The organism is Collinsella aerofaciens (assembly GCF_040915545.1).
GTDB classification, from domain to species: Bacteria; Actinomycetota; Coriobacteriia; order Coriobacteriales; family Coriobacteriaceae; genus Collinsella; species Collinsella aerofaciens_BE.
Genome location: NZ_JBCPDH010000004.1, coordinates 1 through 115,343, shown reverse-complemented (window position 1 = coordinate 115,343; position 115,343 = coordinate 1). Strand labels below are relative to the sequence as shown.

Sequence of the window (115,343 nt, the reverse complement as noted above, 5' to 3'; positions counted from 1 at the left end):
ATGGTTGCGGCGCTGCTGCTCAATATGGGAACGGCATTGCTGCGCGCCGTGGGCGACACGCGCGGGCCTGCTGTGATCATCGCTTCCGGCTGCCTTGTTAATGCGGTGCTGGATGTCATCTTCGTTGCCGTGCTTCACATGGAAGCGCTGGGCTGTGGCATCGCGGTGGCGCTGACCATTTGCTCCAACGCCACGATGATCGTGATTCGTATGATGCACGCACCGGGTGCGTGGCGGCTTTCACTGTCCAAACTCGGCATTGATTCTGGTATTTGTAAGAGCATGATCTCGTGTGGTCTGCCGCTTGGCTTTCAGTCTGCTGCGTATTCGATTTCCAACGTTTTGATTCAGGTGTCGGTGAACTCGTTTGGTGCCGATGTCACCACGGCTTGGGGTCTTTCGGGCCGCCTGGATGGTATTGTCTGGATGGTTACCGAGGCGCTTGGCGTGTCGATCACCACGTTCTCGGCACAGAACTTTGGCGCGCGCAACTACGAGCGCATGCGCAAGGGCTACCATACGTCGCTCGTGCTGTCGTTTATGCTCATTGGTGGCCTGTCTGCCGTGCTGCTGGTATTCTCGGGTCCGCTGTCTCGTCTGTTTGTCGACGATGCTTCGATTTCGGCGTACACCACGACCATCCTCCACTTCATTGCGCCGTTCTATGCGATTTTCTCGATTATCGAGAACGCGTCGGGATCCATTCGCGGCGCCGGCGTGAGCTTGCAGCCCATGCTGCTCACGATTTTTGGCACCGTCGTGCTCAGGGTGATCTGGGTATTTGCGATTATGCCGTTCGATCCGTCGCTTGAGCACCTGCTGCTGGTCTACCCCGTAACCTGGCTCATCACCGCCATAATGTTCACCATCTACCACCACAGCGGCAACTGGCTAGGTCGCGCCACTGCCTAGCCATTGGGGACGTCCGCAATGGCTAGTATTCGATGCCTTGGCGGGCTAGGAGGCCTTCGTCGAAGTAGTGTTTGACGGGGCGCATTTCGGTTACTAGGTCTGCAAGGTCGGCGAGGGGCAGCAAGCCACGGCCGGTGAACACGAGCTCCGTGGTGGTTGGTTTCATCGCGATCAACGCTTCGACATCTTCGCGCGTCACAAAGCCCCGTCGCATGGCTTCTCCCAGCTCATCCAAGATCAGCACGTCGACCTGGCTAATCTGCTCGCGCGCCAGCTCCATGATCTGTGCGGCACAGGCTTCGGGCGTGTCGCGGTCGGCTTGTACGATGCGTAGCCCCAATCGAGGTGCTGCGTCATGTTCGGCACAGTGCAGCTTCTTGGCAAACTGAAGCATGAGCACGTTAAGTCCATAGCCCGTCGCGCGCAGCGCGAGCCCCAGCGCAGCCGTCGTCTTGCCCTTGCCGTCGCCTGTATAGATTTGAACCTTGCCGACTTACAGTGATGCCATCTCTGTCCTTTCGTGCCCGGCGTCGGTTTATCGCCGTCCGGGTTGGGTATTCTAGAAAGCATTATCAACCCCAGTAGATGGAGTTCAAGCAGATGGAGATGGATGACAACAAACGTAGACGGAATATGATTCTCTACGTGCTCATCGCCTTCGTCGTCTACCTCGTGCTCTCGACCGTTCTGTTCCCCAACATCGGTCACACGCAGCAGATTACGAAGACCGATTACTCGACGTTTGTCAAAGCGCTCGATAAGAAGAGCGTCGACAAGGTCGAGTACAACACGGACGATTACTCGATTTATTACACCAAGAAGGGCGAGGACGAGAACATCGCCTACAAGACGACCGGTGTGCCGAATGACGCGGGCTTTACCGATCGCGTGCTTGAGTCTGGCGCTTCGCTGGAGTCGGTCGTTCCCGATAAAAACTCGGGTTTGATGACCTACTACCTGCTCACACTCATTCTTCCCATGGCGATTTTCTTCCTCATCGGTTGGTGGCTCAACCGCCGCATGAAGAAGGCTATGGGCGATGACGGCCCGTCGATGAACTTTGGCGGCGGCGGTTTTGGCGGCGGACTGGGTAAGTCCGGCGCGCGCGTGATCGCCTCCAAGGACGTGGGCGTGACCTTTAAGGACGTCGCCGGTCAGGAAGAGGCCAAGGAGTCTCTCAAGGAGGTCGTCGACTTTCTGGAGAAGCCGCAGCGCTACGAGGAGATCGGCGCCAAGCTGCCGCGTGGTGCTCTCCTTGTTGGCCCTCCGGGTACCGGTAAGACCCTGCTTGCCAAGGCTGTTGCCGGCGAGGCCGGTGTTCCGTTCTTTAGCATTTCGGGCTCTGAGTTCGTTGAGATGTTTGTCGGTCGCGGCGCTGCTAAGGTTCGTGACCTGTTTAAGCAGGCCAAGGAAAAGGCACCGTGTATCGTCTTTATCGATGAGATCGATACCATCGGTAAGAAGCGCGATGGCGGCGGCTTTAGCGGCAACGACGAGCGCGAGCAGACGCTCAATCAGTTGCTGACCGAGATGGATGGCTTCGATAACCATAAGGGTATCGTTGTCCTTGCCGCAACCAACCGCCCCGACAGTCTCGATCCCGCTCTACTGCGCCCCGGTCGTTTTGACCGCCGCATCCCCGTCGAGCTGCCCGACCTGACCGGCCGCAAGAACATCCTCGAGCTGCATGCCAAGAGCGTGAAGACCGAGCCGCCGATCGACCTGACCGCGATTGCCCGCGCCACGCCCGGTGCCTCGGGCGCCGACCTGGCCAATATCATCAACGAGGGCGCCCTGCGCGCCGTTCGCGAGGGTCGCAAGCGTGCAACCCAGGACGACTTCGAGGAGTCGGTGGAGGTCGTCATTGCCGGCCAACAGCGTAAGTCCACGGTGCTGTCCGACCACGAGAAGCAGGTCGTTTCTTATCACGAGATCGGCCATGCCATCGTTGCCGCTCGCCAGAAGGGCTCTGCGCCGGTCACGAAGATCACCATCGTGCCGCGCACGAGCGGTGCTCTTGGTTATACCATGCAGGTCGAGGAGGACGAGCGCTTCCTGACGACGCGCCAAGAGGTCTTGGACAAGCTCGCTGTCTATTGCGGTGGCCGCGCAGCCGAGGAGCTCATCTTTGGAGAGATGACGACCGGCGCCGCCAACGACATCGAGCAGGCCACCAAGCTCGCCCGTAATATGGTGACGCGCTTTGGTATGTCCGACGAGTTTGGCATGATGGCGCTCGGTACCGTGCAGAACGCGTATCTCAATCAGGACACGTCGCTCACCTGCGCCCCCGGTACGGCCGAGCGCGTGGACGCGATTGTCGCCAAGCTGATCGAGGATGCGCACGACCGCGCTTTGCAGATTCTGAAGGAGAACAAGTTTAAGCTCCACGAGCTGGCTCGTTATCTGTATAAGAAGGAGACCATCACGGGCGAGGAGTTCATGAACCTCCTCACGCGCGAGAATCCGCTGATGCCCAAGCAGCAGTAAAGCCGCGGCCGAGCCAGTAAACGCCGACGCCCCATTTGAGCAGCTTTCTCAAATGGGGCGTTTTGCTTGAGAGGGATGGAAATGAAGATCGTGGTGAGCGCCTGCTTGATGGGCGAGAGCTGCAAGTATAACGGGCTCGACAACTATCATCGCGAGTTGGTCGAGGCCTGCGAGCATACGGGGACCGAGGTCCTCTTGGTGTGCCCTGAGGTCTTTGGCGGCCTGCCCACGCCGCGCAGGCCGTCCGAGATTGTGAACGGCGAGGTCCGTACCTGCGAGGGTGCCTCGGTCGATCGCGAGTTTCGCCTGGGCGCTCAACGTGCGCTCGATATGTGCGAGCAGGCGGGCGGCCCGTCCGAGATTGCTGCGTGCGTCTTGCAGGACCGCAGTCCCTCGTGCGGCGCGGGTCGCATCTACGACGGTACCTTTAGCGGTACGCTCACCGCGGGCAACGGCGTCTTCGTTGATCTGTTGCTGCGTCACGGCTATCGCGTTATACCAGCTAGCGAGTTCGACCCCAGCATGCTGGAGCAATAAAAAACCACCACAAGGGCACTGCTCCCTTGTGGTGGTTTTGGGCTAGGCCTAGAGCGTGTGGCCGTAGGCGTTGGCGGCCTTGATGGCGGCGGCGAACTTTTCGTCGGTGAAGGGCTCCGGGTTGCCTTGCTTCCACTCGTTGGTGGCGTGTGCGTATTCGCACAGGGCAGGGATGTCGGCCTCGGAAAGTCCGACCTGCTCAAGCGTTACGGGCAGGCCCATCTGCTTGTTAAAGGCGGCGTAGCGTTCAAGGCTCTCGGTATCGCCCGTATAGGCAAACAGCACGAGCACGCCCAGGCTCACGACCTCACCGTGCAGATAGGTTCCCTCGCGCGGAATGCTGCACGTCGCATTGTAGAACGCGTGCGCCACGCTCGAGTTGTAGTAGTAATCGTTTTGGTTGGTCAGGTTCGAGACATAGCCCGTGTTGACCACGATGTCGAGCGCGATCTGCTTGACGGCCTCGCTCGACAGATTCCGGCGCACGTCCTCAAGACCCTGGACGCCATAAGTAAACAGCGGCTCGGAGCAGGTGTGGGCGAGTGCCAGGCCAAGACCGGCGGTATGCTCCAAATTACCGGCGCTCGTGGCGTATTCGACCTCGGGCTGCTTGGACAGGGCATCGCCCACGCCGGCCCAGAAGTACTCCGCCGGAGCTTCGGCGATAATCTTGGGGTTGATGAAGATATGCGCAGGTCGGTTGGGGTACGAATATCCCTCGAGCGAGCCGTCGTCGTTGTACACGACGGCAATGGCGGTCGCGGCCGAGCAGTTGGAACAGATCGTCGGGACGGTGAAGACGATCTTCTTGAGCTCGATGGCTGCCGTCTTGACGGTGTCGAGTGCCTTGCCGCCGCCACAGGCGATGAGAACGTCAGCTTCCTGGCAGGCAGGGGAGTTTATGACCTTGGCGATATTGGCGCGCGTGCTGTTGGTGCCGTAGACGCGCGTCTCCAGAATCTCGACGTCGGTGCCTGCCAGCGCAGCCTCGATGCCCGGCAGCGCCGCAGCCAGGGCTCGCTTGCCGCCGATGATGGCGACCTTGGTCGCTCCGTACTCTGCCAGCGCGGCGGGCAACTCGGTAAAACAATCCTCGCCAACGGTGTAGTCGCTCATTCCAATCGTGCGCATAGCAACCTTCTTTCGTTCGATAAAGTGCTTTCAGGTATTTTGCTCCAAGAGAAGGTCCACAGCCGCGAGAAATTTCGAACGTATAAAACCAGTGTTGAGGGTTTTTCGCCGGCGCTGAACGTGCTAGCATACTCCGCATAAGCGTTGATGGGGACGAGTAGTCGGCCGTCCGCATGCTACAGAGAGCGGGGAGCGCTGAGAACCCGTGCATGCGACCGATGAAAATCACCCCGGAGCTGCGGTCCCAACGGACGTGCCGCGCAGGTTCGTCTTAGTAGACGTCGCCGAGATGGTCGTCGATACAGACCAGCCGAGTAACGGATGCGAGCGCGCGGCGACGCGAGCGAGGGCATCTAAGCTGGGTGGTTAAGCGAAGAGCTTTTACGGACAGACTGTCCGTTTTGTGGCGCTTCGTCCCAGCTTGTAGGGACGGGCGCTTTTTTGGTGCCCAGAGGGCGTGCGCGCCCATGACAAGAAAGGGGTACCGTGGCAAACGAGTACAAGCAGACGATGAATCTGCCCAAAACCGGATTTCCCATGCGTGCCGGTCTTTCCAAGTCCGAGCCAAAGCGACTTAAGGACTGGCAGGACAACAAGGTCTACGAGCAAGTTCTAAAGAAGAACGAGGGTCACAAGAAGTTCGTGCTGCACGACGGCCCTCCGTACGCCAACGGCCCTATCCACATCGGCCACGCCATGAACAAGATCTCCAAGGACATGATCAACCGTTACTGGATGATGCAGGGCTATGAGGTTCCCTATGTTCCCGGTTGGGACTGCCACGGTCAGCCGATCGAACATAAGGTCGAGGAGAAGCTCGGCACCGAGAAGTTCAACCAGACCTCCACGGCTAAGATCCGCGAGCTTTGCAACAAGTTCGCTGTCGAGAACATCGAGCTCCAGAAGGCTGGCTTCCGTCGCCTTGGCGTGCTTGGCGACTGGGACAACCCGTATCTGACGCTCTATCACCAGCATGACGCCGCCGACATTGAAGTCTTCAAGGCCATGTTCGACAAGGGCATGATCTATCGCGGTCATAAGCCCGTCCACTGGTGCAAGCACTGCCACACCGCACTCGCCGAGGCCGAGATTGAGTACTCCGACGAGACGAGCCCGTCCATTTTCGTGCGCTTCGAGATGACCTCCAAGCCCGCCGGCCTCGAGAACTTCGACGGCCCGGTTGACTTCATCATCTGGACGACCACGCCGTGGACCATCCCCTCCGACCAGGCAGTTTCCCTCAAGCCCGGCGCCGCCTACGTCGCCGTTGAGCACGACGGCCGCGCCGAGGTCATGCTCGAGGACCTGGCTCCCAAGTGCTGCGAGGAGTTTGGCTGGGAGTACACCCCGGTCATGGTCGACGGTAAGCCCTACGTGGTTCCCGCCGAGACCTTCCATCATATCCACTACAAGCAGCCGATCTTTGACGGTGTCGAGGGCGTGGCGCTGCTGGCCGATTACGTCGGTGTCGATGACGGTACCGGTATCGTCCACAACTCGCCCGGCCACGGCGTCGACGACTACTTTGCCTGCCTCAAGGAGGGCATCACCGACATCTGCATGCCGGTCGATGACGACGGCAAGTTCTACACCGGCGAGGAGTTTGGTACCGGTGGCCCCTTCAGCGGAATGGATACCGACGAGGCCAACCCGCACATCATCGAGTTCCTGCGCGAGCGCGGTACCCTGGTCCTCGAGAAAAAGATCACGCACAGCTATCCGCACTGCTGGCGCTGCAAGCACCCGGTGCTCTTCCGTGCTACCGACCAGTGGTTTGTCTCGATGGACAAGACCGGCTTGCGCGAGCAGGCTGGCAAGGAGGTCCGCGAGAACGTCAAGTGGTATCCGGCCCACGCGGCCAACCGCATCGGCGCCATGGTCGAGCAGCGTCCCGACTGGTGCATCAGCCGTCAGCGCAACTGGGGCGTGCCTATCCCGAGCTACACCTGCGCCGACTGCGGCGAGAAGGTCATGAACGACGCCACGCTCGACGCTGTCATCAAGCTCTTCCACGAGAAGGGCTCCGACGCCTGGTTCACCGATGCTCCCGAGAGCTACCTGGGCGAGGCCTGCGTCTGCCCCAAGTGCGGCGGCCATCACCTCAAGGCTGATAAGGACATTCTCGACGTGTGGTGGGACTCCGGTGTGTCTTGGAAGGCCGTCTGCGAGTACCGCCCCGAGCTTGAGTACCCGGCGGATGTGTACCTCGAGGGCTCCGACCAGCATCGCGGTTGGTTCCAGAGCTCGCTGCTCACCTCGGTGGGTGCCAACGGCCATGCTCCGTACAAGGCGGTCGTCTCGCAGGGCTTCACGCTCGATGGCCAGGGCCGCAAGATGTCCAAGTCGCTCGGCAACGTCATCGACCCCAACAAGGTCTGCGACGAGATGGGCGCTGACATCATCCGTCTCTGGGTTGCCTCCGTCGACACCAGCTCCGACGTCTCCATCGACCATGAGATTCTCGCTCGTACGTCCGATGCCTACCGTCGTTTCCGCAACACGCTGCGCTTCCTGCTCTCCGAGCTCGAGGGTCAGTTTGAGCCCGAGACCGACGGCGTCGCCTTTGCCGACCTGCTGCCGCTCGACAAGCTCATGGTTGCCCGCCTGACTCAGGTCCAGGCCGAGGTCGACGACGCCTACGCCAGCTACGAGTTCCCGCGCGCCTACCGTGCGCTCTACGACTTCGTGGTTACCGAGCTCTCCAACGTGTACCTCGACGCCCTGAAGGACCGTCTGTACTGCGACAAGCCCGGCTCGCTCGAGCGCCGCAGCGCCCAGACCGTGCTGGCCGAGCTCTTCTCGATGCTCATGCGCGACCTGCAGCCGATCCTGTCCTACACGGTTGACGAGGCCATGGCATATGCGCCCGCTGGCTGCGTCGATCACCAGAAGTACGCCGCGCTGCTCGATTGGTACAAGTCGCCCATCACGGTCGACGAGGCCAATGAGTTCGAGGGCGTGCTCGAGGCTTCTCTTGAGCTCCGTAGCGCCGTGACCAAGGCCCTTGAGGATGCCCGTTCTGCCGGCACCTTCACCAAGAGCCAGCAGGTTCGCGTCAAGGCGGTCGTTCCCGCCGAGATGTACGCGCTGCTGACTGGTGACAAAGCGGTCGACCTGGCCGAGTTCTACATCGTCTCCGATGTTGAGCTGACCCAGGGCGAAGAGCTTTCCGTCTGCATTGATGCTGCCGAGGGCGAGTGCTGCGACCGTTGCTGGAACTACCGCACCACCGTTGGCGAGTACAACGGCCACGCTCATATCTGTAAGCGCTGCGCTGATGCGCTGTAGGTTACGGCGTTCGTAGAACGCCGTAACCTACCGACGCTGCAAACGCCCCTAAGCGGCAATCTGACGTTCAATCGTCGGTCGCGTACCAAAGTACGCTTCCCTCCTCTTTCACGTCACCTTGCTCGCTTAGGGATGTTTTCGCTGTTGGCGACGGTAATGCGGCGTTTCTATGGACCTAGTCGTTGGGGACGTTCTTAAACGACTAGTCAAACAAGAACGTCCCCAACGACTACCTGTGTCATATTCAAGCGGCATTCTGTTTTTCGGAATGTCGCTTTCGTTTTATGCTGATTATTTCGCTAGCGTTGGTGGATATGTCGTGCGCCCTGCGTGTGACAATATAAGATGGTTAATTGCGTTAAACGGAATTCGATTGTTCTGAGGGTAGGGGATTTCTTTGGGTCGTGCTGGGGATATGACGCCGCCTTTGCGTTGGCGGTTGGGTGTTGCTGGTGGGGTGGCGCTGGTTGTGCTGCTTGTTGACCAGTTGACCAAGCTTGCGGTTCGTTCCGTGGGCGATGCACTGCATGTGACCGTCATCCCCGGCGTGATCGACTTCCTGTTTGTCCGCAATATCGGCGCTGCCTTTAGCATGGGCGAGGGGCATGGCATCGCGTTTGCCGTGCTGGCGCTGGCGGTCATTGTCGCTATTGCCGTGTACCTCGTTCGTGCACCCCAGCTCGCCCATCTTGAGGTTGTGGGCATGGCGATGGTTGCGGGCGGTGCTATCGGCAACGCTATCGATCGTTTGGCCTTTGGCTTCGTGACCGATTTTATTGCCACCACCTTCATCGACTTTCCCGTCTTCAATGTGGCCGATATCGGCATTACGGTCGGTGTTGTGCTGGCGCTTATCGGTTACATGTTCTTGAGTCCCGCCGCTCGCGAGGTCGATGCGACTGCTGAGCTCAATGCCCGTGATGAGGCCCGCGCTAAGCGCAAAGCCAAGCAGCGTGGGGAGCGTGCCCGCAAGATTCGCGAAAGGAATGAGCGTTAATGGCCGACATCCATATTCTTGTTGCCGACGATTGCTCTGGCCAGCGTCTCGACGCCTTTCTGGGTGCCAACGACGGCTGCCCCACGCGCTCTGTCTGCGCGCATCTGATCGAGGGCGGCGCCGTAATCGTGAACGGCGAGACCTGTCTGTCAAAAAAGTATGCCGTACGCGCCGGTGACCGCATCTCGGTCGACCTGCCCGAGCCGCACGATCCCACCGATGTGATTCCCGAGGCCATCCCGCTCGACATTCGCTATGAGGACGACTATCTCATTGTGCTCTCCAAGCAGCGCGGGCTGGTGTGCCATCCCGCCCACGGCCACGAGAGCGGCACGCTTGCGAACGCCTTGGTCTACCACTGCGGTATCGATCATCTTGGTACCGTGCAGGGTGAGGACCGCCCCGGCATCGTGCATCGACTGGATCGCGATACCTCGGGCCTTATGCTCGCGGCAAAAGACGACGACACCCAGCGCGCGCTTCAAAATCTCATTCGCACGCGTACGCTCGACCGCCGCTATATCACGCTTGTCCACGGGCACATCGCCATGGACGAGGGCACCATCAATACCGGTATCGCCCGTTCTACGCGCGACCGCGTCAAGATGGCGGTTTCGGACGACCCCTTTGCCCGTCAGGCCATTACGACTTTTAAAGTCCTCGAGCGCTTTGATTCCACGCGCTTTGACGATGGTTATACGCTCGTTGAGTGCCATCTGTTTACCGGTCGCACGCACCAGATTCGCGTGCATATGCGTCATATCAACCACGCCTGCGTGGGCGATCCACTCTACGGCAAGTGCGATGCGCGCGCCGACCAGGGCCTGACCAGGCAGTTCCTTCATTCCTGGCGCGTGGCGTTCGACCATCCCGTGACGGGGGAGCGCATTGAGTGCCGCGACGAGTTGCCGTGGGATCTCGCTGCGGTTCTCGACGATCTGGCTCCGCGCTCGCTCGGTCGCACGGCCGTTGGAGATGAAATCGTTCCGCAGCTCGGTCTTCTCGAAGCCTAGCCAGTATTAGGTGGTTTCTTGAACTCGGTAAGCCTGCGGTAAGATATACGATTGTTTACGTTACGCGTTGCTGGGAGCCTGCATGCTCGCCTTTTTACAAACCAACACACCCATCGTGATCTTCAACCAGATTGTCGTCACGCTGCTCACGGTCTGCTTTCTGTACCAGGTGGTCTTCTTTGTCATTGGCGCTCTTCGTGGCGAGGTTGCGCCTCCCAGGGCCAAAAATCTCCATCGCTATGCCTTTTTTATCGCGGCGCATAATGAGGAGGCCGTGATCGCCAACCTCGTTCGCTCCATCAAGGACCAGGATTATCCGTCCGAGCTCATCGAGGTTTTCGTGGTCGCCGATGCCTGCACCGACAACACGGCGCAGCTCGCGCGCGAGGCCGGTGCCATTGTTTACGAGCGCAATGACCTGGCCCGCAAGGGCAAGAGCTGGGTCATGGACTTTGGCTTCGACCGCATTCTCAACGAGTATCCTGACACGTTTGAGGGCTACTTTATCTTCGATGCCGATAACGTTATCTCCCGCGATTACGTTTCCAAGATGAATGATGCCTTTGACCAGGGCTTCCATGTGGTCACGAGCTATCGCAATTCCAAGAACTTCGGCAGCTCGTGGATCTCGGCTGCTAATGCCACGTGGTATCTACGCGAGGCGCGCTTCCTCAACAACGCGCGTAATATCTGCAAGACTTCTTGCGCTGTTTCGGGTTCGGGTTACCTTATCTCCGCCAGCGTTATCGAGGGCATGCACGGTTGGCAGTTCCACACGCTGACCGAGGACATTCAGTTCACTACGTTCTGCGCTATTCACGGTATTCGCATTGGCTATGCGCCGGCGGAGTTCTTTGACGAGCAACCCGTGACGTTCAAGGCATCCTGGAAGCAGCGTATGCGCTGGACCAAGGGCTTTTACCAGGTGTTCTTTACCTACGGTAAGCATCTGGTCAAGTCGACGTTCCGCTATCATCGCTTTGCCGCCTACGACATGTTCATGACGATCGCCCCGGGTATGCTGCTATCGCTGATCTCGATGCTCGCCAATGCGACGTTCCTGATCGTGGGTGGCCTTTCGCATGGTTTCTTGGCTACCGAAGTCGAGATGCAGGCGTGCGCCGCTTCGCTCATTATGACCTTCGCCATGATGTATCAGACCTTCTTTATCCTAGCGCTGCTCACGACTATCTTTGAGTACAAGCACATTCACTGCGCGCAAAAGTGGCGTCTGGTGACTAACCTGTTTACCTTCCCGATCTTTATGTTCAGCTATATCCCCATCACGGTGGCCGCGCTGTTCCTGAAGGTCGACTGGGTGCCGACGCAGCACGCCGTCAACGTTACCCTTGACGAGGTCATGCAAGGCGCCAAATAACCACCACCAAAACCACCGCAAAGGGGACAGGCACCTTTGTGGTGGTTTTTGCTTTTGCGATGCAGCTCGAGGAGGAGTCCGATGGTCTATATCCCGTTTTGGATTTGCATCTTTGCCGGCGTGGCTATTGATGCCCGAGAGCGACGGTTTCCCAATGGGCTTGCCGGCGCATGTGCCGTGACGGCGTTGGCGGGCGTTTGGCTCGACCTCGGTTTGAACACAGCGCTTGACCACGCCGGTCTTGCGGTCATCGTCTACCTTGCCCTTGTGCTCACTGAGTCGCTCTGGCGACGCCTTCGCCACGCCCCGGGCATCGGCATGGGGGATGCCAAGGCGCTCTTCGCGCTTTGCACGCTCGACCCTATGGGTGGCATCGTGGCATTTGCCGTCGCACTCCTGGCCCTGGCCCTCTCCTGTCTCTTCACAAAATCGCGCTCCCTGCCATTGCTCCCTTTTTTAGTGCCGATTTTTGCCATAATCGAGGTCGTGGGTTGCACATTTTAACCGATTGCGCATCCTTCTTAAGGAGCATGCCATGGCATCTAATCAAGAAACGGCCGTCATTAAGGCGCGCATGGACCGTATTCCCTCGGCGTTGTCGCCCGAACTTGTCGAGCGTATTGCCGCCGATCGTGCTTCGGGCTATGTCAACCCGTATCGTTGCAACGACGATCAGGTCATTCGTCGTATTGATCGCGCCGCCGACAAAGGCACGCTTATGCGTCCGGCGTTTATGCGCGATACCGAAAAGATACTTCATCTTCCGGCGTACACCCGTTATGCAGGCAAAACGCAGGTCTTTAGCTTCCGTAGCAATGACGATCTGTCACGCCGCGGTTTGCACGTGCAGCTCGTCTCCCGCATTGCGCGCGATATCGGTCGCGCCCTGGGGCTCAATTGCGATCTGATCGAGGCGATTGGCCTGGGTCACGACTTGGGACACACGCCTTTCGGCCATGCCGGCGAGCGCTTCCTCAACGATATCTATCATGAGCGTACGGGGCGTTATTTTTTCCATAACGTGCAGTCGGTCCGCGTGCTCGACGCGTTGTATGGCCGCAACGTGTCGCTCCAGACGCTCGACGGCGTGCTATGCCATAACGGCGAGTACGAGCAGCGTGTGTTTGAGCTCTCGGACATGGGCTCTTTTGACCAGTTTGACCAGACGGTTGAGGATTGCATTGCCACGGGCTATAGCGCAATTGAGCATCTGCGTCCCATGACGCTCGAGGGCTGCGTCGTTCGCATCTCGGATATTCTTGCCTACGTTGGTCGTGACCGTCAGGATGCGATCGCGGCGGGCCTGCTTTCGCCCGACGTTTTTGATGATGGCCGGGGCGGTGCCTACAACAGTTGGATCCTCACGCATGCCTCCATCGATATCGTTGAGCACAGCTATGGTAAGCCGCGCATCGAGATGAGCGAGGACCTGTTTGAGGAAATTCGCCGAGCCAAGCGCGAGAACTACGAGAAGATCTATAGCAAGGGCGGTATCGAAGGCGATTCCGAGGCGGAGCTGCGCGAGGCGTTCGTAAAGCTCTACGACCGTTGCCTGCGGGATCTAAACAGTGGCGACGAGTCCTCTTACATCTTTAAGCACCATATTTCGCGCATTGAGCAGCAGCTTTCCTACTACGATCGCACCTATGCCTGGCAGGACGACAAGGATCAAGCCGTGGTGGATTATATCGCGAGCATGACGGACGGCTATTTCTGCGAGCTGACGAGCAAGTTATTCCCTGGCCTGGAGTTTCCGCACCGTACCTATATTAACGAACGGTAGTTCGTATTAATTCGGTATACTGTTAGTGGAAAACGTTTTTGATTGATGCACGGGATGGCTATGGACGACCTTTTTTCTGCCTCGACGCGCGAGCGTTCCTTTAAAAATGCGCCGCTCGCGGTGCGCATGCGACCCAATTCGCTCGACGAGTACGTGGGCCAGCAAAAGGCCGTCGGTAAGGGTTCATGGCTGCGTGCCGCAATCGAGCACGACGTGCTTTCGAGCGTGATTCTGTACGGGCCTGCCGGTACGGGCAAGACGACGCTGGCCCACATTATCGCCAACCATACCAAGAGCGAGTTTGTCGAGGTCAGCGCCGTCACGGGTAACGTGAAGGACCTGCGTCGCGTGATTGATGAGGCCAAGACGCGCCTGAATACGTACGATCGCCGCACCATTCTATTCATCGATGAGATTCACCGCTTCTCTAAGTCGCAGCAGGATGCCCTGCTGAATGCAGTTGAGAACCGTACCGTCATTATGATTGGCGCTACGACAGAGAACCCGTACTTTGAGGTCAACTCGGCACTGTTGTCGCGCGGGCGCGTGGTGGAGCTTGAACATCTGAAGGATGAGGATATCGCCACGCTTATTGAGCGTGCGCTCGAGGCACCACAGGGCTTGAACGGAAAGTTCTCGGCCGATGAGGATACGGTCAAGACCATTTGCACGCTGGCAGCGGGTGACGCTCGCTCGGCGCTCACGACGCTCGAGCTTGCGAGCGAGATTGCCGTCACGCGTCCCGATACCGAGGGAACGCCAGCGCCTGCGGCTGGGGAGCGCCATCCCATCACCGTGGATGACGTGAAGATTGCCAACCCGCGTCGCGGCTTTACGTATGACAAAAACGGCGACATGCACTACGACATCATCAGTGCGTTCATCAAGTCCATGCGCGGTAGTGACCCCGATGCCACGATCTATTGGCTCGCGCGCATGATCGATGCTGGGGAGGATCCTAAGTTTATCGCTCGCCGCATTATGATTCACGCTTCTGAGGATGTTGGCAACGCCGACCCGCAGGCGCTTTTGGTGGCGCATGCCGCGTTTAAGTCTGCCGAGGTCATTGGCTATCCCGAGTGCCGCATTAACCTGGCTCAGGCTGCACTCTATGTGTGCTTGGCGCCAAAATCCAACGCGTGTGAGGCTTCGATCGATGCGGCACTGGCCGATATCCATTCTAGTGGGCTTCGCGAGGTGCCGAGTTATCTGCGCGATCGCCATCGCCCGGGCAGCGATGAATACGGTGTGTATAAGTATCCACATGATTATCCCGAAGGCTGGGTCGATCAGCGCTATTTGCCCGAAGGCTTGGAACGCGGTGCATTTTGGCAGCCTGCCGGGCGCGGCTGGGAAGAGTGGCGCGTAGAGCAAAGCGAACGCGACCGCAGCGGGAATGCACCGAGGTAGCTGCTGATAATTTTGTCCCACGTTGCTGCTCTTGGCATGTTCGGTCCCCTTTGGGGTACCATGAAAAGCGTCTGTATTTCGATTCTTCCGGGAGGCTTGTATGAGTCCCATTCAAATCGCCCTGCTGCTGCTCGCCGTTGCCGGCGTGTGGGCCATCGCTGAGCTCGCGCTTACCCTGCGCAAGACCCGCAATGTTGTCGACTCGCTCGATAAGACCGTGAACGACCTCAACAACACCATCGCCGAGGCTCAGCCTGTGGTGGCAAAGCTCGATGGCGCTGTCGATGAGCTTACGCCGGCGCTTGCCCAGATGGAGCCGCTGCTTAAGTCGAGCAAGACGGCAGTTGATGCCCTTACCTCCAATCTCGTAGAGGTCGAAGCCGTGGTTCGCGACATTTCCGAGGTTACGGGCAGCATGGCCGAGGCCAGCAATGCTGTGTCGAGCGTGACCGACTCTGCCGCCGGTGCTGTGCAGAAGCTCTTCAATAAGGTGAAGGCTCCTGCAGCCGACGCCGATCGCAAGCTCGCCGCTGCCGCTGCGGAGGCCGAGCAGCCTACCGAGCGCGTCCTAATTGGCGAGGACGAGGCCGCCGCGGGCGACGATGATTGTCAGAAGTCTGTATCCAAGCCGGCTCAGTATTACACCTATACGCCCGCCGAGACCTCTGAGGAGTCCTGCGATGAGTAGCGAAGCAACCTGCCCCATCACGCTGACCGTTGCCGGCGACCCGCGTCTCGCTCGCCTTGTGCGCATGACGGCAGCCAACGTTGGCGCCCTGTGTTCCATGTCTGTCGATCGCATCGAGGACATCCGCATGGCTGCCGAGGAAGCCTTTATCTTTGGCTGCACGGCTGTTGATTCCGACGACATCTCAATCAAATTCGATGTCGATGAATCTCACGTTGGCATGACCTTTACCTTTGGCGATCAGGCCACCGTCGACGAGGATGACCAGGCTGCTGTTTATGCCGAGCTTATTTTGGCGAGCGTGTGCGACTCCTACGAAAAGACTGCGGCGCCCCTGACGCTTTCCCTCGACCTCAAGGCGGATATTTAATATGACCGAACGTTCCCGGAGCGGCAAGACCGCTTGGGACAAGGAGAAAACCCGCGAGCTGTTTCGTCGCTACAAGGAGACCGGTGATCCGGACGCCCGCGAACAGCTCGTCATGTCCCATATGAACCTGGTAAGGTTTCTTGCCAACAAATTTAAGAATCGCGGCGAGCCGCTCGACGACCTCATGCAGGTCGGCTATCTGGGTTTGCTCAAGGCTATCGACCGCTTTGACCCCGAGCGCGGACTCGAGTTCACGACGTTTGCGACACCCACTATCCTGGGCGAGATCAAACGCCATTTCCGCGACAAGGGCTGGAGCGTGCGCGTACCGCGTCGTCTGCAGGAGCTCTCGGCCAAGGTCAACCAGGCTACTGACAAACTTACCAACGAGCTGCAGCGTTCGCCCAAGGTTGAGGAGATCGCTGAGTATCTAGATGTGACTGTCGATGAGGTCCTCGAGGCTATGGAATCGTCTTCGGCCTATACCTCGGTGCCCATCGAGGCTCCTGGTGCGTCCGATTCCGACGATGCGCCCTCGATTCTCGACCGTTACGCCGACGATGACAACGAGCTCGACTTTACCGATGACCGCCTGGTGATCGAGGAAGCCATCCGCGATTTCTCGCCGCGCGAGCGCGAGGTGATCGAGCTGCGCTTTGTAAAGGGCATGACCCAGATCGAGATCGCCAAGAAGCTGGGTATTTCTCAGGTGCAGGTTTCGCGCCTGCTGCGCCGCACGCTTAAGAAGATTCAGGACAAGATCGACCCCGACGGAGTGATGATTCGTTCATGAGTGAGCGCCCCCAACAAACCGATCGCGTGCTGCGCGACACCCGCATTCTGACGCTTCGCATTTGGGCTGTTGTCGGCTGCATTGTCATCGCCGCTGTCATCTTTAACCTTATGGGCATCCTGGCGCCGGTTATCGAGTTTCTCGCTGTTGGTTCCATCATTGCCTTTGTGATGTCCCCGATCACCAACTGGCTCGAGCACCATGGCGTGAATCGCGGCATCGGTTCGCTTATCGCGCTTATTGTTGTTGTTGCCGTGCTCGTCGGTGTCGTTTGCATCTTGTCGCCGATTCTCTTTGGTCAGATCATGGAAGTCCTGAGCCGCCTGCCCGAGCAGCTTCGTGTTGCGGGTGGCGACCTCAACGAGATGATCTCGAATGCCAAGACGCTTAACAACACGCCGCTCAAGGAGTATTTGGACGATAATCTTTCGTCGCTGGTCACCGTGGCATCGAAGTATGTGTCTCAGATCGCTGCCGAGCTTGGCCGCGGTGTGTTCCCGCTCATCACCAATACGGCCTCGCAGTTGTTCGTGATCTTCCTTGGTCTGGTGCTTGCGTACTGGATGGCCTGCGACTACCCTCGCATGCACCACGAGATTTGCACCATCATCGGTCAGGAGAAGGAGACCTCGTACCGCTTTATGGTCGCCATCCTTTCTCGCTCTGTCGGCGGCTACATGCGCGGTATGGTCGTGACGTCTATCTGCGGTGGTTTCCTCGCCTTTATCGGTTTTATGATCATCGGGCATCCGTATGCGGCGCTCATGGCTATCTTTACCGGCATCATGCATTTGGTTCCGGTCGTCGGTCCCTGGGTGAGCGCAGCAATCGCCACAGTGCTCGGTTTCATGTTCAGCCCTATGTTGGCGTTATGGACGCTCATCGTGACGATGGTCGCGCAAAACGTCACCGATAATGTGATTTCGCCTAAGGTCATGCAGAGCTCGGTGCAGGTGCATCCCATCATGAGCCTCACGGCGCTCGTTATTGGCTCAGCACTCATGGGCCCCATCGGCATGATTATTGCCATCCCGCTTTGTGCGGCCCTCAAGGGTATCTTCGTGTACTACTTCGAGAATGAGACCGGCCGACAGCTTGTGGCCTATGACGGCGCCGTGTTTAAGGGCACGCCGTACCGCGATGCCGATGGCAACCCGGTCGCCGCCTACGACGCGCTCGGCGACGACACCTTCATCTACGAGTCCGAGCTCATCGGCAACGAGACTGCGCCCGAGGCCAAGGCCATGCCCAAGCCCGAGCTCGATAATCCCTGGATTAAGCTCTCTGGTCTGCAGCCCGATGCCACGGGCTTCTTCAAGAACCCCTTTGCCAAGGACGATGACTCCAACTCGGACGACGATACCAAAACCGGCATCGACGGCTCCATGGACGATGATGACAACTAGCGGGGTAATTCGGATTAATATTCATACGCGCTAACATGCAATTTCGCTGAAGGGCCGGCATTGTGCCGGCCCTCTTTTTTGCATGGGCGCGGCGGGATGGTAATATCGTTACGTTTGAACTGTTTCGATGTGAAACCGAGGAGATTCCCTCTATGAGTGCTGACTACCCGTCAATGACTACGGCCGAGATCCGCTCCAAGTTCCTCAACTTCTTTGAGGAGCGCGGTCTTAAGCTCTATCCTTCTTCGTCTCTTGTTCCTGACGATCCTTCGCTGCTGCTTGCCAACGCTGGCATGAACCAGTTTAAGGAGTACTACCAGGGCAAGAAGACCATGAAGGAGATCGGCGCGATTTCCTGCCAGAAGTGCGTCCGCACCAACGACATCGATTGCATCGGCGAGGACGGCCGTCACCTGTCGTTCTTCGAGATGCTCGGCGACTTCTCTTTTGGCGGCGTCTCCAAGGAGCAGGCTTGCGCTTGGGCCTTTGAGCTCATCACCAAGGAGTTCAAGCTGCCGCTCGACCGCCTGTACTTCACCGTCTTTACCGAGGACGACGAGACCCACGATGTGTGGCGCTCCCTGGGCGTTGCCGAGGATCACATTTCTCGCCTGGGCGAGGACGACAACTTCTGGGCCGCTGGCCCCACCGGGCCCTGCGGTCCGTGCTCCGAGATTTACTTTGATATGGGCGAGGAGGTCGGCTGCGGCGGCCCCGACTGCAAGCCTGGCTGCGACTGCGACCGCTTCCTGGAGTTCTGGAACCTCGTCTTTACCCAGTACGACCGCCAGGAGGACGGCTCCATGCCGGAGCTGCCGCACCGCAACCTCGATACGGGTATGGGCCTGGAGCGCATGGCCGCCATTATGCAGCACAAGACCGCCAATTACGACGGCGATCTGATGCAGCATCTCATCAAGCTGGGTGAGGAGGTCAGCGGCAAGACCTATGACGCCGACGATTACTCCGGCGCCAGCCGCTCCCTGCGTATCATCGCCGACCACTCCCGTGCCGTCGACTTTATGATCTCGGACGGCATCCTTCCCGGTAACGAGGGTCGCGAGTACGTCCTTCGCCGCCTGCTCCGTCGTGCCGTGTTCCACGGTCGCCTGCTGGGCATCGAGGGCGCCTTCCTGACCAAGTTCATTGACGAGGTTAACGCTCAGATGGGCGAGGCCTATCCCGAGCTGCTCAAGAATGTTGCGCTCGTCAAGGGTATCGTCGCCTCCGAGGAGGAGCGCTTCTCCACGACGCTCGACAACGGCCGTGTTTACCTGGACGAGGCCCTGGCAGCGCTTGTCGAGGGCACCGTGCTTCCGGGTGACGTTGCCTTTAAGCTGCACGACACCTTTGGTTTCCCCATTGACCTGACTGTCGAGATCGCCGGCGCTGCTGGCCACGACGTCGACATGGACGGCTTCACCGCCTGCATGGAGGACCAGAAGGCCCGCGCTCGTGCCAACGCCAAGGGCGATGCCTGGGGCAGCTTTAACGACGTGTGGGTCGAGCTTTCCGACAAGGTCGCCGCGACTGAGTTCGACGGTTATGACAACGATGTGATCGAGGGCGCCAAGGTTGTCGCCATCGTGCGCAACGGTGAGTCCGTCGAGTCCGCCGCCGCGGGCGAGGACGTCGAGGTCGTGCTCGACCGCACCCCGTTCTATGCCGAGATGGGTGGCCAGCAGGGCGATGCCGGCGAGCTTTCCGCCGAGGGCGTTTCGCTGACCGTTTCCGATACCAAGAACCACAACGGCCTGTATGCTCACGTCGCCCACGTTGCCGAGGGCACGCTGGTCGTCGGTGCTACCGTGACCGCCGCGCTCGACGCCGAGCGCCGTGGCTTCCTGCGCCGCAACCACACCGCCACGCACCTGCTCGATGCCGCCCTTAAGCAGGTCCTGGGCGAGCACGTCTCCCAGGCCGGCTCGCTGGTGACGCCCGAGCACCTGCGCTTTGACTTTACGCACTTCGAGGCCCTGTCCTCCGAGCAGCTCAAGGCTGTCGAGGACCTGGTCAACCAGCAGATCTTCGCTTTCAAGCCGGTCGTGACCCGTGTCATGGACATCGACGAGGCTAAGGCTGCCGGCGCTGTCGCTCTGTTTGGAGAGAAGTACGGCGATGTTGTCCGCGTCGTCTCCGTGGGCGCCGAGGACCAGCCGTTCTCCCGCGAGCTCTGTGGTGGCACTCATGCCGCCAATACCGCCGAGATTGGCCTGTTCAAGATCATTTCCGAGTCCTCCACGGGCTCCAATGTCCGCCGTATCGAGGCCGTGACCTCTAAGGGTGCCCTCGACTACATGGCCGACCGCCTGGCGCTCGTTGACGCCGCCGCCGCTGCGCTCAAGTGCCGCGTCGACGAGGTTCCCGCCCGCGTGGAGAACCTGCAGGCCGAGCTGCGTGAGACGTCCAACAAGCTCAAGAAGGCGCTCACTGGTGGCTCCTCCGATGCGATCTCCAGCGCCATCGAGGGTGCTGTCGAGCTGAATGGCTACAAGCTTGTTGTTGCTGAGCTTCAGGGTCTCGAGGCCGCTGACCTGCGCAACGTTTGGGATACCGTGCACCAGAAGGTCGCCGGCCCTGTCGCTTGTGTCGTCGCCAGCGTGACTGAGAAGGGCACTCCGGCCCTGCTCGCTGCCGGCTCCGATGACGCCGTCAAGGCCGGTTTCCACGCCGGTAACGTGATCAAGCAGATCGCGGGTCTGGTCGACGGTCGCGGTGGCGGTCGTCCCAACATGGCCCAGGCCGGTGGCAAGAATGCTGCCGGCATCGCCGATGCCCTCGCGGCCGCTAAGACCGCGCTCGGCGCCTAAGAATCTAAGAAGTCGCTGTGGTTGCGCTCGCGCTGGACATAGGGGAGACCAGGATTGGCATCGCCGTCTCGAGCCGTGATGGCAAGATGGCGATGCCTGTCAAGGTGCTTCCGGCTGCCGAGGTCACCGGTATGGCCAAGACGTTCCGCTACCTGGTTGAGGACTATGAGCCCGACATCCTGGTAAGCGGACGTCCCCTGACCATGGCCGGTGAGCCCGGCCCTCAGGCCGTGCGCGTTGCCGCTGTGGCGCAAAAGATTGCCGACGAGCTCGATCTTCCGTTGGAGTTTGAGGACGAGCGTCTGTCCTCGCAAGAGGCCAAGCGTATCCTGCGCGAGCAGGGTCTCAACGAAAAGCAGATGAGGGGCAAGATCGACATGATTGCCGCCAGCCTGTTTTTGCAGACGTGGCTCGATCGTAAAAACGAGGAGGTTTCGCATGCCTAGTGCTTCCGATCCGCGCCAGCCGAATCGTACACAGCAGCCGGCGTCGCGCCCTGCCCAGCCTGGCCAGCGTCCGGCACAGCCGACGCAGCGCGCAGCTCAGCCTGCCGCGCGCCCGGCGCAGTCCTTCTCTCGTTCGGCCCAACCTGTTCAACGGACGGGTCAGCAGCCTTCTGCTCGTTCGGTTCAGCATTCGGCTTCTCACGCGGTTCAGCAGCCCACTGCTCGTACGGCCCAGCCTGCAGGCGGCACCCGCTTTAAGCAGCAGGCACCTACCCAGCGAACGCAGGCCCCCCAATCGCATTCGCATCACGCTCGTGGTTCGCATGGTGTTGCTCCGGCGACCCGCTCGAGCTACAACACGCATGCTCGTCGCGGTGCTCAAAAGAAAAGCTCCCCGGTGCCTATGATTATCGGTGGCGTTGTTGCCGTGCTTGCGCTTGTCGCGATCGTTTTCTTTGTCGTGCCAGCCGTCAAGGGCTTCTTTGGCGGTGAGGGTGCGAAAGTCGTTGCAGGCCAGCAGGTTACTATCACGATTCCCGATGGTGCCTCGGGTGACAGCATCGCTTCGATTCTCTCCGAGAACCATATCGTAGAAAATCCCAAGGATTACTATGCGGCGGTGAAAAAGCTCAACGCCGATATGTCGCTCAAGCCTGGTGATTATTCGTTCACCACACTCATGGATGCGACCAAGGTTGTTCAGCAGCTCATGGAAGGCCCCAACGCGGGCTCCAATACGCTGACTATCCCTGAGGGCCTGACGGTCGATCAAGTCGCCGACCGTGTGGCCCAGGCCTACGACAGCATCTCTAAGGAAGACTTCCTCAACCAGGCCAAGGCCTCCAACTACGTGGACGACTATAGCTTCCTTAAGGGCGCCGCCAACGATTCGCTCGAGGGTTTCTTGTTCCCCAAGACCTATTCGCTGGGCGATTCGCCGACGGCCGATGACGTGATTCGCGCTATGCTCGATCAGTTTAAGACCGAGTACAAGTCGCTTGACTTTGCGAGCTGCGAAGCCAAGATCAAGGAACGCTACGGTGTGGAGATGTCCGACTACGACATCGTCAACTTGGCCTCTATCGTTGAGCGCGAGGGCCTCAACGCCGATCAACGTGCGCATGTGGCCTCGGTTTTCTACAACCGCCTTGCCGGCAAGCTCGACGGTCTGCGCTATCTCAATAGCGATGCGACTATGATGTATGTCACCGGTGGCGAGGTTACCGCCGACGACCTGCAGAGCGATAGTCCGTATAACACCTATAAGCATGAGGGTCTGCCACCCACGCCCATCTGCTCTCCGTCGCTCGAGGCACTCAAGGCCACGCTTGAGCCGACCGACTCCGATGACCTGTATTTCTACATTACGCAGGACGAGGAGTACTTCTCGCAAACCTACGAAGAGCATCAACAGTCTTGGAATTAGCATGAGGATTTTTAGCCCCAAACGTTACGTTGCCTCGGTCGATCGCATCGACCTTGATACCCTGTGGGCCGACGGCAAACGCGCCATTCTGCTCGATCGCGATAACACCCTGGTGCCGCGCGACACCGAGCAGGTTCCCGCCGCGGTTTCCGCTTGGCTCGATACCGCCCGCGCCAAAGGCTTTAAGCTGTGCATGGTGTCCAACAACTGGCATCGCGACCAGGTCATGGCATCAGCACGCGAGCTGGGACTCGAGGCCATCAGCCACGCCATGAAGCCGGCACCGTTTGCCCTCAAGGCGGGTCTTAAGCGCCTCGGCGCCACGGCCGACGAGGCGGTGCTGATCGGTGATCAGCTCTACACGGACGTGTGGAGCGGCAACTTCGCCGGCGTCGATACCATCCTGGTAAAGCCGCAGGCCACGCAGGACCTGTGGTATACGCAGATCTTCCGTATCTTTGAGCGCCGGGCCCTGCGCGACCTTCCCTGCGAGGAATAGGTCTCGTCATGTCCCAGCACACCAAACACGGCTGCGACCATATCTTCTTTATCGGCTTTTTGGGCGCGGGCAAATCGACGCTCGCGCGCAACGTCGGCACTATGTTCAAGCGGCGTTTTATCGATACCGACCGCCTAGTCGTCCGCCGTTGCGGCAAGTCGGTAACCGAGATTTTTGAGACCGAGGGTGAGGATCGTTTTCGCGAGCTCGAGACCTCGGCGCTCCGTTCGCTCCAAAGCGAGCGCAGTCTGTTGGTTTCGTGCGGTGGCGGTATCGTCGAGACGCCGGTGAATATTGAGCTGATGCACGAAATGGGTACGTGCGTGTACCTCGAGGGCGACTTTGAGGATTCGATTCGCCAGATTCGTCGGTCCGACACGCGCCCCGATTTCCGCTCGCCCGAGCATGCCGCGCGCTTGTTTGAGCATCGCCGTCCGCTGTATCGCCAGGCCGCCGATATTACCCTTGATATTCGCAACAAGTCCTTCGAGGACGTTTCCTACCTTTGTGCCGAGATGCTTTTGGAGCGTGGACTGCTATGATTCGCCGCCAACTGATCAATTTCCAAAACCGCAGCGTCGATGTCCGTGTCGGATTGGGCGCGTTCGATGAGCTGTCGCGTATGTTTGCCTCGGCTGTGGGCAAGCCTAAGCGCGCGATGGTGGTTTGGAACTCCGCCTCGTCAGAACGTTTTGATGAGGTCGTCGAGCATGCGCTGGTCGACGCCGGTTTTGCCGTGTCACAGCTCTTCCTCGAGGTTTCGCCTGCTGGTGCCACGCTTGCTGATGCCGATGCGATCTTTGGCGCCTTGTCTGCCAACGGCATTACCTGTGACGATCTGGTTGTCGCCGTTGGCGATGCCGCAACCTGCTCGGTTGTTAGCTGGTGTGCCAATCAGTGGTGCGGCCGCACCGAGTGCGCGTTGCTGCCGACGACGTTCGACGCCATGCTCACGGTCGCGACGACCATGAAGCCGCTCGTCGCCTCGTCGTCGAATGCGCTTCCCGCTATCGCGTTCCGTCCTGAGCCGGGCTTGGTCGTGTGTGACCTCGACCTTGTTCGTGAGGCGGACCCCGAGGACCTCAAGCTCGGCTTTGTGGTGCTTGTTGGCACCATGCTTTCGAGCAGTAAGTCCCGCTGGAATCAGTTTACTGAGACCGTCCCCGAGATTCTCGCGGGCGAGGAGGTCGCGCTCGTCAATGCCGTTCAATGGTCTCAGACTGCCCGTAAGGACGTACTGATGGCCACGAACCCGAGCGCTCGCCATGCGCTCGATTTTGGCAAGACGGGGGAGCGTACCCTGCGCGCCTGCTTGGGCGATGCCGCTTCGCAGGTCCCTGCCTATCAGCTGTTATCCGAGGGCATGCGCTTTGAGGCGCGCCTAGCACATGATGCCTGCGACTTTGATATCGATTACGTCTTTGAGGTCGATGACTGCCTGGAGGACTTTGGCATCGAGGAACTTGCCTTCGACCTGGAGCCCACCGCGTTTATCGAGGAGTTCCGCAGGCAGCAGTTCGCCCGCTCGAACCGCAGTATGTTGCCGCTGCCCGCGGCACTCGGCGCCATTCGCCTAACGAGCGTCGAGGACGAGGTTCTTGAGCGCCATGCTCATGCCTACTTGGCTTCTCGCAAAGAACTTCTCTAAGATTTATTGACTTCCATCGTCTTTCGTATCAAGTTGAGGGGCGGGTTTTCAATCGGTTGCGGATCGTATGCGATTCCGTCGTTCGGTTGAGACCCGTTCCGTCTATATAGAGACAACAAGAAAGGAATCTGCATGTCTGAGTTTGCTGCCGGTCCTGCCGGTCGTATCGAACGTGTCCGTGCCCTGATGGTCGAGCGCGGCTATGACGCTATCGTGGTACGCGACGAGGCCAATCTTCGTTGGCTCACGGGCGTGAAGGGCGTCTTCGACTACACCTTCGAGTTCCCGCACGCGGCGTTTATTACGGCCGATCAGTGCCTGTTCCATACCGACTCGCGCTACCTCAACAGCTTTGAGGAGAACACGCCCGCCGGCAGCCCCTGGGTCTACGACATGGACGAGGGCACCATCCCCGGTTGGGTCGCCGGCAAGATCGCAGCCAACAAGTGCCGCGTCTGCGCTGTCGAGGACGACATGCAGATCAACTTCTACCAGGGTATTCAGCGCGGCCTGGAGGACCGTTCCGTCGCCTGCATGCTGCCGCTGATGCACGACGACATCCGCAAGATGCGCGCCATCAAGGATGCCGAGGAGATCGAGCTCATGCGCCATGCACAGTCGATCACTGACGCCGCCTTCCAGCACATGCTCGGCTTTATTAAGCCTGGTATGACCGAGAAGCAGGTTCGCAACGAGCTCGAGAACTTTATGTTCGCCAACGGCGCCGACAGCCTTGCCTTCGGCTCCATCGTGGCGAGCGGCCCCAACACCGCCAACCCGCATGCCGTCCCGAGCGACCGCGTGATCGAGAAGGGCGACTTTGTCCTCATGGATTACGGCGCGGGCTACTGCGATTATCGCTCCGACATGACACGCACTGTCGTGATGGGCGAGCCTACCCAGGAGCAGCTCGACCTGTACGCGCTCGTGCGCCGTACGCACGAGGAGTGCGTCGCTGCCATCCATCCGGGCGTCGAGGGCAACGACATTTTCAAGCTTTCCAAGAAGATTATCGGCGATGCCGGCTATGGCGATTATTACAACCATGGTCTGGGTCACGGCGTGGGCATCGACATCCATGAGCTGCCCAACTTCAACCGCAGCAAGAACACCATCGAGGTCGGCTCGGTTATCACCATGGAGCCCGGCGTGTATCTGCCCGGTGTGGGCGGCGTGCGTCTGGAGGACTACGGCGTGGTCACCGAGAACGGCTACGAGCCCTTCACCAAGACCCCGCACGACCTGCACGTCATCGATTGCTAGCCCATTTCGATAGATTTTTGGGGCGGGGCGTCCGGATCGATTCGGACGCCCCGCGTTCTCTTTTTATGCGCTCGCTGCAGGCGCCGTCAGCAAGTGTATAATTTCGGTCGTATGTAATTTGGACGCTTGTGCGTTCTGCCCATAACAAGAAAGGTCGCTATGCCTACCATTTCTACCGCCGACTTCAAGAACGGCCTCGGTCTCCGCATCAAGGACAAGGTCTACACCATCGTCGAGTTCCAGCATGTCAAGCCGGGCAAGGGCGGCGCGTTTGTGCGCTACAAGACCCGCGACATCAAGAGCGGCCGCGTCGTCGAGAACACCTGCAACGCTGGCACCAAGTTCGAGAGCGTTATGCTCACCACCCGTGAGTTCCAGTACCTCTACAACGATGGCGCCGACTACATCTTCATGGACAATGAGACCTATGAGCAGGTTCCCGTTCCCGAGGACATGGTGGGCGAGAACTCCAAGTGGCTGCGCGAGAACGACATCTGCCAGCTGCTCTTCGCCGACGATGAGCTCATGGGCGTGACGCCGCCGATGTTCATCGAGACCACCATCGTCCAGACCGACCCGGGCTTTAAGGGCGACACCGTCCAGGGTTCCACCAAGCCGGCCACGATTGACACCGGCGCTGTCATCCAGGTCCCCATGTACCTCAACGAGGGCGAGGTCATCAAGGTTGACACCCGCGACGGCAAGTTCGTCTCCCGCGTCTAGCAACCAACTCTTCTAGGAGGACTCATGCCCCAGGAAATCAAGATTGACGGCATCGGCATTTCGCCCGATGTTCTGACCGCCATCGTCTCGCGCGCCGTGTCGGATGTCGAGGGCATCGCCTCCGTTGGCGTCAAGGACCTTGCCACCAACCTTGTCTCCATGATGCTCTCGTCCAAGGCCCCGGCTTCCGAGCCGGCGGTCGAGGCCGAGGTCGTCGGCGACAAGCTCGCACTCACCGTGCGTGTCGTGGTGTTCTTTGGCTATCCGTTCAAGAAACTCGCCGAGGCCGTTCGCGCCGCCGTGGTCGCCGCCATCGATGCTCAGGTGGGCGTTGAGGTCGAGCGCGTTGACGTTTGCATCGATGGCCTCGTTTTCCCCAAGGAGTAACCTTTGAGCCTTAAGGTTTATCGCGGGCGTACGCTTGCCCGCAGTCAGGCGCTGCAGCTGCTGTTTCAGGCCGAGGCCACGGACAGCCCGCTCGAGCGCGTCCTCGAGGGCGATTTCCTGATCTCGAAGGGCCCCCTCGACCCCTATGCGCTGGAGCTTTGCCGTGGTGCCTACGAGCATATCGATCGCATCGACTGTGCCCTGCGCGCCGTCGCCAAGAACTGGGATCTTATGCGCATGCCCGGCGCCGACCGCAACCTGCTGCGTATCGCCGTCTACGAGATGCGCTTCCTCACCGACGAGGAGGTCTCGGACGCCATCGTGATCAACGAGGCCGTCGAGCTTGCCAAGGCCTATGGCACCGATCAGTCCGCGTCGTTTGTCAATGGCGTGCTGGGCAAGATCGCTCGCAGCGAGGAGCTGCCGGGCGAGGACCTGTACCAAGAGCTGCTGGCCGAGGACCGCGCTCGCGAGGAGGCGCAGGCTGCAGAGGCTGCCGCAAAGGTCGCCGCCGCTCAGGCTGCCGCCGGTGTACTTGCCGAGGATGCGGACGCTGCCGAGGCTGTCGTCGACTCCGTCGAGGAGTAGCCATGCCAGAGGGTTCTGTCCGCAACTTTGACGAGATTTCGGACCGTCTGGACCAGATCATCGCTACCGTTCGCTCCAAGGATACCTCCTTGGAGCGTTCACTCGATCTGTTTGACGAGGCGATTGAGCTGGGCTCCCGCGCGGTCGATATGGTCGACAAGTTTGAGCTTACGCCGCGAGAAGCCGACAAGCTCGAGCAGGAATACGATGAGGATGCGGCAAACGAATCCCAGGATAGCTAGGCCGCATCTCCGGATACGAATGGTTGATGGCATTCATGAAACGTGTGCGTCTTGATGACGAACTGATTTCACAGGGCATCTGCGCCGATCGCGCGGATGCCCTTCGCACTCTTATGGCCGGCTTGGTCTCGAGTGGCGGCGAGCGCTTGACTTCGCCGGGCCTTAAGGTGATCCCGGGGCTGCCGCTGCACGTGAAGGGGCGCATTCCCTATGTTGGCCGCGGCGGTCTTAAGCTCGAAGGCGCGCTTGATGCGTTTGGCATCAATCCGACGGGCCTTGCCTGTCTGGATGTGGGCTGCTCTACCGGCGGCTTTACCGATTGTCTGCTCAAGCGCGGAGCTGCGGCCGTTGTCTCGGTGGACGTGGGTCGCGCCCAATTCGATTGGTCGTTGCGTCAGGACGATCGCGTAACGCTGCATGAGCGCACAAACGTGACGCAGCTGCCTGAGCTTGGCTATGCCGGCGCTCTCGACCTGGCTGTGTGCGATGTCTCGTTTACCAGCATCGCGAACATTATCGATGCGGTGCTGGCGTGCCTGGCGCCTACGGGTGCATTCTGCACGCTCGTAAAGCCGCAGTTTGAGGCTCCGGCGGCGCTGGTGGGCGAGGGCGGTATTGTGACCGATCCCGCCGTGCGCCGCGATACACTTGTTGCGGCAGTTGAACTCTTTGCTGCCAAGGGGCTGTTCCCGGTCGATGTGTGCGTGTCGCCCATTCATGGTGCCAAGGGCAACGTTGAGTTTTTCCTGTACGGCACGAGGTTTGTCCCCGGCGAACGCACCGACGATGAGCTGCAATCCCAGGTATCGGTTTTGAGCGAGAAATCTGCAACGCTATGAAGGTCTTTCTGGTTCCCAATTACTACAAACAAGAGGCGGTCGAGAGCGGCCTGATGCTTGAGCTTTGGCTGACGCGCCAGGGCTATGAGGTCGCATGGGCTGCCGACCAGCGATCGAAGATTCAGAGCACGCCTGATATTGACGGCTCCGATCTGGTCATTACGCTCGGCGGCGACGGTACGTTGCTGCGCGCTGCCCGCATCCTCAACCATCGCGAGATTCCTATCCTCGGTCTTTCCTATGGTCACCTGGGCTTTTTAACTGCTGCGAGCCCCGAGGAGCGCGACATTCTGCAGGTCGTGAGCGACGCCCTGTCCGGTGAGCTGCACGTGAGCCGTCGCGCCACCATCGCCGCGGATATCGTATCCGTGCGCGAAGACGGTACGAAGGATGTCGTGCGCACCTTCGCCCTCAACGACATGGCGCTTACCCGCGGTCCGCTGTCCGATATGGTCGAGTTCGACATCACGGTGTCGGGCCACCATATCGACCGACTGCGTGGCGACGGCGTGGTCGTGTCCACGGCGACTGGTTCTACGGGGTACGCGCTCAGTGCCGGTGGCCCCATCGTGAGCCCCGACTATACGGGTATGGTCTGCGTACCTATTGCGCCGCACACCATTCAGGCCCGTGCCTTCTTGACTTCGCCGAGTGATGTCGTCGAAATCTTTATGTCTGATGACCGTCCGAGCGTTCCGGCGATCGCTATCGATGGACAATTTATTACTTGCGATGGCACCGTTGAGAGCGTGGCGGTGCGTCGCGGGCCCGGTGATGTGCTGCTGCTGGATTACGGCCCCGAGAGCTTCTATAACTCGGTGAGCCGCGTATTCTACGGAGTCCGTCATGATCGATGAGCTGCAGGTTTCTAACATTGCGCTCATTCGCGAGGCGACGCTGCTGCCGAGTGCCGGCCTGACTGTCCTGACCGGCGAGACCGGTGCCGGCAAGACCGCGCTGCTCTCGGCCCTCAAGCTTATTTTGGGTGAGCGCGCGGATTCGTCTATGGTGCGCGAGGGCGAGGCGCTGGCGAGCGTCGAGGCGCGCCTGTTTGACGGCCCGCACGACACGGAGGGCTTCATCGTGCAGCGCAGTCTTTCTGCCGAGGGCCGCAGCCGCGTGAAGATTGACGGACGCATCGCCAGTGTGCGCGAGCTTTCGGAGCGCGTTGGCGTGATGATGGATCTGTGCGGCCAACACGAGCACCAGCGCTTGCTCGATCCGGCGCATCATGTTGCGATGGTCGATGCCTGGGCAGGGCGCCCTGCACTCGAGGCGCTCGAGCACTACCGCGCCTGCTTTAAGGCTTCGCGCGCTGCCGCTAAGGAGGTTCGACGTGTCGAAGAGACCTCGCGTGCGCAGGGGAGCCGCGTCGAGGAAGCGCGCTTTGCGCTCGAGCGCATCGGCGAGGTCGACCCCAAACCGGGCGAGTATGAGGAACTCGAGGAACTGCTGCCGCGCTCCGAACATGCCGAGGTGCTGGTTGCCACAGCTAATGATGCCCATGCATCGCTTGCCTCTGAAGGGGGAGCGCTCGATGCCGTGAACAGCGCCGTGGCAGAACTTTCCCGTATGGCTTCCGTCGATCGCAAACTTGGCGACATTGCCGATTTGCTTTCGGATGCCTGTATCTCCCTTGAGGATTGCGCGAACGAACTTCGTGCCTATCGCGATGGCGTCGCCTTCGATCCGCGCGAGCTCGCTCGCATGCGTGAGCGGTATTCCGACCTCAAGGGCCTGCTGCGTCAGTGGGGTCCTACCATGGACAATGTTTTTGCCATGCGCGATCGCTCGCAAGAGCTGCTGTCCATGGTCGATGATGGCGATGAACAGATCAGAAAGGCGCGTGAGGCACTCGGGAGCGCCGAGCACGAGTTGTTTGCCGCTGCCAAGGCACTTAAGCGCGCTCGCAATGTGGCGGCCCCGCGCTTCTGCCACGAGGTTTGCCGCCAGATGGCTCGCCTGGAGATGGGCGGCGCCGAGCTCGTCTGGGAGTCGCGTGATCTTCCCCGTGCTGAGTGGACGCCCGTTGGTCCTTCGAGCTACGAGCTGCTATACCGCAGCGGTGCCGGTTTGACTCCACGTCCCCTGCGCCGCATTGCGTCGGGCGGCGAGCTCAGCCGCGTCATGTTGGCAAGTAAGGTTGTCCTCGGTAACGCGGACGGTGTCGATACGCTGGTGTTTGACGAGGTCGATGCTGGTGTCGGCGGCTCTACCGCACGTGCCCTCGCGAGCGTGCTGGCAGATCTCGCCGCTACGCATCAGGTGATTGTCGTAACCCACTTGGCGCAGGTTGCGGTCATGGCCGACAAACATTATGTTGTCAGTAAGGAACCGGGCGATGTTCCCCAGACGCATTTGGACGAGGTGACCGGCGAAGCGCGTACCGCCGAGATCGCCCGCATGTTGAGCGGCGATCAATCGGAGGCGAGCTTGGCGCATGCCAAGCAGATGCTTGAAGAAGCTCGAGGTTAGGTCGTATCAGCGGTGTTGGTGGGACAAAATAGACTGAATTTTTTGTCTCACTTCGCGTTTTACTCCACGACCTTATCCGGTTGGATGAGTTCCTCATAGTAGCTGATGTGCTCTCGGGCGTCCTCGATTTCGGGCAGCAGGAAGTTGTAGATGACCTCTATGATCATCGTGGCGCTCATCTTGGAGAATGCGAAGTCACCCGTTGTCAGCAGCGCTTCGTGATTGACGGTATTAAAGGTGTAGTCGGCGAGGCGTGCAAGTGGAGACTTGCTATCGCTGCTGATGACGACTACGGTTGCGCCGCAGTTGCGAGCCGCTTTTGCCATGCGATTCAGTCGGCGCGATTTGCCAGAGTTTGAGATTAGCACGATGACGTCACCCGGGCGTAACGTGAGCGCAAAGCCGATTGATGTCTCGCTAATGGTGCTCGCCATGCAGCGCAGGCCCAGCTGCGAAAACTTAAACGTCGCATCGAGCGCGACCGCGTTCGTATTGCCCACGGCGGCGAACTCAATAACGCCGGCATTCTTAAGCGCGTGTACAACTGCGGCCAACGTGTCGTGATCAATGCCGTCGATGGTCGCATTAAGCTCACTCACCTTGGCGGCGAGGATATTTTTAAGGCTCTGCTCCATGTTGTCGAGCGAGACCTCGTCGGTCAGGCCCTCGTTGCGCTGACTCTCTAAGTCGCGCGCCAACGAAAACTGAAAGCTGCGGAAGCTGCCAAAGCCCAGCTTGCGGCAGAAACGCGAAACGGTCGCCTCGGACGTGGCGGCAGCGCGCGAGAGCTGAGCGGCCGTGAGGCGTGGCGCTTCGGACTGGTGCTCCAATATATAGTCGACAATGCGCTGCTCGGACTCGCTGTATCCCTGATGGGTACTAATGAGGGAAAGTGCGCTCTTGCTACTATCGGTCATGGATGGCTCCTGGTTGGCATGAAAATCTAGCTTGATTTGCAATGCCATAGTATACGGGCATTTTCAATTACAAGATACACCTTGCCGTTTCAAGTGTTGATGGTAAACTTTCACTTGCCGTTTACGGTTATGAAAGAACCTTTCACCGGAGAATTGCGCCTTGTCTCTTCTCACGCGGACGGTAGGTTGGTATCTTTCAAGTGTGGAAAAACGCGCATCGAAGCGCGTGTAGGGGAGCGCCCGCGGGCGCTGTACTCAAGAAGGAGGGACACATGGCTAAGTTTGACATCATCGCCGCGACCGGTTGCCCGACCGGCATTGCGCACACCTTCATGGCGAAGGAGGCGCTGGAGAAGGCTGCTGCCGAGCGAGGTCTGACCATTAAGGTCGAGACTCATGGCCAGGTCGGCGTCGAGAACGAGCTCACCAAGAGCGAGATCGCCGGTGCCAAGGCCGTCGTCGTCGCAGCCGATAAGGATGTCCAGGCTGAGCGTTTCGCCGGTAAGCCCATGGTTTCCGTTGGTGTTTCCAAGGCCCTGTCTGTCGAGGCTGCTGGTAAGCTGATCGACCGCGCGCTCGCCGCCAAGGGCGACGACACGGTTGCCGCTGCCGCCGATGTCGAGGACGAGGTCGAGGAGAAGGAGTCCATCGGTCACGTCATCTACAAGCACCTCATGAACGGCGTCAGCCACATGCTGGTCTTCGTCGTTGCCGGTGGTGTTCTGACCGCCATTTCGTTCCTGTGGGGCATCACGTCCTTTGATTCGACGGCTGCCGACTACAACAGCTTTGCCGCGATGCTCAAGATTATCGGCGGTATCGCCATGAACCTCATGGTTCCGGTGCTCTCCGCTTACATCGCCGAGTCCATCGGCAAGCGCCCAGCGCTCGTCCCCGGTTTCGTCGCCGGTATGATTGCCATCCAGGGCCTGCCTGTTAACGCCGAGACCGGCATGATCGACGCCGGTGGCGCCGGCGTGGGCTTCGGCTTCCTGGGCGGCATCGTCGGCGGCTTCCTCGCTGGCTATGTCATCCTGCTGCTCGAGAAGGTTTTCTCTAAAATTCCTGCGAGCCTTAATGGCCTGAAGGCAATCTTCCTGTATCCGCTGTGCTCTACCGCCATCGTCGGCCTGGTCATGCTCGGTATTTCCGGCCCCATGGCTGCCATTAACCAGGGTATGATGGATTTCCTGCAGAGCCTCGGTAACTCCGGTCCGGTGATCCTTGGCCTGGCCATCGGCTGCATGTGCGCCTTTGATATGGGCGGCCCGGTCAACAAGGCTGCTTACGCTACTGGCACCTTCCTGCTCGGTACCGCTCTCGAAGCTGGCGTCGGCACCGAGACCTACAACTTCGGCACCAACTTCATGGCTGCCGTCTCCGCCGCTTGCATCGTTCCGCCGCTGATCACCACCTTCGCCGTCGTTGTCGGCAAGAAGTACTTCAGCCAGGAGGATCATGACGCCGGTATCGTCAACCTCATCCTTGGTTGCACCCACATCACCGAGGGCGCCATTCCGTTCATGACCAAGAACATCTGGCCCGTCATGCCCATCATGATGCTCGGTTCTTCCATCGCTTCCATCTTGACCATCTTCTTCAACGTTCACGATCCGGCGCCTCACGGCGGCTTCCTGGTCCTGCCCGTTGTCGAGAACGGTCCGCTGTGGGTCCTCGCGATCCTCATCGGCGCTGTGGTCGGTGGCATCCTGTTCGTGGCCTTCAAGAAGTACGACTTCGAGAAGAATCAGAAGGCCGCTCCTGTAGCCAGGTCCGTTGAGGCCCCCAAGGCCGCTGCCGTCGAGGCCCCCAAGGCCGAGGCTGCCGACTTCGTGAAGGTCGAGAATGTCTTTGTCGCCGAGGACTTCGCTTCTCGTGACGAGGCTCTGAGCTTCGTTTCCAACCAGGCTGTCAAGGCCGGTATCGCCAGCGACGCCGACGCCGTGATGAACGCCTTCCTGGCCCGCGAGGCCGAGGGCACCACGGGCATGATGGAGGGCTTCGCCATCCCGCATGCCAAGTCCGACGCCATTACCGAGGCTGCCGTCATCGTCGTCAAGGACGAGTCCGGTGTGACCGGTTGGGACACCATGGACGGCGCTCCCGTCAACGTGGCCATCGCGCTGCTCATCCCGGGTGCCCAGGCCGGCACCACGCACCTTAAGATCCTGTCCAAGGTCGCCGAGGCGCTCATGGACGAGGACTTCCGTGCCACCGTCAAGGGTTCCACCGACGCCGCCAAGATCGCCAAGACGATCAACGCCCGCCTGGTCTAATCCCGCAACACGCGAATACCATCGCCCCCTGTATATAAGGCGGAGTCCCTCTCCAGGGCCTCCGCCTTTTTCTACCCCTCCCATAAGTTGCGGTGAAATAGGGACTGTTTAAACGATTCAACCCCAAATTTAGTCCCTATTTCACCGCAACTTATAAAAGGTCATAGAGGGGGCTACCTATCGAGTCTTTGTCGCGAACGGTTCATCAGCCTGAATTCCGTTTGCACGATATTGCTCTGGACCGACCGAGTTTCCGCAGCTTGCTCGCCCACAGGGGGCCGGACGCGGCCAGTGAGATTTATCGCGAGTTCCGCACGAGCCGAAGAGCACTTAATGTGCTCTTCGTGCGAGCAGGACTGTAGAGCAGGAAATCTCACTGGCCGCGCCCGGCCCCCTGTGGGCTAGCAAGCGGACGACAAACACATCTGTCCAACAATTCGTGCGAAACATAATGAAAAACAGTTTGATGTGAGTTAATATAAACAATGTCGTGAATCTGACTCCTGCCACATGCATGACAGGGGTTAAACACAAAAAGGAGTCAACTATGGTTTCTGAGAAGGCTACCCTCGTTAATCCTCAGGGTCTGCACATGCGTCCGGCTGGTCTGTTCGCCTCCACCATGGGCAAGTACGCCTGTGACGTGACGGTCGTCACCCCCGAGAAGGAGGTCAACGGCAAGTCCCCGATGGCCCTCATGGCTGCTGGTATCCCCTGCGGTACCGAGGTCGAGGTCAAGTGCGACGGCGCCGACGAGGCCGAGGCTCTGGCTGCTGCCATCGAGCTCATCAAGAGCGGTCTTGGCGAGTAGAACTCAAACGGGTCGCATGTTGAACAACTAAGTTCATATTTGGGGGCGCAGTGACCTGTTGTAAGGTAACTGCGCTCTTTTGTCATGGATATGGCAAAACGCTTTATCACATGACACGGAGAGAGGAATGGGAATGTATCAGGGAGTCAACGCTTCCGAGGGCATCGGTATCGGCACCGTCATGGTCGCCGTCGATCCCGACTTGACGTTTGAGCCGCACGAGGTTGCTGATTCGGCAGCAGAGAAGGAGCGCTATCAGTCCGCTCTTTCGGTCTTCTGCGAGAAGACCCAGGCTCAGGCCGACCACATGAAGGAGACGGTGGGCGAGGCCGAGGCCGAGATCATGAGCGGACACATTGTTCTGGCTCAGGATCCGGGTATGACCGACGCCATCAACGCCGCCATTGACGGCGGTACCTGCGCCGAGCAGGCGCTCATGGACACCTCGACCATGTTCGAGAACATGTTCCTGTCCATGGACGACGAGATGTTCCGTCTTCGCGCGGCTGACATCGCCGACATCCGCACCGGTATTCTGGCCGAGCTGCTGGGCAAGGAGGTCGTCGACCTCTCCGTCCTGCCCGAGAACACTGTCGTTGTCGTGCACGACCTCACGCCGTCCATGACCGCCACGATCGATAAGGCCCACGTTGCCGGTATCGTCACCGAGACCGGTGGCCGCACGTCGCACTCCGCGATCATTGCGCGCGCCCTCGAGATCCCGGCTGTCCTTTCGGTCTCCAACAGCTGCACCGCACTGCGCAACGGCATGACCGTTGTCGTCGACGGCGGCAAGGGTATCGTCGAGGCCGATCCCGACGAGGAGACGCTCGCCGCCTACACCGCCAAGGCCGAGGCCTTCGCTGCCGAGAAGGCAGCCCTCGAGGCCTTCCGTGGCAAGCCGTCCGTGACTGCCGATGGCATCAAGAAGATCATCGCCTGCAACATCGGCAACCCCGATGACGTGCCCAACGCGCTCGATCACGACGCCGAGGCTATCGGTCTGTTCCGCTCCGAGTTCCTGTTCATGGACTCCGCTGAGCTTCCTTCCGAGGAGGAGCAGTTCAACGCCTACCGTAAGGTCGCCAGCGCGCTCAAGGGTGCTCCGGTCATCATCCGCACGCTCGATGTGGGTGGCGACAAGGAGATTCCGTATCTGCATATGGTCAAGGAAGACAACCCCTTCATGGGCTTCCGCGCCGTGCGTTACTGCCTGGCCAATCCCGACCAGTACAAGGTCCAGCTCCGCGCTCTGCTGCGCGCTAGCGCCTTCGGTGACGTCAAGATCATGATCCCGCTCGTCACCTGCGTCGAGGAGGTCTTGGCTGTCAAGGAGCTCGTCGAGCAGTGCAAGGCCGAGCTGACCGAAGAGGGTCGCAAGTTCAACGAGAACATCGAGGTCGGCATCATGGTCGAGACGCCCGCCGCTTCGCTGCTCGCAGACCGTCTTGCCGAGGTCGCCGACTTCTTCTCCATCGGCACCAACGACCTGATCGGCTACACCATGTGCGCCGACCGTGGTAACGACACCATCTCCAACCTGTACCAGGTTTACTATCCCGCCGTGCTCCGCTCGCTCAAGAACATCATCGAGAGCGGCGTGAAGGCCGGCATCATGGTCGGTATGTGCGGCGAGGCCGCTGCCGATCCGCTGCTCGAGCCGCTGCTGATCAGCTGGGGCCTGGAGGAGTTCTCGATGAGCGCTCCGTCGATCCTGCGCGCCCGCAAGACCATCAGCCAGTGGACCAAGGCCGAGTGCGACGAGCTCGCCGAGAAGGCGCTCGCCTGCAACACCGCCGCCGAGGTCAAGGCACTGCTCGAGTCCGCAGCTCGCTAATTTGGTATCAGAGGTAACCGCGTGGTTGGAATGGGCCGGCCACGCGGCCCTCACATATACAGGGGGTACTGTAAATGTTCTACACGCTAACCGCTAACCCGGCTGTCGACATGACGGTTTCGAGCTCTCCGCTCGAGCCCGACGAGAACGTCCGCACCGGCTCGGCCAGCTACACGGCTAACGGCAAGGGCCTCGACGTGTCCTTCGCCTTTAAGAAGATGGGCGTCGACACCGTCGCGCTCGGCTTCTTCGCCGGCTTCACGGGCAAGTTCATCGTCGAGGAGGTTATGAACCTGGGTTGCCTCTGCCGCCCGGTCTGGACCGACGGTATCACGCGCATTAACACCTACGTCAACGATGGCCAGCACGAGTACGGCATCCTGAACCCGGGTGCTCCGATCACGCCGCAGCACCAGGAGGAGCTCTACAACATCCTGGACACCGCGGGCGATCTCGAGTGCCTGATCGTCTCCGGCTCCGTGCCTCCCAAAGCTACGCCCGACTTCCTGGCTCAGGTCATGGAGCACGCTCAGGCTCGTGGCGCTGACGTCGTCCTGGACCTGTCCTCCGATAAGCTCAAGGAGCTCGCTCACAAGAAGCCGCTGCTCATCAAGCCGAACCATCACGAGATGAAGGCCATCTTCGGCGTGCCGGTCGACACCGACGACGAGGTTCGTGTCGCCATGAAGATGGCTCACGACGCTGGCGTTCAGAACGTGCTGCTCACCCGTGGTAGCCGCGGCGACGCTTACTTCTCCAACGGCGAGGACATCTGGTACGCCAAGCGTGAGTTCAACATCAAGCTGGTCTCTTCCGTCTGCGCCGGCGACTGCACCCTCGCTGCGTTCCTGCACAAGTGGTACAGGGATCGCGACAACGTCGAGGAGGCCATGAAGCTCGCTATGGCCACCGGCGCCAACGTTGCCGAGTCCGTCGGCATTGGTGACTTCGGTCACGTCGACGAGTACAGCAAGCGCGTTGCTGTCCGCAAGCTCGATCGTCAGTAATCGAAACGCGACATATTCGTGCGCATGCGGCGCCCCGGTTTCGGCCGGGGCGCCTTTTTTGTTCCGCCATGGGGGAGAGGTGTCCTGCCGTACTTCATCGCTTCCACACCGTTCACCGAGTTGTCCTAGCCTTTTACCGATGCGTGGAATATACTTTCATTAACACGTTGCTTCGTGAAAGGAACATTCATGATTTACACGCTCACTGCTAATCCCGCCATTGATTACAACATCGCCTGCGACGGCCTTACTGCCAATACCGTCACGCGTACCCGCAATGCCGTCTACACGCCCAACGGCAAAGGCCTCAACGTCTCGTTTACGCTTGACCACTATGGTGTCGACACCACGATCCTGGGTTTCTTCGCCGGCTTCTCGGGTGAGTTTATCGTTAAGGGCGCCGAGGCCCTGGGCGTGCCCGTCAAGCCCGTGTGGACCGACGGTATTACGCGCGTCAATGTGTTCCTCAACGCCGGTCCCGACACCGAGTACAACATGGTCAATGCCGGTGCCGCCATCAATGAGGCCAACGAGCAGGAGATGTTTGAACTTATCGATTCGCTCGATGACATGACCTGCCTGGTCATCAGCGGCTCGCTGCCTCCTAACACTTCCGAGGGCTTCTTGGCCGAGGTCCTGCGCCGTGTCAAGGCCAAGGGGGCCGAGTTCGTCCTCGACATCTCGAGCCATCAGCTGGCAGACCTCATTGCTCTGGAGCCACTGCTGATCAAGCCCAATGACGACGAGCTGCTTGACATCTTTGGCATCAAGGTGAGCGGTGGCGACGACGAGTCCGTCAAGGGCGCTATGGCCGAGCTGCACGCCAAGGGCGCCAAGAACGTGCTGCTGACCCTTGGTGGCGCCGGTGCGTACTTCTCCAACGGCGAGCATATCTGGTTTGCCAACCGCACCTTCGACGTCAAGCTGCTGTCGACGGTGTGCGCCGGCGATTCCTCGCTCGCTGCCTTCCTGTCCGTGTGGCACGACGCCCCCGAGCGCGTCGGGGACGCCCTGCGCCTTTCGATGGCCACTGGCGCCAACGTGGTCGAGTGCCCCGGTCTGGGTGATTTTGCCAAGGTGGACGAATATAAGAAGCACATCGAGGTTCGCCAGGTCTGCTAGTTCCGGCACCTTGTCTGAATAGTTTGATTATTTCGCATCCGTCTTAGACTAGGACGGATGCGTTTTTGTTTATCGGACTTGCGTGTGCAGTGGAGACTGTTTCTTGCTAGACTTCTTGCAGACGCAATCGATAGCCAATTTGATAGTCGCAGGAGGCCATAGGCATGTGCAATGTTTCGCTCAACGGTACTCAACCGTCCGATGCGTCCCTGCGCGTCCTGCGCGCGCTTGAGGCGGCTGGTCTTGAGGCTTGGTACGTGGGCGGTTGGGTGCGCGACGCCCTGATGGGATGCCCCAGCCACGATGTTGATATGTGCTGTAGCGGCCTGTGGCAGGAGTCCAAAGCGGCGCTCGAGGCCGCCGGCATCGCGGTTGTGGAGTCGGGCATTAAATTTGGCGGAATCACGGCTATTTCCGATGGCGAGCGTATCGAGGTCACCACGTACCGTCTGGATGGCTTTTACACCGATGGTCGTCATCCCCAGAGTGTGGAGCGTGCCGCCTCGCTCGAGGACGATCTGGCGCGCCGCGACTTTACCGTCAACGCCATGGCCTGGCATCCCGAGCGCGGGCTTGTCGACCGCTACGACGGCCAGGGTGACTTGGAGCGCAAGCTGATTCGCGCTGTCGGCGATCCCAAGCGTCGCTTTAACGAGGACGCCCTGCGCATGCTGCGTGCGGTGCGCTTTGCCTGCCGTCTGGACTTTATGATTGAGCCCGAGACTAAGCGTGCGCTTGCCGAGTACGCGCCGCTGCTCGATGCCGTGGCGCGTGAGCGTGTGGGTATTGAGCTCGAGGGCATTCTTTCGACCGGTCATGGGGGAGACGCGATGCTCCGCTATCCCGAGCTCATCTGCGCCGCCGTGCCCGAGTTGGCAGCGGGTCGCGGGTTTGATCAGCGCAGTGTCTATCATGCGTTTAACGTCTACGTGCATATCGCCCGTGTGCTGACGGTGGCGGGGGAGCTCGCGCTGTGTGACGGCGTCGCGCCCTCGTCGAGCCTTATGTGGGCGGCGTTTTTGCACGATGTGTCCAAGCCCGAGTGCTTCACGGTCGACCATGCCGGTAGCGGACACTTCTACGGTCATCCCGAGCTCGGCGCCAAGAAGGCGCGCGTCATTATGGATCGCCTGGCGCTCTCGCACGACTTGGTGCGCGACGTGTGCCTGCTCATCAAATACCATGACAAGCCGCTGCGCCCCGAGCGCTCCTGCCTGCTCAATATGATGCGCGCGCTTTCGGGTGAGGGCGTCGACACGGCCCGCCTGATTGACGAGCTCATGGACCTTAAGCGTGCCGACACACTTGGCAAGGCCCCGTCGTGCTTCTATTATGTTGAGACGATTGAGGAGATGCGCGCGCTGGCGCACGAGCTGCTGAAGGCAGGGGAGCCCTATACGCTCAAGATGCTCGCCATCAACGGCGGCGACCTGATCCGTGCCGGAGTCAAGCCCGGGCCGGAACTGGGTCAGCTTCTCAACTCCGCCCTCGACGCCGTGATCGAAGACGATATTCCCAACGAGCGCGAAGCTCTTTTGGTTCATCTCAACTTGAATTAGCTACCAAGTTTACCTGCGTATTCCATAACCTGCCGACAATTTTTCGGCAATTTGGAATTTCTTCTTGCGCTGACGTTTTTTGTCCCGTAATATATTTCCTCGCAGCACGGCAGTGCAGATGTCATGTGGCCCGTTCGTCTAGCGGTTTAGGACGCCGCCCTCTCAAGGCGGAGATCACCAGTTCGAATCTGGTACGGGCTACCACGCATCTGATACCCGGACTTCCCATGGAAGGTCGGGTTTTTTTATTTTCATACAGCCGTCTGCAATTCCCGTTTGAACCAGAGCTTTGCGTTCTGCCTATGGCCCTTACGGGTACAATATCCAAGATATTTTGACTGTTAGAAGGAGTCTCATGACGGAGTCCTCTCAGCATACGTCTAAGCCCCAGGTCGAGGTTGAGGCCTCGGGCGGCGATGACAATAAGAGCGCACGCCGCGGCGCCATCTTTATCGGCGTCGTGCTGGTAGGTTATATCGTCTATCTGGTGGTAACCGGGCAGATGGGGCAGTTTTGGGCCGCTATGTCGAGCGTCCAGGCGTCATGGCTCGTTGTCGCGTGTCTTTGCATGTTCATGTACCTGTTCTTTGGCATTGTGGCCTATGCGATCGCCGTCTGGCTCGATCCCAATTCGCCCGTCGGCATCCGCGACCTGATCTCGGTCGAGGCGAGTGGCATCTTCTTTGGCAACCTGACGCCCATGATGATGGGCTCCACCCCGGCTCAGATCTATCGCCTGACCAAGGCCGGCCAAAACGTGGGCGAGGCCGGCGCCACGCAATTCACGCGTTTTATCGTGTACCAGTTTGGCCTGGTCGCCTGGGGCGCTATCCTGCTGCTCGCCCGTATGCCGTTTTTTGCCGAACGCTACGGCGACATGACGCTGCTGTGCGTCTTTAGCTTTGGTGGACACTGCTGCATCTTGCTTGGCATCTTCGCCGTCGCGCTCATGCCTAAGACCGTCACGCGCGTCGCCCATTGCATCATCAATTGGCTTGAGCGCATTGGTGTCTCGGCCACTAAGATCGAGGGTTGGCGCACGTTTGTCGATGGCGAGATCTACTCCTTTTCCGAGAAGTTCAAGCTTTCGGCCGGACATTTTTCTTCCATGCTGCTCACCGTGTTTATCACCATGCTGCAGCTCGCGTTTTTCTATCTGGTTCCGTATTTCCTGATGCTTGCCTTTGGCCACCACGAGGTCGACTTTTTCTCGGTCATGGCCGCGAGCGCCTTTGTCCAGCTGTTAAGCTCTGCGGTTCCCTTGCCCGGTGGAACTGGTGGCGCTGAGGGCGGCTTTGCATTGTTCTTGGGTCATTTCTTCGGTTCGGCTTCGACCGCCGGCTATCTGCTGTGGCGTCTCATTACGTTTATTTCGCCTACCATTTTGGCTGCGCCCCTGCTGGGACTTAAGAGCGCCCACAACGAGAGCATCCATGCGCGCTGGGATCGCGTGATGCGCAAGCTCGGCCGCACGCCTCAGACGCCCTCTGCGCCCACTAAGCCGCACCCCACGAATGCTGTTACCGTTGATCCCAAGAAGCACGCTCAGAAGGCTTCTGGGACCGCAAAGCCGGCTCATAAGGCCTATGTGCGTCAGACAGGAGACGGTATTCGCGTATCTCCGTCGGCACTCAATAAGAAGAAGCACCCTAAGTCGCAGTAGGGCAGTCGTGCGTTCTTCATGATGCGAGGCATATTTGTGCTGTATGGGGGATAATCCTCTTACGTAGATTATCTCTCATCTGTTGATGAATGCTCGCATATCGAAGGGACACGCCCATGGCAACCAGCAAACCGCGTCTTGATCGTCGCATCGTTCGCAGCCGTAATGCCATCCTTTCGGCTTTCGAGCGCCTGCTCATGGAAAAGCCGCTGGCAGACATTACGGTGAGTGCCATCGCGCGCGAGGCCAATGTCGACCGCAAGACCTTTTACGTTCACTTTGGTACGGTTGACGGCCTGCTCGATGCCATTGCCGCCGATGTGGTGGAGATGATTGTCGACTCGGTCGAGAAAACGCTTGCTTCTATGGACGGTGACACCAGCGAGCGCGCTCTTGGCGCGGCGGCGACCTTCTTTAAAACCGTTAATGAGGCACTGTGCAACAACTTGGTGCTCAATCGTCAGCTGATCGAGAACATTCCGCTCGATGATTTCATGGCTCGTCTTCGTGCGCCGCTCGAACATGAGATTGCCGAGCGCGATCTGCTGCCCCAAGGTCTCAAGGACGAGATGTTCGACTACTATCTGGCGTTTTTGCTGTCGGGTATTATCGGTATCTATCGCACGTGGGCGCTGTCTGACGGCTCGGTTCCTATCGAGCGCGTCTCTGAGGTCGCCAACGACCTGACTCTCAATGGTCTGTCGAGTCTGGAATCTCGCTTGGATTAGGCCTAGTTGGGCTCGTCGGCGTGGAAATTCCTGTTCCTGAGGTTCTCCGGCGCCTTGGAGACCTTGCCGGCGTAGGAGCTGTAGCCTGAGGATCCTTAAAAGAAAGTCCAGTTTATCCTTCCCACTCCAATTTTGGAATCCTCCGATGCGCCTTCGCACGCTTGCATGACCTCGATACCATGCGAGCGTGCGAACTCGACGAGCTCTGCGTTGCGGGCGTTTATGGTGCCGAAGGCAGCGGGGCACACGATAAGGCGCGCGCAGTGGACGAGGAGCTCTTTGGCGCGGGCTATGGTTTTATCCCCGATCGGCTCGAAGGCGCGCTCGGCCACGCATTCCGTCGCCAGGTCGCGCGCGAGCTCGCAGTCGATGTCCCCTTCGTGCAGAATGCCCGCGTAGAACGCCTTGCCCTGCCGGATGAGCTGGCGAAACACAGCTGACCCCGTACCTGCGCCGGCGATGACGAACGTGTGCGCATCGCCGTGTGGGCGCCCAATTTCCACGCTGCCGAAGCGCTCGTTGAAGGTGCCATGTTGAAGGCCGTAGAGCTCGCCAATCGTCTCGCGCGTGAATATGTCCTCGGGTGCGCCGGCGCGGAAGACCCGACCGTCCTTCACGCAAATCACCTTGTCGGCGCTTTTCTGCGCTAGCTCGAGTTCGTGGATGGACATGATGACAGCCACATTCCGCGATTTCGCAAGGTGACGAAGTATTCGCAGCAGGTCGATCTGGTAGCGGATATCGAGATACGACGTGGGCTCGTCGAGCACTAGCACACGCGGATCCTGCGCGATGGCGCGTGCGAGCATGACGCGCTGGCGTTGCCCGTCGCTTATCTGCATGAAGTCGCGCTCGGCGAGCTCTTCCACATGTGCGGTTTTCATGGCCTCGTCGACCCGACTATGGTCGTCAGGCGAAAGTGTTCCCATTCGCCCGGTGTAGGGATGCCTTCCCGCCTCTACGATATCGCGGCAGGTGAGGAGCTCGGTCCGGGGGCGATCTGTCAGCATAACGGCAAGGTTCCTTGCGAATTCCGCCGTCTTCCATCGGGAAATCTCCCGCCCGTCGAGCTCGACCGCGCCGGCAAGCGGTGCCAGATGGCGCGTGATGGTTTTCAAGATGGTCGACTTGCCCGAGCCGTTCGGCCCGATGAGCGCCACGACGTCGCCCGCGCGAACCTCCAGATCGACGCCTTCGACTACGACCTTCTTGTCGTAGCCCGCCGACAGGTCGCTTATGCGGAAAAGCGGCGCTCCGTCAGCCTGCGTTTCGACCGGGGTTTCGAGGTTCGACTCCGCTCGGAGGAGGCGTTTCGCGTGCAGTTCCGCACGAGCCGAAAGTGCCTTCTGGCGCTTTCGTGCGAGCTTAGGACTGTCTAAGCACGGAATGTCCCTTCCGAGCGTTTTGGGCTGCGGCACGAATTTTCCCATCTACCTCACCCGCTTCTTCAACATGAGTGCGATAACCACCGGCGCGCCGAAGATGGCGGTGACGGCGCTGATGGAAAGTTCGACGGGAGAGAACAGCGTGCGCGCGATCAAATCGCAGCCCGCGCAGAAGATGGCGCCTCCCAAGAAGCACGCAGGAATCACGCGGATGGGCTTCGACGACTTTATCGCCGACTTCACGAGATGTGGAACCGCGATGCCTACGAACGACACCGGACCAGCGAACGCGGTCACGCAGGCGGAGAGCATGCTCGCTAGAAGGACGAGCACCACGCGGAAGCGTGCGACGTTCACGCCGACGCTTTTCGCGTAGGCTTCTCCCAGCTGGAAGGCGGAAAGGGGCTTCGATATCGCGAATACGCATGCGCTCACGGTGATCACCACGACCGCGATGACCGCGATGTCGTCCCAGCTCGAACCCGAGAAACTACCCAAAGACCAGTTGTGCAGGTTCACGATGGACTGGTCGTCGGCGAAGGCGATAAGGAAGTTCGTCGCCGCCGAGCAGATGTATCCCACCATGACGCCCGCCACGATGAGCATGGCCATGGAACTTATGCGCCGTGCGATGAGGAGCACGAAGCCGATGGTGATAAGCGAGCCCAGAAACGCTGCGGCCACCATGGCCGGCGAGGACATGGCCTGGTTCGCGCCCAGAAGCACGATCATCGTAAGCGCGACGACGAACTTTGCGCCCGAGGAGACGCCCAAGATGAACGGGTCGGCGATGGGGTTGTTGAAAAACGTCTGCAGCAGGAACCCGGAGAGCGAAAGTGCCCCGCCGAGAAGCACGGCTGAAAGCACGCGCGGCAGGCGAATCTCCCAGATGACTTGGCTTTCCATGGAATTGGCCGCGCCGCCCGAAAGGATGCCGGGGATGTGGTCTGCGGGCACGAGCACGCTCCCGATGCACAGGTTGGCCCCGACGAGCACGATGAGGACAACAGCGAGCAGCGCCGTCACGACGCGACACCGCGCGGCGCGTCGTGATTCGTCGTATGTCATGGAAAGCCGGCTTCTCATGACGCTAGCCAAGCTTCCTCAGATAATGGAAGTCGCTCGCGTCATCGCCGGTGAACGCCCCGTGCAGCTCGTCGATAATGTCGGCGGTAGAAGTCATCTGCTGGTACATGTCGGCGCTTGTGACCCAGACGTTGCCGTTCTTTACAGCTTTGAACTGCGACAATAGCGCGTTTTTGCCTACGAAGTCTTTCAAGGTGGCAACCGATTCGTCGATGGTGCCGTTGTAGACGATGATGTCGGCATCCTTCGCCGTCGCGTAGAAGCGCTCCATTTCGAGCGTTACTGACGAACCTGACGTCGACGCCGTCTGCGCGTCATCGAGCGCGTAGTTGCCGCCTGCAAGCTCGATCATCTGCGCCACGTAGTCGCCCGCCCGCCGCGTGACGGCGGCCCCGTTCGAGTTAATGTAGAAATACGCCACGGTTTTACCTGACGACGCGAGCCTCGACGTTTGCTCGACGCGGGCCTTCTGCTCGTTGAACAGGTGCGCGGCCTCGTCTTCCTTGTCGAACAGGACGCCGAAAAGCTTAATCCACTCGACGCGCCCGAGTGCTTCGGGCTCGCTCGACGACTGTTCGGTGAGCACGACGAGCCCGAGCTTCTGCAGCTTTTCCTTCACATCGGGCGTGTGGTTGATCATGGTGTTCTCGATGGCGAGCGTGCAGCCCGAGGCCGATATTCGCTCGTAGTCGGGCGCGCTGTACTTGCCGCCGTAGGCGATCGCCCCACTTTCGAGTGCGCTTTTGAAGCCCGCGACCGAGCAATCGTCGGCCTTCGTGCCCGACATGAGGATGTTGTCGTTCGCATCGAGCGCGTCGACCAGGCACATCGTCGCCGACGACACGAGGTACACCTTGTTGGCGGGACGCCTTATGACCGCGATGTCGGAGCTCAACCCATCAGGTACCTTCGCATCTTGCGGTACCACGAGGAAGCGCTCCCCGTTCGAAATGCAGATAAGCCGCAGGCCGCCTTCGTACTCGTCGACAGTGAAGTGCTCGGCGTATTCAAGCTGAAGCGCCCCCGTCGGCTCCCAGCCGCAGCCCAAATCGGCGTTGTGGAAGTCGGCCGCGGCGCTTGAAGCCGTTCCCGCAGGGGAGCCGCCGCTTGCATCGTCGCCCGATTTCTCCTTCATGGTGGATGAGTCGAAGTGGAGCGTGTAGTCGATGGTGTGCGGCGTCGACATGGCGACGGTCTCGGCCGACACGGCGATGTCCTCGTCGAGCGTGACGGGTATCTCGAACGTGGAGTTGCCGCCGTCGTTTACGGGCGCGTAGTCCACGCCGTTGACGGTCATTTTGTCGTAGTTCGAACTCGACCAGGTGATGGTCGCGGTGTAGGTGTCGCCATCCTTCACAATTGTGGTGGGTGAGGCGATGCTTGCGCGCCCTGACCCGCCGGAGAGCGAGACGCTCACAGTGTATTCCTGAGAGCCTGCCGTGCCACCGGTCGCGTTCGGGCTCGCACTGCACCCCGCGAAGGGAAGCGCGAACAGGGCGACGAGAACGCAGGCGATCGCGCGCACCGCGATGCTGCGACGCTTCCTGCTTTCCCCCTTGGGAAGAATCGACCGCATGGCGTTACTTCAGTGCGTCGGCGCGCAGATCGACGCCGGCGGATTCGAACACGAGCGTGCGGTCGTACCACTGCTCTTTTCTAATACTCCACGCGGCGCAGGCGGTGTCCTCGTCGAGCGCTTCAACGGGCACGTCGTAGGTGTACTTGCCTTCCGCGTTTTCCACATAGGGGATGAAGTCGGCCTCGCTCGCGGCGGCAGCCTCGTCGCCCGTGCCCATGAAGAGCTTGCCGTAGCCCGTGCCGGAAAGTGTCATCACGCAGTGCATGGAGCCGTTTTCCACGATGAGCTGGGCGTCCACAATCCTGAACATGTTCGAGCTGGAATCTACGGTGATCGGATAGGTGCCGTCGGCCACCTTGTCGGCGGTGATGGGGGCAGCGCTTGCGCCCTCGGGCGCATCGGCCGCCTGTTCGGTCTTTTCCTGGGAATCGGCATCGCTTGCCTTTGCGCTGTCGATTGAATTTCCGCCGCAGCCGGCGAGCGAGAACGCGAAAAGCGCCGCTGACAGGGCAAAGGCGAGGGTTTTCTTCAACATGGAGGGGGTTCCTTTCAATCGCTTCGACCGCCCGCGCCGTGCGGTGGGCGGGCGGGATGCGAATGCAACGGGCATGCGCCGTTAGTCGGGGAAGGCGCATGCCCGTTGCACGGGGACGCGACCGGCGCCCCCGTGCGCGGCGAGTTTACAGCTTGGCGATGGCGTCGTCCACGTGCGCGACGTAGATGTCGTCGACCGCGACGTTCTGTCCCAGACCCTGGAGCAGGCACGTCACTTCGAAGCCGGCGGCCACGAACTTCGCAGCCCAGCTGTCGGGGTCGGTCTCGTCTGCCATGTCGTTGTTCGCGTGGTCGCCCGCGACCACCATGAACGGCGCGAGCACGGCCTTCTTGTAGCCTGCGGCGCTCGCGGCGGCGATAACATCCTCACAGGTCGGTTCAGCCTCGACGGTGCCGACGAAGAACTGCGTCAAGCCCTCGTTCTTAAACACTTCCTGCATCTTGGCATAGTCGGCGTTGGAATCGGCTTCGGTGCCGTGGCCCATGAGGCACAGCGCCGTCTTGCCGTCGTCGAAGGACGCCATGTTCTCCTTAATGGCTGCGGCCACCTTCTTGTAGTCGTCGTCGGAGGTGAGCAGCGGGTCGCCGAGCGAGATCTTGTCGAACTTGTCAGCGTACTTGTCGAGCTCGTCTTTCACGTCGGCGTATTCCAGGCCAGCCATGAGATGCGTCGGCTGCACGACGATTTCCTTCACGCCGTCTTCCACGCAGCGGTCGAGCGCCTCGGTCATGTTGTCGATCGTGATGCCGTCGCGCTTCTTCAGCTTGTCGATGATGATCTGCGCGGTGAAGGCGCGGCGGATGTCGTAGTCCTGCCAGTACTTCTCACGGATAGCGTCTTCGATGGCGCCGATGGTGATGTGGCGCGAGTCGTTGTAGCTCGTGCCGAAGCTCGTGACGAGGATGACCGGCTTCACGGCCTTCTCCTTTTCGCTCGATTTCTCGGAACTCGCGGAGGTGTTGGAGCAGCCCGCGAGCGCGACTCCGGCGAGCGCGACGGCTCCGGTTGCCGCGGCGCTCATGAAGCCGCGGCGTGACATCTGTTCGGACATGGTTTTTCCTTTCCTCGGTTTGCCGGTCCCCCGGCGACAGTTGCTTGTCGGCACAAGCGAAAGAAAAGCGCACCCCTCGGGGTTCACAAGGAGCTAACGCCACGGCGATGCCGTGAGGAAAAGGCGAAGCAGTCTGGCTTGGGGCGTGAGGCGGTTCGCCCGCGCGTCCTATACAGTAATGTCCCTTGCCCAGGATTCCCACCTGGTTCCCTCCGCAAGCCAGCGCGGGCTGTGCGGGCGCCGCGCCGGTCATTTCCTTTTATCCGATTGTCATATGCTCGTTGCCGAATCTTTTACTATGATAGTGGGCACTTGTGAACGTGTCAAAGCCAGGGCGGGCGGCATTGCGCCTTCTGCCTGCGTATTTGCGCCGATTGTCGCCGCAGGCGCCGTGTTTTGCCTGCTGCGCGAATGGCGGCGTAAACGGTTGCGATGAGAAACGGGAAGGGAAGGCTCGGATGATTCATATCGTTGGCGCAGGTTCGGGCTCCGCCGACCTTATCACGCTTCGCGGGGCGCGTCTTCTGCGCGCGGCCGACGTGGTCGTTTGGGCGGGGAGCCTTGTGAACCCCGAGCTGCTCGCCGAGTGCAAGGAATCCTGCGTCGTCTACGACAGCGCGCACATGACCTTGGAGGAAGTGCTCGACGTGATGTGCGCGGCGGATGCGCGGGGCGAGGAAGTGGTGCGCCTGCACACGGGCGACCCGTGCCTGTACGGCGCCATCCAGGAGCAGATGGACGCACTCGACGCGCGCGGCGTGGACTACGAGGTGGTGCCCGGCGTGTCGAGCTTTTGCGGTGCCGCGGCGGCGCTTCGCCAGGAATACACGCTGCCGGGAATCAGCCAGTCGGTCGTGATCACGCGGCTTTCCGGGCGCACCCCCATGCCCGCGGGCGAGGGCATGCGCACCATGGCGGAAAGCGGCTCGACTATGGTCATCTTCCTGAGCTCGGGTATGCTCGCCGAGCTTTCCGCCGAGCTTTTGGCTGCGGGCCGCAGCTCCGACGAGCCGGCGGCGCTCGTGTACAAGGCGACCTGGCCTGAGGAGCGCGTGGTGCGATGCACAGTGGGCACGCTCGCCGATGCGGGCGCGCGAGAGGGCATCGACCGCACGGCGCTCGTGGTGGTGGGCCGCGTGCTCGGAGCTCGCGGCAGGCTTGCACACAACGGCGCGCAAGCGGAGTCGTACGAGCGCAGCAAGCTTTACGACCCTTCGTTTTCCACGGGGTATCGGAAGGCGAGCAGCTAGCGTGGCCTTCGAGCACTACATATATACCGGGACGACCCGCCTGCGCTGCGGCTACACCACGGGGAGCTGCGCCGCGCTCGCGGCGAAGGCGGCCTGCGAGATGCTCTTGTCACGAAAGCCCGTCGGCCTCGTGTCGATCGTCACCCCCGGCGGGCTGCCCGTCGAGGCGAACGTGGTCGACGCATGCATCGGCGAGGGGTGCGCCCAGTGCGCCGTGCGAAAGGACGCAGGCGACGATGCCGATGTGACTGACGGCGTACTCGTGTACGCGCACGTGGAACATGCGGGGTCGGGCACGGGTGCTGCGGGCAGCAAGGACGTGCCCGCGCGCGAATCGGAAGTTTCCGTCGATGGCGGCGTGGGCGTGGGGCGCGTGACATTGCCCGGGCTCGAGCAGCCGGTGGGGGCGGCCGCCATCAACGCGACGCCGCGCGCGATGATTACTTCGGCGGTGCGTGAGGTGTGCGCCGCGCACGGCTTTTCTGGAAACATTGCTGTGACGATTTCGGTACCCGAGGGTGTGGCCCTTGCCGAAAAGACCTTCAACCCGCACCTGGGGATAGAGGACGGCATCTCCATCCTGGGAACGACGGGCATCGTCGAGCCGCGCAGCCTCGCTGCCTTGCGTGACAGCATCGAGCTCGAGATTCGGCAGCATGCGGCTATGGGGCGGCGCGGAGTCGTGCTCACGCCCGGCAACTACGGCGGGCAGTTCATCTCGGGGCATTTCCACCTAAACGGTGCGCCGGTGGTCTTCATCTCCAACTTTGTGGGCGATGCGATTGATTGCTGCGTTCGCGAGGGATTCACCAATGTCCTTCTTGTGGGACACATCGGCAAGTTGGTGAAGGTCGCGGGCGGCATCATGGACACCCATTCGCGTACCGCCGACTGCCGCGCGGAGATTCTGGCCGCCCACGCGGCCATGGCCGGCGCGGGCGCGAAGACCGTGCGCGAGATCATGTCGTCCGTCACGACCACGGCGGCGCTCGAGGTAATCGAGGCCGCCGGCGTTGGGGACGCTGCGCGCGCCTCGCTCGCTGCGGCAATTGAGGACAGGTTGCGCCGCCGCGCGGCGGGCGCATGCGACATCGCCGCGGTCGTGTTCGACGCCGAGCGCCGCGAGCTTTTCCGCACGTCGGGCGCCGATGCAGTTATCGGGAAATTGGGGGCGACGTATGAGTAAAGGCGTTCTGTACGGGGTGCGCCGTGCAATCGGCTGGCCGGGGACGAAGGTGGTCATGAAGGCGCGCCGCTCGCTTGTGGACACGAAGTGCTTCCTTTGCGAGGAGAGTGCCTTCGACGGTGCCGAGCTTGTAGAGGACTGTGGGCTTCCGGGCGAGCGTGTGTACCGCTCGCTCGACGATGTGCCCGATTGGGGCAGCTACTTCTCGACGATGGTGGTGCGCTAGATGAGGGTTTCCTGCATAGCGTTCACTGAGAGGGGGTATGCGTTGGCGGAGCGCACCGCACGCGCGCTTTCCGATTGCGCGCAGACAGGTGAAGATGACCCTGGCTGGGACGTTTCCGTTTCGCGCGGGTTCGGCGATGGGAAGGCCGATCTGCGCGCATGGACGGCGCTCGCGTGGGAAGCGTCGGACGCGCTTCTGTTCGTGGGTGCGGCGGGCATCGCCGTGCGGGCGATCGCGCCGCATGTCGCCTCGAAGGCAAACGATCCCGCGGTTGTGGCGATCGACGAGGCGGGGCGCTTTGCCGTTCCGCTTTTGTCGGGGCATTTGGGCGGTGCGAACGAGCTTGCGCAAACTGTGGCACGCGCGGCAGGGGCCATCCCCGTCATCACCACGGCGACTGACGTCCGCGGCATGTGGGCGGTGGATACGTGGGCGCGCCGTGCGGGGCTCGCCGTTTCGAATCCCGAGGCCATCAAGCGAGTGTCGGCGCGGCTGCTTTCGGGCGGGCGCGTGGCGCTCTATTCCGACATGCCGATTTCGGGACAGCCGCCTGAGGGGGTTGACATTGCGTCAGACCGCGCGCGGGCCGATATCGTCGTGTCGCCGTTTGCTGGCGCGAATGCAGGTGCGTCCGTTCGCGCGGCGGAGACAACGGGCGTGGTCGTGCCCGCCGGTGAGACGGGGAAGCCGGCGGGCGTGAGGGCGCAGGCGCCTGCGCCCGAGCCGCTTCGCCTTGTCGTGCCCTGCATCGTTGCGGGCATAGGGTGTCGTCGCGGTGCGTGCTCCGAAGCGATCGGGGAGGCGTTTCTTCTCGCGTGCGGGCAGGCGGGCATCTCGCCTTCGGCCGTGCGCATGGCGGCGACGATCGACGTGAAGGCGCACGAGGAGGGTCTGCTCGCCTTCTGCCGCGCGCGCAATATCCCGCTTGCGACGTATTCCGCAGATGAGTTGTCGCAAGTCGATGGCAGCGTTTCGCCATCTGATTTCGTGCGCGCGACGGTGGGGGTCGACAACGTGTGCGAGCGCGCGGCGCTCGCGGACGGGGGCAAACTTATCTTCCCGAAGCTCGCTCACGGCGGCGTGACCGTCGCGTTTTCCAAGGTAACTATTAAACTTTCGTTTAAGGAGCGGTGATGGGAAAGCTCTTCGTGGTGGGAATCGGCCCGGGCGGCCCCGACGGCATGACGATTGCGGCCCGGCGTGCGCTCGAGGCGTCCGACGTCGTTGTGGGTTACACGAAATACGTGGAGCTCGCGCTCGCCGCCGTGCCCGACGCGGCGCATCTCGCGACGCCGATGATGCACGAGGTCGAACGGTGCCGCCTTGCGCTTTCGCGCGCGCAGAGTGGAGAAGCCGTGGCGCTCGTGTGCAGCGGCGACGCGGGCGTGTACGGCATGGCGAGCCCCGTGCTGGAGCTTGCGGAGGACTACCCCGATGTAGACGTGGAAGTTATCGCCGGGGCCACCGCGGCTCAGAGCGGGTCGGCGGTGCTCGGCGCCCCGCTTGCCCACGACTTCGCGGTCGTGTCGCTCTCCGACCTGCTCACGCCATGGGAGGTCATCGAGCGCAGGCTCGCCGCCGTGGCGAGCGCCGACTTCTGCATCTGTTTGTACAACCCGCGCAGCAGAAAGCGCGCCGACAGGCTCTCACGCGCGGCGAAGATTATGCTCGAATGGAAGGCCCCCGACACGCTCTGCGGCTGGGTACGTAACATCGGGCGCGAGGGGCAGCAGTCGGGCATGTGCAGGCTCTCCGAGCTGGGGAAGATCGACGCCGACATGTTCACCACCGTGTTCGTCGGCAACGCGGACACGAAGCTCGTAGGCGGCCGTATGGTCACGCCGCGCGGGTATCGGGAGATTCCATGCGAAAGGTAACGATCATCGGGGCGGGGCCCGGAAACCCCGACTTGCTCTCGCGCGCGGCGCTCGACGCGATCGACATCGCCGACGTGGTCATCGGCGCTCATCGCGCGCTTGCCGGCATCGACGTGCCGCCCGACGTGGTGAGATGCGAGCTCGTGAAGACGGCGGACATCGTCGCCGCGCTCACCGATGCGGCGTCGTGGCAGCGCGCCGTGGTCGTGATGACGGGCGATGTGGGGCTGTTCAGCGGCGCGCGCCGCCTGGTGGAGGCGCTCTCCGGCGACGCGCAGGTGGACGTGCGCATCATTCCCGGCATAAGCTCAGCGTCGTATCTCGCCGCGCGCCTCGCGCGTCCATGGCAGGATTGGCGCTTCGCGAGCGCTCACGGCGTGGCGTGCGACATCGTGGCCGAGGCCGAGCGCTCAGGCGAGCTCTTCCTCGCCACGTCGGGCGGGGACGACCCCTCGCGGCTTTCGGGCGAGCTTGTGCAGGCGGGCTTCGGGGACGCGCGCGTGACGGTGGCCGAGCGCCTGTCGTACCCCAACGAGCGCATCACCTGCGCGACCGCAAGTGAAATCGCAGGTCAGACGTTCGACGACTTGAACGTGATGCTTATCGAGTTCGCAGGCGGCGCCGGGTCGCCTGTGGGCTCTAGCGCAGCCTCCGAGGCGCCGGCCGGCGCGTCCGCGCCCGCGGCGGCTTCTTCCGCGGCGGACTTTGCGGGCGCATCCCGCGCCGCGAGCTCCCGCTGGCCGTACGCTTCCTCGGGCATTCCCGACGAGCTTTTCATCCGCGGCGACGTTCCCATGACCAAGCAGGAGGTGCGCGCCGTCGCGCTCGCGAAGCTGCGCCTTACCGCGACCGACACCGTGTGGGACGTCGGCGCCGGCACGGGGAGCGTGTCGATTGAGGCGGCGCTCGTCGCGCGAACGGGGTCGGTATGGGCGGTCGAGCGCAACGCGGCCGGCGTGCGGCTCATCCGAGAGAACGCGGATGCATTCGGGTGCGGCAACGTGCATGCGATCCCCGGTGTCGCCCCCGAAGCGCTCGCGAAACTGCCCGTCCCCGACGCCGTGTTCGTCGGCGGGAGCGCGGGCGAGCTTCCCTCCATCGTGGAGGCGGCGCTCGAGAAGAACTCGCAGGTTCGCCTGTGCGTGCCATGCGTCACCGTTGAGACGCTCACCGAGGCGTGCGCGCTCCTCTCGGGTTCGCGCTTTAAGGGGTTCGAGGCGTGCCAGGTGTCGGCCGCCCGCGCCGAGGCTGTAGGCTCGCACCATCTTATGAAGGCGCAAAACCCCGTGTTCCTCGTCAGCGCGCGTGGTGCAGGTGGGGAAGGCGGCGCCCGGTGAGCACGACCATCCCTCGCTTCATGGTCGCTGCGCCCTCGAGCGGGAGCGGCAAGACGGTCGTTACGTGCGCGCTCCTGCGCGCGCTTGCGCGCCGCGGCCTCGCATGCGCGGCCTTCAAATGCGGCCCCGACTACATTGACCCGCTCTTTCATCGCCGCGTCGTGGGTGCGCGCTCGGGCAACTTAGACGGCTTCTTCACCGACGCCCCGACGCTGCGCGCCCTGCTCGCACGCGGCGCTGCGGGCGCGGATGTCGCGGTGCTCGAGGGGGCCATGGGCTTCTACGACGGCATGGCGCCCGGCGTGGCCGATGCGAGCAGCTACCAGCTTGCGTGCGACACGGAAACGCCGGTCGTTTTAGTGGTGAACGGGCGCGGGGCGTCTTTATCGCTCGCCGCCGTAATCCGCGGCATCGCCGAGTTCCTGCCTTGTGCGAACGTGCGCGGCGTCGTGCTGAACAAGACGAGCGCCGCTGCCTGCGCCTACGCGAAGCCTGCGATCGAGAAGCACACGGGTGTCGCGGTTTTGGGGAATATCCCCGCCGACGATGCGTTCTCGCTCGAAAGCCGGCATTTGGGGCTTGTGACCGCCGACGAGGTCGAGCAGCTCTCCGCGCGCATCGACAAGATGGCCGAGCTGGTGGAAAAGAGCGTCGACGTCGACCGCTTGCTCGAAATAGCGGCGACGGCACCCGATATCCGCGAGGAACCTTACCGGTTGGAGCCGATCGCGGGAGCGCGGCCCATCGTCGCCGTCGCACGTGACGAGGCGTTCTCGTTCTACTACGAGGAGAACCTGCGCGCGCTCGAGGACCTGGGTTGCGAGCTGGCCTTTTTCAGCCCCCTGTGTGATAGCGAGTTGCCCCGGGGGACAAGCGCCCTCTATCTGGGAGGCGGCTACCCGGAGCTCCATGCGCGGCAGCTCTCCGAGAACGCGCCGATGCGCGAGGCGGTGCGGCGTGCGGTGGAATCCGGCATGCCGACGGTTGCCGAATGCGGTGGGTTTCTGTACCTGCAGCGCGAAATCTCCGATAGCGAGGGACGGCGCTGGCCTGTTGCGGGCGCCCTTGAGGGCGCAAGCGAGAACGGGGGAAGGCTGTCCCATTTCGGGTACGTGGACCTCACTTCCCAACGCTACGGGCTCTACGGGCCGCGCGGCACACGCATCCGCGCGCACGAGTTTCACTACTGGCAGTCCACCTGCCCGGGCGGCGACTTCTGGGCGCAGAAGCCCCGGCGCGACAAGGGCTGGCCGTGCATGACGACCACCCCGGCCCTGGTTGCGGGCTTCCCGCATGTGTACTATCCTGCGAACCCCGACGTTGCGCGCGCGTTCGCGTCTGCCACAGCGTCGTTCGCAGAGAGGAGACGGCATGGCTGAAGCAACCGAAACCGCGCTTGCCTGCATCCGCGAGGAAGTCGAGCGCGCGTTTTCGTCGGCGCCGGGCGCCGTGCTCGAAGCCGCGCTCTCCCGGATCGCGCCCGCAGATGAGTGTGCCCGCGCCGCCGCGTACGCCGCGTGGGATTCCATCGCGCATCCTTTGGGGGGATTGGGCGACTTTGAAGACGCCGTCGCGCGTATCGCCGCAGCTCAGGGGAGCGCCGAGGTGGCCGAGTTTCCCCGTGCGCTCGCGGTATTCTTCTCCGACAACGGGGTCGTTGCCGAGGGCGTGTCGCAAAGCGGGCAAGACGTGACGCGAGCCGTCGCGCGCAACATGTGCGAGGGGGCCACGAGCGCCTGCCGCATGGCGGCGTTCGCGGGTGCCGAGGTCGTGCCCGTCGACGTGGGTATGGCCCGGGGCATAGAAGACGCTCGCATGGTGCGCGCGAACGTGCGGCGGGGGAGCGGCAACATCGCGCACGGCTCCGCCATGTCTCGCGATGGGGCCGTGCGCGCGATCGAGGTCGGAATCGCCGTCGCGTGCGGGCTTGCCCGCGCCGGCGTGCGCCTTCTCGCCGCGGGCGAGATGGGCATCGGCAACACGACCACCTCGGCGGCGGTGGCCGCAGTGCTCATCCGAGCGGACGCGCGGAGCCTCGTCGGGCGCGGCGCGGGGCTCTCGGACACCTCGCTCGCGCGCAAGCGCGACGTGGTCGAGCGCGCTATCGACGCGAACTCGCCCGATCCCGCCGACCCGATCGACGTGCTCTCGAAGGTGGGCGGCTTCGACATCGCGGCGATGTGTGGCTTCTACCTGGGGGCCGCGGCCTCGAAGGCGCCGGCGCTCCTCGACGGGGTCATATCCTGCACGGCGGCCCTGTGCGCGGTGCGCCTGTGCCCCAACGCCTTGGGCTACCTCGTGGGCACCCACGCATCTAGCGAACCCGCAAGCCAGGAGCTCCTTCGCGAGCTCGGCATAAAGGCACCCCTCGACGCAGGCATGCACTTGGGCGAGGGCGCGGGCGCCATGGCGTATCTGCCCCTTCTGGATTCGGCGCTGCGCGTGTACCGGGATGGGAAGACGTTCACGGCGACTGGCATGGCTGCTTACGAGCATTTCGAGGCCGGGAAATGACGGTGACGTTCGTTATCGGCGCCGCCGCGAGCGGCAAGAGCGCCTATGCCGAGTCCCTGTGTCTCGGGCACGACGGCCCCCGCGTGTACCTGGCAACGATGGAGCCCTTCGGGGAAGAGGGCACCCGCCGTATCGCGCGCCATCGGGCGATGCGCGAGGGCAAGGGGTTTTCCACCCTCGAGCGCACGCGTGACGTGGGCGCCGCAGTGCCCGGGCTTCCGCGCGGCTGCACGCTTCTTTTGGAGGACGTGGGCAACCTGGTTGCGAACGAGCTCTTCGCGGAAGGCGGCTTGTCCCCACGTGACCCCGACGCTGTGGCGCGCGAGGTGCTCGGAGGCATCGAACGACTCACTCAGGCCGCTGCGTATACGGTGGTGGTCTCCGTCGACGTGTTCGCCGATGGGATGCGCTACGATGAGGGGACCGAGGCATGGAGGCGCGCGCTCGCGCGCGTGAACGCGGGCGTGGCGGCGCTGGCCGACCGCGCAGTCGAAGTGGTATGTGGGATTCCCGTGTGGATGAAAGGCGAAGGACCTACAAGGTGAAGATAGCAGAGGCAATTGGCGCGGCGTTCGGAACGTTCTCGCGCATCCCCGTCCCGAAATCGGCCTGGACCGATTTCGGATCAACCCATGCGCTTGCCGCGTTTCCCCTGGTGGGCGTTGCGGAAGGCTTCCTCATGACGGCGTGGGGGCACGTGGCGAACCTGCTCGGCGTGCCCGCGACCATCGTCGCGGCCGTGCTCGTGGCGTTGCCTGTGGCGGTGACGGGAGGCATCCACCTAGACGGGCTCTGCGACACCTCCGATGCGCTTGCAAGTTGGGCCCCGCGCGAGCGAAAGCTCGAGATCATGCACGACCCGCGGGCGGGCGCCTTCGGGGTCATCGGTGTTGTCGTGTACCTTATTCTGCAGTTTTCCCTGTTCACCGCGCTGCCGCTTACGGCGGGGGCGTTCCTCGCGCTTCTGTGCTCGCTCGTGTTCTCCCGCGCGCTTTCGGGGCTCGCCGTAGAATGCTGGCCTGCCGCGCGGGCGGACGGTATGGCCGTGGGGCTCTCGCCTGCGAAGAAGCGCGCGGCGATCGTCGTGCCGCTTTGCGCTTTCGCTGCGGCTTCGGCTGCAGGGATGGTCGCGTGCGCTCAGGCCGCCGGCGTCCTTATGGCGGTGGCGGGGCTTTTGGCGCTCGCGTGGTACCGCCATGTTGCCCTGTCCCGCTTCGGCGGGGTGACGGGGGATTTGGCCGGATGGTTTCTGCAATGGGCCGAGCTCGCGATGCTTGCCATGCTGGTGGCGGGGGGCATGCTCCTATGATTCTCGTGGTAGGTGGCGCGCATTCGGGGAAGAGGACCTTCGTGCGCGAAAAGCTCGGGTTCCCGGCGGACGATTTCGTCGATGCGGCGCAGCTTGCGGAGGGCGGCGTGCCCGCGGCTTTTGCCGGCCGTGTCGCGTACCGTGCTGAGGAGCTCGTACGCGCGCTCGACGCAGACCGGGCGCTCGAGCGGCTGATTGGCTTCGACGCAGTAATTCTGCCCTTGGTCGGCTCGGGGGTCGTCCCCATGCGTGCGGAAGACGCCCAATGGCGCGAGCGCGCGGGACGCTTAGGATGCGCGCTCGCTGCGCGTGCCGACGTCGTCGTGCGCATGACGTGCGGGATTCCCCAGGTCATCAAAGGAAACCTTGCCGATGCGCCTCGAGGGACGCAGGGCGCGGGCGCGCCTTTGGAAGTCGTCTTCGTGCGCCATGGTGCCACGGCGGGCACGGAAGACCATCGCTACAGCGGGGCGGGCACCGACGAGCCCCTGTCGAGCGCGGGCGAGCGCGCTTTGCGCGACCTCGCGTGCGATCGTGACATGTTCCGTGTTATCACGAGCGGCATGGCCCGCACCGACCAGACGGCGCGCATCCTCTTCCCGAACGCGGAGCTTATGGCGTGCCCCGGTCTGCGCGAGATGGATTTCGGCGACTTCGAGGGGCGAAGCGCCGCCGAGCTTAAAGAGGATGTGCGCTACCGCGCCTGGGTAGACTCCTGGTGCGAGACGCGCTGCCCGCATGGCGAGGGCAAGAGCGATTTCACCCGCCGCGTCGTCGCGGCGTTTCGGGAGGCGTGCGAATCGGAGCGCGCCCAGGGGAGTGGGCGCGCCGTCTTCGTCGTTCACGCGGGTACCGTGAAAGCGCTGCTCTCCGAGCTAGCTGTCCCGAAAATGGGATATTTCGACGTGCATACCGAGCCGGGCGGCGCATGGGCCGCCACCTGGGATGGGCGCTGCCTTCGCGACGTTCGTCCCGCTTCGGGGGGCGATGCCCGGTGATGACGATTCTTGCCGCCGCCGCCGGGTTCGCAGCCGACCTTGCCTTCGGCGACCCGCGCTGGCTTCCCCATCCCGTTGTCGCCATGGGGCGCGCGATCACGTGGGCCGAAGGCCGCCTGCGGGGCTCATTCCCGCAAACTTCCGCGGGCACGCGCGCCGCAGGGCTTGTGCTCGCCGTGGCGCTTCCGCTTGCGTGTGGGCTTTTGACCTTGGGAATCCTGCATCTTTGCGGCATGGTTCACCCCGGCTTGCGCTTCGTGGCCGAGGCATGGGCGAGCTATCAGATTCTCGCGGCATGCGAGCTGCGCCGCCAGAGCCTGGCCGTGGCCCGCGCGTTCTCGAAGGGCGGCCTTGTCGCGGCTCGCGAAGCCGTCGGGCTCATCGTGGGACGCGACACGTCTGTTCTCGACGAGCAGGGCGTTGCGCGCGCCGCCGTGGAAACGGTGGCGGAGAACGCGAGCGACGGCGTCATCGCGCCGCTTTTCTACCTTATGATCGGGGGTGCGCCCTTGGGCATGGCGTACAAGGCGGTGAACACGCTCGACAGCATGGTGGGCTACAAAAACGAGCGCTACATCGACTTCGGCTGCGCCTCGGCGCGCCTCGACGATGCGGTGAACTGGATTCCCTCGCGCTTATCGGCCCTGTTCATGATCGCCGTGTGCCCGATCGTCGGGCTCGATGCTCGCGGGGCGGCGCGCATCTGGCGCCGCGACAGGCGTCGCCATGCGAGCCCCAACTCGGCGCAGACCGAGTCAGCGTGTGCGGGCGCGCTCGGGCTGCGCCTGGCAGGACCCGCGGTGTATTTCGGCAAGCTCGTTGAGAAACCGACGATAGGCGACGCGTCCCGTGAAATTGAGTGGAGCGACATCGCCCGGGCGACTAGGCTCATGCTCGCCGCGTCCGTATGCGCGCTCGTCGTCTTCGGTGCCGCACGCGCGGCGGTCGTGCTCGCCGTGGGGGCGATGGTATGAGGGAAGACTACGCCGCGTCCCGGGCTGCCGGGGGAATCCTGCGCGCCCGTGCGCATGGGGGTAGCACGCAATCGCTCGGCATCGCTTGCGAAGGGGGCGCCTCCGACCTCATTGACTTCTCGGTGAACGTGAATCCGGCAGGCCCCTCGCCGCGCGCCGTTGCCGCAGCTTGCAAGGCGCTTTCTCGAATCGACGCCTACCCCGATAGGGAAAGCCTCGCCCTCGTTCGCGCCCTAGCGCGTGCCCAGGGCATTCCCGAAGATACTATCGTCTGCGGCGCGGGCGCGTCCGACATCATTTGGCGGCTCGCCGCGGCGGTGCGCCCGAAACGCATCGTCGTGTGCGCGCCGACGTTCTCTGAATATGCGGAGGCGGCATCGTACTACGGCGCATGCGTGCAGGAGTTCCCGCTCTCCGAAGCGGACGACTTCGACGTGCCCGCCTCCTTCGCCCGCGCGATCGAGGGGCCGGGAGACGTGGCGTATATCTGCAATCCGAACAACCCGACGGGGCGCCTCGTCGACCCCCGCGTGATCGATGCCGCGGCTTGCCGCTGCGAGCAGGTGGGCGCGCTGCTCGTCGTGGACGAGTGCTTCCTCGGATTTGCGCCCGACGCCCGCGAAAGGAGCGTGGCCGCACGCGCCGCGTGTTCGCGCCATGTGGCCGTGCTCTCCGCATTCACCAAGCTCTACGGAATGGCGGGGTTGCGGTTAGGATATCTGTTCAGCGGAAACGCCCAACTCCTCGAGGGGATTCGCCGGGCGGGGCAGGCGTGGCCCGTCTCCTCGGTCGCCGAGGCCGCGGGTATCGCCGCCCTGGAAGACGTCGAATACGTCTCGCGCACGCGCGATGTATTGGCGGGCGAGCGAGCGTGGCTTTCCCACGAGCTCTCCTCGCTCGGGCTTTCCGTCGTGCCGTCGGATGCGAACTTCCTTTTAGTCCGGACGCCGGCGAAAGACATCCCCGAGCGCCTGTATAAACAGGGGGTTTTGGTCCGCACGTGCGACTCGTTTTCGGTACTGTCCCGTTTCTGGTGCCGCGTCGCGGTGCGCACGCGCAAGGAGAATGCCCGGCTTGCGATGGCGTTCGGCCGCGCGCTTCGGGCGGAAGGCGCATCGGGCGAAGGCGAACCCGACAAACGGGGCTGCGCTTCTTGCAGCGGCGCTATGGCGGGCGCGTATGGCCGAGGCTCGACGAAGGAGGTCGATACCCGTGGGTAGGGCGAAGCCCATCATGATCCAGGGCACCATGTCGAACGCGGGGAAGAGCCTGCTTGCGGCGGGGCTGTGCCGTGTGCTTTCGCAGGACGGCCTGCGCGTGGCTCCCTTCAAGAGCCAGAACATGGCGCTCAACAGCGGTGTCACGGCCGACGGGCTCGAGATGGGGCGCGCCCAGATCATGCAGGCCGAGGCGTGTGGCATCGTGCCCGACGTGCGTATGAACCCCATCCTGCTCAAGCCCGAAAGCGACCACCGAAGCCAGCTCATCGTGGCCGGCAAGGCGCAGGGAGCCTTCGCTGCGAGGGACTACTTCGCGCGAAAGAAGGCGCTCATGCCGCAGATTTTGGAGTCGTTCGATTCGCTCGCGGAGGAAAACGACGTCATCGTCATCGAGGGCGCCGGCAGCCCCGCCGAAATCAACCTTGCCGAAAACGACATCGTCAACATGGGGCTCGCGCGCGCCGTGTCCTCCCCCGTGCTGCTCGCGGGCGACATCGACCCAGGCGGGGTATTTGCCCAGCTCTACGGCACGGTCGCGCTCTTTGCGCCCGAGGATCGCGCGCTTTTGCGGGGGCTTGTTGTGAACAAGTTCCGCGGCGATGTGGAAATCCTCCGCCCGGGTTTGGCCCCGCTCGAGAAGATGTGCGGGGTTCCCGTCGTGGGGGTCGTGCCGTTTCTTACGCTCGACCTGGACGACGAGGACTCGCTCGCGCCGCGCCTATCTGCCCGCGAGACGCGCGGCGTCATCGACGTCGCCGTCGTGCGCCTTCCGCATCTGTCGAACTTCACCGACTTCGACCCGCTTTCGCGCGTGCCCGGCATGGGCGTGCGCTACGTTTCCTCGACGACCGATCTGGGCCGACCCGACCTGGTGGTGCTTCCCGGCTCGAAGTCCACGCTCGACGACGCGCGCTGGCTTGCGGCTAGCGGCATCGGAGCCTGTGTACGCGCGCTTTCGGGCGCGGGCACGCCGGTGCTCGGCATATGCGGAGGCTACCAGCTTTTGGGAGACGAGCTTTCCGACCCGCACGGCAGGGAAGGCGCTGGCACCGCGCGCGGGCTCGGGCTCATCCCTGCAAATACGGTGTTCAAGGAGGAAAAGCGCCTCGCCCAGTCGGAGCTGCGCATCACGGGCGCCCAAGGCGCGTTCTCGGTGTGGAACGGCATGACGGCGCGCGGGTACGAGATTCACGACGGAGATACGACCGTCTCCTGCGCCCCTGCGGGCACGATTGGCGGCAAACCAGAAGGCGCGGCCTGCGGAAACGTGTTCGGAACCTATCTCCACGGCTTGTTCGACGAACCGGGGGTGGCACTCGCCCTCGCGCGCTCGCTCGCGCGCATGCGCGGCCTGCCCGAGAGCGTCGTGGGTGCTGAGGGCGCGGTGTCCGCGGCCGATCACCGTGCGCGCGAGTTCGACCGCCTGGCCGACTCCGTGCGCGGGGCGCTCGACATGGAGTATGTCTACCGCATTATCGAGGAGGGCGTATGATCCACGTGTATCATGGCGACGGCAAAGGCAAGACCACGGCGGCGATGGGGCTCGCCCTTCGCATGCTCGCCGCAGGCCGCCGCGTCGTCGTTGTGCAGTTCCTGAAAGACGGCGAAAGCGGGGAGGCGCGCCTGCTCGCCGAGCATTTCGGCGTGCCCGTGTTCGCGGGGAAGGCGTCGGACAAGTTTACCTGGTCCATGACGTCGGAAGAACTTGCCGCGACGCGCGAGTTGCACGATGGGAACCTCGCTTCCGCGCTCGCCGAGCTCGAGGGCGCGCAGGAGGGGCTGCTCGTGCTCGACGAGGCGCTCGACGCGCTTTCGAAGGGGCTTGTCGACGAGGCGCTCGTGGACCGCGCGCTCGATATGTCCGCGCGCGGCGTCGAAGTAGCGCTCACCGGGCGCGCGCCTTCCCGCAAGATCGTGGAGAAGGCCGACTACATAACCGAGATGCGGTGCGAGAAACACCCCTACGAGCAGGGGATATGTGCAAGGGAAGGAGTGGAGTACTAGATGGATTCCAAGGAGATGGCGCCCGGCGACATCGAGCGGCGCAGCTTTGAAATCATCACCGAAGAGCTCGGCGGCCGCACGTTCCCGCCGCTCGAAGAGCCCGTCGTGAAGCGCGTCATCCACACCACTGCCGACTTCTCGTACGCCGATTCCCTCGTATTCACCCATGACGCCGCGCACTGTGCTCTCGACGCACTGCGCGCAGGGGCCACGGTGCTCACCGACACGAACATGGCGCTCGCAGGCATAAGCAAGCCCGCGCTCGCAAAGCTCGGCTGCAAGGCCGTGTGCTACATGGCCGACCCTAATGTCGCCGCGGCTGCGCGCGCCGCGGGCACGACTCGCGCCGTTGCGAGCATGGACAAAGCTTGCGGCATCGAGGGTCCGCTCATCGTGGCCGTCGGTAACGCCCCCACGGCACTTCTGCGCCTCGCCGAGCTCATGGACGCGGGGAAGATCGCGCCCGCGCTCGTCGTTGGGGTGCCGGTCGGGTTTGTGAACGTGGTCGAGGCGAAAGAGGAGCTACTCGCGCGACGCGTGCCGGCCATCGTCGCGAGGGGTCGCAAGGGCGGTTCGACCGTGGCGGCCGCCATTATGAACGCGCTGCTCTACCAGATCACGCGCCCAGGCGGCCCGAAGTGACGGCGCCCGCATCCGCGCCGGCGCTGCGCATCTTCGCCGGCACCACCGAGGGCCGCCTTCTGTGCGAATGGGCGAGCGGGGCGGGCATCCCCGCCCGTGCCTACGCGGCAACCGAGTACGGAGGCGAGCTTTTGGGCGAGCTTCCGGGCATCGAGGTGCATGCGAGCAGGCTCGACGAGGCCGACATGGAGCGCGAGCTTTCCGGCGCGCGCATCGTCGTCGACGCCACGCACCCCTTCGCTACGCTCGCAAGCGGCAACATCCGAGCCGCTTCGCTCGCCGTGGGTGTACGATGCCTGCGCCTTGCGCGCGCGGCCGAGGCGCTGCCCAAAGGCGTCGTGTCGGTCGCGTCGATCGCCTGCGCGGCGCGCTTTCTCTCCGAGAACCCGGGTCGCGCGCTTCTCACGACGGGGAGCAAGGAGCTTGCTCCCTATACGCGCGTCGCCGATTTCTCGGAGCGCTTCTTCGTGCGTGTGCTCCCGCTGCCCGGTGCTATAACGAAGTGCATCGACGCGGGGTTTTCGCCGTCGCACGTCATCGGCATGCAGGGGCCCTTCACCCGCGAGCTCAACGAGGCGATGCTTCGGCAGGTGGGAGCCCAGTGGCTTGTGACCAAGGACTCGGGAACCGTAGGCGGCACGGCCGAGAAGCTTGCCGCCGCGCGCGACGTGGGAGCGCGCTGCATCGTGGTCACCCGTCCCGCCGAGGGAGACGGGGCCCTTTCGCTTCGGGAAGTGGAAGACGCGCTCTTACGGGAGTTCGCGCGCTAGGCGCTCGCCGCGCATGCGTGCCCTCCCGCCTGCGAGGAGGAGCGCCCCGAGCAAGCTCGACCCGTACAAGCCTGTCATCCGCCAATCGCTCGAGGACGACGCACGGAACTGGCGCAAGCAGCCCTTCAATAAGTTGCGGTGAAATAGCGTCTGTTTTTGCTGCTAAATAGCATATTCAGTCCCTAATTCACCGCAACTTGTTGGTGGTGGCTTACTGGTAGCGTAGGCATTCCACCGGGTCGAGCTTTGCTGCACGGCGAGCGGGGTAGAAGCCAAAGATTACGCCGATGCCGACCGATACGGCAAACGCGATCAACACTGTTGTAATGGAGAAGCTTGGCGTGATCGTCCCGGTAGCTCCAAACTCGCTCATGATGCCCGAGCTTGCGGCAAAGAACGTGAGTCCCCATGCCAGCAGATAGCCAATCAGGACACCCAACAGTCCGCCGGTGACGCACAGCGCCGAGGACTCGGCCAAAAACTGCGCGGTGATATCGCGACGACTTGCGCCCAGGGCACGGCGAATGCCGATCTCACGGATGCGCTCAGTCACGTTGGTGAGCATCATATTCATAATGCCGATACCGCCGACAAGCAGCGAGATGCTGGCGACAGCGCCCATGATGAGCGAGAACGCGCCCATAAAGGAGTTGAGTGCATCGATGGCGCTTTTCATGGAGGTCGCCGATACACTGTCGTACTCATCATCCTCCGCGATGCCCTTCATTGCGCGCACCTTGGACTCGATGGTCTTACAAAGCTCGTCCATGTCTGTGCCCTCGGCGGCAAGAGCCGTCACGCTGGGGAATGAAGGATTTTCGTCGCCAAACAGGCCTGAGATGGTTTCGCGCGGCATATACAGCGTGAGCGAGCCCATGGAGTCGTTGCCGCCATCAATCACACCTACAATCTGCACCTCGCCGTTGGACACCTTGATGGTTTTCCCCAGCGCATCCTGTTCGTTGCCGTAAAGCTGATCGGCGCCGCCGCGGCTGATGAGCGCCACGCGCGAGCCTGATTGGGACTCGGCCTGGGAATAGGTGCGCCCCGCAACGAGCTTGCTGGCCCCCACGGCGTCGAGCATGTCGCTATCGACACCCTGTGCCATGACGGTATAGCTTTTATCGCCGGTCTTATACTCGGTATACGCGCTGTCGACAATGCCGATCTGCTCTATCTGCGGCACCAGTTTTTGAAGCTTCTCGATGTCGGACTCGGTGAGTTCTTGCGACGAATAGATTTGCACCATGCGTGCCGCATTGAGGCCCAGACTGTTGACCAGGCTGTTTTGGATGCCGCCGATGAGCGAAGTCATGGCGATAACCGAGGCAATGCCGATGACAATGCCCAGGATGGTGAGTAGACTGCGCCCCTTGTTGGCCTCGAGCGAGTGAAGGGCTTCCTGGATGAGATCGCGGGCGCTCATGCCATCTCTCCTTTCGGCGGGTTGGCGGAGGCGGAAATCATGGGCAGGCTATCTACGGCGCTGCGCAGGGTCCGCGGTGCATGTGGAATATACGCGCCGTCGTGAATGCGACCGTCGCGGATGGTCACGGCACGGTCGGCCTCGGCGGCGATGCCGGGGTCGTGTGTGATAAGCACGATGGTTTTGCCGCGCTTCTGGAGCTTATGGAAGGTCTCCATCACAAGCGCTCCGGTAGCGGAGTCCAGGTTTCCCGTCGGTTCGTCAGCCAGAATGATGGGCGGGTCATTGACGAGGGCGCGCGCGATTGCGACGCGCTGCATCTGGCCGCCCGAGAGCTCGGATATGCGGTGGTCCCAGTGGTCGACGGGCAGCGTGACAGCCTGCAGCGCGTGCACGGCGCGCATCTCGCGCTGGCTACGGGGCACATTGGTGTAGGCCAGCGGCAGCATCACGTTTTCGATAACCGACAGGCGCGGCAGCAGGTTGAAGCTCTGAAAGACAAAGCCAATGCTCAGGGCGCGGACTTCGGTGAGCTCGTCATCATCGAGCTCGGCCACGTTGAGCCCTTGCAGGTAGTAGTCGCCCGCCGTCGGCTTATCCAGGCAGCCTAGGATGTTCATGAGGGTTGATTTGCCCGAGCCCGAGGGGCCAGTAATGGCGACGAACTCGCCGGGATCTACCGCCAGTCTCACGTTATGCAGGATGTGGGCGCAACCTGCCTCGCTTTCAAAGATGCGGTGCACGTTGCGGATGTCGATAACGGGACGCATTACATGCCCTCGTCGTCAGACATTCTGCCCGAATCCGTGCTGTAGCCGCCGTCAGCCGTTGCGTCCGCTCCGGTGTCCATGACGAGGGTGTCGCCATCGCGCAGCTTGGTAATCGGCACGTTAAGGTTGATCTCGTTGCCCTGGTCGTCGCGCTTGACCTGTGTCTTGCCGACTACGGCTTCGTTGTCGTTTTGCGTCACGACGGTCACTTTCACGCGGCGGGTCTGCTTGCCCTCGTCATCGGTTGCCACGTTGACGTAATAGTGTTCGCCGTCTTCGGTCATGAGCGCCATCGTCGGCGCCATCACCACGTCGTCGAGCTGCTCGGTCACCACCGAGACCTCGGCCGTCATGCCCGGCTTCAGGCGCGCGTCGGGCGCCTCGATGAGGATGTCGACGTTAAAGGTTACGCTGCCGCCGCCACCGTTAGCGGCGTCGGAGTTTGCCACCGACGCGATAGCCGTGACGGTGCCCTGGCTCACGATATCGGGAAACGCGGGATACGTGACGTTGGCGCTCTGCCCAACGGCGATCTTGGCGATGTCCTTTTCTCCCACCTGTACGGTCACCTTCATCTTGGATAGGTCGGCGATCTGCATGCACTGCTTGCCACCGCTCGTATCACTTTCGCCCATAATCATGCCGCCTGTTACCGTGGCGCCCACCTTGGCGTTGAGCTCCACGATGCTGCCCGAGCTCGGGGCCGTGACCGTACGGCTGGCGGCCTTGGCGTTCGCCTGATCGAGGTTTGCCTGGGCCGAAGCGAGGCTGCGCTGCGCGGCCGATACGGCGTTCGTGTCCGCTGATGCGTCGGAGACGCCAGCCGCTGCGGAAGCTCCATCGACGTCCGTCGTTGGGGTGGCCTGAGCGGCAGCTGCGGCTTTCTTCGCATTAGCGAGGTCTTCTTGAGCGGCAGCAACTGCACGCTGTGCCTCGGCAACGTTGCGATCGAGCTCGTCGTTTTTAATGGTCATAAGCACGTCGCCCTCGTTGACGGATTGGCCCGCCTGCACGTTGATCGAATCGACCGTGCCGTCGACAGAAGGGGAGACCACTGAGGACGAAATTGGTTTGAGCTGGCCTTTCGCCTCGACCGTTGTGGTAAACGTGCCCTCGGTCACCATGTCGGTCACAGGCCCGCTAGTGCCCTGTGGCTGCGCATTGATAACCAGGGTCACGACAACGGCGATGAGCACAATGGCGGCCACGACGCCGGCCGCAATGCCGCGTCGGATGAGCTTTTTGCGTCGACGTTCGGCACGTTTTGCCTTGAGCTTGGCATATGCCTCTTCATCGGAAATCTCGGTCGCATCGTTCGCGCGTCCGCTCTGCTTATCGGCATGTACGTTTGTAATCAGAGGAATCGTTTCGGTGACATCTTCGAGCGTATGCTCGGTATCATCCGGGCCCGGGGTGGTCGTGGGGACATTCGGCATAGCGTCTCCTTTATAGAAAGTACCTCGATAAGTATATGCGCCCACCGGTTGAGGCGGGCGCATAAAACGGTTTCTTTCGGAACTGTTAGATTGGTCGCAGCGGTTCCACGTTGTATGAATGTGCGCGTTGCACTACGAGTGGACAACCACACACAGGCCGACTTTGATGCAGTCGTGAAGTGCCTTGGCGTCTGCCAGGCGCAGGTTGATGCAGCCGTGGCTGCCGCACCATTTGTACGACTCGGCGTTATCGAAGCTCTTGTCGTTTTGCCAGGTGGCATCGTGGAAGCCGATCATATTGCCCTCGAACGGCATCCAGTAGCTCACCGGGCTCTCGTATTTGGGCTTGCCCGTCTCGGGGTCCTTGGCTCCGATCAGGGTGCTACCGCCGTCGTTGCTGTTGATCTGCCACACGCCCTCGGGGGTAGCGTCTTCGCCCGGTTTGCCTGAAATAAAGTTGGCCTCCCAGACGATATTACCGTTCTCGTCATAGTAGCGCGCGTGCTGCTCGGACAGGTCGACGTCGATATACGCCTTCCAGTCGGGCTCTCCCTTTGCGGTAAAGGTGTCGGCCTTCTGGGAGTACTTGATCTCGATCTCGCCGGTCTGCTTGTTGTTAATGGCGTCCTCGACCTGCTTGGCGAGCGAACTGCTGTCGATGGACCAACCAAAGTCGCCGCCTTCGACGGCGCACTGCTTGCCATCGGCGCGCGTCCACCAGCGAGTGGAGCCCACGGTATTAAAGCCGTTGGCGAGCTCGGCTGCCCAGCTACTGATCTGCGACGTATCGAGCGTGGGATTGGCCGGATCGGCAAAGCTGATCCACTGCAACACGGAGCTGCCGTCGACCTTGCCGGCATCCTCGCCGTTGAGCTTGAGGGTCACGTTGACGCCCAGGAAGTTGTTGGCGGCATCGCATGCGGCCTGAATCTGATCATCGGTCAGCGTTCCATTGAGCGGTTCATAGGCATCGTTGCCGAGCTTGGAAAGATCGACGGTCTCGGCCAGCGAGGCAAGCTCGAGCTCGGCATATTTAATGACATGCTCGCGGTTGAGTTTTTCGTTGGAGCGCGCCTTCTCGACGGTAAACTTGCCGGCCTGCTCGTCATAGGAGCTATTTGCCTCGAACGTGCCCGAACGGCCCTCGTTAAACTCGTCGATGGCGGCGCCCAGATCCTTCTCAAACTGCTTTTGGTCAAAGGTGTCGGAGAGCATGGACAGGTCGACGTCTTGATCAAGATCGACTTCGTTGGAGGTAGCGGTTGTTTTGGTCTTGCCGCTTAAGGATTCCACAAGGCGGACCGGCCAAATAAAGGCTTCGTTGTGGTTGATGATTTCTTTTGCAGCAGCCTCACCGTCGACGATGGGTTCATCGGACTCGGGCTGATAGGTCCAGCTAAAGTCATCTCCTGTCACGATGAGCTTATAGTGCTTCCATGCCGAGTTGACCTTGGTTGCGGCAGACGAAGCGTTGGAGAATGAGACGTCGACGCCGGCGATGGTGGTGTTGGGGTAGGCTACCTGCGAAAATGCTACGACGCCTACGATATAGACAATGACGATTAGACCCAGGACGACAAAGAGCGTCGTCTTTTTGCCCGACTTATTGTCGCCGGCGGACTTGCGCGCGGGGCCGCGATCGCTTCGAGCGTGCGTGGGGGGCTGCTTGGGCGCATTGCCGTTTGCCTGGTGCTGCTGACGTTGTTGACGCTGCTGTCGCTGTTGGTTCGGGCGTTGAGAAGCGTTTGCCGCACCACGCTGCTGACCGTGGCTCGGCGCGATAGGACGCGGCGACTGAACGCCGCCGGCGTGCCTGCTCGGCTGCTGCGGATCGGGAATCAGTTGAGTTCGATCGTTTTGCGACATCGTATGCATATCCTTCGATTTTCGCCTTGCGGTTCATCGTGTTTTTACTGGGCTTGCATTATAGCGATTGCCCTGCTGTTTGTGGTACGGAAACGGTGGCATTCAAAAGAGGTGGGACATTTGTCCCACCTTTGAGTCGTTCTTTGTCGCTATCCGCACACACCGCATTTTGCACAGGCCGAAAGTGCGGCCGGAGCCTGCGCGATGCCGCCCTTTGCCGTCTCGCGCAGCGTGGCCGGCAACGCGTGACCCACCGAGAGCATGACATGTGCCATCTGGTCAAACGGCACCAAGCTCTTAATGCCTGCGAGGGCGAGTTGTGCAGAGCTAAAGGCCGCTGCCACGCCGATGGCGTTGCGGTTTTGGCAGGGCACCTCCACGAGGCCACCGACGGGGTCGCAAACGAGGCCCAGCAGGTTACTCAGCGCGATGGAACTGGCGTCGAGCGCCTGCTCGGGCGTGCCGCCGAGCATCTGCACCAGCGCGGCGCCTGCCATGGCGGCGGCGCTTCCCACCTCGGCCTGGCAGCCGCCCTCGGCGCCGGCAACGCAGGCGCTTGTGGTGAGGTTGAGGCCGATGGCGGCTGCGCAGTAGAGCGCGTCCATGACCTGCTCGTCGTCGAGCTGCAGGCGATCGGCGAGCGCCAGCACGCAGCCGGGCACAACACCCGCGGAGCCGGCCGTGGGGGCGGCGACGATCACGCCCATCGTGGCGGAGCGCTCGAGCACGGCCATGGCGCGAGCCACGGCGTCGGTCTGGACAGCACCCATCAGGCTTGTGCTCAAATCGTTGCGGACGGTGGCATCGACGAGTTTGGCCTCGCCGCCGATAAGCCCACCGAGCGAGCGCTGCGGATTGGCGATGGGGGCTGTGGTCTCCTCGCGCATGACGTCGAGCACGCGGCGCATGGCGGCGACGGCGTGCGCCTCACCGGTCAGGCGCGCCTCTCGCACGGCCATAACGGCGCCAATGCTGAGCCCCAGTTCCTCGCACGCATCGAGCAGCTGCTCGCCGTCGTCGAAGATCTCCTTTGCCGAGACGCCGGGGGAGAGCGACGAGGCAGAACCGGGGAGCTCGATAAACGTTGCGTAATCGACATTGTCGAGCTTGCGCAGCATGGGGACGACGGTGTCGTCGGGCGCGCCGTCGGTCTCAAAGACAGAGTAGGCCTGGCCGCCCACTTCGGTGCGGTAGGTGCGGCAGAAGGCGATGTTTACGTGGGCGTAGGCGAGCAGGTTGGTGAGCGCGGCGAGTACACCGGGGACGTCCTTGTGCGCCACGAAGAGCGTGGAGTACATGCCCGAGATGTCGACGCCGACGCCGTTAATGCGGCTGATGCGCATCTTGCCACCGCCCAGGCTCTCGCCGCGGACCTGTGCCGTGGCGCCCGTGTCGTCGACCATGTCGATGTCGACGGTATTGGGGTGGATGGAGGCGTCGTCGCCCTTGATGTCAAAGTGATATTCGAGGCCCTGCTCGCGCGCGAGGTCGAAGGCTTGTTTGATGTTCTCGTCATCGGTGTCGAGGCCCAGGATGCCCGCGACGAGCGCACGATCGGTGCCGTGGCCGCGGTAGGTGTGGGCGAAGGAGTTCCACAGGCCAAAGGTGACTTTGGTGATGCGGCCTTCCAGCAGGCTGGCGGCAACTTGGGCGCAGCGCAGGGCGCCGGCGGTGTGCGATGAGCTGGGGCCGACCATGACGGGCCCCAAGATCTCGAATGCAGAGGTCGTAGCTAGTGTTTGCGGCTTGCCTGCCATATGCGCTCCTGTTCTATCCCGTCGTCCCGAGGGGCGGGGCATACTCTATCCCGCCGTTCCGAGGGCTTTGGTATTTGGTCGCCTGCTCGGGCAGTCCTGCTCGCACGGAGAGCACATTAAGTGCTCTCCGGCTCGTGCGGAACTCGCGACCGACCAGATACCAAAGCCCTCGGAACTTAGGATACATGGTTGGAGTCGCTCTGCTGCGAAATTTATCGGCCTATGACCTATTCCATGTCCCAGGTCGGCTCATCTTCACCGCCTTTAAATAAAAAAGAAGTACCGGTTGGAGCCGGTACTTCTTTTGGTGCGTTGTTTCTTGGCTGCAGCTTTTGCCGTTGGCTTACAGGCCGCAGGCTGCTTTGAGTTCTTCGACTCGGTCGGTTTTCTCCCAGGTGAAGTCAGCGTCTTCGCGGCCGAAGTGACCGTAGGCTGCTGTCTTCTCGTAGATGGGGCAACGCAGGTCTAGGTCGCGGATGATGGCGCCCGGGCGCAGGTCGAAGGTCTTCTCTACGGCCTCGACGATCTTGTCCTCGGCAATATGTGCGGTACCGAAGGTGTCGACCATGATTGAGAGGGGCTTGGAAACGCCGATGGCGTAGGCAAGCTCGACTTCACAGCGGTCGGCCAGACCGGCGGCGACCACGTTCTTGGCGACCCAACGCGCGGCATACGCGGCGGAGCGGTCAACCTTGGTGCAGTCCTTGCCGCTAAAGGCGCCGCCGCCGTGACGGCCGTAGCCGCCGTAGGTATCGACGATGATCTTGCGGCCGGTGAGGCCCGTGTCGCCCATGGGGCCGCCCACGACAAAGCGACCGGTGGGGTTCACGTAGATGTCCGCGTTGTCCCACGGCATGTTCTCAGCGGCCATGACCGGGGTGATGACGTGCTCGATGAGGTCGGCCTTGATCTTGCCCATGTCCTCGATCTCGGCGGCGTGCTGCGTGGAGATGACGATGGTCGTGACCTCGACGGGATTACCATCTTCGTAGCGCACGGTGACCTGGGTCTTGCCGTCGGGACGCAGATAGGCGAGGGTACCGTCGTGACGCACGGCGGCCAGGCGCTCGGCCAGGCGGCTTGCCAGGTAGTGCGGCATGGGCATGAGGGTCTTGGTCTCGTTGGAGGCATAACCGAACATCATGCCCTGGTCGCCGGCACCGATCAGGTCGATCGGGTCGGTGGTCGCGCCGGTCTGGGTCTCGAAGGACTCGTCGACGCCCTGGGCGATATCGGGCGACTGCTCGTGGATGAGGCTCATAACGCCGCAGGTGTCGCAGTCAAAACCGAACTTGGCGCGGTTGTAGCCAATGCGGCGGATAACGCCACGGGCGATTTCCTGTACGTCGACGTAGGCCTGGGTGCGAATCTCGCCGGCGACGATGACGGTGCCGGTGGTCACGAGGGTCTCGCAGGCGCAGCGGACGTTCTCTACGTTGGCAGGCACGCCGTTGGGGGCGATGTAGCCCTGCTCCTGCAGCTCTATTTCTTTGGCGAGGATTGCGTCGAGGACGGCGTCGCTGATTTGGTCAGCGATCTTATCGGGATGACCTTCGGTCACCGACTCCGACGTAAAGACAAAGGACCCGTGTTGGGGCGGGATGGAACGAAGTTCTTCCGACATAATTGTCCTTTCAAAAAACGTGTCCCGGCGACCGTTACCATTCCGCCGGGCTCTCTATGCAAGGGCACATCATAGCGCGTAAATCAAACATTCACACCCTTTCCGCACCTACTCATTGGGGACAGACATAAATGACCAGCCTTAAACTAAGAACGTCTCCAACGACTGGTCATTTAAGTCTGTCCCCAATGAGTAGGTCGGTGCCCTTTGTGCGGAGGTTGCTTTGATGCTTTATACTGGTGCGGTTAGACATCCATCCTGCAATCGAGGAGATTTCCATGGCATCAGACGTTCGCGTCCGCTTTGCACCCTCACCGACGGGCAAGCTGCACATTGGCGGCGCCCGCACCGCTATCTATAACTGGGCTTTCGCCCGTGCAAACGGCGGCACGTTCATCCTGCGCATCGACGACACCGACCCCACCCGCTCTACCGACGAGAACACGCAGATTATCCTGCGCGCCATGCGTTGGCTGGGCCTGGACTGGGACGAGGGTCCCGAGGTGGGCGGCGATTTTGGACCCTACGCCCAGACCGAGCGCCTGGACCTGTACAAGCAGGCCGCCCAGAAGCTTTGGGACGAGGGCAAGGCCTATCCCTGCTTCTGCACCAAGGAGCAGCTCGATGCCGACCGCAAGGCCGCGCAGGAGCGCAAGGACCCCTTCCAGGGCTATCAGCGCCGTTGCCGCGATCTTGATCCCGAGGAGGCCCGCCGCCGCATCGAGGCCGGGGAGTCCTACGTCCTGCGCATCAAGGTGCCCGAGGACCGCGGCGATGTCGTCATCCACGACGCCGTTCACGGCGAGGTGACCTTCGACGCCAAGGAGCTCGACGACTTTGTCATCTTCCGCTCCGATGGCACGCCCACGTACAACTTCGCGACCGTCGTCGACGACGCCATGATGAAGATCACCCATGTCATCCGTGGCGACGACCATCTGTCCAACACCCCGCGTCAGGTCATGGTGTACGAGGCCCTCGGCGCTCCCGTGCCCACGTTCGCCCACATCTCCATGATCCTGGGCGCCGACGGCAAAAAGCTCTCCAAGCGCCACGGCGCCACCTCCGTGGAGGAGTACCGCGACGCCGGCTACCTGTCCGACGCCTTCGTCAACTACTTGGCGCTGCTCGGCTGGTCGCTCGACGGCGAGACCACGATCATCCCGCGCGATGTCCTGGCCAGCAAGTTCTCGCTCGACCGCATCTCCAAGAACCCGGCGACCTTCGACCCCAAGAAGCTCGACTGGGTCAATGCCGAGTACATCAACGGTATGTCCGACGCCCAGTTTGCCGATGAGATCATGGTCCCCGAGCTGCACGAGGCGGGTCTCATCGAGGGTAATGTCGAGTACGGCGAGGACTGGATCGACGCGCTTGCCGCTATCGTCAAGCCGCGCACCAAGATGCCGGCCGACGCCGTGACCGTCGCCGCTCCCATCTTCGCTACGGCCGAGACGCTCGAGTATGACGAGAAGTCCGTTAACAAGGGCCTGGCCAAGGAAGGCATGGGCGCCATTCTGGACGCCGCCAAGGCCGCGCTCGAGGGCGTGGACGAGTGGACGGCTGCCAACATCGACGCCGCGCTTGAGCCGCTGCCCGAGCAGATGGACCTCAAGAAGCGCGTGGTGTTCCAGGCCGTGCGCGTCGCCGTCTGCGGCAACATGGTGAGCCCCCCGCTGGGTGAGGCCATGGCGCTCGTCGGCCGCGACGACTGTCTGGCGCGTATCGACCGCGCCCGCACGATGGCGCTGTAACAGTCGCGTAAACGCATGTATCCGAGCCCCGCTCACCACGAGTGGGGCTCTTGTTTCTAAAGACGTATGGGATGGGAGGTACAGAGACCATGGCCGAGCAACTGTCACTGTTTGGTTCGCCGGAACCGGAGGAGACTCCGGCCAAGCCTGAGTTCGCACCTGAACCCGTCGCCGCCTATGCGAGCGTAGTCCTCGACATTCCCACACGTGCGCTGTCCGAGCCGTTTGCTTACGGCATTCCCCGGTCCCTTGCCAACGAGGCACAGATCGGATCCACGGTCCTGGTCCACTTTGGTAACCGTGCCGCCGCGGGCTATATCGTCGACATTGCGCCTGAGCTGGACGACCTGCAGGGCAACAGCGCTCTCGATCCCGCGCGCATCAAGCCCATCGAGGCTATCCTCAGCAAACCGCTCTTTACCGCCGAGGCTGCCCGTATCGCACGCTGGATGAGCCGCGAGTATGTCGCGACGCTTTCCGAGTGCCTGCGCCTGTTCTTGCCCCCGGGCGTCAGCCCGCGTGTGGTCAAGGGCGACGACGGCGTGTGGACAGTTGTGCGCCCCGCCGTCAAGCCTATCCAAAACCGCTGGGTCATGCTCACGCCCGAGGGTTTCGACTATACGCCGCCCAGGACTGCTGTCCGCCAGCGTCAGCTCATCGAGGCGCTCCAGTGCGGGCCGGTCACGACGCGCGACCTCAACCTTCTCTACAACAGTATGTCGGCGACCATTAAGGCGCTCGAAAAACGCGGCGTCGTGGTGGTGGAAGAGCGGCGTGCGTGGCGCGGCTGCATCGAGCAGACCACGCTGTCCTCGGCAAACGGTAAGGCGCCGGTCTCCCTTACCAACGGCCAGCAACAGGCACTCGCGCAGATTGAGCGCGCCCGTCTGGACGCCCACGGAGACGTGGTCCTTGTCGACGGCGTCACCGGCTCCGGCAAAACCGAGGTTTACCTTTCGGCGATTGAGCGCGTGCTGGCGGCCGGCCGTTCGGCCTGCGTGCTGGTGCCCGAGATCTCGCTGACGGCCCAGACCGTCGGCCGCTTCCGCTCGCGCTTTGGCGAGACGGTAGCCGTGTTCCATTCGCGTCTTTCTGCTGGCGAGCGCCTGGACCAGTGGGATATGGTCGCCAGCGGTGCGGCCCGCGTTGTCGTCGGCGCGCGTTCGGCGCTCTTTTGCCCGCTCAGCGACCTGGGTCTCATCATCATCGACGAGGAGCACGAGACCAGCTATAAGCAGGGCTCTAGTCCGCGCTACCATGCGCGCGAGGTCGCGGCCGAGATGGCGCGGCGCTACCGCTGCCCGCTCGTGTTGGGCTCCGCCACGCCTTCTGCTGAGGCCCTCGATCGCTGCCGCCGTGGCACGTATAACGGTGCCACCTGGACGCGCGTCGAGATGCCCGAGCGCCCGGGACACGCAGTCCTGCCGACGGTTCGGATCGCCGACCTGCGCCGTGAGTTCTCGCACGGCAGCCGTTCCATGTTCTCAAAACCGCTGATGGAGGGCCTAGAGCGTGTGGTCGAGCGCCGCGAGAAGGCCGTGCTGCTGCATAACCGCCGTGGCTTTGCGCCGTTTCTGATGTGCCGCGAATGCGGCTGCGTGCCCACCTGCAACCACTGCTCCACCGCGCTTACGTATCACGAGCGCACACACACGCTGCAGTGCCACACCTGCGGTTCGTCTTGGCGCGTGCAGCCGTATCCCGCGCCCACGAGCCGTTGCCCCAAATGTGGCAGTCGCTACCTGGCAAAAATGGGTCTGGGCACGCAGCAGATCGAGGACGCGCTGCACCAGATGCTTCCCGAGGACGTCGCCATTATTCGCATGGATGCCGATTCCACGCGCGGCAAGGATGCGCACAAAAAGCTGCTCGAGCAGTTCGATGCCGCCGATTGTGCTGTGCTGCTGGGCACCCAGATGATCGCCAAGGGCCTCGACTTTCCCGAGGTCACGCTCGTGGGCGTGGTCAATGCCGATTTCGCCCTCAAGCTGCCGGACTTCCGCGCAGGAGAGCGCGCCTACGACTTGCTGGAGCAGGTTGCGGGCCGCGCCGGCCGCGGCGATCGCCCCGGTGAGGTGATCATCCAGACCTACCTGCCCGAAGATCCGGTCATTCGCGCCGTCGCCGAGCACGACCGCTCGATCTTTACCGACTACGACCTGGACCAGCGCCGCGACGCCCTGTATCCGCCGTTTGTTCGCCTGGTTAACATTTTGGTGTGGTCGGCGAACCGAGACGACGCGCAGGACTACATCGGGCGCATTGCAAAGCTTCTAAAGCGCCGCTGGCATGCTGCCGCGCCCGACTTTTTGCGGGCGGGCAGCGCGGTGCCGCAGGTGCTGGGCCCGGCTTCGTGTGTAATCGAGAGAGCCAAGGACCGTTACCGCTTCCATCTGCTTGTGAAGTCGCCCGTGGGGTACCATGTCTCTGGTGATATCGACGCCTGCCTCAAAGAGGTGGGCTCTGTGCGCGGCGTGAGCGTGAGCGTTGACGTCGACGCCTATGATTTGATGTAACAACTCGAAAGGATGGCCATGGAAGCCAACGGAATCGTACTGTCGCCCGACCCTCGTCTGCGCCAGGAGTGCGCCGTCATCGAGGAGATCACCCCGGCAATCGAAGCGCTTGCCGAGAAGATGAAGAAGATGATGTTCGAGAACGGTGGCTGCGGCCTGGCTGCTCCGCAGATCGGCGAGCTCATCCAGCTCGTCACCATCGACTGCGACTACAGCGACAAGAACGACTACGACCCGTACGTGCTCATTAACCCCGTGATCGTGGAGCAGAGCGACCATCTGGTGCCCTTTAGCGAGGGTTGCCTTTCCATTCCTGGCATTAGCTGCGAGATCGAGCGTCCCGACCATGTTGTGGTCGAGGCGTACGACTTAAACGCCAACCTGATTCGCTACGAGGCCTCGGGCGATTTGTTCTGCGTTTGCCTGCAGCACGAGATCGATCACTTGCACGGCAACACCATGTTTGAGCGACTGAAGCCGATGCAGAGGATCAAAGCAGTCATGGAGTACCAGGACGCCCTGGCCCGCGGCGCTCGACCGGGCGAGACGGAGTAGGTCCCACCGTCCCCGGTGCTGAGCGCCCACATATCATCCCGTGCTCAAACATTCTCGCTTTGCTGCGAAACTGCGCGCGGGACGATATGTGGGCGCTCAGCACCGGGGACAGCGTTGTTCTGGCTCGGTTCGCCCGGATGCCGTCGGGCCAGGGAAGGGCGTCTTCGCTGATAGGTGCTTTGCTGAAAGAGCTGCTTTTATTGCGGCTCTTTCTTTGGTTTTGGGTATATTTGTTCTTGTTGAATTGTTATTGCGGATGGTCTGGGTACTTGGCTTTCCGCTGCTCTTTGTAGCCGTCTCGGCTTTGGTTGAGGGGAGACGTTCTTTATGCGTATTGTGTTTATGGGTACGCCTGATTTTGCTGTGCCTTCGCTGGTTTCGCTTGTTGAGGCTGGTAACGAGATTGCGCTTGTTGTTACTCGTCCTGATGCTGTTCGTGGGCGTGGTAAAAAGTTGGAGCCGTCTCCTGTTAAGGCTAAGGCGCTTGAGCTGGGGTTGCCGGTCGTTGAGGCTAATCGTATGACGCCTGAGGTTGTTGAGGCGCTCCGGGCTGCCCAGGCTGACATTTTCTGCGTGGCTGCCTATGGTTGTATTTTGCCTGATGAGGTCTTGAATATGGCGCCGCTCGGCATTGTGAATGTTCATGCGTCCTTGCTGCCTCGTTGGCGTGGGGCTGCTCCTATTCAGCGTGCGATTCTCGCTGGTGATGAGGTCGCTGGCGTTTCTATCATGCGCATCGGTCATGGCGTGGATACTGGTGCTTATTGTGCACAGGCCTCGACCACGATTGCCGGTAAGCATGCCGAGGCGCTGACCATGGAGCTTGGTGAGCTTGGCGGCAAACTGCTTGCCGATACACTTCCTTCGCTTGCCGATGGTTCGGCGGTTTGGACCGAGCAGGATGAGTCGCTCGTCACTCATGCTGCCAAGATTTCCAAGCTGGAGATGCGTCTGGATCCGCAGATGGCTGCGCTCGATTGCGTGCGTCATGTGCTCGCTTCGTCCGATACCGCGCCTGCTCGTTGCGTGATTGCCGGCAAGACCGTGCGTGTGCTCGATGCTGCGTCGGCTGATGTGTCGCTTGGCGAGGGCGCTGTTGCCGTTCAAGCCAAGCGCGTCTACCTTGGCCTTTCCGATGGCTCGGTTGAGTTGCTCGAGGTTAAGCCAGATGGCAAGCGTGCTATGGCCGCTTCCGCCTGGGCTGCTGGCCTGCAGGGCGCCGATCTTTCGTGGGGTGTTTTGTCATGAGCAAGTTGTCTCCCGCGCGCAAGCTTGCGCTCGATGTGCTGATGGAGGCCGATCGCCGCGGCATGTATGCGCGTGACGTGCTGTCCTCTCGCGCATCGGCCAAGGCTATTGACCAGCGCGATTCCGCTTTTGCCGCCCGCTTGGCGCTGGGTGTGGCCGCCACGCAGGGTATTTTGGACGAGCTGCTCGATCAGTTTCTCGATAAGCCTAAAAAGGTTGCGCCGCGTGTTCGCATGGCGCTTCGCATCTCGGCCTTCGAGATGCTCTATCTGCATACGCCTGGCCGCGTTGCCGTAAGTCAGGGTGTTGAGCTGGTGCGCAGCGGAGCTAAGTCTGCCGCTGGTTTGGCCAACGCCGTGCTGCATAAGGTCGCGGACAACGTTGAGGACTTTGCCACGGCGTCCGATGTGAATGAGTCTGAGCGACGCTTGGTTCGTCTGTCGCGCTTGATGGGTCTGCCGCGTTGGCTGTGCGCTCGTATCATGGCGTCGTTTGACACGCCAGAGGGTGCGCTTAACTTTGCCGGCAACTTGGCACCTGCGCCGCTGGCCCTGCATGAGAACGCCTTTGCGACCAAGCCCGATCCGTATATCTCGCAGCTCGTCGCGCCTGTCTTCCCGGGCTGCCATGCCCCGGTTGATGCCCAGGTTACCGTTGCTTCGGGTGTGTTTGAGCGTGCTGCCGCGGTGGCATCTGATCTCAACGCGCAGCTTATCGCCACAGCTGCCACGCGCCCTGGTAGCTGCCTTGAGATTGGTGCCGGTCGTGGTACCAAGACCTATGTGATGATGTGCCAGGCCAAGCGTGCCGGGTATGAGCGTCAGCATACCGCGCTCGATCTGCACGATCGCAAGTGCGATCAGAATCTCGCGCGCCTGCATAAGGCGGGTATATCGGGTGTTCGTACGGTGTCGGGCGATGCCTGCGAGCTCAATGAGGTGCTCACGTCCTTTGACGCGATGCTTGGCGAGCCCGCCCTGTTCGACACGGTGTTTATCGATGCCCCGTGCTCGGGCACTGGCACTATGCGCCGTCATCCCGAGATTCCGTGGCGTCTGACCGAGAAGGACGTTACGACTGAGCTGCCCCGTCTGCAGCTGACGATGCTCAAGGAAGCAGCCGTGCGCGTGGCTGCCGGCGGTGAGCTTATCTATGCCACCTGCTCGGTTTTTGATGAAGAGAACACGCAGGTCGTGGATGCTTTCCTGGCCTCTCCCGAGGGCGCCGGCTTTACCGTGGCACCGCTCTCCGAATCTCAGATTCTGCAGCTTCCCGATTTCGCGCAGGCCAAGAAGCTTGTCGCCGTGCGCCAGAACGATCGAGGCTTCTTCCAGAGCGTCCCCATAAACGCCGACTCCTACGACGGCCACTTCTGCGCCCGCCTGGTCCACAAGTAGCTACTAAGTTGCGGTGAAATAGGGATTGAATATCGGCTTCTACCCGCCAAACAGACCTTATTTCACCGCAACTCATAGAGATGCCTGGGTAGCTAAAGAATCAGCCCCGCGATCGATGTTGATCGCGGGGCTGTTTGGTTCCTAGTGGCTATGCGGGCAGTTGGCGCAGCAGCCACTCGTGGCGTTGGTGCTGGAGCCGCCGCTTCGCTGGTCGGTGTTGTAGAAACCACTGCCCTCAAATTTAATGCCGCTGGCCGAGAACGTCTTGGCCGCCGGAGCGCCGCAGCTCGGGCACACGACCTCGGGGGTCTCGGACATGGGATGCTCAACCTCGAACACGTTGCCGCAGCTCGAGCATTTGTAATCGTAGCGCGCCATAATACTTCCTTTTCAGCACAAAGCGGGCAGATTACTCTGCCCGCAAAAATTCAAACGTCTGTAACTGTACCCTATATCGGGCGTTTTATCACGCTTCGCCCCAGAATCTATGCGTGTTGCGCAGGAGCTGTGCGGTTTTGCCCTCAGCGGCCGCAACGTCGGCCTCGTCAGCCTGCCAGGTCCAGTTGCCCGTGGCCACGCCCGGTACGTTCATGCGCGCGTCGTCGCCAAGCCCCAGGACATCCTGCAGCGGCATCATCACCAGGGGAGCGTCGCTTACCAGCGCGTCGCTCATCAGCTTGGCCGCCACCTCAACACCGCTCGGTTCGTCGCCGCCCGCAAAGGAACGCGTGCACCAACCGGCGAGCGTCGACGTATCGTGCGTCGAGGTGTACAGGATCTTGCCAGGCGTGGGATGTACGCCGCAACGGACGTCGTAGTCGCTAAACTCCAACACGTCCATACCGGGGAAACCACAGGTCGAAGCCATGGCGCGAACACCGGGCGTCAGGTAGCCCAAGTCCTCTGCGATAAAGTTGAGCGGCCCCAGCTCGTCATAGGCAGTCTGGAACAGATCCTTGCCTGGACCCGCCAGCCAGCGACCTTCGGCGCAAGCCTTGCCCGCGGGAATACTAAAGTAGCTGTGGAAGCCCAGGAAGTGATCCAGGCGCACGCGGTCGTAGAGCGAGAACGCACGACGTAGGCGATCCATCCACCAGCTATAGCCGTTCTGCTTCATGTGGTCCCAGCGGAACGTCGGGTTGCCCCACACCTGACCCTCGGGCGCAAAGTTGTCGGGCGGCGCACCGGAGATCTCGATTGCCTTACCGGTATCAGACAGCCAGAAGTTCTCGGGTTCGCTCCACGCATCTGCCGAATCGTCGGACACGTACATAGGAATATCGCCGATGACCTCGATGCCCTTCTTGTGTGCATAGTTCATGAGCTCGCACCAGGCCAGGTCAAAGCGGTACTGCATGTAAGCCTGCAGCTCTGCCTCGTCGTGGAAACGTTTATCGTCGATCAGATGCTCGTTGTAGCGCGCAACATCTGCCGGCCAATCGTGGCGCGATTCGCCTTCAAAGTACTTTTTGACGGCCATATAGACGCAGTACTTCTCGAGCCAGTCGGCGTTGCGATGTTTAAACGCCGTGTACAGCGGGTCGGCATCCTCGCCGCCGTGGGTCTTCCAGGTGACGAAGTCGGCAGCCAACTCCTCGTGGCTCTCGGGCAGCAGGTCGATATTGCCTGCAAAGGCCGAAGGGCCGGCATAAGGGGAGCGGAAGAAGTCCGTAGGATTGACGGGCAGGACCTGCCAGTAGCGCATGCCCATGGCGGCCAGGTGGTCGATAAAGCGACGCGTGGGCGCACCGATTGTGCCGGGCTTGCCATCGTCGGTCGGTACCGAGGTGATGTGACAAACGACACCCGCGCCGTGATCGAGCGGCTCTTGCAGACGCTGCTCGGCGTGGTGATAGATGATCGACGACCCCAGCGGATACAGATCGAGTGTGACGGTGCCATTGTGAATCTCGCACTCGTGACCGCTAATCACATCGCTCGCACATTCGTCGAGCGCCGGAATCGTCACGCGGTGTGAATTGCGCAAGCTGCGGTTGATGATAACCGTCGCGGCCTCACCGTCTTTACCGGTGCGCGTGTAGGCGAGTACCTCGTCGTTGAGCGCGAAGGCCTTGATATCGCCGTCAACCATAAACGGCAGGGCACGGCGCACGGCCGAGGCGTTTTTAAGGATGGCGAGTGTATCGAAGTCGTGCAGGTCTTCCTTCAAAGGCAACGTGCGGCGATTGCCCGGATCGGTCAGGCCCTCCAAGCCGTACTCATCGCCGTAATAGATTGAGGGCACACCCGGGAAGGTCATCTGCATGAGTGTCGCGAGCCAAAAACGGCTCTTGGCCAGGCCCATCGAGTTCTCGTCCAGGCGCCATTTGCTGCGCTCGCACTCGGGCAGCTGCGACTCGTCAGGGCCGCCGCCGAGCACCGAGATAATGCGCGGACGGTCGTGGCTCGAAAGCAGATTTAGTGCGCAAGACAGGGCCTCACGCGGATAATTCTCGCGCAGGGTTTCGATATCCTCGGCTGCCTGGTAGGCGTTCTTGTAGCCCATCAAAAAGCCGATGACCATGTCGCGGAAGGGATAATCCATAGCCGAGTCGAGCTCGGAGCCTTGTAGATAGCGACGCAGATGGCCGTAGCTGATTTTGTTGGAGGCGTCTTCCCAGACCTCGCCGAGCAGCAGCGCGTCGGGCTTTTCGGCAAGTATTGCCTTCTTGATCTCGGTCAGGAAATCGTCCGAAAGCTCGTCGGCCACGTCTAGACGCCAGCCATGAGCGCCGGCACGTAGCCATTTACGGATCACGCCGTCCTTGCCCAGGAGCCGCTCGCGTACCAGCTCGGAGCTCTCATTGATGGCAGGCATGTTACCCACGCCCCACCAGCAGTCGTACGAGCCGTCCTCGTGGAAATAAAACGCATCGCGCCACGGCGAATCCTCGCTCTGCCACGCGCCCACGCCAGGATAGTTGCCGTAGCGGTTGAAGTAGATCGAATCGTCGCCCGTGTGGTTGAAGACGCCATCCAGGATGATGGAGATGCCGAGCTTCTCGGCTGCCTGGCACAGCTCGGTAAAGTCCTGCTCGGTGCCCAGGATCGGGTCGATCTTGGTGTAGTCGGCCGTGTCGTAGCGGTGGTTGCTCGCGGCTTCAAAGATGGGGTTGAGGTAGATGGCCGTAAAGCCCAGCTCGGCGATGCGGGGCAGGTCTTCCTGGATACCCTTGAGCGAGCCGCCGTAGAAGTCCCAGGTTTTGATGGAGCCGTCCTCGGCGCGCTCATACACGGGCGGCTCGTTCCAGTCCTCGACCATGCGGCGCTGGATTCCGTTGCGCGGCTTTTCGACCTGAGCCAGCGTGCGCTCGCGCCAGTTTTCGTCGCGGGCATAGCGGTCGGGGAAGATCTGGTAGACCATGCCCTGCTCGTACCAAGCTGGACGGTTCTCGCGGTGCTTGTAGACGGTAATCTGGAAGGACGGGACCTCGGCGTAGTCGTAGGTTACGCCCTCGCCGCCGGTACGGCCCTGCGGTGCGCCCAGACGAACCTCGGGCTGGCCCTCGATATTGCAGATAAAGCTGTACCAGATAAGACAGGGCTCGGTGCACTTAAGCTCTACAGTAAATATGCCGTCGCCCTCGTGCGTCATGGGATACCGAGACTCACCGATCTCGTCAACCCAGGTACGCAGCGTAAGCGTTGCTTGGTTGGGATCGGCATCCTCTAGAATCACGGAGAGCGAAAGGGTAGTTCCTGTGGTCACAGCGCCAAACGGAGTGCGAAACTGCGGCAGACGGCTGTTGTGTATCAATCTCATAGTACGGTCCAGTTCAATAGAATCATGGCCTGCTGGTCATGGGCTTTACGCACAAGATGTAAGTATATCTGTTGTACACAGGCTGTATAAACAACATCCGTTTACCATCGGCGAACGGTTGTCCTAGAAAATCGTTTTACCATCCAAATTATCGCGATATCCGAAATAGCCTAGACTTATACTATTTTTAGCCAAACAAAAGTACTTCGGTTTACTACGACGAATTGAATGATCTTAACCACGGTCATTTTGGTGATATTAAAACCGCAGGTAGAAGCGTTGCCAATTTTTTAGATTACTCGCTGTGGTCGGCCGTAGCCATTTTGTCGTAGTAAACCGGCCCTTTGTTTAATAGAGAAGTTCAACGCAAAAGAGGGCGCCTGGTTGGGGCGCCTCTTTTGCGTTGAGGATTAAGTTTTAATCGTTAGGATTAGCGGCGCTTGCGGGCGGCCGTAGCCTTGCGGACGGAGATCTTCTTGGTAGGAGCCTTTTCCTCGGCCGGAGCGGCGGGGGAGACCGGGGCCTCCTTGGCGGGCTCGGCCTTTGCCGTAGCCTTTGGAGCGGTCTTGACCTCTGCGGCCTTCGGCGCCGGCTCGGCCTTTACTGCGGGCTTGTCCTCGACCTTAGCCTCTGCCTTGGGAGCTGCAGCCTTGGTCGTGGTCTTCTTGGCCGTCGTCGTAGAGCGCTTGCGCGTGGTGGTCTTGGCAGCCGGCTTTGCCTCGACAGTTGCCTTGGCCTTGGGCTCGGAGGGCGCCTCCTCGACCTTGTCGGCGGGCTTTGCAGCAGCCTTCGGGGTCGTCTTCGCGGCGGCCTTCGTCGTAGCAGCCTTCGTGTTCGTCGAGGTCGTTGCCGTGGTCTTCTTTGCTGCCGTTGCCTTCTTGGTGGTCGCGGCCGTCTTCTTGGCAGCGGTCTTGGCCGGAGCCTTTGCCGCAGGCTTAGCCTCGGCGGTGGCAGTCTCTGCCTTTACCTCGGGAGCGACCTCGGCCTCGGCGGTCTTCTTGGAAGCGGCGGTCGTACGCTTGCGCGTAGTCGATGCCTTGGCAGTAGTTGCCTTAGCGGCGCTAGTCTTGCTATCAGTGGCCTTCGTGGTCGTGGCCTTCTTAGTCGTCGTCTTACGAGTCGTCGTCTTTTTGGCGGCAGGCTTCGCCGCGGGCTTAACTTCGGCCTCGGCAGTGGGCTTCTTCTCGACCTTGGGCTCCTCAGCAGCAGCGGGCTCCTTAACGGTCGCCTCAGGCTCGGCAGCAGCCTTCTCAGCCACAACCACGGGCTCGTCGACAACCGCCGCCGGGCGCTCAATCTCCGGGTGCATAAAGAAGTACAGGTCCAGATATTTATCGGCCGAGCGCGTCCAGCTAAAGTCCTGGCTCATGGCCTGCGTGACCAGCTGGTTCCAGGCGTCGCGGTTATCCCAGAACAGACGCGCCGCGCGGAATACCGCATCGCCCATCTCGTCGCCGTTAAAGTTGCTAAACGAGAAGCCCGTGCCCTCGCCGGTAAACTCGTTGTACGGCTGCACGGTGTCCTTCAGGCCACCGGTCTCGCGAACAATCGGCAGCGTGCCGTAGCGCATGGCGATGATCTGCGACAGGCCGCAGGGCTCAAACTTCGAAGGCATCAGGAACATGTCGGCGGCGGCATACATGCGCTGCGACAGCGCCGGATCGAACTCGATGCGTGCGGCCATGGTGCCGGGGTACTTGTCCTGGAAGTAGCGCAGGCCGTCCTCGTAGTCGCGGTCGCCGGTGCCCAGCACCGCCACCTGCACGCCGCCGGACAGGATGCGGTCGAGCGCGTACATGACCAGATCCATGCCCTTCTGGCGCGTCAGGCGCGTGACCATCACCATGAGCGGACGGTCGTCGCGAACCTCGAGGCCCAGTTCCTCCTGCAGCTTGGCCTTGCACACGGCCTTGCCGGAACGGTCTTCGACCGTGTAGTTGGCGGCAATGCGCTTGTCGGTCGCCGGGTCAAAGCCCGCCACGTCAATGCCGTTGAGGATGCCCTGCAGCGCGTACGAACGCTCGCGCAGCACGCCGTCCAGGCCCTCGCCAAACTCGGGCGTCTGGATCTCGTTGGCATAGGTGGGGCTCACCGTAGTGATGGCGTCGGCATAGCGCAGCGCGCCCAGCATGTAGTTGATGCTGCAGGCGTCGCAACGCAGCTGCGAGGCAGCCGCCGGAATATGCGCCACACCAAGGATGTCCTCCATCACGGTGTCGCTAAACTGACCCTGGAACGCCACGTTGTGGATCGAGAAAACGGTCTTGACGCGGTCATACAGCGGCAGGCCCTGGTAGAATTCGCGCAAGAACACGGGCGCCAGTGCCGTCTGCCAGTCGTTGCAGTGCAGGATGTCGCACTCAAAGCCGGCCGGCAGGTGCTGCAGGCTTTCGGTGATGGCCTTGGAGAAGAACGCGAAGCGCTCGCCGTCGTCAAAGAAGCCGTACGGATAGTCGCGCGCAAAGTAGCGCTCGTTGTCGATGAACATATAGGTGACGCCGTCGTGCTCGAGCTTCTCGAGCCCGCAGTACTCGTTGCGCCAGCCCAGGCTCACGTAAAAGTCGGAGAAGTGCTCCATCTGCGCCTTGTACTCGTCCTTGATGGTGGCGTACTTGGGCACCATCACGATGACCTCGGCGCCGGCGCGCACAAGCGCCGCAGGCAGCGAGCCCGCCACGTCACCCAGGCCACCGGTCTTCACAAACGGTGCGCACTCGGCCGAGGCAAACACGATCTGCATCTTTTTGCTGGAATCAGCCATATTGTCTCCCATGTTGCAATTCGAGAATAGCCGCCTGGCGCTAACCGGGCGGCTATTCTACATGTTACGAGCGATGTTGCGGTGCCAACGTTAACGTACGATGGTGGTGTCGGAAGTTAACGGAGCCTTGCCCAGCACCAGGATGTTCTCGGGCGTGCCGCGAAGCTCGGTGTTGGTGGGAACCACGTTGTTCTTGTCCAGAATGGCATTCTCGACGCGGGCGCCGCTCTTGATGATGCAGCTCTGGTTGATGATCGAGTTGGTCACCGATGCGCCCTCCTCAACCACAACGCCGCGCGACAGGATCGAATTGCGCACGGTGCCCTTGATGATGCAGCCGGCCGAGATGATCGAGTTGCAGGCGTGGCTGCCGGTCGCATAGCGCGAAGGCGGCACGTCGTGAGCCTTGGTCAGGATCGGGCGCTCGGGATCAAAGAGCTGGTCGGCGACGGTCTGGTCGAGCAGGTCCATGCTGCGGCGATACAGTGACTTCTCGCTAAATACGCCCACGACCTCGCCCTTGTACTCGTAGCTGCACACGTCGATGTTGCCAAAGTCGCCCTGGAGTGCCTCGAGCAGGTCCAGATAGTCGGCGGCCTGGTAGTGGTCGATGATCTCGAGCAGCGTCTCGCGATTGACGATGCAGCAGTCCATAGAGGCGTTGTCGCCGTACACGACGCCGGCGCTCACGCCCGTCAGGCGGCCGTTCTCGTTAATCTCGAGCTTGGTCTCGTCATCGACGTTGCGCGTGGCCTTGCAGTACACCACGGTCATCTGGGCACCGGAGTTCTCGTGCGCCTCGATGATGGTGTTGAGGTCCATGTTAAAGATGATGTTGGTGCCCATCATCACAACATAGGGCTTGTCCGAGCGCTGGAACAGCGTCTTGTTGGAGATGATGTCGCGCAGCAGGAATCGCATGCCGCCCTTGGTGGTGCCATACGCGTTGCCGGGCACCATGAACAGACCGCCCTTCTTGCGGTCCAGGCCCCAGTCCTTGCCCGAGCCCACGTGGTCGATCAGGGAGCGGTAGTTACCCGGCATGACGACGCCGACGGTCTTGATGCCGGCATTCATCATGTTGGACAGCGGAAAGTCGATCAGGCGGTAGCGGCCCAAAAACGGAACGGACGCGATGGGGCGGTCCTTGAGCAGCACACTACCGTAAGTCGAAGAGTAGTTAGCGGTGATATAACCGATGGCCTTGCGATTGATCATCGGATCATTCCCCCTTCCCGATAACGACGTCATTTCCAACGACGGCCGTATCCTTGGTGGTATCGACAGAGCCGAGCTTCACGCCCTCTTCGACCGTGGAGTTCTCGCCCAAAATAGCGCGGCAGATGTGCGCGCCGCTCTTAACGTGCGCACCCGGCAGCAGCACGGAGTCCTCGACCACAGCGCGCTCCTCGATGATGACATCGGTCGAAAGGATCGAGTGGCGAGCGGTGCCATAGATCTTGCAGCCGTTGGAGACCAGGCAGTCGTCCAGGCGACCGTCCGGGCCAATGTAGTGCGGCGGACGCGTGGTGATGTTGGACATGATGGGGAAGTGCTTATCGAACAGATCGAACTCGGGGTTGTTGCCCAGCAGGTCCATCGAGGTCTCGTGGAAGCTGGCGATGGTGCCGACGTCCTTCCAAAAGCCGTGGAACTCGTAGCTGTACAGGCGCTTGTTCTCACCGAGCAGCTTGGGGATGATGTCCTTGCCAAAGTCGTGGCTCGAGCGCTGGTCCAGAGCATCCTCCTCGAGCGCCTTGATCAGCACGTCGGCCGAGAAGATGTAGATGCCCATGGAAGCGAGGTTCGAATCGGGCTTCTCGGGCTTCTCGGTGAACTTGGTGATGCGGCCGTCCTCGGGGTCGGTGGTTAGGATGCCAAAGCGGCTGGCTTCCTCCCACGGCACGGGCATGACGCTCACCGTGAGGTCGGCGTTGTTCTCAATGTGCGTCTTGAGCATCTTGCGGTAGTCCATGCGATACAGGTGATCGCCCGAAAGAATCAGGACGTACTTGGGGTCGTTTGCCTTGATGTAGTCGAGGTTCTGAGTGATGGCGTCGGCCGTACCCGCATACCAGGCACCGCCGGTCTGCGTCTCGTACGGCGGCAGGATCGACACGCCGCCGTCGCGGCTGTCCAGATCCCACGCCTCGCCGGAGCCCACGTAGGCATGCAGCAGGTAGGGACGATACTGCGTCAGAACGCCCACCGTGTCGATGCCCGAGTTGGAGCAGTTAGACAGCGAAAAGTCGATAATGCGGAACTTGCCACCAAAGCTAACCGCCGGCTTGGCGATCTTTTGGGTGAGTGCCCCCAATCGGCTGCCCTGTCCTCCTGCGAGGAGCATCGCGATGCATTCTTTCTTACTCATCGATTTCTCCTTCTGTCATCGATGTTCCTAAACCCATTAGCGACGGACGCGGCTCTCGGTCGCGCCCGTCGAATAATGCCGTGCGGCAAAGGGAGCTCGCGGCCTTTACGCGTGCCAGATCTCGTCGCGATACTCGCGAATGGTACGGTCGCTCGAGAACCAGCCGGAGGAGGCGGTGTTGAGCAGGGCTTTGCGGTTCCAAGTCTCCTGGTCGCCGTAGCTGCCGGTGAGCTTCTCCCATGCATCCACGTAGCTGCGGAAGTCGGCCATGACCAGGTCGGGGTCGTTGTTGTTCATGAGCTCGTTGTAGATGCTCTCGAAGTTACCCGAAAGACCCGCAAAGGTGTTGTCCTTGAGCTCGTCCATCACACGGCCCAGACGCTCGCGATCGTTGTTGAGGGTGTCCCACGCAAAGTAGCTGTTGGATGCCCAGAGCTGCTCGACCTCGGGGGCGGTCAGGCCAAAGATGGCCTCGTTCTCGCGGCCGGCCAGATCGGCGATCTCGATGTTGGCGCCGTCGAGGGTGCCCAGCGTAATGGCGCCGTTCATCATGAGCTTCATGTTGGATGTGCCCGAGGCCTCCTTGCCGGCCGTGGAGATCTGCTCCGAGATCTCTGCGGCGGGGTAGATGAGCTGGGCGTTGCTCACACGGAAGTTGGGGATAAAGCAGACCTTCATAACCTCGTTGACACGGGCATCGTTGTTGATGACGTCGGCAACGGAGTTAATGAGGCGGATGGTCTCCTTGGCAAAGGTGTAGCTCGAGGCAGCCTTGCCGCTAAAGATGAAGGTCGTCGGCGTCACGTGGAAGTTGGGATCGGCGATGCGACGGTTGTAGATGTCCATCACCTTCATGATGTTCATGAGCTGGCGCTTGTAGGCGTGGAAGCGCTTCACCTGAACGTCGAAGACGGTGTTGGGGTCGATGACCAGACCGGTCTCGGCCTTAACGTAGGCGGCCAGACGCTCCTTGTTGGCGCGCTTGGAGGCACCCACGGCCTTCAGGAACTCGGTGTCGTTCTGGAAACCTTTAAGCTTCTCCAGCTCAAAGGCGTCCTTGAGCCAGCCATCGCCAATGGCCTCGGTCACGAGCTTGGCGTAAGTGGGGTTGGCCTCGGCAAAGAAGCGACGGTGCGAGATACCGTTGGTCTTGTTGTTGAACTTCTCGGGCGTCAGGGCATAGAAGTCCTTGAGCACGATGTTCTTGATGATGTCGGAGTGGATCTTTGCCACGCCGTTGACGCTATGGCTGCAGATCACAGACAGGTTGGCCATGCGAATTTCGCCGTCCCACAGGATGGCGGTCTGGCGCAGACGCTCCTGCCAACCCTCCTGCGTGGTGTCGAACGACTCGTGCCAGCGACGGCTGATCTCGTCGATGATCTGGTACACGCGGGGGAGGAGCTTGGAGAACGTGCCGATGGGCCACTTCTCCAGGGCCTCGGGCAGGATGGTGTGGTTGGTATAGCTCACGACCTGCGTCACGATGTTCCAGGCGTCATCCCACTCGAGCTTCTTCTCGTCGATGAGGATACGCATGAGCTCGGGGCCGCACATGGCGGGGTGCGTGTCGTTGGTGTGGATGGCAACAAACTGCGGCAGCAGCTCCCAGTTCGCGCCGTGCTCCTTCTCAAAGGTGTCGAGCAAGCTGTAGATGCCGGCCGAGACAAACAGGTACTCCTGCTTCAGGCGCAGCAGACGGCCGTGCTCGCCGGCGTCGTTGGGGTAGAGGATGGCACTGATGGCCTCGGCCTCGGCGCGCTCGGCATCGGCCAGGGCGTAGTCGCCACGGTTGAAGGCCTCAAGGTCAAAGTGCTCCTCGACCGGCTCGGCAGCCCAGACGCGCAGCTTGTTGACGGTCTCGCCGGCATAGCCCACGACGGGGATGTCATAAGGAACGGCCAGGATGTCCTGCGTGTCTACCGTGCGGTAGAACGTGCGGCCATTCTCCTCAAAGCCCTCGACGCGGCCACCAAACTTAATAGTCACGGCCTTATCCTGACGACGGACCTCCCAGGGATAGCTGTGGGTGAGCCACTCGTCGGTGGCCTCGACCTGGCTGCCGTTGACGATCTCCTGCTTAAACAGGCCGTAGCGGTAGCGCATTCCGTTGCCGTAGCCGGCGATGCCCTCGGCTGCCATGGAATCCAGGAAGCACGCTGCCAGACGTCCCAGGCCACCGTTGCCCAGAGCCGGATCGGGCTCTTGGTTCTCGATGACGGACAGATCAAAGCCCATGTCGTCGAGCGCCTCGGCGACCATGTCGCGCACGCCAAAGTTGAGCAGGTAGTTGTCGAGCAGGCGGCCGATCAAAAACTCGATCGAGAAGTAGTAGACGCGCTTCTTGCCCTCGGACACCGCGCGGGCGTCACTCTTGGTGGCAACGGTGCGCGCCTTCTCGGCCACGAGCTTGGCCAGGGCGTTAAAGCGGTCGAGGTCGCTGGCGGCCTCGACGCTCTTGCCGCTGATGCTCATGACGGCATCGCGATAGAGCTCGGTAAACTCCTGCTTGTTGTCGAAGATCTTATTCATACGTTCCTTTCCCCCGGGGATGTTTCTCCCGGAACGGTTATGACTTTTATCCTACGCCCTCACGGGGCGGGTATTACAGCTGTAACGGCTTTGTTACGCATCCTTGGCAGACGGCTTAACAGAAGCAGACTTTGCCTTGGTAGCGCCCTTTTTGGCAGCCGGCTTCTTGGTCGCGGTAGTCTTATCAGCGGGCTTTGCGGAAGACTTGGCCTTGGTCGTCGTGGCCTTCGCCTTAGCCGGAGCCTTCTTAGCAGCCGCGGGCTTGGGCTTTACCGACGACGTGCGCTTGCGCGTAGCCTTCTTGGGTTCCTCAACCACCGGCGGCTTATAGCTGCTGGGACCGCGGCGCTTAAGCACCACGCCTGCCAGGCCGGGCACCTTAATCTCAATGGAGTCCATCTGTCCGTTCCAGGGATAGGGCTCGCTCGAGCAGGTGTAGGGCTCCTCACCGGCGTATCCGCTGCCACCGAACTCGGGACGGTCAGAATCAAAGATGACCTCCCAGTCACCCTCGCGCGGCACGCCCACGCGGAAGCTCTCGTAGCTCGCCGGATCAAAGTTGATCAGGATCACCAGGTCGTCATCGACGTCCTCGCCCTGGCGCACAAAGCTCACAATGGACTGCTTGGAGTTGTCCGCGTCGATCCAGGTAAAGCCGTCGTCGGTGTAGCCGCGCTCGTACAGGGCGGGCTCGGCGGTGTACAGGTGGTTGAGCGCCTTGATAAACGCCTGATGATGACGGTGGGTCTCGTACTCCTCGGTCAGGAACCACTGGATGGACTCGTAGTAGCGCCACTCAATAAACTGGCCGATCTCGTTGCCCATAAAGTTAAGCTTGGCACCGGGGTGCGTCATCTGGTAGAAAGCCAGCGTACGCAGGCCGGCAAACTGGCGCCACCAGTCGCCCGGCATGCGGCCGATGAGCGAGCACTTACCATGCACGACCTCGTCGTGGCTCAGCGGGCAAATGAAGTTCTCGGTAAAGGCGTACATGATGGAGAACGTGAGCAGCCCGTGGTTGCCGGGGCGCCACGGAAAATCGGTCTGCATGTAGTGCAGGGTGTCGTTCATCCAGCCCATGTCCCACTTGTAGTGGAAGCCCAGGCCGCCGTCCTGCGGCGGGTAGGTCACGAGCGGCCACGCGGTGGACTCCTCGGCCATCATCATCACGTCGGGGTAGTGCGCCTCCACAGCGCAGTTGACCTGGCGGATAAATGCGCTGGCGTCCAGGTCCTCCTCGGTACCGTACTTGTTGAACTTCTTTTGTCCGGGATCGTCGATGCCAAAGTTGAGGTACAGCATGCTGGATACGCCGTCCATGCGAATGCCGTCAACGTGGAAGTTCTCGAGCCAGTACAGTACGTTGGAGACCAGGAAGGAGCGGACCTCGCCACGGGCAAAATCGAACTTGTGCGTGCCCCAGTTGGGGTGAATCTCGTGCTCAAACAGCATGTGGCCGTTAAAGGTGGCAAGGCCGTGGGAGTCGGCGCAAAAACCGCCGGGCACCCAGTCCATGATCACGCCAATGCCTGCCTCGTGGCATGCATCGATAAAGTGCATGAGCTGCTGCGGGTTGCCGTAGCGCGACGTGGCGGCAAAGTAGCCGGTCGTCTGGTAGCCCCAGGAGCCATCGAAGGGATGCTCCATGAGCGGCATGACCTCGATATGCGTGTAGCCCATGTCGCGCACGTAGTCCACGAGCTCCACCGACAGGTCGTCGTAGGTGTAGAACTCGCCGCGCTGCGCGGGGAAGGGATCCATGGGACCGGGGTAGTTGCCGTACTCGTCGGGCTCGCCCTGCGGCGCGTCGCCGTGGCGCTTCCACGAGCCAATATGCACCTCGTAGATGTTAAGCGGTTGCGACATGTGGTTGTGGCCGGCGCGGCGCTTGAGCCACGCGGCGTCGTTCCACTTATAGCCATCGAGGGTCCACAGCACGCTGGCGGTACCCGGTGGGCACTCGGCCTTAAAGGCATACGGATCGGCCTTGTAGAGCTTCTCGCCCTCGTTAGTCTCGATGAGGTATTTATAGAGCTGGCCCTGCTCGGCACCAGGAATAAAGCCTTCCCAAATAGCGCTCGTATGCACGGGCACCAGAGGGTTGGCTTCCTCATCCCAGTCGTTAAATTCGCCAATGACATGCACGCTCTTTACATCAGGCGCCCAAACGCAAAAGCGCCAGCCACGCGTACGGTTCTGCGTGTCGGGGTGCGCGCCCATCTTTTCCCAGCTGCGCTCCCACGTGCCGATGCCAAATAGATAGACATCGTCCTTGGTGAGCTCCGGTGCGTGCGGGGCGGCTTTACGGGTTGCGGGCTTTTTAGCCGTTGGCTTTAGCTTTGTATCGCTCACGTTTGATCCCATCATGACGCGGCAGCGTGTTGCCTTGGTGACTAGATGCGAAAGGTCCAAGGCTGCACGAATCGAAGGGACGGCGATAGTTCTATGATTCGTTCCACCTCGCGTGCTCGGTGGAACTTTCGGCAGAAACTACGATAACACCTGTACGTTACTTTTATGAAGGAAAGTGGTTTTAGGGCGGCGTTTAATCGGTAAGCGCCATGTTTAGACCACTGGCAGAATTGCCGTGGTAAAACTCTTGACAGTTTTACCAATTAGGGTTTCAAAATTGTTAGTCTGACGTTTGGTAAAACGTTTTTAGCAGGATGTTTACCATTTGACATCGAAAGGTTCGTTTATGTCCCAGACCGCCGCCCCCAACGTTGCTTTTATTTTCGATTGCGACGGCACACTGGTTAATAGCACCCCCGTTTGGACCTATGCTCAGCCCGAGTTATTGCACCGCCACGGAGTTGACGTGACGGTCGACGATTTTGCCCAGTTTGAGCATTTGTCGCTCGAGGACGAGTGCCAGGCCTACCATGACACCTGGGGCATTGGCGTAAATGGCGAGGAGCTCTACCGCGAGCTGAGTGACATCCTAATCGATGGCTATTCCAAGGTGCCCCCGCGCGAGGGGCTCCTGGCATTTTTGGAGCAGGCGAAGACGGCGGGCATTGCCATGTGCGTTGCTACGTCCACGCCGGCCGAGCTGGTTAAGTCTGCGCTTGCGGGCGCCGGGCTCGATGCCTACATGGAGTTTGTGACCACCACGGGCGAGGCGGGACGCTCTAAACAGTTCCCCGATGTGTACGAGTTGGCGCTGCGCCGCCTAGAGGAGCGCCATGGGCACCGGTTTGAGCGCGCATGGGTGTTTGAGGACGCTGTCTTTGGCCTAAAGAGCTCTGGGGTCGCTGGCTTTAAGCGTGTAGGTATCTATGATCCGCACGGCCGCATGAAGCGCGACGACGTACGCGCCAACTGCGATATCTTTATTGACAGCTACGAGGAGCTGGATCTGGCCCGCGTACTTTCGTTTGAGGGATAGGCGAGGGCTGTGGCTTGCAAGGTATTAGTGGTCTGCGGCTCGCCCGTGGTTGCGAGCGCGAATCTGTTGCGTAGGCTAGCGGGGGAGTGCGACCACGTTGTCGCCGTGGATCGCGGGCTCGACGCGCTGCTGGGCGCCGGCCTGGGCTGCGACGTATATGTAGGAGATGCCGATACGGTGAGCGACGCAGGCCGTGCTCTTGTTGATGCCGCTGAGGACTTTGAAGTTGAGCGCCACGACCCGTATAAGGACTATACCGACCTGGCTCTGGCGCTCGATTCCGTCCGCCGTCGCTGGTCGGGTGCCGAAGTGGTTGCGACCTGCGCTACGGGCGGCCGTCCTGATATGGCGCTTTCCGTACTGGGCCTGCTCGCGGGCCACGAGGACGCTCCGGTCTGGATTGCCGAGGACAAGGTGGTCGCCCGCATCCTACGCGCAGGCGAATCGTGGACCATCGAAGGTGCCGAAGGCAAGACGTTTTCTATCATCGCCATTGCACCCAACACCGAGGTAAGCGAACACGGCCTAGAATGGGAGCTAGACCACAGCCCCCTGGGCCTGTTGGCCGACACGGGCATCTCTAATGTCGTCAGGAAAACGGCCACGATCCAAGTCCACACCGGCACCGCCATCGCTTACCTCTACAAGTAAGGGCTATCCCGTCCCAGGAAAACGGTCCCAGGAAAACCCGTAAGTAAAAGATTCAACCCAAAAAAGTCCTTGCATCAAGCAAAACATTCCCCTATAGTATCACCTCGTCACGGGGGCGTAGCTCAGCTGGGAGAGCGCTTGACTGGCAGTCAAGAGGTCAGGGGTTCGATCCCCCTCGTCTCCACCATCGTGAATGTAAAGGCCTTCGGAATTCCGAAGGCCTTTTTTCATGCCAAAATACCTCGCGCCACAAACCCATACCCACATCAACAAAAAGTTGCACAATTTATTTCCCATGTCTGTACATAGTTTGTTATCCAAACGCAATTACCAGTGCAGCTCGCTGCTTCAGTTGGGCTTCAGGAACGCTCCCAATTATTGCCAGCGCCACAATAACCTGCGCCAACGTGAACAACATCCCAAAACAACCCCCTTAAGCACGTCAAATGAACGAAATGTTGTCCAACGCAGCCCAAATCAGTTTCACTAACAGCTTGTGCTAGGATATCTAACGTTACATGAGTTCAACTGTGCTCACGGCTTCAGTAAGCCACAAAGCGCAGGGTCGATCAGCATCCGGCCGTAACGGCGGTGTTAGAAAAACCACGAGCTCCAATATCGATTGCCATGCACGTTTTGCACTTGTTTTGCGGTTATTTATAAGTTCGCATTAGAAGGTTCAATAAGTTGTTACGGCAAACCACGGCAGTCCTTCAGCTGGCTGCGTGCGGTCCAGTTTTGTGCCCGTTTGACTGGTTCGCACGCAGCCAGCTGGGGATGCGGTCATTTTGCGATACACGTCCGCGTCTCTAGCAACTGCATTTGTACATACCGTTCACGGTGGGGCAGAGCCACGTGCTTGTCTGACTGGGCTCAGGGTTTGAATATGGAGCGCCTCCGCGCACACGCGCCCTGGCGAAGCCATACCCAAACCCCGTGAGCCACACGTAAGACAGCAAGGGGGTGGTGCTCGTGTGGTATGTGATCCAGGTCATTAACGGTCGCGAAGACGTAATGCGCGAGCGCATCGAGCGCATGGTGCCGGCTGGCGCCATGCAGGAGCTCTTTTATCCCCAATATCAAACCGAGATCAAGGTACACGGCGAATGGGTCAATACAACCAAGCCTCTCTTTCCCGGTTATCTTATCTGCGATACGGCAGATCCCCGCACCGTGCAACAGTATCTGCTACGTATGGACGACTTTGCCCGGGTGCTTTCCCAGGACGGTCAGTTTGTGCCGCTGGCAAAAGAAGAGGTTCAGCTTATTGGCGGATTTACGCATAAGGGAGACCGCGTAGTACCCATGAGCGAGGCCCTAAAAGACGGCGACCAGGTTGTAGTGACGGCAGGTCCGTTGCTGGGCCATGAAGGCCTTATCAAAACCATTAACAGACGCAAGAGCACTGCTTATCTGGAGCTCGACCTATGCGGCCGACGCGTAACTACGCGCGTTGGCCTTGCAGTGCTTTCGGCCGAGCAGCGCGTAATGCGAAACCTTAAAAAGGCGATCGCCTAGCTGTTGGCGACCGCTACACAGAACAGGGAGGATCCCCGACCCGGGGACGAAGTCTTGGAAGAAAACGTGTCGGATAAAACTCAATTTGCAACGGATGCGCCTGCGGGGGCAGCGCTCATTTCTCAGGCCATGGACCGGCGTGAGGGCGCCGCCAGCTACAGGGCCATGCAATCCATCATGGACTGGGACAACTCGCGCCTGGCCTACCGGGCCATAAAGCGCACGTTTGATATCGTTTTCAGCGGTGTTGTACTCGTCCTCATCGCGATCCCCGGTCTGGTGTTGGCCGCCGCCATCCGGCTGGAGAGCGAGGGCAACCCCTTCTACAGCCAGATCCGCGTGGGTCAGACCCACCGTGACGGCAGCCTGTCCACCTTCCGCATGTGGAAGTTCCGCAGCATGTACAAGGACGCCGACAAGCGTCTCTCCGAGCTCAGGGAGCAAAACGAGATCGCCGGCGCCATGTTCAAGATGAAGGAGGATCCCCGCGTCACCAGGATCGGGAAGTTCATCCGCAAGCACTCTATCGACGAGTTCCCACAGTTTCTGAATGTGTTTCTGGGCCAGATGAGCGTCGTTGGGCCCCGTCCGCCGCTGCCTAACGAGGTCGCGGAGTACACCGAGTACGACCTGCAGAGGCTAGCAGTGAAGCCAGGCATCACGGGACTCTGGCAGGTTACGGAGCGCAATTCCACCGGTTTCGACGGCATGGTCCGTCGGGACCTCGAATACATAGCCAAACGCGGAATCGTCATGGACCTCAAGATCGTCCTCCTCACGGTTCTGGAGGTCTTCAACGGGAGCGATGCGTACTAATGCCTAACTTTAATACCCGATTCGAATCGGAGAAGAAAATGAAGATTGCCGTCGCCGGAACCGGCTACGTCGGACTGTCCCTCGCCGTCCTGTTATCGCAGCACAACGAGGTACACGCGCTGGACATCGTGCCCGAGAAGGTCGAGAAGATCAACAGCTACGTATCGCCCATCCAGGACGACGAAATCGAGCGCTTCCTGGCGGAGGCCAAGGCAGGGGAGCGCCAGCTCGACTTGCACGCCACCGTGGAGGCGGTCGAGGCATATGCTGGCGCCGACTACGCCGTCATCGCCACGCCCACCAACTACGACAGCGATAGGAACTTCTTTGACACGAGCTCCGTCGAGGCCGCCATCGCTGCCGTGCGCTCGGTTAACCCGGACGCCTGGATCGTCATCAAGTCGACGATTCCCGTCGGCTACACCGCGGGCCTTCGCGAGAGGCTAGGCGACAGCAAGATCTTCTTCAGCCCCGAGTTCTTGCGAGAGAGCAAGGCGCTCTACGACAACCTGCACCCCAGCCGCATCGTGGTCGGCGCGCCAAAGGATGACATTGAGGCCGTTATAGCCGCCGAGAAGTTCGCCGGCCTGCTTGCGCAGGGCGCCGACCCCGCAGAGCTCGAGCGAGTCAACGCCGATGGCTCGAAGGGCATCCCCGAGCTCGTGCTGGGCACCACCGAGGCCGAGGCCGTGAAGCTGTTCGCCAACACCTACCTGGCCCTCCGCGTCGCCTACTTCAACGAGCTCGACACCTACTGCGAGGTCCGCGGCCTCAACACCCGCGACGTCATCGACGGCGTGTGCCTGGAGCCGCGCATCGGATCGCACTACAACAATCCTAGCTTCGGCTACGGCGGCTACTGCCTGCCCAAGGACACAAAGCAGCTGCTGGCCAACTACAAGGACGTGCCGCAGAACCTGATCGAGGCCATCGTGGACGCCAACCGCACGCGCAAGGACTTCGTCGCCGACGAGGTGCTGAAGATGGTGTGGGACCGCGTGTACGACGGCAAGGAGAAGCCGGTCGTGGGCGTGTACCGCCTGACGATGAAGTCCAACTCCGACAACTTCCGCGCGAGCTCCATCCAGGGCGTCATGAAGCGCGTGAAGGCCAAGGGCGTGCCCGTGGTGGTCTACGAGCCCACGCTGGACGCGCCGGAGTTCTTCGGCTCCGAGGTGACCCACGACCTGGAGGCCTTCAAGGCCGGCTGCGACGTGATCGTCGCCAACCGCTGGAGCGACGAGCTCGCGGACGTGGCGGAAAATGTGTATACGCGAGATTTGTTCAAAAGAGATTAACTTGCGCATAGCGATGATTGGACATAAGCGCTACGGCTCTCGAGAGGGTGGTGTAGAGGTCGTGGTAACTGAGTTGGCCCGCCGAATGGTTGAGCTTGGCCACGAGGTGACCTGCTACGACCGTTCGGGCAGCGATGTCATGACCGGCTGCGCCGCGGATTGCCGCGGGCGCGTCATCGACGGCGTGCACGTCGTGCCGGTTAAGACAATCGACAAAAAAGGCCTCGCTGCCCTTTCGTCATCATACTTTGCCACCAGGGCCGCAATTAAGGACCGCCCCGATGTGATCCACTACCACGCCGAGGGCCCCTGTGTACCCCTTCCGCTGGCGAAGCTTGCCGGCATCCGGACCGTCGCCACCATCCACGGCCTGGACTGGCAGCGCGCCAAGTGGGGCAGGCTTGCGAGCACCTACATCAAGATGGGGGAAAGGGCGGCTGCCACCAAGGCCGACGGCCTCGTCGTCCTGTCCAAGTCCGCGCAGTCCTACTTTCAGGACGTCTATGGCCGCACGACGACGTTCATCCCCAACGGTATCGAGCCAAAGCAATATAGGCCGGTTAAGCAGATAAAGGATAAATGGGGGCTCGATGCGGGCTCATACCTGCTGTACCTGGGCAGGCTCGTCCCCGAGAAGCGTCCCGAGCTCTTGATCGAAGCCTTCAAGGAGCTCGATACGGAGAAGAGGCTCGTCATCGCCGGCGGCGGTTCGGACACATCCGAGTACGAGACGTCGCTGCGTGTGGCTGCGCAGGGCGACCCACGTGTCCTCTTCACCGGATTCGTCAACGGCGAGCCCCTGGAGGAGCTGTACTCCAACTGCTATGCCTACGTGCTGCCTTCCGACGTGGAGGGAATGCCAATGAGCCTGCTGGAGGCCATGGCCTACGGCCGCTGCTGCGTGACGAGCGATATCCCAGAGTGCGCAGATGTCCTTGCGGGCAACGGCGTAACTTTCGATAAGGGCAGTGCCGATTCCCTGCGGGCCGCGCTGCGAGACCTGCTCGCTGACAGCGACCACGGGAGAGTTCTCGGCGCCGCCGCCAAGGCACACGTCGAGAAAACCTACAACTGGGACTCCGTCGTCGAACGGACCCTCGAATTGTATTCCACTTGATCTTGAAAGGTTAAATAGATGACCGAAAAGAAACTCAACGGCACCGTCATCGTCACCTACCGCTGCAACGCGCGCTGCACCATGTGCAACCGCTACAAGGCTCCCAGCCGCCCGGAGGAGGAGCTCTCCATCGAGACCATCAAGAAGCTCCCCAAAATGTACTTCACCAACATCACCGGCGGCGAGCCCTTCATCCGCCAGGACCTCAAGGACATCGTACGCGAGCTCTACAAGAAGTCCGACCGCATCGTGATCTCCACCAACGGCTTCTTCACCGACCGCATCATCGACCTGTGTGAGGAGTTCCCCAACGTCGGCATCCGCATCTCCATCGAGGGCCTGCAGCAGACCAACGACAAGATTCGCGGCCTGGAAAACGGCTACAACCGCGGCTACGCCACGCTAAAGAAGCTCGTCGAGCTCAAGCACCCCGACGTCGGTTTCGGCATGACGGTGCAGGACCTCAACGCGCCCGACCTGGTGCCGCTCTACAAGATCTCCGACGAGTTGGGCATGGAGTTCGCCACGGCGTCGCTGCACAACAGCTTCTACTTCGTCGAGGCCAAGAACATCATCCACGACCGCCCCATGGTGGCGAAGAACTTCGAGGACCTGGTCAACGAGCTGCTCAGGTCCAACAGCCCCAAGAAGTGGTTCCGCGCCTACTTCAACCACGGCCTCATCAACTACATCTACGGCCAGCCGCGCCTGCTGCCGTGCGACATGGCGTTCGACACCTTCTTCATCGACCCCTACGGCGACGTCATGCCCTGCAACGGCACCAAGGACAAAGAGGTCATGGGCAACCTCAACGAGGAGTCCTGGGACGAGCTCTGGAACTCCGACCAGGCCGAGAGGGTCCGCGCGAAGGTCCGCCACTGCGACCGCAACTGCTGGATGATCGGCTCGGTGAGCCCGGCCATGCACAAGTACATCTGGAAGCCCGGCTGGTGGGTACTCAAGCACAAGGTGAAGGCGCTGTTCACCAAGAGGCCCTACGACATGCACGAGCTCAAGGTCGTTCGTGATTATGAGGAGGGCCGCGTCACCAAGGAGCAGCTCGACTCCTGCTCCACCTGCGACCTGTGTGCCAAGATCAACGACGGCCTGTCCGAGGCGTCCAAGGCCGATGCGCACGTATACGAGACGCATGAGGCGATGTAATATGAAACCTACACTTCAAGGTAAGAAGATTGCACTAATCAGGTCTGCTTCATCTGCAGTTTCTAAGAGCCAGTACAATATCCAAGAGATAGGACTCGCCAAACGTCTATCTGAATACGGTGCTGAGGTTGGCGTTTTTCTTATCAGCGATACAGGAGCGACTTATCAAGAGATAGTCCAGGACAGTCCTCGAGTTGTTGTGTTTTGGCTTGCAGGGAAAAAGATACCTGGACAGCAGGGATATTATCGTGATTTAAAGGGTATTCTGGATGCGGAATGCTATGACCTTATTCAAGCGCTTGACGACAGTCAGATAACGACGGTGCTAGTCAGCCGTTATTGCAAGAAGCGTCAGATTAAGTTCATTCTTTGGCAGGGCATGTATGAAAACTACAAAGAGGCGTATAAGAAAATTATCCAGTGCGTATTCGATCGCACGTTTCTACGAGAACTGAGAAACAATACCAAATACTGTCTTGCCAAGACTACGTCTGCCCGTGATTACCTTGTTTCAAAGGGTTTTCCTTGGGCAAAAATTATTCCTGTTGGACTTGAGCTAAGTAACTTTCAAAACCCGATTAACAGAGATTATAGGAATGAGCTCGGAATTAGCGCAGACAAAAAAATATTACTTTATATCGGCAAGGTAGAGTCGAGAAGGAAGCCCATCTTTTTGATGGATGTTTATGCTGATGTTAAGGCCATTAATCAGAATGTCGCCCTTGTGTATGTCGGCAAAGGAGAGATGCTTGACGAAGTACATTCCTATGTGCAGGAAAAAGGAATCAGGGACGTCTTTTTCATCGACTCCCTTTCGCAAAATGAACTACCGGCGCTTTACCGGCAATGTGACATGTTTGTCCTTCCCACGCGTTATGAGATTTTCGGAATGGTGCTCTTGGAGGCAATGTATTTCGGAATACCGGTTATTACATATGCTGCTGCCGGCCCTCTTGACGTCATAGATGACGGCGTTGACGGTCTTGTTATGCAAGATTTTGATTGCACTAAATGGGCGCAAGCGATTACGGCTCATTTGTTCGAGCTCGATGATACGACTGCAATGGGCAGGGCGGCTTCTCAAAAGATCAATAATTCTTATCTTTGGGATGATGTCGCTCTGAGATACGCGAGCGCCTACGAATCCATTCTTGATTTGTGCAAATAAAGATTTTGGTTCAGAGCACAAAGCAATGAGGACTTGGCGGTAAAAATGTTTAGCATAATCGTGCCTGTATATAACGCGGAGAAGTATGTACGCGAGTGCATCGAGTCCGTAATAAATCAAACGTGTGAGTCTTGGGAGCTCCTTCTCGTTAACGATGGCTCTACTGATGGGTCTCTTGAGATATGCAAGAGTTTCTTGGGGGACGAGAGGATTAGCGTTTTCTCGAAGAAGAACGAGGGGCTATCTGCAACAAGAAACTACGGGTTGTCTCGTGCGAAAGGTGACTATATTCTGTTTCTCGATAGCGATGATACTATCGAGCCAGACTCACTTGAACGCTTTCAGTCGATTATTAATAAAACTGGTGCAGAGGTTATCGCTGGCTACGCATACCATTTTGATGATTCCGGCGCTAAATGGCAGTCCCGCGCTTATCTCGACCTGCACGGTGCTGTTCTGGACGGTCCTACTTTTTATAATAAATCGCTATATGGGGCAAATGTAAGGTCATGCGCCCCATACTACATAACAAGTCATGAACTTATCAACCGTGCTGATTTACGCTTTGAACCCGGTCTGCTCCATGAAGATGAAATCTGGACCCCGATTTTACTGGCTAATGCTAAGTCCGTCTTCGACGATGAACACTGTTTCTATAATTATAGGATTTCTAATGCCGCATCAATAACGAGGAATCCAAAGCTGAAGGTGAGGCGAGGTGCCGACAGGGTTAAGGTAGCAAAGGTGCTTGAAAAGTACAGTCGAAGCAATCCCGCCACTGCTAGTTCGTCGGCTTTCCACGACAATATCGCTGCCCAATATATGTTCGGCGTCTATACCGGAGACCTCTTGAGTGCAGAGGACTTTAGGGTTGAAAGATTCTTTCCGCTGCAGCATGCCCGAACGGCAAACTACAAACTGAAGGCCGCCTTATTTGCCTTCAGTCCGAAAATGGCGTGCATTGCTCGAGGGCGAAAAGACAACTGAGAGGACATAATGGCTCGTTTTAACGCTAGCAACAAGATAATAGTTGTGCATTACGGCAATGTGATGTTCTATCCCCCTGTGCTTAATTTGTTGGAAAATTTGCTTTCGAATCATCGCAATGTCGTTCTTATTGCCGGCAACACTGACAGAATTCCCTCGCGCATTCTTGACCATGACGGGATCTTCGTTAAAGATATCCCGCTAAGCGACAGCTCAGATCCTATAGGTAGGGTTAAGCGTAGGCTATGCATTGGCAGGATGTATAAGGACGCTTTAGATAGTTTCTACTCAGATGACGATGTTGTTTGGACCACCACAGATTCGACTGTACGCGCTTTGAGCACGGCACTTGATGGCAAAAAACATGTTTTACAACTTATGGAACTGGAAGAGTCTTTCCCGTTATTTAGCGGCGCAAGATTCCTGAAGTTTGACTTGCCCAGCTATGCACGTAAAGCATGGAAAGTTGTAGTTCCTGAGCAGAATAGGGCTTATATCCAGCAAGTTATGTGGAACCTTCCCCAGGTTCCCAAAGTTTTGCCGAACAAGCCGTATTCATTGGACCCTGGATACGCTGATGACCAAATTTCATTCCTGCTCGACAGGCTTAGGCAGGAGGATAGAAAAATCGTCATGTATCTCGGCGTAATGAGCGTCGATAGGAACCTCGGACCTTTTGCTGAGGCTGTCGAGATGATGGGGGAGGACTTTGCTCTTTATGTGCTCGGTAAAGTACCAGAAGGACAGCAGGAAGTTTTTGATGCTAAAGCTTTGGAAAACGCTACGGATTATGATCTGAAGAATTTCAAAGAAATAATGGAGAACTATCTTAAGCCAACATCAAATGGAAGAAGAATTGTATTTCCAAAAGACTTTGCAGATATTGCTGCTTTCACCACCACATGCGATTGGTGTGTATATAATAGAATCTTTGTTTCTCGCACAGCAGAGTGGGGTGAAATGGAAGAAGGCATTTTGGATATGAGCACGTACTATTACGAGGCAAATCCTGCATCTGTTCTTCTGGATAATATAAATGCTGCAAGACAAACTTGGAATTATGGTTAATTATTCCCGCGGATTACTTAGAAGGGAGGTGCGCTATGCTAAATGATTTTTCGTGGAACATGACCGGATACATACCGAAGCACCAAGTTAATCCACACGGTGACGGCATCATCCCCTATGTGGCAGAGCGCATCTTCCAACTGGAACCGGAACCGCCAGCGGTGGACAGTCTGAATGAATATATCCTGTCTGCTTTGCGGGAAAAGAATTTGCTATATTTTTCGTTCTTTCTGCACCACTACGAAACGCAGCTCAACAAGCGCATCAAAGGCTTTCTCAGTGTGGACGGCGGCAATCTGTACGACACAGACCGATTTATCGATATAAAGATCTCCTGCCGGGAGCAAATGCTCCAAAAGCTGATGGACTATGATCCTGCCAAGGGTGCGGAGTATGCTACATACATCTATCCGTTCATCTGGGATTCTATGCTCCGTTTCCGCATGGGCGAAGAAAAATGGTCGGTATCCTCTCTGACCAATTACAAAATGGTGCGATCAATGGCGTGGCTGTACCATAACACCAAAGATGCGGTCAACCAGTTTTCCAAGAAGTATAACTGCGACCTTGCTCTTGCGGAAGAATATCTGAAAGTTGTCCGTGGAATCCGCAACCAGCAGCCGTTCTATATAACGGACGAGGACGGCGAGGAAACAGGCGAGGATATAGCCCTTGACGATAGCTGGAACTATACCGACATCCTCTGGAACGGCATACAAGCAGAAAAGGTACAGCGGGCATTTGAGAAGCTGAATTACCGGGAACAGACCTTGCTCGAAAAACGGTTAGCAATCTGTATGACCTGCGGGCGAGTTGGCTCATGGAAGAACCGCCCCACTTTTGAAGAATTGGCGATTATGTTTGAGGGCAGCACAGCCAGCGGTGCAGAGCGAGCCTACCGGAAAGCGGTGGACAAACTGACAGAACTGCTGGTTGCCGAAGGTGCGCTCCATGCTGTCCGGCTGAAACAGAAAACCAAAACCAAGCGCAAAAAGAAAATCGCCGCCGCAATCTACGAATATCAAGCAGACTGCGACGGCGAATGGGGCGAAATTTCAGTTGATTTTGAGAACGGCACAGCAGAGATTATCCGACTTGCTGATTGGGATACAATTAAAACGAACTGGTTTGCCAAGGAGGCGATCCGGTATATTTTATCATTGTCGCCTGATGCTCTTACAAAATATATGCTCGTCCCCCTTGAGCCGCCACTTATATCTTGAATCCTTACAACCACTGTAAGTGGTATTTGCTGTGTTCCCATGCTATCATTTTATTACAAATGATAGGAGGTATTCACATGAAACCCATTTTGAATATTGAAAATTTAACAAAAATCTATGGCAATGTGCCAAGTCAAACAAAGGCACTGAATGGGATCACCTTCCAGGTGATGCCGGGAGAGTTTCTCGGCATTATGGGAAGCAGCGGTTCCGGTAAATCCACACTGCTCAATTGTATTGCGACTGTGATTCAACCCACAGGTGGAAGCATTCAGGTGGAAGGCGATACTCTGCAATCCCTCAAGGGAAAGGCTCTTGCAGAGTACCGTGGCAAAAAAGTTGGTTATCTATTCCAGAACTTTGAATTGCTGGACAACCTGACTGGCAGGGAAAACATCCTGCTCCCGACTTCCTTGCATGGGGTATCCGAAGCAGAAAGCAGCCAGCGGCTGAAGCAGTTGGCTGACTATCTGGAAATCACTGATGTTCTGGATAAGTTTCCGTCCAAGATGTCCGGCGGCCAGCGTCAGCGTGTTGCGGCAGCAAGGGCTCTGATCTTACATCCCCAAATGATCCTTGCCGATGAACCGACGGGTGCGCTGGATTCTAAGAACGCAAGAAGTCTTATGGAGAAGCTGTCCGGCCTGAATCGTGACGAACAAGCTACGATCCTGATGGTAACCCATGATTCCAATGCCGCCAGCTTTTGCAAGCGCATTCTGTTCATCCAGGACGGCGTGATCTTTCATGAGCTTCGGCGTGGAGACGAAAGCCAGCAGGAGTTCTACGGGCGCATCCTGAAGGTGATGGCGCAACTGGGAGGGGGCAGCGCAAATGTTCTCTAATCTCATTCTTCGGAACAGCCACCGCAGCCGAAAGGAAAACGGTCTGTTTTTCAGCTCCCTGGTGATTTCTATTGTTGCCTTTTACATGATTCTTTCCATCTCCACTCAAGATGTGATGCTCTTTTTGCAGAAAATGGAGAGTGACGCAGTTGACAAACTCCTGCTTCTGATTCCTGCGTTTTATGGGATGACCCTCGGTATTCTGTTCTTTTTGATCTATTTTGCCTGCAAGTATCAGTTCGAGCGCAGACGGCATGAGTTTGGTGTTTATCTAATGTTGGGGATGCGTAGAAGTAAACTGTTTGGTATGCTTCTGGCGGAAGATTTCCTGACCAGTATTCTTGCCATGCTCATAGGCTTACCTGTGGCTGTGGTGCTTTCAGAAATTGTCAGTCTTGTCACCGCCAAGCTGGTAGGCATGGGGATCATCGGTCATCAGTTTTCTTTATCCTGGTCTGCAATTGAATGGACGCTGGCAGGATTTCTGGCAATTAAGCTGACGGCACTTCTGATTTTGAGTGGACGAATCAGCCGCCAGGAGATCGGTACTTTGCTATCCCAGCCAACGAACCGCCCCAAAAAGCAAATGCCATCTGTTATCTATGGACTGGCTGCTATATGCGGAAGTGTGATGTTGGCAGTGGCTTACTACATGGCGATTCAGGGAATTGCATGGACAAAGGTAAGTATGATGGGACTGACTTTGCTGTTGGGCATAGTTGGTACGATGCTGCTTTTCTATGGGATGCGTGCGCTGATTGCTTTGATTGTTAAGAAAGGAAAAGGAAATAAGCAGCTTCATGTATTTACCTTCCGGCAGATTCAGGAGAATGTTATTCATCAGTCAACCTCCATGGCCATCAGCTCCCTGCTGATTCTGGCGGCGCTGTGTTGTTTTGGTGCGGGCGTAGGAATTGCAGGAACGAATAGCCTGTCTTCTGGCCATGTAATCGACTATACTTTTGAAGATCATACTGCAGAAGATTCATCGCAGGTTCTTCCGAATATAAAGGCAGCCCTGAAAGAAAACGGTTTGGAAAATCAATTTTCAGAGCTTTTTGAAATGAGGGTTGGGCGTATTCGCACCACAGAAGATTATGATAATGCCTACAGCATGGACGCTGTTATGGACTCTCTTCGGAGCCTGCCCCAGTCGGAAGACCGGGATGTCCTTCTGAACAATCTTGGTTATGCCACATACCCATATTTGATTTGTTTATCGGACTATAATCGTTTGTTGGAATTGTCCGGCAAACCGGCTCTCCAATTAGGCGAAAAGGAGGCCGCTGTCTATATTGATACAGAGTTTACTACGGTAAGTCGTACCGCAATGCTGAACCAAGTATTGGCCGGACAGCCCAAGGTGGAACTGGATGGTAGTCCGATTCATCTTACAGGAGAGGTTCAGTCTGTGAATTTGGTCACGGACCGTTCTATAACCTTGTCCTTTACATTGATTCTTCCGGATGAAGCATTCCTATATTATAGCCAGGGAATGTATGATACCTATGTCAATGCGGTGCTCAGTGAGCAGGCTCTGGATGGAAATAGCCTTATGACTGCATATTTGGATTTGAACGAGAAGCTGGACGAAACTGGCATTGAATATGAAAGCTATCTTCAGAATATAGGTCGTCAGCTTTTCTACACCATAGCATCCAGTTATATTACCCTCTATCTTGCGATTGTTTTCCTGGTAGTTGCCAACACCATCGTGGGTGTTCAGTTCCTGATGAGTCAGCAGAAAACCGGGCGCAGATACCAGACCCTGATCCGCCTGGGAGCTACTTACGAAACCCTTTGCCAGTCTGCTGGAAAGCAAATTACCTGGTTTATGGGACTTCCTGTATTGGTTGCGGCTGTCAGCAGTCTGTTTGGAGTCAGGGCGTTATTTACAGGGATACTCTCGTCCCGAACCCGTGGGACAGTGTCTGAAATGCTGCTTGTATCTGCTGCTATGATTTTACTACTTTGCGTGATAGAATATATTTATATGAGAGTGGTCAAGCGCTCCAGTGATCGGTATTTGCTGACACTGATGCAGCCGCAGAGAGAAGAATAATTTGGAAGGAGGTGCTGTCATGAAAAGAATTGCTGTTGTGGAAGATGAAGTCTATATGCGGGAAGAACTCTGCGATATGCTCCAAAAGGACGGCTATCTTGTGGAGGCAATTACCGAGTTTGAAGATGCCGCTCGGCTCTTGGCAGCCCTCCGCCCTGACCTTGTGATCTTAGACCTGAACTTGCCGGAGATCAGTGGCTTTCAAATCTGCCAGGAGCTAAAGAATAAAACTGCTATCCCCGTCCTGGTGCTGACTTCCAGAGATCAGGTAAAGGATGAACTGCAAGCGTTCCAGTTGGGTGCCGATGAATATTTGACGAAGCCGTGCAGAAAAGATCGACTTCTTGCCAGGGTATCCAATATTCTCAAAAGGTATGAAGGCCGTACCAATCTCATAGAGGGACCAGATTTCCTGTTAGACCAGCAGACCTACACGCTTTATATTCATAATACCTCTGTGGTGCTTCCAAAAAATCAGGGAAAACTGTTGGTCGCTCTTTTGTCCGGCGGCGATGCTCTGGTCACGACGGAGCAGCTTTGCATGGCACTATGGGGAACCACGGAATACATAGATGAAAATGCCTTGCAGGTTAACCTAACCCGGCTGAAAAAAACGATGTCCGCCCTTGAAATGAAGCAGCGAATCGTTGCAGTTCGAGGAATGGGCTACCGTTTGGAAGCGGAGGTGTCTCTATGAAGCAGCTTTAGCACATGATAGAACGGTACTACCCCTGGCTTCTGTTGCTGCTGGGCGTGGATTGCTTTTGCGCTGTCATTCTTTGGATTTCTGACATTCAGGTATTTCAAACCTTGATCGGGTTAGTAGTTCTGACGAGCATCCTTTTGTTTTCAGCGATTCTGTTTGTACTAAACAAGAGGGAGAACACCCACATGGAACTGTTCCGAGATTTCCTCAGTGATCCTACCATCTGCAATGAAGAACGGCTGCTCAGTGCCATTAGTCAGAAAGAAGGAGAATCTGTCCGATTTTTGGCTTCGGTTTTACGGGAATACAAAAACGAGAGTAACAATATGGCGGATGCCCTACGGGACTATGAAGAATACGTGGAGGGCTGGGCACATGAAACGAAAACGCCCCTATCGTTGCTGACCATGCTCTTGGATAACCGGAACGATGAAATCTCTCCTTCCCTGCAAGCAAAGCTGGATTATGTCCGCAGTCAGCTTCAGGAGGATGTCACGCAGATGCTGTACTATGCCCGGTTGAAGAGCAGTACAAAGGATTACCGATTTGAGGATGTCAATTTGAATGACTGCTTGGGTGAAGTTCTGGAGGACTATGCCCCACTTCTTGAAGAGAAGCATTTTGTCATTCTCAACAAACTGCAATCTGAAACAGTCTATACAGACCGTAGAGGACTTCAGTTTATGTTGGGACAAATCGTTAGCAATGCCATCAAATATAGCAGCGATAGTCCCATGCTTACAATTTCCGTGATACATTCGGAGACTGCAGATATCCTTTCTGTTGAAGATAACGGCATTGGCGTAAAAAAATATAATCTGCCGTACATTTTTCAAAAGGGCTTTACCGGGGATTCTACTGACAGCAGAAAGAAGGCTACCGGTATGGGACTTTACCTGGTTAAGAAGATGGCCGACGATCTAAATCTTCATCTGGAAGCAGCTTCCCAGTGGGGAAAGAGCTTCAAGATTGTCATCTTCTTTCCTAAATTGAGATCCAACGGAGGGAAATAATATAAACAGAAAAACGCCCGCAGGATTTTCTCCTGCGGGCAGCGTGTTGTCAGCTATCCCAAGGCTTGTATTCTGTTACAGTTTTCAAATAGGTTTCGGGATCGCCGTTCAAGATAAGGTCTGCATACTCCAAAGGAGCGTTGTAGATCAAATAATCCAGCTCTGACCGCTGATACATATTGTCAGCAATCTCGTTCTCAACGACGATAGTGTCAATCGCAATCATACTGCCGTCGCTGAATTTCACTTCCACACAGCAATTATCCATATTGTAGGCACAAGATATTAAGGTTTTCATGGTATGTCCTCCATAATTCGTAATATAAAGCGAAAATCCCGTCTGACTTCCTGTTAGAAATCAGACGGGATTTGTCCGTATGCACCCCGGAAACCGTCAGCTAACAGTTGATAAGTAAATTAGTTCCTTATCACTGTTAAGCCAAAGATACCATCTCTTTTAAAGCTGTTGTTCGGTCAGTAGTCCGGTACTACTGTTCCCTAATCGTCACACTTGATAATGTGCTTACCCCCAATCGGTTAAGAGTGTCTTCTAGCTCTCTGTTTGACTCGGATTTATTTTCCGAGATTAACCAATCAAATGCCGCAGACTATTTTCTTTCAATTCGTTTTGAACTATTTTCTGTCCTGGATTTGGCCTTCGATTTCTCACTATATTCCGAGGTGCTTTCTATAGCCGATTCCTGTTGGACTTTCATCTATGACAACGGGCTCTTCAGCCGAGGTCTTCACGTATATTCGCTCGGGCATCGTGCGGCTGTTAACTTAGATCGTTCTGATGCAGCATCTAGGATGCTTGCCTTATTATCTCGCTGCCAGCTACGGTTAAGCATGTATGAAAAATCATCGACTTCAATTTCGCTTGCCATTGAGCTGTCAGGTGATTCAACAAATCATACACTTAAAGGCTCTTTGCTGGAATTTAAGGGCCATACATTAAGGGAGGGGATTGCAGACTTTGATTTTGCAATCTCTTGCTACGAGGCAGCAATTTCTGAGTATCTGCAGTGCGATCCCGTAAATTATCGCGGGATCGCTATCGCTAGTTTCTCGATTGCGGAGTCTTATTATGCACAAGGCGACTATCGATCGGCCCTTGACAGAGTCCAATCGGAGTTGAGTTCAGCCAACCAACTGGAACCTAATATGCGTTCAAAGATCGAGTTGCTTGGCGCTCATTGTCTATTTAAACTTGGCGAGCTCAAGAATGCTAATTCATTAGCGCGTAGCTGCTTGGAAACTTGCTCGAGTGGCGGATTGAGCGGAGTTGTTGCGGATACTTATCAGCTTTTAGGGGACATTGAGTTCGATTTGAATAAAAAGGACGAGGCGGTGCGTTTATATTCTATATCCAGTGAGATTTATTCTCAGTTGGGAGATGTAGCTCAATGCAATATCGTTGCAGGCAAAATCCAACTTGTGAGCTCTTAGCCTTTCGTTAGGGAAACAAAGTGGCTATTATTGATTGTCTCTAATATGCATCGCGTCTTATTATGTTTTAGTAAGTACCAAATTGCTCGAGCGGTCAATATGCTATTCGGACAATCAGTTTGTACCTTAAACAGATTTAATCTATTTAGTATTACTATCCATTCAGAGTCTATATTTATACAAACTAGCTTGGTTGTATCGCTTTGTGTGTCCATTAGACGGCTTATGAATTTACTCGAAAGAGTATTGTCTATGACTACTATTTCAGGTGGTGCTAAGTTAATTGAAGGCATCGCCTCCTTTTCTATGAGTTGGATTCTGGGGCCATCGAATACCCAGTTGTAATCCAATGATGAACTTTTAAATGCTTTTATGTTAAGAATCGCCTCTCCTTTTTGTTGTTTTACCAGCGTTATGGTTCGATAGATTTCATTATCTATCTGGATTGGTCGCGGTCGTTGCGCCAGAGTTTTTTCCGGCGCTTTGTTACCAACCTTTATTCCTAGTATCGAATATGCCAAGTGTTGAATCGATTCTAATGAGTGTCCAACGTTTGCAAAAGCCGTTGGCTCCAAGCGATTTGTTTGTAATGGCGCAGCTTCCAAGGCTCTAATTACCTTTAGAGCCTTATAGCTGTTCTTTATAGGTATTGAATTAATATTTGCATGCTCAACTATGGCAATCCCCTTGGGGATGCTATCTTCGCTCGGTTCGTATCTTAAAACCGGTTTGCCTATTGAGGCACCATAGTTTGTAACTGATCCATAATCGCCAATTACGATATCTGCGGCAATTATCGCAGCTTCCCAGCCTATTTCATGTGGAACGATTTTTAGCCCTGCGTACAACTCCTTTTTAAACCATGTTTTTATTTGCCATTCGCCATGTGCTGCCCAGATATACGGATGAAGAACCATCGCCACTCTGTATTCCGTATATGGAAGTTCCCTTAGTAGATCTTCTGCAATTGTTCTTATATTTGATAAAAGTGAATTTGGCCCCCATGTTGAAGTGATTATTACCAGCTTCTGGGTATTGCAATTTAATGCAGCCCTGTATTCTTCTCTATATTTTTCAGAGTATAGGATTTTATCAAAAACGGGATCGCCCACATAAACGGTTTTAATATTTGCTGGTAAGTCGGTTATTTCACCCTTTGAAGTCGGCTCGCAAATATATGTCGGATATTCTCTTGTCTTTAAGCGATTTATAGCTTTTAGGGTGGAGTCGTATGCCCCCGATTTACCTAATGCGGGTCCATGCTGAAACAACAACAGTGGGGCGTCAATCTTTTCAAAATCGCCATTAGGACTTGCTGCTATTGCTAGGTCAAATTTTTTGGTCAGAGCAATATCCCATGGCAGCAAAATGCATCCGGCATCTTTCAAATACAAATCAAGCGACCTGTCAACTATTGATTTTGGTTCAGGTATTGTAAAGACGCATTGGATTCTGGTGTCGGCAAATATTGCAGAGCATACTTCTTCAAGTCGACTGAAAATGTAGTCGGCCCTGATGATAAGCAGCACTAGTTTTTCGAATTGTACGGTGTTTCTTTCTGGTGTATTTATGGGGACAAATTTAATATTGCGGTTGATTTTCAATCTCAACGCAACAGCCTGAACGGACCCCGCGTTTCCGCAGCTAGCGCAACGCGGAAATAGCTCC

At 59.7% G+C, this 115,343-nt stretch carries 97 protein-coding genes and 2 tRNA genes (1 of these 99 running past the window's edge); 76 read left to right on the top strand and 23 right to left on the bottom strand.

All coding sequences use genetic code 11. From position 1 onward, the window contains the following. Positions 1–912, top strand: the 3' portion of a protein-coding gene (locus AB5202_RS02540) for an MATE family efflux transporter (protein ID WP_368144180.1). The gene continues 438 nt to the left of window position 1, outside the view; only the last 912 of its 1,350 coding nucleotides appear in the window; the start codon falls outside the window, past its left edge; it ends in the stop codon at positions 910–912. A 22-nt stretch (positions 913–934) separates the two neighbouring features. Here AB5202_RS02540 and AB5202_RS02535 read toward each other — a convergent pair whose 3' ends face one another. Then, positions 935–1,390: a cob(I)yrinic acid a,c-diamide adenosyltransferase gene (locus AB5202_RS02535; RefSeq protein WP_368144185.1), complete on the bottom strand. Its 456-nt coding sequence runs from the start codon at positions 1,388–1,390 to the stop codon at positions 935–937. Positions 1,391–1,512: 122 nt separating this feature from the next. Here AB5202_RS02535 and ftsH point away from each other — a divergent pair, with 122 nt between their 5' ends. Both ftsH and AB5202_RS02525 read left to right on the top strand, forming a co-directional pair. Beyond that, on the top strand, positions 1,513–3,402 hold the full coding sequence (gene ftsH, locus AB5202_RS02530) for an ATP-dependent zinc metalloprotease FtsH (protein ID WP_195621388.1): 1,890 nt from the start codon (positions 1,513–1,515) through the stop codon (positions 3,400–3,402). An 81-nt stretch (positions 3,403–3,483) separates the two neighbouring features. Further along, positions 3,484–3,939, top strand: coding sequence for a 2-thiouracil desulfurase family protein (locus AB5202_RS02525; RefSeq protein WP_195621338.1), 456 nt, complete (start codon positions 3,484–3,486; stop codon positions 3,937–3,939). A 48-nt stretch (positions 3,940–3,987) separates the two neighbouring features. Here the strand turns inward: AB5202_RS02525 and AB5202_RS02520 are convergent, their stop codons facing one another. Beyond that, a complete protein-coding gene (locus tag AB5202_RS02520; RefSeq protein WP_195621336.1) occupies positions 3,988–5,070 on the bottom strand; it encodes an iron-containing alcohol dehydrogenase family protein in 1,083 nt (360 codons plus the stop codon). 510 nt (positions 5,071–5,580) lie between these two features. Between AB5202_RS02520 and ileS the strand changes: the two genes are divergently transcribed. The 25 genes from ileS to AB5202_RS02395 all read left to right on the top strand — a co-directional run bounded on the left by ileS (position 5,581) and on the right by AB5202_RS02395 (position 31,542). After that, a complete protein-coding gene (gene ileS, locus AB5202_RS02515; protein ID WP_416378119.1) occupies positions 5,581–8,358 on the top strand; it encodes an isoleucine--tRNA ligase in 2,778 nt (925 codons plus the stop codon). A 469-nt stretch (positions 8,359–8,827) separates the two neighbouring features. Further along, positions 8,828–9,355: a signal peptidase II gene (gene lspA, locus AB5202_RS02510; protein ID WP_271745696.1), complete on the top strand. Its 528-nt coding sequence runs from the start codon at positions 8,828–8,830 to the stop codon at positions 9,353–9,355. Further along, the gene (locus tag AB5202_RS02505) at positions 9,355–10,368 is read left to right on the top strand and encodes an RluA family pseudouridine synthase (protein WP_368144182.1); all 1,014 of its coding nucleotides are present in this window, start codon (positions 9,355–9,357) and stop codon (positions 10,366–10,368) included. Before lspA ends, AB5202_RS02505 begins: the two co-directional genes overlap by 1 nt. Positions 10,369–10,450: 82 nt before the next feature. Then, complete coding sequence (locus tag AB5202_RS02500; protein ID WP_195621332.1) at positions 10,451–11,746, top strand: glycosyltransferase family 2 protein; 1,296 nt, start codon at positions 10,451–10,453, stop codon at positions 11,744–11,746. 81 nt (positions 11,747–11,827) lie between these two features. Beyond that, a complete protein-coding gene (locus AB5202_RS02495) occupies positions 11,828–12,250 on the top strand; it encodes a prepilin peptidase (protein ID WP_195621331.1) in 423 nt (140 codons plus the stop codon). 31 nt (positions 12,251–12,281) lie between these two features. Then, complete coding sequence (locus AB5202_RS02490) at positions 12,282–13,529, top strand: deoxyguanosinetriphosphate triphosphohydrolase family protein (RefSeq protein ID WP_195621330.1); 1,248 nt, start codon at positions 12,282–12,284, stop codon at positions 13,527–13,529. Between the two features lie 60 nt (positions 13,530–13,589). Further along, entirely contained in the window at positions 13,590–14,939 is a 1,350-nt protein-coding gene (locus tag AB5202_RS02485) for a replication-associated recombination protein A (RefSeq protein ID WP_368144183.1), read from the top strand. A 100-nt stretch (positions 14,940–15,039) separates the two neighbouring features. Next, positions 15,040–15,627, top strand: coding sequence for a hypothetical protein (locus AB5202_RS02480; protein WP_195621328.1), 588 nt, complete (start codon positions 15,040–15,042; stop codon positions 15,625–15,627). Continuing rightward, positions 15,620–15,997 (top strand): hypothetical protein, encoded by a 378-nt coding sequence (locus AB5202_RS02475; RefSeq protein WP_022094590.1) that lies wholly within the window; start codon positions 15,620–15,622, stop codon positions 15,995–15,997. Before AB5202_RS02480 ends, AB5202_RS02475 begins: the two co-directional genes overlap by 8 nt. 1 nt (position 15,998) lies before the next feature. Continuing rightward, complete coding sequence (locus AB5202_RS02470; protein ID WP_022094589.1) at positions 15,999–16,790, top strand: RNA polymerase sigma factor SigF; 792 nt, start codon at positions 15,999–16,001, stop codon at positions 16,788–16,790. After that, positions 16,787–18,196 carry an AI-2E family transporter gene (locus AB5202_RS02465; RefSeq protein ID WP_195621327.1) on the top strand — a complete coding sequence of 470 codons (1,410 nt, stop codon included), beginning with the start codon at positions 16,787–16,789 and terminating at the stop codon, positions 18,194–18,196. Before AB5202_RS02470 ends, AB5202_RS02465 begins: the two co-directional genes overlap by 4 nt. Positions 18,197–18,348: 152 nt before the next feature. Further along, positions 18,349–21,006: an alanine--tRNA ligase gene (alaS, locus tag AB5202_RS02460; RefSeq protein WP_195621325.1), complete on the top strand. Its 2,658-nt coding sequence runs from the start codon at positions 18,349–18,351 to the stop codon at positions 21,004–21,006. Positions 21,007–21,023: 17 nt separating this feature from the next. Next, on the top strand, positions 21,024–21,452 hold the full coding sequence (gene ruvX / locus AB5202_RS02455) for a Holliday junction resolvase RuvX (protein WP_055286437.1): 429 nt from the start codon (positions 21,024–21,026) through the stop codon (positions 21,450–21,452). Next, complete coding sequence (gene mltG / locus AB5202_RS02450) at positions 21,445–22,878, top strand: endolytic transglycosylase MltG (protein WP_229089763.1); 1,434 nt, start codon at positions 21,445–21,447, stop codon at positions 22,876–22,878. Before ruvX ends, mltG begins: the two co-directional genes overlap by 8 nt. Before the next feature lies 1 nt (position 22,879). Then, positions 22,880–23,377, top strand: coding sequence for a YqeG family HAD IIIA-type phosphatase (locus AB5202_RS02445; RefSeq protein WP_117639353.1), 498 nt, complete (start codon positions 22,880–22,882; stop codon positions 23,375–23,377). An 8-nt stretch (positions 23,378–23,385) separates the two neighbouring features. After that, complete coding sequence (locus tag AB5202_RS02440; protein ID WP_138374852.1) at positions 23,386–23,919, top strand: shikimate kinase; 534 nt, start codon at positions 23,386–23,388, stop codon at positions 23,917–23,919. Beyond that, a complete protein-coding gene (locus AB5202_RS02435; protein ID WP_195621323.1) occupies positions 23,916–25,025 on the top strand; it encodes a hypothetical protein in 1,110 nt (369 codons plus the stop codon). Before AB5202_RS02440 ends, AB5202_RS02435 begins: the two co-directional genes overlap by 4 nt. A 132-nt stretch (positions 25,026–25,157) precedes the next feature. Continuing rightward, positions 25,158–26,288 carry a M24 family metallopeptidase gene (locus AB5202_RS02430; protein ID WP_117769618.1) on the top strand — a complete coding sequence of 377 codons (1,131 nt, stop codon included), beginning with the start codon at positions 25,158–25,160 and terminating at the stop codon, positions 26,286–26,288. A 159-nt stretch (positions 26,289–26,447) separates the two neighbouring features. Further along, positions 26,448–27,011, top strand: coding sequence for an elongation factor P (gene efp / locus AB5202_RS02425; protein WP_117806186.1), 564 nt, complete (start codon positions 26,448–26,450; stop codon positions 27,009–27,011). A gap of 24 nt (positions 27,012–27,035) precedes the next feature. Continuing rightward, positions 27,036–27,398 carry an Asp23/Gls24 family envelope stress response protein gene (locus AB5202_RS02420; RefSeq protein ID WP_006233982.1) on the top strand — a complete coding sequence of 121 codons (363 nt, stop codon included), beginning with the start codon at positions 27,036–27,038 and terminating at the stop codon, positions 27,396–27,398. A gap of 3 nt (positions 27,399–27,401) precedes the next feature. Beyond that, positions 27,402–27,986, top strand: coding sequence for a transcription antitermination factor NusB (nusB, locus tag AB5202_RS02415; protein WP_215692873.1), 585 nt, complete (start codon positions 27,402–27,404; stop codon positions 27,984–27,986). Positions 27,987–27,988: 2 nt separating this feature from the next. After that, positions 27,989–28,228, top strand: coding sequence for an exodeoxyribonuclease VII small subunit (locus AB5202_RS02410; protein WP_006233978.1), 240 nt, complete (start codon positions 27,989–27,991; stop codon positions 28,226–28,228). 35 nt (positions 28,229–28,263) lie between these two features. After that, complete coding sequence (locus tag AB5202_RS02405) at positions 28,264–29,067, top strand: TlyA family RNA methyltransferase (RefSeq protein ID WP_195621376.1); 804 nt, start codon at positions 28,264–28,266, stop codon at positions 29,065–29,067. Continuing rightward, the gene (locus AB5202_RS02400; protein WP_035138200.1) at positions 29,064–29,924 is read left to right on the top strand and encodes an NAD(+)/NADH kinase; all 861 of its coding nucleotides are present in this window, start codon (positions 29,064–29,066) and stop codon (positions 29,922–29,924) included. The genes AB5202_RS02405 and AB5202_RS02400 overlap by 4 nt, the downstream gene beginning before the upstream one ends. Then, the gene (locus AB5202_RS02395; protein WP_368144364.1) at positions 29,914–31,542 is read left to right on the top strand and encodes a DNA repair protein RecN; all 1,629 of its coding nucleotides are present in this window, start codon (positions 29,914–29,916) and stop codon (positions 31,540–31,542) included. Before AB5202_RS02400 ends, AB5202_RS02395 begins: the two co-directional genes overlap by 11 nt. Before the next feature lie 59 nt (positions 31,543–31,601). On the opposite strand, the gene AB5202_RS02390 is transcribed toward AB5202_RS02395, so the two are convergent. Further along, positions 31,602–32,459, bottom strand: a complete 858-nt coding sequence (locus AB5202_RS02390; protein ID WP_055286452.1) for a MurR/RpiR family transcriptional regulator — start codon at positions 32,457–32,459, stop codon at positions 31,602–31,604. 272 nt (positions 32,460–32,731) lie between these two features. Here AB5202_RS02390 and AB5202_RS02385 point away from each other — a divergent pair, with 272 nt between their 5' ends. The 9 genes from AB5202_RS02385 (at position 32,732) to AB5202_RS02345 (ending at position 43,462) form a co-directional block, all read left to right on the top strand. Beyond that, positions 32,732–34,735, top strand: coding sequence for a fructose-specific PTS transporter subunit EIIC (locus AB5202_RS02385; protein WP_195621316.1), 2,004 nt, complete (start codon positions 32,732–32,734; stop codon positions 34,733–34,735). 547 nt (positions 34,736–35,282) lie between these two features. After that, positions 35,283–35,546: an HPr family phosphocarrier protein gene (locus AB5202_RS02380; RefSeq protein ID WP_022094575.1), complete on the top strand. Its 264-nt coding sequence runs from the start codon at positions 35,283–35,285 to the stop codon at positions 35,544–35,546. A gap of 133 nt (positions 35,547–35,679) precedes the next feature. Then, entirely contained in the window at positions 35,680–37,383 is a 1,704-nt protein-coding gene (ptsP, locus tag AB5202_RS02375) for a phosphoenolpyruvate--protein phosphotransferase (RefSeq protein ID WP_035138206.1), read from the top strand. 74 nt (positions 37,384–37,457) lie between these two features. Continuing rightward, positions 37,458–38,390: a 1-phosphofructokinase family hexose kinase gene (locus tag AB5202_RS02370; protein ID WP_006233969.1), complete on the top strand. Its 933-nt coding sequence runs from the start codon at positions 37,458–37,460 to the stop codon at positions 38,388–38,390. Between the two features lie 189 nt (positions 38,391–38,579). Then, entirely contained in the window at positions 38,580–39,512 is a 933-nt protein-coding gene (locus tag AB5202_RS02365; RefSeq protein WP_138112436.1) for a 1-phosphofructokinase family hexose kinase, read from the top strand. 164 nt (positions 39,513–39,676) lie between these two features. Further along, positions 39,677–41,071, top strand: coding sequence for a CCA tRNA nucleotidyltransferase (locus AB5202_RS02360; RefSeq protein WP_195621314.1), 1,395 nt, complete (start codon positions 39,677–39,679; stop codon positions 41,069–41,071). A gap of 127 nt (positions 41,072–41,198) precedes the next feature. Further along, positions 41,199–41,275: transfer RNA gene (locus AB5202_RS02355), tRNA-Glu, on the top strand. Between the two features lie 151 nt (positions 41,276–41,426). Further along, entirely contained in the window at positions 41,427–42,734 is a 1,308-nt protein-coding gene (locus AB5202_RS02350) for a lysylphosphatidylglycerol synthase transmembrane domain-containing protein (protein ID WP_368144070.1), read from the top strand. A 116-nt stretch (positions 42,735–42,850) separates the two neighbouring features. Further along, positions 42,851–43,462: a TetR/AcrR family transcriptional regulator gene (locus tag AB5202_RS02345; protein ID WP_195621312.1), complete on the top strand. Its 612-nt coding sequence runs from the start codon at positions 42,851–42,853 to the stop codon at positions 43,460–43,462. A 95-nt stretch (positions 43,463–43,557) separates the two neighbouring features. Here the strand turns inward: AB5202_RS02345 and AB5202_RS02340 are convergent, their stop codons facing one another. From AB5202_RS02340 to AB5202_RS02320, 5 genes are all read right to left on the bottom strand, one after another. Continuing rightward, entirely contained in the window at positions 43,558–44,892 is a 1,335-nt protein-coding gene (locus AB5202_RS02340) for an ABC transporter ATP-binding protein (protein ID WP_368144072.1), read from the bottom strand. Beyond that, the gene (locus AB5202_RS02335; RefSeq protein WP_195621308.1) at positions 44,893–45,915 is read right to left on the bottom strand and encodes a FecCD family ABC transporter permease; all 1,023 of its coding nucleotides are present in this window, start codon (positions 45,913–45,915) and stop codon (positions 44,893–44,895) included. Between the two features lie 22 nt (positions 45,916–45,937). Then, on the bottom strand, positions 45,938–47,509 hold the full coding sequence (locus AB5202_RS02330; RefSeq protein WP_195621306.1) for an ABC transporter substrate-binding protein: 1,572 nt from the start codon (positions 47,507–47,509) through the stop codon (positions 45,938–45,940). Between the two features lie 4 nt (positions 47,510–47,513). Beyond that, positions 47,514–48,047 carry a hypothetical protein gene (locus AB5202_RS02325; protein ID WP_035138217.1) on the bottom strand — a complete coding sequence of 178 codons (534 nt, stop codon included), beginning with the start codon at positions 48,045–48,047 and terminating at the stop codon, positions 47,514–47,516. 145 nt (positions 48,048–48,192) lie between these two features. Next, positions 48,193–49,119, bottom strand: coding sequence for a sirohydrochlorin cobaltochelatase (locus AB5202_RS02320; protein WP_195621304.1), 927 nt, complete (start codon positions 49,117–49,119; stop codon positions 48,193–48,195). Between the two features lie 458 nt (positions 49,120–49,577). On the opposite strand from AB5202_RS02320, the gene cobM reads away from it, so the two are divergent. The 17 genes from cobM to cobK are packed head-to-tail and all read left to right on the top strand — an operon-like array spanning position 49,578 to position 65,426. After that, the gene (gene cobM / locus AB5202_RS02315; protein WP_368144075.1) at positions 49,578–50,369 is read left to right on the top strand and encodes a precorrin-4 C(11)-methyltransferase; all 792 of its coding nucleotides are present in this window, start codon (positions 49,578–49,580) and stop codon (positions 50,367–50,369) included. 1 nt (position 50,370) lies between these two features. Then, positions 50,371–51,555, top strand: coding sequence for a cobalt-precorrin-5B (C(1))-methyltransferase CbiD (cbiD, locus tag AB5202_RS02310; protein WP_368144096.1), 1,185 nt, complete (start codon positions 50,371–50,373; stop codon positions 51,553–51,555). Then, complete coding sequence (locus tag AB5202_RS02305) at positions 51,548–51,781, top strand: SAM-dependent methyltransferase (protein WP_368144077.1); 234 nt, start codon at positions 51,548–51,550, stop codon at positions 51,779–51,781. Before cbiD ends, AB5202_RS02305 begins: the two co-directional genes overlap by 8 nt. A gap of 42 nt (positions 51,782–51,823) precedes the next feature. Then, complete coding sequence (locus tag AB5202_RS02300) at positions 51,824–52,915, top strand: cobalt-precorrin 5A hydrolase (RefSeq protein ID WP_368144078.1); 1,092 nt, start codon at positions 51,824–51,826, stop codon at positions 52,913–52,915. Next, positions 52,915–53,658 carry a precorrin-3B C(17)-methyltransferase gene (gene cobJ / locus AB5202_RS02295; protein WP_368144079.1) on the top strand — a complete coding sequence of 248 codons (744 nt, stop codon included), beginning with the start codon at positions 52,915–52,917 and terminating at the stop codon, positions 53,656–53,658. The genes AB5202_RS02300 and cobJ overlap by 1 nt, the downstream gene beginning before the upstream one ends. Further along, complete coding sequence (gene cbiE / locus AB5202_RS02290; protein ID WP_195240339.1) at positions 53,646–54,995, top strand: precorrin-6y C5,15-methyltransferase (decarboxylating) subunit CbiE; 1,350 nt, start codon at positions 53,646–53,648, stop codon at positions 54,993–54,995. Before cobJ ends, cbiE begins: the two co-directional genes overlap by 13 nt. Beyond that, complete coding sequence (locus AB5202_RS02285; RefSeq protein ID WP_368144080.1) at positions 54,992–56,374, top strand: cobyrinic acid a,c-diamide synthase CobB; 1,383 nt, start codon at positions 54,992–54,994, stop codon at positions 56,372–56,374. Before cbiE ends, AB5202_RS02285 begins: the two co-directional genes overlap by 4 nt. After that, complete coding sequence (gene cobT, locus AB5202_RS02280) at positions 56,367–57,509, top strand: nicotinate-nucleotide--dimethylbenzimidazole phosphoribosyltransferase (RefSeq protein ID WP_368144081.1); 1,143 nt, start codon at positions 56,367–56,369, stop codon at positions 57,507–57,509. Before AB5202_RS02285 ends, cobT begins: the two co-directional genes overlap by 8 nt. After that, positions 57,506–58,054: a bifunctional adenosylcobinamide kinase/adenosylcobinamide-phosphate guanylyltransferase gene (locus tag AB5202_RS02275; protein WP_195503380.1), complete on the top strand. Its 549-nt coding sequence runs from the start codon at positions 57,506–57,508 to the stop codon at positions 58,052–58,054. Before cobT ends, AB5202_RS02275 begins: the two co-directional genes overlap by 4 nt. Then, positions 58,051–58,818, top strand: a complete 768-nt coding sequence (locus tag AB5202_RS02270) for an adenosylcobinamide-GDP ribazoletransferase (RefSeq protein WP_368144082.1) — start codon at positions 58,051–58,053, stop codon at positions 58,816–58,818. Before AB5202_RS02275 ends, AB5202_RS02270 begins: the two co-directional genes overlap by 4 nt. A 41-nt stretch (positions 58,819–58,859) precedes the next feature. Continuing rightward, complete coding sequence (locus AB5202_RS02265; RefSeq protein ID WP_368144083.1) at positions 58,860–59,816, top strand: histidine phosphatase family protein; 957 nt, start codon at positions 58,860–58,862, stop codon at positions 59,814–59,816. Continuing rightward, entirely contained in the window at positions 59,816–60,790 is a 975-nt protein-coding gene (cbiB, locus tag AB5202_RS02260) for an adenosylcobinamide-phosphate synthase CbiB (RefSeq protein WP_195544716.1), read from the top strand. The genes AB5202_RS02265 and cbiB overlap by 1 nt, the downstream gene beginning before the upstream one ends. Next, entirely contained in the window at positions 60,787–62,010 is a 1,224-nt protein-coding gene (locus AB5202_RS02255; protein ID WP_368144085.1) for a pyridoxal phosphate-dependent aminotransferase, read from the top strand. Before cbiB ends, AB5202_RS02255 begins: the two co-directional genes overlap by 4 nt. After that, a complete protein-coding gene (locus AB5202_RS02250; protein WP_368144086.1) occupies positions 62,003–63,502 on the top strand; it encodes a cobyric acid synthase in 1,500 nt (499 codons plus the stop codon). Before AB5202_RS02255 ends, AB5202_RS02250 begins: the two co-directional genes overlap by 8 nt. Beyond that, positions 63,499–64,014, top strand: coding sequence for a cob(I)yrinic acid a,c-diamide adenosyltransferase (locus tag AB5202_RS02245; RefSeq protein ID WP_035138235.1), 516 nt, complete (start codon positions 63,499–63,501; stop codon positions 64,012–64,014). The genes AB5202_RS02250 and AB5202_RS02245 overlap by 4 nt, the downstream gene beginning before the upstream one ends. Continuing rightward, positions 64,015–64,656, top strand: a complete 642-nt coding sequence (locus AB5202_RS02240) for a precorrin-8X methylmutase (protein ID WP_161115670.1) — start codon at positions 64,015–64,017, stop codon at positions 64,654–64,656. Then, positions 64,653–65,426 carry a precorrin-6A reductase gene (gene cobK, locus AB5202_RS02235; RefSeq protein WP_161115671.1) on the top strand — a complete coding sequence of 258 codons (774 nt, stop codon included), beginning with the start codon at positions 64,653–64,655 and terminating at the stop codon, positions 65,424–65,426. Before AB5202_RS02240 ends, cobK begins: the two co-directional genes overlap by 4 nt. A gap of 211 nt (positions 65,427–65,637) precedes the next feature. On the opposite strand, the gene AB5202_RS02230 is transcribed toward cobK, so the two are convergent. The 6 genes from AB5202_RS02230 to metK form a co-directional block, all read right to left on the bottom strand. Continuing rightward, on the bottom strand, positions 65,638–66,852 hold the full coding sequence (locus AB5202_RS02230) for an ABC transporter permease (protein WP_035138239.1): 1,215 nt from the start codon (positions 66,850–66,852) through the stop codon (positions 65,638–65,640). Then, positions 66,849–67,622, bottom strand: a complete 774-nt coding sequence (locus tag AB5202_RS02225; RefSeq protein WP_195544698.1) for an ABC transporter ATP-binding protein — start codon at positions 67,620–67,622, stop codon at positions 66,849–66,851. Before AB5202_RS02225 ends, AB5202_RS02230 begins: the two co-directional genes overlap by 4 nt. Beyond that, the gene (locus AB5202_RS02220) at positions 67,622–69,058 is read right to left on the bottom strand and encodes an efflux RND transporter periplasmic adaptor subunit (RefSeq protein WP_368144087.1); all 1,437 of its coding nucleotides are present in this window, start codon (positions 69,056–69,058) and stop codon (positions 67,622–67,624) included. The genes AB5202_RS02225 and AB5202_RS02220 overlap by 1 nt, the downstream gene beginning before the upstream one ends. A 132-nt stretch (positions 69,059–69,190) precedes the next feature. After that, positions 69,191–70,924, bottom strand: a complete 1,734-nt coding sequence (locus tag AB5202_RS02215) for a L,D-transpeptidase (protein WP_368144089.1) — start codon at positions 70,922–70,924, stop codon at positions 69,191–69,193. Positions 70,925–71,073: 149 nt separating this feature from the next. Continuing rightward, positions 71,074–72,681: an L-serine ammonia-lyase, iron-sulfur-dependent, subunit alpha gene (gene sdaAA / locus AB5202_RS02210; protein WP_368144090.1), complete on the bottom strand. Its 1,608-nt coding sequence runs from the start codon at positions 72,679–72,681 to the stop codon at positions 71,074–71,076. A 343-nt stretch (positions 72,682–73,024) separates the two neighbouring features. Then, positions 73,025–74,305, bottom strand: a complete 1,281-nt coding sequence (gene metK, locus AB5202_RS02205; protein ID WP_368144091.1) for a methionine adenosyltransferase — start codon at positions 74,303–74,305, stop codon at positions 73,025–73,027. 278 nt (positions 74,306–74,583) lie between these two features. Between metK and gltX the strand changes: the two genes are divergently transcribed. The 5 genes from gltX to AB5202_RS02180 all read left to right on the top strand — a co-directional run bounded on the left by gltX (position 74,584) and on the right by AB5202_RS02180 (position 81,775). Next, complete coding sequence (gene gltX / locus AB5202_RS02200) at positions 74,584–76,059, top strand: glutamate--tRNA ligase (protein ID WP_368144093.1); 1,476 nt, start codon at positions 74,584–74,586, stop codon at positions 76,057–76,059. A gap of 89 nt (positions 76,060–76,148) precedes the next feature. Then, the gene (priA, locus tag AB5202_RS02195; protein WP_368147472.1) at positions 76,149–78,575 is read left to right on the top strand and encodes a replication restart helicase PriA; all 2,427 of its coding nucleotides are present in this window, start codon (positions 76,149–76,151) and stop codon (positions 78,573–78,575) included. Between the two features lie 18 nt (positions 78,576–78,593). Next, a complete protein-coding gene (def, locus tag AB5202_RS02190) occupies positions 78,594–79,130 on the top strand; it encodes a peptide deformylase (RefSeq protein WP_368144095.1) in 537 nt (178 codons plus the stop codon). A 327-nt stretch (positions 79,131–79,457) separates the two neighbouring features. Further along, on the top strand, positions 79,458–80,378 hold the full coding sequence (gene fmt, locus AB5202_RS02185; RefSeq protein WP_368144097.1) for a methionyl-tRNA formyltransferase: 921 nt from the start codon (positions 79,458–79,460) through the stop codon (positions 80,376–80,378). Beyond that, positions 80,375–81,775: an RsmB/NOP family class I SAM-dependent RNA methyltransferase gene (locus tag AB5202_RS02180; protein WP_368144099.1), complete on the top strand. Its 1,401-nt coding sequence runs from the start codon at positions 80,375–80,377 to the stop codon at positions 81,773–81,775. Before fmt ends, AB5202_RS02180 begins: the two co-directional genes overlap by 4 nt. Before the next feature lie 141 nt (positions 81,776–81,916). Here the strand turns inward: AB5202_RS02180 and AB5202_RS02175 are convergent, their stop codons facing one another. From AB5202_RS02175 to glgB, 7 genes are all read right to left on the bottom strand, one after another. Continuing rightward, entirely contained in the window at positions 81,917–82,153 is a 237-nt protein-coding gene (locus tag AB5202_RS02175) for an FmdB family zinc ribbon protein (protein ID WP_006233925.1), read from the bottom strand. Between the two features lie 88 nt (positions 82,154–82,241). Then, entirely contained in the window at positions 82,242–85,538 is a 3,297-nt protein-coding gene (locus AB5202_RS02170) for a 4-alpha-glucanotransferase (protein ID WP_368144101.1), read from the bottom strand. A 430-nt stretch (positions 85,539–85,968) separates the two neighbouring features. Further along, the gene (gene glgA / locus AB5202_RS02165; RefSeq protein WP_368144102.1) at positions 85,969–88,299 is read right to left on the bottom strand and encodes a glycogen synthase GlgA; all 2,331 of its coding nucleotides are present in this window, start codon (positions 88,297–88,299) and stop codon (positions 85,969–85,971) included. A 90-nt stretch (positions 88,300–88,389) separates the two neighbouring features. After that, positions 88,390–89,517: a glucose-1-phosphate adenylyltransferase subunit GlgD gene (gene glgD, locus AB5202_RS02160; protein WP_117735092.1), complete on the bottom strand. Its 1,128-nt coding sequence runs from the start codon at positions 89,515–89,517 to the stop codon at positions 88,390–88,392. A 4-nt stretch (positions 89,518–89,521) separates the two neighbouring features. Further along, positions 89,522–90,670: a glucose-1-phosphate adenylyltransferase gene (locus AB5202_RS02155; RefSeq protein WP_368144104.1), complete on the bottom strand. Its 1,149-nt coding sequence runs from the start codon at positions 90,668–90,670 to the stop codon at positions 89,522–89,524. A 105-nt stretch (positions 90,671–90,775) separates the two neighbouring features. Continuing rightward, a complete protein-coding gene (locus AB5202_RS02150) occupies positions 90,776–93,202 on the bottom strand; it encodes a glycogen/starch/alpha-glucan phosphorylase (protein ID WP_368144106.1) in 2,427 nt (808 codons plus the stop codon). A gap of 93 nt (positions 93,203–93,295) precedes the next feature. Next, entirely contained in the window at positions 93,296–95,569 is a 2,274-nt protein-coding gene (glgB, locus tag AB5202_RS02145) for a 1,4-alpha-glucan branching protein GlgB (RefSeq protein ID WP_368144121.1), read from the bottom strand. A gap of 331 nt (positions 95,570–95,900) precedes the next feature. Between glgB and AB5202_RS02140 the strand changes: the two genes are divergently transcribed. From AB5202_RS02140 to AB5202_RS02065, 16 genes are all read left to right on the top strand, one after another. Beyond that, the gene (locus AB5202_RS02140; protein ID WP_368144107.1) at positions 95,901–96,590 is read left to right on the top strand and encodes an HAD family hydrolase; all 690 of its coding nucleotides are present in this window, start codon (positions 95,901–95,903) and stop codon (positions 96,588–96,590) included. A gap of 9 nt (positions 96,591–96,599) precedes the next feature. Beyond that, positions 96,600–97,241: a thiamine diphosphokinase gene (locus tag AB5202_RS02135; protein WP_368144108.1), complete on the top strand. Its 642-nt coding sequence runs from the start codon at positions 96,600–96,602 to the stop codon at positions 97,239–97,241. A 111-nt stretch (positions 97,242–97,352) separates the two neighbouring features. Continuing rightward, positions 97,353–97,428 (top strand) — tRNA-Ala (locus AB5202_RS02130). Positions 97,429–98,207: 779 nt separating this feature from the next. Beyond that, positions 98,208–98,759, top strand: coding sequence for an antiterminator LoaP (loaP, locus tag AB5202_RS02125; protein WP_368147471.1), 552 nt, complete (start codon positions 98,208–98,210; stop codon positions 98,757–98,759). Positions 98,760–98,825: 66 nt separating this feature from the next. Next, a complete protein-coding gene (locus tag AB5202_RS02120; protein WP_368144110.1) occupies positions 98,826–99,575 on the top strand; it encodes a sugar transferase in 750 nt (249 codons plus the stop codon). A 38-nt stretch (positions 99,576–99,613) separates the two neighbouring features. Next, complete coding sequence (locus tag AB5202_RS02115) at positions 99,614–100,873, top strand: nucleotide sugar dehydrogenase (RefSeq protein ID WP_368144111.1); 1,260 nt, start codon at positions 99,614–99,616, stop codon at positions 100,871–100,873. Beyond that, positions 100,839–101,990 carry a glycosyltransferase family 4 protein gene (locus AB5202_RS02110; RefSeq protein ID WP_368147469.1) on the top strand — a complete coding sequence of 384 codons (1,152 nt, stop codon included), beginning with the start codon at positions 100,839–100,841 and terminating at the stop codon, positions 101,988–101,990. Before AB5202_RS02115 ends, AB5202_RS02110 begins: the two co-directional genes overlap by 35 nt. An 18-nt stretch (positions 101,991–102,008) precedes the next feature. Then, entirely contained in the window at positions 102,009–103,154 is a 1,146-nt protein-coding gene (locus AB5202_RS02105) for a radical SAM protein (protein ID WP_368144113.1), read from the top strand. Position 103,155: 1 nt separating this feature from the next. Then, a complete protein-coding gene (locus AB5202_RS02100; RefSeq protein ID WP_368144114.1) occupies positions 103,156–104,322 on the top strand; it encodes a glycosyltransferase family 4 protein in 1,167 nt (388 codons plus the stop codon). Positions 104,323–104,367: 45 nt separating this feature from the next. Next, positions 104,368–105,309 carry a glycosyltransferase gene (locus AB5202_RS02095; protein WP_368144115.1) on the top strand — a complete coding sequence of 314 codons (942 nt, stop codon included), beginning with the start codon at positions 104,368–104,370 and terminating at the stop codon, positions 105,307–105,309. Between the two features lie 9 nt (positions 105,310–105,318). Further along, on the top strand, positions 105,319–106,377 hold the full coding sequence (locus AB5202_RS02090; protein ID WP_368144117.1) for a hypothetical protein: 1,059 nt from the start codon (positions 105,319–105,321) through the stop codon (positions 106,375–106,377). Positions 106,378–106,412: 35 nt separating this feature from the next. Beyond that, on the top strand, positions 106,413–107,600 hold the full coding sequence (locus AB5202_RS02085) for a sigma-70 family RNA polymerase sigma factor (protein ID WP_033121506.1): 1,188 nt from the start codon (positions 106,413–106,415) through the stop codon (positions 107,598–107,600). Between the two features lie 77 nt (positions 107,601–107,677). Next, entirely contained in the window at positions 107,678–108,445 is a 768-nt protein-coding gene (locus AB5202_RS02080) for an ABC transporter ATP-binding protein (RefSeq protein ID WP_033121505.1), read from the top strand. Next, on the top strand, positions 108,435–110,507 hold the full coding sequence (locus tag AB5202_RS02075; protein WP_238057302.1) for an ABC transporter permease: 2,073 nt from the start codon (positions 108,435–108,437) through the stop codon (positions 110,505–110,507). Before AB5202_RS02080 ends, AB5202_RS02075 begins: the two co-directional genes overlap by 11 nt. A gap of 19 nt (positions 110,508–110,526) precedes the next feature. Beyond that, positions 110,527–111,204 carry a response regulator transcription factor gene (locus AB5202_RS02070; protein ID WP_055228678.1) on the top strand — a complete coding sequence of 226 codons (678 nt, stop codon included), beginning with the start codon at positions 110,527–110,529 and terminating at the stop codon, positions 111,202–111,204. Between the two features lie 14 nt (positions 111,205–111,218). Then, on the top strand, positions 111,219–112,226 hold the full coding sequence (locus tag AB5202_RS02065) for a sensor histidine kinase (RefSeq protein ID WP_368144118.1): 1,008 nt from the start codon (positions 111,219–111,221) through the stop codon (positions 112,224–112,226). A 49-nt stretch (positions 112,227–112,275) separates the two neighbouring features. Here the strand turns inward: AB5202_RS02065 and AB5202_RS02060 are convergent, their stop codons facing one another. Beyond that, positions 112,276–112,524, bottom strand: coding sequence for a DUF6061 family protein (locus AB5202_RS02060; protein ID WP_033121501.1), 249 nt, complete (start codon positions 112,522–112,524; stop codon positions 112,276–112,278). 245 nt (positions 112,525–112,769) lie between these two features. Here AB5202_RS02060 and AB5202_RS02055 point away from each other — a divergent pair, with 245 nt between their 5' ends. Continuing rightward, on the top strand, positions 112,770–113,675 hold the full coding sequence (locus tag AB5202_RS02055; RefSeq protein WP_368144119.1) for a tetratricopeptide repeat protein: 906 nt from the start codon (positions 112,770–112,772) through the stop codon (positions 113,673–113,675). Here AB5202_RS02055 and AB5202_RS02050 read toward each other — a convergent pair. After that, positions 113,672–115,343: hypothetical protein (locus tag AB5202_RS02050; protein WP_368144120.1), on the bottom strand; the 1,672-nt coding region annotated here is incomplete at its 5' end. The two genes, AB5202_RS02055 and AB5202_RS02050, sit on opposite strands and share 4 nt — an antisense overlap.

Bases quoted from the DNA above. Each gene is read 5' to 3' on its own strand.
- ftsH (WP_195621388.1), top strand. From the start codon at position 1,513: ATGGAGATGGATGACAACAAACGTAGACGGAATATGATTCTCTACGTG.
- AB5202_RS02525 (WP_195621338.1), top strand. From the start codon at position 3,484: ATGAAGATCGTGGTGAGCGCCTGCTTGATGGGCGAGAGCTGCAAGTAT.
- AB5202_RS02520 (WP_195621336.1), bottom strand. From the start codon at position 5,070: ATGCGCACGATTGGAATGAGCGACTACACCGTTGGCGAGGATTGTTTT.
- ileS (WP_416378119.1), top strand. From the start codon at position 5,581: ATGAATCTGCCCAAAACCGGATTTCCCATGCGTGCCGGTCTTTCCAAG.
- AB5202_RS02505 (WP_368144182.1), top strand. From the start codon at position 9,355: ATGGCCGACATCCATATTCTTGTTGCCGACGATTGCTCTGGCCAGCGT.
- AB5202_RS02500 (WP_195621332.1), top strand. From the start codon at position 10,451: ATGCTCGCCTTTTTACAAACCAACACACCCATCGTGATCTTCAACCAG.
- AB5202_RS02495 (WP_195621331.1), top strand. From the start codon at position 11,828: ATGGTCTATATCCCGTTTTGGATTTGCATCTTTGCCGGCGTGGCTATT.
- AB5202_RS02490 (WP_195621330.1), top strand. From the start codon at position 12,282: ATGGCATCTAATCAAGAAACGGCCGTCATTAAGGCGCGCATGGACCGT.
- AB5202_RS02485 (WP_368144183.1), top strand. From the start codon at position 13,590: ATGGACGACCTTTTTTCTGCCTCGACGCGCGAGCGTTCCTTTAAAAAT.
- AB5202_RS02480 (WP_195621328.1), top strand. From the start codon at position 15,040: ATGAGTCCCATTCAAATCGCCCTGCTGCTGCTCGCCGTTGCCGGCGTG.
- AB5202_RS02475 (WP_022094590.1), top strand. From the start codon at position 15,620: ATGAGTAGCGAAGCAACCTGCCCCATCACGCTGACCGTTGCCGGCGAC.
- AB5202_RS02470 (WP_022094589.1), top strand. From the start codon at position 15,999: ATGACCGAACGTTCCCGGAGCGGCAAGACCGCTTGGGACAAGGAGAAA.
- AB5202_RS02465 (WP_195621327.1), top strand. From the start codon at position 16,787: ATGAGTGAGCGCCCCCAACAAACCGATCGCGTGCTGCGCGACACCCGC.
- alaS (WP_195621325.1), top strand. From the start codon at position 18,349: ATGAGTGCTGACTACCCGTCAATGACTACGGCCGAGATCCGCTCCAAG.
- mltG (WP_229089763.1), top strand. From the start codon at position 21,445: ATGCCTAGTGCTTCCGATCCGCGCCAGCCGAATCGTACACAGCAGCCG.
- AB5202_RS02445 (WP_117639353.1), top strand. From the start codon at position 22,880: ATGAGGATTTTTAGCCCCAAACGTTACGTTGCCTCGGTCGATCGCATC.
- AB5202_RS02440 (WP_138374852.1), top strand. From the start codon at position 23,386: ATGTCCCAGCACACCAAACACGGCTGCGACCATATCTTCTTTATCGGC.
- AB5202_RS02435 (WP_195621323.1), top strand. From the start codon at position 23,916: ATGATTCGCCGCCAACTGATCAATTTCCAAAACCGCAGCGTCGATGTC.
- AB5202_RS02430 (WP_117769618.1), top strand. From the start codon at position 25,158: ATGTCTGAGTTTGCTGCCGGTCCTGCCGGTCGTATCGAACGTGTCCGT.
- efp (WP_117806186.1), top strand. From the start codon at position 26,448: ATGCCTACCATTTCTACCGCCGACTTCAAGAACGGCCTCGGTCTCCGC.
- AB5202_RS02420 (WP_006233982.1), top strand. From the start codon at position 27,036: ATGCCCCAGGAAATCAAGATTGACGGCATCGGCATTTCGCCCGATGTT.
- AB5202_RS02410 (WP_006233978.1), top strand. From the start codon at position 27,989: ATGCCAGAGGGTTCTGTCCGCAACTTTGACGAGATTTCGGACCGTCTG.
- AB5202_RS02405 (WP_195621376.1), top strand. From the start codon at position 28,264: ATGAAACGTGTGCGTCTTGATGACGAACTGATTTCACAGGGCATCTGC.
- AB5202_RS02400 (WP_035138200.1), top strand. From the start codon at position 29,064: ATGAAGGTCTTTCTGGTTCCCAATTACTACAAACAAGAGGCGGTCGAG.
- AB5202_RS02395 (WP_368144364.1), top strand. From the start codon at position 29,914: ATGATCGATGAGCTGCAGGTTTCTAACATTGCGCTCATTCGCGAGGCG.
- AB5202_RS02390 (WP_055286452.1), bottom strand. From the start codon at position 32,459: ATGACCGATAGTAGCAAGAGCGCACTTTCCCTCATTAGTACCCATCAG.
- AB5202_RS02385 (WP_195621316.1), top strand. From the start codon at position 32,732: ATGGCTAAGTTTGACATCATCGCCGCGACCGGTTGCCCGACCGGCATT.
- AB5202_RS02380 (WP_022094575.1), top strand. From the start codon at position 35,283: ATGGTTTCTGAGAAGGCTACCCTCGTTAATCCTCAGGGTCTGCACATG.
- ptsP (WP_035138206.1), top strand. From the start codon at position 35,680: ATGTATCAGGGAGTCAACGCTTCCGAGGGCATCGGTATCGGCACCGTC.
- AB5202_RS02370 (WP_006233969.1), top strand. From the start codon at position 37,458: ATGTTCTACACGCTAACCGCTAACCCGGCTGTCGACATGACGGTTTCG.
- AB5202_RS02365 (WP_138112436.1), top strand. From the start codon at position 38,580: ATGATTTACACGCTCACTGCTAATCCCGCCATTGATTACAACATCGCC.
- AB5202_RS02360 (WP_195621314.1), top strand. From the start codon at position 39,677: ATGTGCAATGTTTCGCTCAACGGTACTCAACCGTCCGATGCGTCCCTG.
- AB5202_RS02350 (WP_368144070.1), top strand. From the start codon at position 41,427: ATGACGGAGTCCTCTCAGCATACGTCTAAGCCCCAGGTCGAGGTTGAG.
- AB5202_RS02345 (WP_195621312.1), top strand. From the start codon at position 42,851: ATGGCAACCAGCAAACCGCGTCTTGATCGTCGCATCGTTCGCAGCCGT.
- AB5202_RS02340 (WP_368144072.1), bottom strand. From the start codon at position 44,892: ATGGGAAAATTCGTGCCGCAGCCCAAAACGCTCGGAAGGGACATTCCG.
- AB5202_RS02335 (WP_195621308.1), bottom strand. From the start codon at position 45,915: ATGACATACGACGAATCACGACGCGCCGCGCGGTGTCGCGTCGTGACG.
- AB5202_RS02330 (WP_195621306.1), bottom strand. From the start codon at position 47,509: ATGCGGTCGATTCTTCCCAAGGGGGAAAGCAGGAAGCGTCGCAGCATC.
- AB5202_RS02325 (WP_035138217.1), bottom strand. From the start codon at position 48,047: ATGTTGAAGAAAACCCTCGCCTTTGCCCTGTCAGCGGCGCTTTTCGCG.
- AB5202_RS02320 (WP_195621304.1), bottom strand. From the start codon at position 49,119: ATGTCCGAACAGATGTCACGCCGCGGCTTCATGAGCGCCGCGGCAACC.
- cobM (WP_368144075.1), top strand. From the start codon at position 49,578: ATGATTCATATCGTTGGCGCAGGTTCGGGCTCCGCCGACCTTATCACG.
- AB5202_RS02305 (WP_368144077.1), top strand. From the start codon at position 51,548: ATGAGTAAAGGCGTTCTGTACGGGGTGCGCCGTGCAATCGGCTGGCCG.
- cobJ (WP_368144079.1), top strand. From the start codon at position 52,915: ATGGGAAAGCTCTTCGTGGTGGGAATCGGCCCGGGCGGCCCCGACGGC.
- cbiE (WP_195240339.1), top strand. From the start codon at position 53,646: ATGCGAAAGGTAACGATCATCGGGGCGGGGCCCGGAAACCCCGACTTG.
- cobT (WP_368144081.1), top strand. From the start codon at position 56,367: ATGGCTGAAGCAACCGAAACCGCGCTTGCCTGCATCCGCGAGGAAGTC.
- AB5202_RS02275 (WP_195503380.1), top strand. From the start codon at position 57,506: ATGACGGTGACGTTCGTTATCGGCGCCGCCGCGAGCGGCAAGAGCGCC.
- cbiB (WP_195544716.1), top strand. From the start codon at position 59,816: ATGACGATTCTTGCCGCCGCCGCCGGGTTCGCAGCCGACCTTGCCTTC.
- AB5202_RS02255 (WP_368144085.1), top strand. From the start codon at position 60,787: ATGAGGGAAGACTACGCCGCGTCCCGGGCTGCCGGGGGAATCCTGCGC.
- AB5202_RS02245 (WP_035138235.1), top strand. From the start codon at position 63,499: ATGATCCACGTGTATCATGGCGACGGCAAAGGCAAGACCACGGCGGCG.
- AB5202_RS02240 (WP_161115670.1), top strand. From the start codon at position 64,015: ATGGATTCCAAGGAGATGGCGCCCGGCGACATCGAGCGGCGCAGCTTT.
- AB5202_RS02230 (WP_035138239.1), bottom strand. From the start codon at position 66,852: ATGAGCGCCCGCGATCTCATCCAGGAAGCCCTTCACTCGCTCGAGGCC.
- AB5202_RS02225 (WP_195544698.1), bottom strand. From the start codon at position 67,622: ATGCGTCCCGTTATCGACATCCGCAACGTGCACCGCATCTTTGAAAGC.
- AB5202_RS02220 (WP_368144087.1), bottom strand. From the start codon at position 69,058: ATGCCGAATGTCCCCACGACCACCCCGGGCCCGGATGATACCGAGCAT.
- AB5202_RS02215 (WP_368144089.1), bottom strand. From the start codon at position 70,924: ATGTCGCAAAACGATCGAACTCAACTGATTCCCGATCCGCAGCAGCCG.
- sdaAA (WP_368144090.1), bottom strand. From the start codon at position 72,681: ATGGCAGGCAAGCCGCAAACACTAGCTACGACCTCTGCATTCGAGATC.
- metK (WP_368144091.1), bottom strand. From the start codon at position 74,305: ATGTCGGAAGAACTTCGTTCCATCCCGCCCCAACACGGGTCCTTTGTC.
- gltX (WP_368144093.1), top strand. From the start codon at position 74,584: ATGGCATCAGACGTTCGCGTCCGCTTTGCACCCTCACCGACGGGCAAG.
- priA (WP_368147472.1), top strand. From the start codon at position 76,149: ATGGCCGAGCAACTGTCACTGTTTGGTTCGCCGGAACCGGAGGAGACT.
- def (WP_368144095.1), top strand. From the start codon at position 78,594: ATGGAAGCCAACGGAATCGTACTGTCGCCCGACCCTCGTCTGCGCCAG.
- fmt (WP_368144097.1), top strand. From the start codon at position 79,458: ATGCGTATTGTGTTTATGGGTACGCCTGATTTTGCTGTGCCTTCGCTG.
- AB5202_RS02180 (WP_368144099.1), top strand. From the start codon at position 80,375: ATGAGCAAGTTGTCTCCCGCGCGCAAGCTTGCGCTCGATGTGCTGATG.
- AB5202_RS02175 (WP_006233925.1), bottom strand. From the start codon at position 82,153: ATGGCGCGCTACGATTACAAATGCTCGAGCTGCGGCAACGTGTTCGAG.
- AB5202_RS02170 (WP_368144101.1), bottom strand. From the start codon at position 85,538: ATGAGATTGATACACAACAGCCGTCTGCCGCAGTTTCGCACTCCGTTT.
- glgA (WP_368144102.1), bottom strand. From the start codon at position 88,299: ATGGCTGATTCCAGCAAAAAGATGCAGATCGTGTTTGCCTCGGCCGAG.
- glgD (WP_117735092.1), bottom strand. From the start codon at position 89,517: ATGATCAATCGCAAGGCCATCGGTTATATCACCGCTAACTACTCTTCG.
- AB5202_RS02155 (WP_368144104.1), bottom strand. From the start codon at position 90,670: ATGAGTAAGAAAGAATGCATCGCGATGCTCCTCGCAGGAGGACAGGGC.
- AB5202_RS02150 (WP_368144106.1), bottom strand. From the start codon at position 93,202: ATGAATAAGATCTTCGACAACAAGCAGGAGTTTACCGAGCTCTATCGC.
- glgB (WP_368144121.1), bottom strand. From the start codon at position 95,569: ATGATGGGATCAAACGTGAGCGATACAAAGCTAAAGCCAACGGCTAAA.
- AB5202_RS02140 (WP_368144107.1), top strand. From the start codon at position 95,901: ATGTCCCAGACCGCCGCCCCCAACGTTGCTTTTATTTTCGATTGCGAC.
- AB5202_RS02115 (WP_368144111.1), top strand. From the start codon at position 99,614: ATGAAGATTGCCGTCGCCGGAACCGGCTACGTCGGACTGTCCCTCGCC.
- AB5202_RS02110 (WP_368147469.1), top strand. From the start codon at position 100,839: ATGTGTATACGCGAGATTTGTTCAAAAGAGATTAACTTGCGCATAGCG.
- AB5202_RS02105 (WP_368144113.1), top strand. From the start codon at position 102,009: ATGACCGAAAAGAAACTCAACGGCACCGTCATCGTCACCTACCGCTGC.
- AB5202_RS02100 (WP_368144114.1), top strand. From the start codon at position 103,156: ATGAAACCTACACTTCAAGGTAAGAAGATTGCACTAATCAGGTCTGCT.
- AB5202_RS02095 (WP_368144115.1), top strand. From the start codon at position 104,368: ATGTTTAGCATAATCGTGCCTGTATATAACGCGGAGAAGTATGTACGC.
- AB5202_RS02090 (WP_368144117.1), top strand. From the start codon at position 105,319: ATGGCTCGTTTTAACGCTAGCAACAAGATAATAGTTGTGCATTACGGC.
- AB5202_RS02085 (WP_033121506.1), top strand. From the start codon at position 106,413: ATGCTAAATGATTTTTCGTGGAACATGACCGGATACATACCGAAGCAC.
- AB5202_RS02080 (WP_033121505.1), top strand. From the start codon at position 107,678: ATGAAACCCATTTTGAATATTGAAAATTTAACAAAAATCTATGGCAAT.
- AB5202_RS02075 (WP_238057302.1), top strand. From the start codon at position 108,435: ATGTTCTCTAATCTCATTCTTCGGAACAGCCACCGCAGCCGAAAGGAA.
- AB5202_RS02070 (WP_055228678.1), top strand. From the start codon at position 110,527: ATGAAAAGAATTGCTGTTGTGGAAGATGAAGTCTATATGCGGGAAGAA.
- AB5202_RS02065 (WP_368144118.1), top strand. From the start codon at position 111,219: ATGATAGAACGGTACTACCCCTGGCTTCTGTTGCTGCTGGGCGTGGAT.
- AB5202_RS02060 (WP_033121501.1), bottom strand. From the start codon at position 112,524: ATGAAAACCTTAATATCTTGTGCCTACAATATGGATAATTGCTGTGTG.